Genomic DNA, 115,343 nt, shown 5'->3' with positions numbered 1-115,343 from the left:
GCCGTCAACTCCCCCCTGCCCATTGCCTCTGAACTGAAGCCGGTTGCCGGCGTTGAAATCGGTTTTGCCGAAGCCGGCATCAAGAAGCCGAACCGCAAGGACGTGCTGGTGATGAAGCTGGCGCCGACCGCCACGGTGGCCGGCGTGTTCACCCTGAACCGTTTCTGCGCCGCGCCGGTGCAGATCGCCAAGACCCACCTGGCGGCCGCGCAAAGCAGTGGCAAGCCGATCGCCGCGCTGCTGGTCAACACCGGCAACGCCAACGCCGGCACCGGCGAGCTGGGCCTGTCGCTGGCGCATGAAACCTGCGCCGCGCTGGCCGCGCAGCTGGGCGTGGACGCGGCGCAGATCCTGCCGTTCTCGACCGGCGTGATCCTGGAGCCGCTGCCGGCCGCCAAGGTGATCGCCGGCCTGCCGCAAGCCATCGCCGGCCTGAAGGCGGACAACTGGTACAACGCGGCCGAAGCCATCATGACCACCGACACCCAGCCGAAAGCCGGCTCGCGCACCGTCACCATCGGTGGCCATAGCGTGACCATGACCGGCATCTCGAAGGGCGCCGGCATGATCAAGCCGAACATGGCCACCATGCTGGGCTATCTGGCGTTGGACGCCAAGGTGGCGCAGCCGGTGCTGGACCAACTGGTCAAGCACGCCGCCAACCACTCGTTCAACTGCATCACCATCGACGGCGACACCTCGACCAACGATTCCTTCATGCTGATCGCCACCGGCGCCGGTGCGTTGGAAATCACCTCGGTGGATCAACCGGAATACGCGCAGCTGCGCGACGCCGTGACCGAGCTGTCGCTGTTCCTGGCGCAAGCCATCGTGCGCGACGGCGAAGGCGCCACCAAGTTCATGAGCATCATCGTGGAAGAGGGCGCCAATGTGGAGGAGTGCCGCAAGATCGCCTACTCGATCGGCCACTCGCCGCTGGTGAAGACCGCCTTCTTCGCGTCCGACCCTAACCTGGGCCGCATCCTGGCTGCCATCGGCTACGCCGGCGTGGACGACCTCGACGTCTCCAGGCTGAACCTGTATCTGGACGACGTGTGGGTGGCCAAGAACGGCGGCCGCAATCCCGACTACAAGGAAGAGGACGGCCAGCGCGTGATGCAGAAGAGCGAGATCGTGGTGCGCGTGAAGCTGGCGCGCGGCGCGGCATCGGCCACGGTGTACACCTGCGACCTGTCGCACGACTACGTCTCGATCAACGCCGACTACCGCTCGTAAGATGTCGGCCGCCCTCGAACAATTCCTCGCGCGCGCCGAGGCGCTGCTGGCGCGCGTGGAAGCCATCCTGCCGCCGGCCGCGCCGCGGACCGAATGGGATCGCGGTTTCGCTTTCCGTTGGCGCAAGCGCGCCAATGGCCCCAGCTATTTGCAGGCGGTGGCGCATGTGTCTCACATCGCGCTGGACGACTTGCAGCACATCGGCCCGCAGAAGGAGCAGATCGAGCAGAACACCCGTCAGTTCGTGTCGGGCAAGCCGGCCAACAACGTGTTGCTGACCGGCGCGCGCGGCACCGGCAAATCCTCCCTGATCAAGGCCTGCCTGAACCAGTTCGCCAAGGATGGCTTGCGCCTGATCGAGGTGGACAAGTCCGACCTGGCCGAGCTGCCGGACATCGTCGACCTGGTGGCCGAACGCACGGAGCGCTTCATCATCTTCTGCGACGACCTGTCGTTTGAAGAGGGCGAGAGCGGCTACAAGGCGCTGAAGGTGGCGCTGGATGGCAGCATCTCGGCGCAGTCGGACAATGTGCTGATCTACGCGACCTCCAACCGCCGCCATCTGCTGCCGGAGCGCATGTCCGACAACATGAGCTACAAGCATGACGAGGATGGCGACCTGCATCCGGGCGAAACGGTGGAAGAAAAGATTTCCCTGTCCGAGCGCTTTGGCCTGTGGCTGACCTTCTATCCGTTCAAGCAGGATGATTATCTGGCGATAGTCGGCCACTGGCTGTCGTCGCTGGGTTGCAGCGAGCAGCAGATCGCCGATGCGCGCGGCGATGCCTTGCGCTGGGCCTTGCAGCGCGGCTCGCGTTCGGGCCGGGTGGCGTGGCAGTTCGCCAAGGACTATGCGGGGAAGCTGGCATGAACCAGCCGGTGGACGTGGCGGTCGGCGTGCTGATCAAGCCGAACGGCGACTTGCTGCTGGGGCAGCGCCCGGCCGGCAAGCCGTATGAGGGTTACTGGGAATTCCCGGGCGGTAAAGTCGATCCGGGCGAGACCATACTCGAAGCGCTCAAGCGCGAGTTTGTCGAGGAACTAGGCCTGACCATTCACAGCGCGGAAGAGTGGTGCGGCGTGGAGTATGTGTATCCGCACGCGCATGTGCGGCTGCATTTCTTCATCAGCCGCGACTGGTCGGGCGAGCCGCAAAGCCTGGAGGGGCAGGCCTTCGCCTGGCAGGGCACGGTGGGCGTGGAGCCGCTGCTGCCGGCCACCATACCGCTGTTGGAATGGCTGGAACAGATCCGTCATTCCGGCGAAGGCCGGAATCCATGCTGAGCACGCGGGGCTTGGACGCGGGTTATGGATCCCGGCTTACGCCGGGATGACGTTCACTCCTCGTCGTGGGCGTCCTTGGGTGGCGCTACCGGGATGACGTATTTTTCCTCGGCCCAGGCGCCCAGGTCGATTTTCTTGCAGCGTTCCGAGCAGAACGGGCGGAACTTGTTTTCCGGCTTCCACTCCACCTTCGCGGAGCAGGTCGGGCATTCAACAACAGTGGTCATTTGAGTCTTTAGAAGTTACAGAGCGTGAGCTCGAATGGTACATCATCTTCCAAAGGCTTGGGTTTCAGGTCGCCGCCCTGCGAGGTGAAGCGCACCCACAGCATGTATTTGTTGGCCGAAATCTCCGGAATCGCGCCCTGCGATTCGTCCAGCGTCAGGCGCAGCATCTGGTACACCTTCCCCTGCAACATCTGCTGGTAGCTGCCGGCCACCGCGATCATCTTGACCGGGCCGCCGGAATCGCGCAGCAGGCGCAGCACCAGGCCCAGCGCGTCGAACAGCGGCGCCAGCGGCGTGAACCAGGTGATGATGTCGTTGAAGCGCTGTTCGGCCGGGCGCTGCTGCCAGGCGTAATACGAGGGCAGGTCGAACTCGCAGGCGCCGCCCGGGATGATGGTGCGACCGCGAATGCTCATCAGCCATTCATTTTCGCGCACGTTCTGGCCGGTCTTGCCTTGCGCGGCCACCAGCGCGCTGCTCACGCCATCGAGCTCGGCGAGAATGGCGTCCAGCGTTTCCGCTTGCACGTTGGGATTCATGCGGTAGCTCAGCAGCGTTTGGCGCTGACGCTCCAGTTCTTGCAGCAGGTCGGATTTCAGGTCGGCGCGGCCGGCGACTTCAAGCATGTCGAAGATGGTGGCCAGCGCAACGTGGTGCTGCATCGGATGTTCTTGATGCACAAAGAACTTGAATTTCTCGTACAAATCCTCCAGGCGCAACAACGTGCGTATGCGCTCGTTGAAAGGATATTCGTAGACGATCAAAATAACATCCCTCTATAGATGGACCTGCAAAGAATTCTCGTGATTTTGAAGCAAGCGAAGCAAAATTACAAACGTTGCGTAGGCATTATTGCCTTTCCACGCCAAATTACCAGCGAATTCGCAGATACTCCGCATGCAAACGGTCGACTTGGCCCTCCAAAGCGTCGATTCCTGCATTATTGACAATGACATCGTCCGCCGCCGCCAGCCTTTGCTCGCGGCTCACCTGTGCCGCCATGATGGCGCGCACCTGCGCCTCCGACAGATTGTTACGCGCCATCACGCGGGCAATTTGCACTTGTTCCGGACAGTCTACCGCCAACACGCGCGTGACCCGTGCACGCCACATTCCCGACTCGATCAGCAGCGGCACGGCGTAGATGACGTAACTGCCGCTGGCGCCCGCGCCGGCGGCCAGCGCGGCGTCGCGGATGCGCGGATGCAGGATGGCTTCCAGCCGCGCCTTGGCGCCGGCGTCGCTGAACACCAGCTGGCGCATGCGCACGCGGTCCATGGCGCCGCTGTCGTTGATGAATTCCGGGCCGAATTCGCTGAGGATGGCGGGGATGGCGGGACCATGCGGCGCGGTCATGCTGTGGGCGATGACGTCGGTATCGACGATGGTGGCGCCGCGCACGGCGAACATGTCGGCCACCGTGCTCTTGCCGCTGCCGATGCCGCCGGTCAGGCCGATGGCAAACGGTGCACGGCTCATGGCCGGACCACGCTCAGGGTGAAGGCCGACAGCGGACCGCCGTACAGCAGGGCGATCAGGCCGGCCACCGCCAGATAGGGGCCGAACGGAATCCGCACGTCCAGGCCGCGGCGGTTGATGATCATCATGGCCACGCCAAAAATCAGGCCCACCACCGACGACATCAGGATGATGGTTGGCAGCATGGCCCAGCCCATCCACGCGCCCAGCGCGGCCAGCAGCTTGAAGTCGCCATAGCCCATGCCCTCCTTGCCGGTGGCCAGCTTGTACAGCCAGTAGATCGACCACAGCGACAGATAGCCGGCGGTGGCGCCGATCACCGCGTCCTGCAGCGGCACGAAGGTGGCGCCCACATTCATCAGCAGGCCGCCCCACAGCAGCGGATAGACCAGGTCGTCCGGCAGCAGCTGGGTGTCGGCGTCGATGAAGCTGAGGGCGATCAGCGAGTACAGCAAGAACAGCGCCGACAGTCCGGCCCAGCCGCTGCCCAGTTTCCACACCACCAGCGCCGACAGCACGCCGGTCAGCACTTCCACCGCCGGGTAGCGCGCCGAGATCGGCGCCTTGCAGTGACTGCATTTGCCACGCAGGACCAGCCAGCTGAGCAACGGGATATTCTCGGCGGCCGTGATCTGGTGCTGGCAATGCGGGCAGGCCGAGCGCGGCACCACCAGGTTGTAGCGCCCGGTGTGCGGCGCCGGCTTGCCGCTTTCGGTGGCCACGTAATTGTCCGATTCGCGCTGCATCATGATCGGCAGGCGGTGGATCACCACGTTCAGGAAGCTGCCGAACAGCAGACCGAACAGGCCGGCAATCAGGGCGATGGCAAGCTGGCCAGCCGGGGCGAACAACAAGGTCGATTGCAGCATGGGCGTCAACATACGTTAATAGTCACAGGCCCATATTAAAGCATTACGGCAACATTGCCGACCCTTTTTCCGCACTCCCTTATACCGTCGGGGGGATGGGCAAAACATTGGAACAATGGCAAGGTGGGAAGTCTGTTTCCCGCTCGGAGCACCCCTTGTCGTCGTATTCCCAGACACCGATCTTTTTGCTGCTCGGGCTGTTGCTGGCATGCCTGTCGTTTGTGGCTGCCTTTGTGATCTGCCTGCGCCGCCTGCGGCGCGGCTACGAGGCGCGCATGCGCCAGCTGGCCGAGCGCGAGCGCGTGGCCACCGGCCTGCATGACACGCTACTGCAAAGCATGCAGGGCCTGATTCTGCGCTTCCACGGCGTCAGCCACCGGCTGGCGGCCGACAGCGCCGAACGCGCCACCATCGAACACATCCTTGACCAGGCCGACGAGGTGCTGGCCGAAGGCCGCCACCAGATCCTGGCGCTGCGCATGCCGGTGGTGTACGGCGATAACCTGAGCCAGGCGCTGGCGGCCATAGGCCAGTCCCTGCAGGACAACTTCAACACGCCGTTCCGCATGGTGGTCGGTGGCCGGCCGACCGCCATCAGCGGCGACCGCGGCGAGGAAATCTACAGCATCGCGCGCGAAGCGCTGTACAACGCCTTCCAGCACGCGCAAGCCGACAGCGTGGAACTGGAACTGGTGTACGGTTGCGAGTTTTTCCTGCTCTACGTGCGCGACGACGGCAAGGGCATGGAGCAGCCGCCTGACGGCCTGGCCGGCATGCGCGCGCGCGCCGCGCGGCTGGCCGCGACGGTGGAAGTGCTGAGCCTGCCGGAGCAGGGCACCGAAGTGATCCTCAAGGTGCCGGGCCAGATCTGCTACCAGACGCCGCGCCATGGCGGCTGGCAGTGCCGGCTGGCGGCGTGGCTGGGGCGCACGGAACATCATGGCTAGCTGACCAGCGGCCGCGGCCGGGTGCGCATGCCGATGATGCCGCGTCCCAGCGCGATCAGCACGGCGTGGGTGCGGTCGTTGGCTTGCAGCTTGGCCATCAGGTTCTTCATGTGGACCTTGACGGTTTCCTCGGCGATGCACAGCTGGCGGCCGATCATGCGGTTGCTCTTGCCCAGCGCGGCCAGCTCCAGCACCTGGATTTCGCGCGGCGTCAGATGGTCGCCCGGCAGCTGGCGCGCCACCGCCCGCACCAGCAGCGGCGGCACCGGGCGCTGGCCGCTGTGGACCGCGCGCATGGTGTCGAGCATCTCGCGCCGCGCCGCGCTTTTCAGCAGATAGCCGGCGGCGCCGGCCTTCATGGCGCGCATCACCAGCGCATCGCCCTCATAAGTGGTCAGCACCACGATGGCGGCGTGTGGAGATTCGTTGCGGATGATCTGGGTGGCCTCGACACCGTCGAGGTCCGGCATCTGGATATCCATCAGCACCAGGTCGGGCCGCAGGCTGCGGTACAGCGCGACCGCCTCGCGGCCGCCGGCCGCCTCGCCGGCCAGGCGGAAGCCGGGATCGCTGGCCAGCACGCTGGCGATGCCCTGCCGGAACACCGGATGGTCATCCGCCGTCATCACGGTAATCGGGGCCTGCTCCATCATGTCACCGCTGTGGTGTGGAAAGCATTACAGTGCCACAGATGTGACAGCCCGCCTATAACCCGGTGGGGTTATACCACCGAGCCCAGCTTGAAGATCGGCAGGTACATGGCCACCACCAGGCCGCCGATCAGCACGCCCAGGATGACCATGATGGCCGGTTCCATCAGGCTCGACAGCGAGGCCACCGCCTCGTCGACTTCCTCCTCGTAGAAGTCGGCCACCTTGCCCAGCATGGCGTCCAGCGAGCCGGACTCCTCGCCGATGGAGACCATCTGCGTCACCATATTCGGGAACACCTCGGCGTTTTGCATGGCGACGGTGAGGCTGGTGCCGGTGCTGACCTCGGTCTGGATCTTGCGCGTGGCGTCCAGATACACCGCGTTGCCGGCCGCGCCGCCCACCGAATCGAGCGACTCCACCAGCGGCACGCCGGCCGCGAACATGGTCGACAGCGTGCGGGTCCAGCGCGCCACCGTGGCCTTGCGGATCACATCGCCGAACACGGGCAGCTTGAGCAGCAGCTTGTCCATGAAACGCTGCATCTGCAACGAGCGTTGCCAGGCGCGGAAGAAGAAGTAAATCGCCGCGAACAGGCTGCCGAAAATGGCCCACCACCATTGCACGAAGAATTCCGACAGCGCCATCACGAACAGCGTGGGCGCCGGCAGGTTGGCGCCAAAGCTGGTGAACACTTCCTTGAAGGCCGGCACCACCCAGATCATGATCACCGCCGTGACGATAAACGCCACCGCCAGGATGGACACCGGATACATCAGGGCCGACTTGATCTTGGCCTTCATGGCCAGCGTCTTTTCCTTGTAGATGGCCAGCCGGGTCAGCAGGTCCTCCAGGATGCCGGCCTGCTCGCCGGCGCCGACCAGATTGCAGAACAGCGGATCGAAATACAGCGGGAACTTGCGGAAGGCCTGATTCAGGCTGGTGCCGGTCTCGATATCGGCGCGCAAATCCATCACCAGCTTGGAGACGGACGGATTGGCGTGGCCCTTGCCGACGATGTCGAACGATTGCAGCAGCGGCACGCCGGCCTTCATCATGGTGGCCAGCTGGCGGGTGAACAGGGTGATGTCCTTGTCGCTGACTTTCTTGCCGGAGCGGTAGGCCTTCTTCTTGACCTTGGTGACCATGATGCCCTGGCGGCGCAGCGTGACATTGACCACCGCCTCGCCGCCGGCGCGCAGCTCGCCGCGCACGGTCTTGCCGGTTTTATCCTTGCCCTCCCAGGCGAAGACCGATTCCTTGACCTGATTGCCGCCCGATGTCGCCATGATGGTTGTCCTATTCGTTGGTGCAGCCGAGCACTTCTTCCAGGCTGGTCAGGCCCGCCTTGACCTTCACCAGTCCGGACTGGCGCAGCGACTTCACGCCTTCCTCCTCGGACTTGGCGGCAATGTCCATCGAATTGCCGTGGGCCAGAATCAGGGCTTCGATCGCGGGCGTGATCGGCATGATCTGGTAAATGCCGACCCGGCCCTTGTAGCCGCCGCCATTGCAGCGCTCACAGCCGACCGGGCCGTAGGGTTTCCAGCTGCCGTCCAGTTCCTCCGGCTTGAAGCCGGCCTTGAGCAGCAGGTCCGGTGCGATATCGACCGGCTGCTTGCAGCTGCACAGGCGGCGCGCCAGGCGCTGGGCGGTAATCAGGATCACCGACGAGGCGATGTTGAACGGCGCCACCCCCATGTTCATCAAACGCGTGAGGGTGGAGGGCGCGTCGTTGGTGTGCAGGGTGGAGAACACCATGTGCCCGGTCTGCGCCGCCTTGATGGCGATGTCGGCGGTTTCGAGGTCGCGGATCTCGCCGACCATGATGATGTCCGGGTCCTGGCGCAGGAAGGACTTCAGCGCCACCGGGAAAGTCAGGCCGGCCTTGTCGTTGACGTTGACCTGATTCACGCCCGGCAGGTTGATCTCGGCCGGGTCTTCGGCGGTGGAGATGTTGATGCCGGGCTTGTTCAGGATGTTGAGGCAGGTGTACAGCGACACCGTCTTGCCGGAGCCGGTGGGGCCGGTCACCAGCACCATGCCGTAGGGGCGCTGGATGGCGTCCAGCAGCAGCTCTTTCTGATCGGGATCGTAGCCGAGCGAGTCGATGCCCATCTGCGCTTGCGTGGCGTCGAGGATACGCATCACCGTCTTTTCGCCGAACAGGGTGGGCAGGGTGGAGATACGCAGGTCGATGGTCTTGGTGGGCGAGACGATCAAGCGCATGCGGCCGTCCTGCGGCACGCGCTTTTCCGAGATGTCCAGCTTGGCCAGCACCTTGATGCGCGAGACCAGTTTTTCCTTGATCGAAATGGGCGGCTGGGCATGCTCGATCAGCACGCCGTCGACGCGGAAGCGGATGCGGTAAAACTTTTCAAACGGCTCGAAATGCAAGTCGGAGGCGCCCAGGTTGACCGCGTCCATCAGCATCTTGTTGAGGAAGCGCACCACCGGGGCGTCCTCCACCTCGTTGACGCCGGGATCGGCGACAGTGGTGGCCTCCTCCTCCTCGGCGAACTGGATGTCCGCTTCCTCGCCGGCCAGATCCGCAATGCTCTGTTCGCTGCTCTTGTTGATGCGAGCCAGCAGTTGCAGCAGCGCGTCGTGCGCCACGATCACCGGTTCCACGGTGGACTCGGTCTGGAACTTGATCTGGTCCAGCGCCTGGGTGTTGGTCGGATCGGAAATCGCCACCGACATCTTGTTGCCGCGCTTGGCCAGGGCGATCACGCGCTGGGTCTGCATCAGGCGGTTATCGATGATCTTGGGCGGCAGCGCCTCGATATTGAGGGCGCTGACATCCATCATCGGGTAGGCAAAGGTGTCGGCGCAGAAGGCGGCCAGGGCTTTCGATTCAATCGCGCCGCTGGACAGCAGCACATCGATAAAGGCCAGCTTCTCCGCCACCGACTTCTTTTGCAAAGTCTCCGCTTGCGCGGCGGACAGGCGGCCGGCCTGCATCAATGCCCTCGCCAACCCCGGCATCGGGGCGCCTGGCGCTGCGTTGGGTAGGACTGCTGCCATAGTCGCGTCTGTCAGGTTGGAGGAGGGCGATCACGGAATGATGCTCTCAGGCATTATTTTTGTAAAGCCTGTGCAACAATTTTACTCCCCTCTGTTGCGTGCGCCCACGCGTTTGCCTGCTTTTACAGGGCTCAGCGGGCGGCCGGGCGTCGCAATTTGACGACTTTGATGGCCTGATCGTGGACCTGCACCACCTCGACGATGCATTGCTCGACCTTGAGGCTGATGGGCGCGTCTGGAATTTCTTGCAACAATTCCAGCAGCATGCCGTTCAGGGTCTTGGGACCGTCGAGCGGGAAATTCAGGCCGAGGCGCTTGTTGACGTCGCGCAGCGGGGTGGCGCCGTCCAGCAGGCATTCGCCTTGGGCGTCCCAGCCGAAGCTGTCGGCCTTGGCGGCGGATGGGGTGGAGGTGGTGAACTCGCCGATCATCTCCTCGATGATATCGTCCAGCGTGACCAAGCCCTGCACCTCGCCGTACTCGTCGACGATGATGCCGAGGCGCTCCTTGTTCTCCTGGAAGTACTGGAGCTGGGTGAACAGGCGGGTGTCCCGCGGGATGAAGTACGGCGTGGTCAGCATCGCGCGCAGATGCTGGTGGGTGATCTCGTCCTCCTGATTCAGCAGGGCGACCGCCTTGCGCACGTGCAGAATGCCGACGATGCGGTTGATCTCGCCTTCGTAGACGGGCAGCTTGTTGTGGTAGCAGGTGGTCAGCTCGCGCATGATTTCCGCCACCGGCATTTCCAGATCCAGCGCTTCGACCTGCGAGCGTGGCGTCATGATGTCCTCGACCGAAATAGTCTCCAGATCGAACAGATTGAGCAGGATGCTCTTGTGCTTCTGGGGGATAAAGTTGCCTCCCTCCAGCACGATGGAACGCAGTTCCTCCGGCGACAGGCGGGTGTCGTGCGCGTGCGAACCGGCCTTGATGCCGAACAGCTTGAGCAGCATCGACACGAACAGATTGACGAACCAGATCACCGGCTTGGACAGCGACATCAGCGGCTTGAGCACCATGCTGGTGGGCAGGGCGATCTTTTCCGGGAAGGTGGCGCCGATCACCTTGGGGGAAATTTCCGCGAACACGATCAGCAGGAAAGCCACGCCGCCGGTGGACAGGGTGATGACGTTATCGTCGTGGCCGAAAGCCTGGATGGCGATCGAGGTCACCAGCGCGGTGGCGGCGGCGTTGAACAGCGTGTTCGCGATCAGCACCAGCGACAGCAGCTTATCGGTGCGTTCGAGCAGCCACAGCGTGGTGATCGCCTTGCGGCTGCCGCGTTTGGCCTCATGGCGCAAGCGATAGCGATTGGCCGCCATCAAAGCAGTCTCCGCCATCGCGAAGAAGGCAGAACACAGAATCAGGAGAAAGAGTGCAAGAAATTGCACCCAAAAGGGCACGGTATCCAAGGGGGATAGAGGAATGGGCAATAGCTCTGATTCTAAGGGAATGATGTGATGTGTGCAAGTTTGAAAGTTCAGGGTCAGCTCTGTCATTTGGACAGGCGAGCAAACTCTTTGATGTAGCTCAATACGCAAATTCGGACATTTTTACGTATTGATATAGCTCAAAGCTTGGTGCCGGCTGTCCGAATGACAGAGCTGACCCCGAATTGGGTCAGAACAACTCGTCGAGTTGTTCGAAAAATTCGCGCTTGGCTGGAGCGTCAGTGGTAAGGAGTTGGGCGGCGAGCTCCGCGGAGACGTCTTCGCGCAGGTTGCGGTGGGCGAAGGCGATGTCCAGCCAGCGGTCGGCTTTGCCGCCTCGGCCGAGATCGATGAAGTGGAGTTCGTCGTTGTCGGTGACGAAGATGTTGCTGTCGCCGAGGTCGCCGTGCGAGAACACCAGCTCTTCCTGCGGCATGCTGGCGTGCAGGCGGGCGAGCAGGTCTTGTGGCGTGGTCAGGCCGGGCCAGGCGCCGAAATCGTAGTCTTCGTCGATCAGGTCCTGGCTGATCAGGAATTCCAGCTCGCGCAGACGCATGGCGGCGCTGGAATCGAACGGGCAGTCGGCGATGGAGATCGATTGCATCTGCCGCAGCGCTTCCTGGAACAGCGCCAGCGTGCGCTGTTCGTCTTTCAGATATTCGGCCAGCGGCGCGCCCGGTACGGCACGGGTGATCATGTATTCCTGCTGCTCGTCCCGCGCGGTCAGCACCACTTCCGGCACCTTCACTTTGCCAGACAGCCATTGCAGCACCGTCGCCTCGCGCAACACGCTGTAGGTGGTGCCGGTGTAAATCGCCGGCGAGGTCTTGAGAAAATAAAGTTCTTTCCCGCGCCGGAAGCTATGTACGGTGCACGGCGATTCGCCGATTTCATCGCGCCGCAAGGCAGCGTCTCCAATGAAGCGCTTGATTGTTTGCATATTACCTTGTCATGATGATTGCATGGGCGGCGATCGGAGCGCCGTTTTCCTGGCGGGCTTCCATGGCCTGGGTGGCCAGTATGGTGAATCCGGTGGCGGCTGCCAGGCGTTGCAGATATTCGAGCGTGTGGGCGTAACGGTTGGATGGGCGCAGCACGTAGTCGGCGCCTTCGCCGGCCTCCACCGAGAAGCAGAAGCGCCCGCCCGGACGCAAGGCGGTGTGCACGGCGTCGAACACCGGCGCAAGGTCGCCAATGTAGACGAAGACGTCCGCGGCCACCGCCAGGTCGAACGATGCCGTGCGGCCGCGCAAGTAGCCGGTCAGGTCGTCGCATGCCAGTTCGTCGTACAGCTTACGCTCGGCCGCCTTGTCCAGCATTTGCTGCGACAGGTCGACGCCCACCAGTTTGCGCGAGTAAGCGCGCAGATAGGGGCCGCACAAGCCGGTGCCACAGCCCAGGTCCACGGTCGCCAGCTCGCTCGACGGCGCCACATGCCGCAGCAACGCATCCAGCACGGCCGGGGTTTTGTAGCCCAGCACTTCGGTCAGATGCTGGTCGAAGTGGTTGGCGTATTGATCGAACAACGAGCGCACGTAGTCGTTCGGTAGCGCGGCCGGCGTTTCACCTTCGCCCACCGAGGCCAATGCGAAGGCAATGGTTTCGGGATTATCGCCATGCGCCAGCGCCGCGCGGTAGGCGGCGATGGCTTCTTCGCGCCGGTCCAGCGCGCGCAGGGCGTTGCCACGATGGTAGTGCGCCAGTGCGTAATCCGGCCGGTGCCTGATCGCCTGATCATAGCTGTCCACCGCCGCGCCAAATTCGCCCAGCCGGTGCAATGACATGCCTTGCGCGCAGTAGGCCTCCGCCCAGTCGGGACGCAGGTGGAGGGCGCGGTCGAAGCTTTCCACCGCTTCCGGCAAATAGCGCAGGCAGTGCAGCGCATTGCCGCGCGCCAGCCACGCGTCGGCGTAGCGGTCCTTGATGTTGAGCGCATCCTCGGCCGCGCCCAGCGCGTCGAGATAGCGGCCCATGTCTTGCAGGACGATGGCGCGGTTGCAGTGCGCCTCGGCGTAATCCGGTTTGATTTGCAGGGCACGCTGGTAACTGTGCAAAGCCTCGTCCAGCCGCAGCAACCGGCGCAGCGCGTTGCCGCGATTGCTCCACGCCAGTGCATGCGAAGGATTCAATGCCAGCGCGCGCTCATGACTGGCCAGTGCCTCTTCGGCGCGGCCGGCATCCAGCAAGGCCACGCCGAGATTGCAGTGCGCCGCCGCCTGCGCCTCATCGACCGCCAGCGCGCGCGAGATCAGCTCAATGGCGCCGTCGCGGTCACCTTGCTGGCGCGCGATCACGCCCAGCAGATGCAGCGCATCGAACTGGCGCGGATTAAGTTCAAGGACTTGCCGGTACAGCGCCTGCGCCGGTTCCAGCCGCCCCTGTTGATGCAGTTCGACGGCTTGTTGAAGTAAGGATGCGGCCAATGATTCAGTCATAGTGCCCGCATCTTATCAAATCAGCTGCCGCGATAGGTCGAATACGCCCAGGGCGACACCACCAGCGGGACGTGGTAATTCTGATCCGCGTGCGCCACGCCAAACGCCAGCGTCACCTCGTCGATGAAGCGCGGTTCCGGCAGCGTCACACCCTGTGCCGCAAAATAATCGCCGGCGCTGAACACCAGTTCATATTTGCCCTGTTTCAGTGCGTCGCCCTCCAGCAGCGGCGTGGAGCAACGGCCGTCGGCGTTGGTGACGTCGGTTTTCACCAGCGTGCGGCCCTGCGCGCCCACCGCGTACAAAGCCACTTTGACGCCGGCGCCCGGCTTGCCCTGCGTGATGTCGAGAACGTGCGTACTGAGTTTGCCCATGATTGGTCCTATATTTGCTTGTGACAGGTATCTATTGTCGAAATCATATACCGCTATGGACGTAGGCATATATGATTAGAGATATATTAGCCATAGACTTGCCAGCGCCATGACCACTTACGATAACTACCCGCGTGATTTGATCGGTTACGGTCCGAAGCCGCCGCACGCCCAGTGGCCCAACAAGGCCCGCATCGCCCTGCAATTCGTGCTGAATTACGAGGAGGGCGCGGAGAACAGCGTGCTGCACGGCGACGCCGGTTCCGAGACTTTCCTGTCCGAGATCATCGGCGCGGCCTCGTTCAGCAACCGTCATATGAGCATGGAGTCGATCTACGAATACGGCTCGCGCGCCGGCTTGTGGCGTGTGCTGCGTATGTTTGAAGAGCGCAAGCTACCGCTGACTATCTTTGGTGTGTCGATGGCCTTGAAGCGCCATCCGGAGGCGGTGGCCGCATTTAAAGAACTGGGCCACGAAATCGCCTGCCACGGCCTGCGCTGGATCACCTATCAGAACATGGACGAGGCCACCGAGCGCGCTCACATGAAGGAAGCGGTGGACATCATTCGCGAACTGACTGGCCGCGCGCCGCAAGGCTGGTACACCGGCCGCGATTCGCCACAAACGCGTCGCCTGGTGATGGAGCATGGCGGCTTCCGCTACGACTCGGATTATTACGGTGACGATCTGCCGTTCTGGCAGAAGGTGGACTTCACCAACGCACAGGGCCAGGCCGTGAGCGAGCCGCAACTGATCGTGCCGTACACGCTGGACACCAACGATATGCGCTTCGCCGCCGCGCAAGGCTTCAACTCGGGCACGCAGTTCTTCGATTATCTGAAGGATGCGTTCGACGTGCTGTACGCCGAGGGCGATCCTGACGGGCTGAATCAGCCGAAGATGCTGAATATCGGCCTGCATTGCCGCCTGGTCGGCCGTCCGGCGCGCGCGGCCTCGCTGGCGCGTTTCCTCGACTACGTGCAGCAGCACGATAACGTGTGGATCACGCGCCGCATCGATATCGCCGAACACTGGCGCAAGGTTCACCCTTTTGCAGAATGAGATTGTGATGTCAGAACCGATTCGTTTTTACTACCGTGGCGCCGTACAGGAAATCCACGACGCCGCCCCGACCCGCACCGTGCTCCAGCATCTGCGCGAGGATCTGCATTGCACCGGCACCAAGGAAGGCTGCGCCGAGGGCGATTGCGGTGCTTGCACGGTGGTGGTGGGCAGCCTGAATGCGCAGGGACAGCTGGAGATGAAGGCGGTGAACTCCTGCATCCAGTTCGCGCCTACGCTGGATGGCAAGGCGCTGTTCACGGTGGAGGACATGCAGCAGCCGGACGGCACGCTGCATCCGGTGCAGCAAGCCATGGTGGAGTGCCATGGTTCGCAATGCGGTTTCTGTACGCCGGGTTTTGTCATGTCGCTGTGGGGCATGTATCTGGACAAGGATGGCCAGCCGGCGCGGCGCAAGGAGATCGACGACTGCTTGTCCGGTAACCTGTGTCGCTGCACCGGTTATCGCCCGATTATCGACGCCGCGCACCGCATGACCGAACTGCCGAAAGTATCGTTCGACCGCGCCGCGTTGACGCAGCAGCTGCAAGCCTTGCGGCGCGATGCAGGCGCAACCTACAGCGCGCAAGGCCGCTCGTTCCACGCACCGCGCACGCTGGAGGAACTGGTGGTGTTGCGCACCGCGCATCCGAAAGCGACGCTGCTGGCCGGCTCCACCGATATCGGTCTGTGGGTGACGAAGCAGATGCGCGATCTCGGCGACATCATTTACCTCGGCCACGTCACCGCGTTGCAAAGCGTGCGGCAGAAGGACGGCATGCTGGAAATTGGCGCGGGCGTGTCGTTGAACGATGCGTATGAAGCGCTGTGCAAGCTGTATCCGGCGCAGCTGAGCGAGTTGTGGCAGCGCTTTGCTTCGCTGCCGATCCGTAACGCGGGCACGCTCGGTGGCAATGTCGCCAACGGCTCGCCGATCGGCGACTCCATGCCGTGGCTGATTGCGCTGGGCAGTGAGGTGGTGCTGCAAGGCCCATCCGGCCAGCGCGTGCTGGCGCTGGAATCCTTCTACCTCGACTATCAGAAAAAGGATTTGCTGGCTGACGAATTTGTGGCGGCCGTGCGCGTGCTGCTGCCGCGCGCGAATGTGCAGTTCCGCACCTACAAGCTGGCCAAGCGCTTCGACCAGGATATTTCGGCGGTGTGCGCGGCGTTTGCGTTCACGCTGGATGGCGACACGGTCATCGATGCGCGCATCGCGTTTGGCGGCATGGCGGCCACGCCGCGCCGCGCGCCGCGTGCCGAAGCCGCGCTGACCGGCTTGCGCTGGAATGAAACCAATCTGCGCGTGGCGATGGATTTGTTGCAGCAGGACTTTGCGCCACTGTCGGATATGCGCGCATCGAGCACGTATCGCATGCAGACGGCGCAGAATCTGCTGCGTCGCTTCTGGCTGGAGACGCGCGCCGATGCGCCGCTTGCGGCCGATGCCGTCAACGCTTTCGCTTGCCGCGCCTGAAAGGAGCCATCATGAATCAACCCGTTGCTCCATCCGCGATCGCGGCCACGGCGTGGAAGGCCGTCGGCGTGGCGCGACCGCACGAATCTGCCGAGCTGCATGTGCTGGGCCAGGCCACCTACACCGACGATATCCCGGAACTGCAAGGCACGCTGCATGCGGCGCTGGGTTTGTCGTCCAAGGCGCATGCGCGCATTACGTCGATGGATCTGTCGGCCGTGCGCAGTGCGCCGGGCGTAGTGGCGGTGTACACCGCCGCCGACATCGTCGGCACCAACGATTGCGGTCCGATCATCCACGATGATCCTATCTGGGCGGTGGAGGAGGTGATGTACGTCGGCCAGCCGATATTCGTCGTGGTGGCGGACTCGCATGACAATGCGCGGCGCGCCGCGCGCAAGGCGGTGGTGGCGTATGACGAGCTGCCGGCTATTTTTACGCCGCAGGAAGCCAAAGCCGCCGGCTCGTATGTGCTGCCGCCGATGCGGCTCAAGCGCGGCGATTATCAGGCCGCGTTCGAGGCTGCGCCACGTGTGGTGAAGGGCCAGCTGTTTGTCGGCGGCCAGGAGCAGTTCTACCTTGAAGGCCAGATCGCCTACGCGATTCCGAAGGAAGACAACGGCATGCTGGTGCAATGCTCCACGCAGCACCCTAGCGAGATGCAGCACGTGGTGGCGCACGCCATCGGCGTGCATTCGCACAAGGTGCAGGTGGAGTGCCGCCGCATGGGCGGGGGCTTTGGCGGCAAGGAATCGCAGTCGGCTTTGTGGGCGGCTTCGGCTGGCATCGCGGCCGCCAAGTTGCGCCGGCCGGTCAAGCTGCGCGCCGATCGCGATGATGACATGCTGGTCACCGGCAAGCGCCATTGCTTCTACTATGATTATGAAGTCGGCTATGACGACAGCGGCAAGATTCTCGCTGCGCGCGTGGACATGACTTTGCGCGCCGGCTTCTCGGCGGATTTGTCCGGCCCCGTGGCGACGCGCGCGGTCTGCCATTTCGATAACGCTTACTACCTGTCGGACGTGGATATCCGTGCCGGCTGCGGCAAGACCAATACGCAGTCGAATACGGCGTTCCGGGGTTTCGGCGGCCCGCAAGGCGCGATTGCGATCGAGTACATCATCGACGAGATTGCGCGCAATCTGGGGCGCGATGCGCTGGATATCCGCCGCCTGAATTTCTACGGCAAGACGGAGCGCAACGTCACGCCGTATGGGCAGGAGATCGTCGATAACGTGATCGAAGCGCTGACGGCGGAGCTGGAACAGACCAGCGAGTATCGCGCGCGCCGCAAGGCGATTGAGGCGTTCAACGCCACCAGCCCGGTGCTGAAAAAGGGCATTGCGTTCACGCCGCTGAAGTTCGGTATCGCCTTTAACGTCACGCACTTGAATCAGGCCGGTGCGTTGGTGCATGTGTATGTGGATGGTTCGGTGCTGGTCAATCATGGCGGCACGGAGATGGGGCAGGGCATCAACACCAAGGTAATGCAGGTGGTGGCGCATGAACTGGGCCTGGATCTGTCGCATGTGCGCATTACGGCGACCGATACCAGCAAGGTGGCGAATACCTCCGCCACGGCGGCGTCGACCGGTGCGGACTTGAACGGCAAGGCGGCGCAGGATGCGGCGCGCCAGATACGCGAGCGGCTGGCGGCATATGCGGTCAAGCTGTATGGCGACGAGAATGGGCAGCCGGTGCGTTTCTTCGACAACGTGGTTCACGTCAATGGTCACACGGTGCCGTTTGCGGAATTGGTGCAGAAGGCGTATCTGGCGCGGGTGCAGCTGTGGTCCGATGGTTTCTATGCCACTCCGGGCCTGCACTGGGACCCGAAGACGATGAATGGCCATCCGTTCTCGTACTACGCCTATGGCGCGGCGGTGTCGGAGGTGGTGGTGGATACGCTCACCGGCGAGTGGAAGCTGCTGCGCGCGGATGCCTTGTACGATGCAGGGCGTTCGCTGAACCCGGCCATCGATATCGGCCAGGTGGAAGGTGCCTTCATTCAGGGCATGGGCTGGCTGACCACGGAGCAGTTGTGGTGGAATGCGGCGGGCAAGTTGATGACGCATGCACCGTCCACGTACAAGATTCCGGGGATTTCGGATTGTCCGGAGGATTTCCGTATCAAGCTGTTTGATAACGGGAATGTGGAGGACAGTATCCATCGCTCCAAGGCGGTGGGGGAGCCGCCGTTGTTGTTGCCGTTCTCGGTGTTCTTTGCGATTCGCGATGCGATTTCGTCGGTGGGCGGGCATCGCGTCAATCCGCCGTTGAATGCGCCGGCGACCAGTGAAGAGATTTTGCGGGCGGTGTCCGCGGTGGAAATGGCGGCTTGAGATGAATGAGTGGCTGACAGCGCAGGTGTCCGAACCGGCGGTGCTGGTGACTGTGGCGATCGTGGAGGGCTCCGGCCCGCGCGAACCCGGCGCCAAGATGCTGGTGACGGCGCGCGGCCAGCACGACACCATAGGTGGCGGGCATCTGGAAATGTGTGCGATCGAGCTGGCACGCGAAATGCTGGCCGCCAGCGAGCGCGTGGCAGCACACGACGCGACCTCGCGCGGCGCCGCGCCAGGGGAGGCAGGGCGACGCACGACGGTGACGCGGCTGGAGCGGTATGCGCTTGGCCCGACGCTGGGACAGTGCTGCGGCGGCGTGGTGCATCTGGCGTTTGAGCTGGTCGACACCTCGCTTGCCGAGGTGCTGGCGGGCCTGCGTGCGCGTCGCCGCGAAGATAGTTGGCGCCTGAGTGCTATCGACGGCGCGCCAACCGCACTGCTGCTCGACGCCGACGGCATCGTTGCCGGCGCGTCGTCCGCCCCGCACGGCGAGGGCGGCGTCGCGGTATCAACGGCGATGGCGGGGCTGGCGGTTGACCGCACGCGCGGCACGCATGTTTCGCGCGATGCGGACGGGCGGCGCTGGCTGGTCGATCCGTGCCTGGCGCCGCGCGCGCATCTGATATTGTTTGGCGCCGGCCATGTCGGCGCAGCCATTGTGCGCATGCTGGGCGAGTTGCCGTGCACCGTTACCTGGGTGGATGAACGTGAAGACATGTTCCCTGCCAGCGTGCCGGCCAATGTGACCATCGAGGCCACCGATATGCCGGAAGCCTGTGTAGCTGGCGCGCCCGCCGGCGCCAGCTATCTGGTCATGACCCACAGTCACGCCCTGGATCAGCGCCTCAGCGAAGCGATCCTGGCGCGCGAAGACGTCGGTTGGTTCGGCCTGATCGGCTCCAAAACCAAGCGCGTACAATTTGAACGCCGCATGGCCGCACGCGGTCTGCCGCAAGACCGCATCGACAGCATGGTTTGTCCGATCGGCCTGCCCGGCATCGCCAGTAAACTGCCGGCCGCCATCGCTACCTCCGTATGCGCACAACTCTTGATGGTGTGGGAGGCGCAGCAGATCGCCGCGCTCACCGCTTCGGCGCCGGTGCGACTGGTGGCCGCCAGTTAATATTTTTAAGAAAGACCTTATGACCTCCAACCTGCAAGCCTACCGTGGCAGCTTGCTGCATTTCCTCGCGGACCCCGCGTTCAGCGACAACGCGCACGACTGGCACGAAGACGGCCTGCTGATCGTCGAAGACGGCAAAGTCAAAGCCGCCGGTGGCTATGAAAGACTGCACGCCACGCTGCCGCCCGGCGCCGTAGTGCACGATTACAGCGGCAAGCTGCTGATGCCGGGCTTTATCGACACCCACCTGCACTATCCGCAGACCGACATGATCGCCTCGCCGTCGGAAGGCCTGCTGCCATGGCTGGAGACCTACACCTTCCCATCCGAGCGCCAGTTCGAGGACAGCAAGCACGCCGCCAACGTGGCCGACTTCTTCCTCGATGAACTGCTCCGCTGCGGCACCACCACCGCCATGGTCTACTGCACCGTGCACCCGCAATCGGTGGACGCCTTCTTCGCCACCAGCGAGCGGCGCGGCTTGCGCATGGTCGCGGGCAAGGTAATGATGGATCGGAATTGCCCCGATTTCTTGCGCGACACCGCCGAATCCAGCGCGCGCGACACCGAAGCGCTGATCCAGCGCTGGCACAAGCGTGGCCGCTCGCTGTACGCCATCACGCCGCGCTTCGCACCGACGTCCACGGAAGAACAGCTGCATCTGGCCGGTGAACTGGCGCGCGCCTACCCGGACACCTTCATCCAGACCCACGTTTCGGAAAACGAAGCTGAATGCGCCTGGGTGCGCGAACTGTTCCCCAACTCGCGCAGCTACATCGACGTCTACGACAGCTACGGCATGATGCGTCCGCGCGCCATGTACGGCCACTGCATCTGGCTCGATGAACGCGACCGTCAGCGCATGGTCGAAACCCAGTCCGCCGCCGCCATCTGCCCGACCTCCAACCTGTTCCTCGGCAGCGGCCTGTTCGACTTCGAGCGCGCCGACCAGGCAGGCGTGCTGCTCTCGCTGGCCACCGACGTCGGTGGCGGCACTTCCTTCTCCATGTTGCAAACGATGAATGAAGCCTATAAAGTAGCGCGCTTGAAGGGCAGTTACCTGCCGGCGCTGCGGATGTTCTACCTCGCCACGCTGGGCGCCGCGCGCAGCATGCAACTGGAAGGCACGATCGGCAATTTCAGCGCCGGAGCGGAAGCGGACTTCATCGTCATCGATCCGCAAGCCACGCCGTTGCTGCAACGCCGCACCGCGCGCAGCGGCAGCCTGGAAGAACTGCTGTTCGCACTGGCCCTGCTGGGTGACGACCGCGCCATCGCCGCCACCTATGCCGCCGGCCAGCAAGTACATGCCCGCGAAACGACTTGATTAAGGAAGCCACATGAAGAACAACATCACAGCCATCGCCCTGGCCGCCGCCGTGCTGTGCGCACTGCCAGCAGCGCAGGCGCGCGACGCCGGCGCCAACGCCAACGAGGAAGCCACCAAGCGCCACTTCGCCTCGCTGATCGCACCGGGCAAGGAACCTAAACTGGCCGAGCTGACGATGTTCTTCACCATGATGCCGAAAGGCGGCGACCTGCATCACCACTACTCGGGCGCGATCTACGCCGAGCAGTATCTGGAGTGGGTGGACAAGGAAGGCTTCTGCGTCAACAAGACCAGCTACACCATCGACAAAAACAAGCCGTCCGCCACCTGCCTGTCCGGCCAGGACGTCATGAACGACAACACGCTGCTGGCCAATCTGCTGCAACGCTGGTCGGACAAGGACTTCTACAATCACAGCGCGATCCAGTCGCCGCCGGACCGCCAGTTCTTCGACACCTTCGCCTACTTTGGCCCGGTGTCGTCGACCAACACCGCCGACGGCCTGCAACGCCTGAAACAGCGCGCCATTCAGGAAAACCTGAGCTACATCGAAACCATCTTCGAGATCGCGCCGATCGCCAAGGACGAGGCGTTCGACCAGAAGGCGCAAAAGGGTGCGCTGACCGACGCCGATTTCGCCGCGCTGAGCGCAAAGCTGGATCAGGACCAGGCCTTCAACGGCTGGATCGCCGCCTACATCGACAACGTCAACAAGTCGGGCGCCGGCATCGACGACGAGCAGTTCACGCTGCGCTACCAGCCGTTCGCGTTGCGCTTCCTGTCGCCGTCGCAGGTGTATTCGCAAATCCTGTCGAGCTTCAAGCTGGCCTCCAGCCATCCCAAGATCGTTGGCATCAACATTGTTGGCCAGGAAAGCGTGAACGTCTCGATGCGCGACTATGCGTTGCACATGCAAATGTACAAATTCCTCAAGGCAAAATATCCCAGTGTCAAACTGGCGCTGCACGCCGGTGAGTTGTCGCTGGGCATGGTGCCGCCGGAAGGCCTGACCTTCCACATCAAGGATGCCATCGACGTGGCCGGCGCCAACCGCATCGGCCACGGCATGGATATCGCTCACGAGAGCAATCCGCTGGCCATCATGAAAAAAATGCGTGATGAGAAGATCGCGGTCGAGGTCAACCTGAGCAGCAACGACTTCATCCTCGGCATCAAGGAGCAGGCCCACCCGGTCACCCTGTACCGCAAGTATGGCGTGCCGTATGTGTTGTCGACTGACGACGCCGGCGTCTCGCGTAACAATTTATCGGGCGAATACGTGCTGTACGCGGCGCGCTACCAGCCGGATTACGCGGAGGTGAAAAAACTGTCCTACGACAGTATCCGTTATTCTTTCCTGGCCGATGCGGATAAACAACGTCTTTTGAAAGCCCTGGACAGTAAATTCACCAAATTTGAGGCGGAGATCGCCGGCGCCGCGGCGCACGCCAAACGTTAAAAGTTTTTTCCCTTCCCCGAAAGTCGGCGTTGTCCCCCGCCGGCTTTTCTTTTTGCCAAAATTACGACGTTTTTTTGTCGTAGTTTTGCCACAGTTCTGAGTATTCTCTTTAAATGTTGCCATGAACAAAATTCATCGGCGGCTTCTGCTTTTATAATTCCGCGCAACCACGCCTCTGCATTTGTCGGAACTTGTTAATTAGTTAGCATTTCACCTTCATTTATACGTTTTTCGACTTAATTGCTTAGTAAAAACGTATTTGTCGCGGGTGTAGCGACATGCAATAGTTATAGGCAGTTAGAGCAAATTGACAACTTTTATTGTCATACTGGTGTCATTTAAGACATATAAACTCTCACATTGGTGCAGAGGAAAAACAGCTCTCCACATCCGATTTCGTTAGTTTTCTACAGTTTTCACAATAACACTCTAAGGGGTTTTGAATGCAATCCAAACAATCTCCGGTCTTGCGTCTGAGCGCAATCGCCGTAGCGGCTCACCTGGCTGCCCTGTCGGCCGGCGCTGCTTTCGCTGAGGACGCGGATACCGCCGCGCCAGCCAAGTCCGAGGTGGTCATCACTGGTAAAAAACTGGGTATGGGCCTGATGGTAACGGAAGACGCGCCAAAAGCACGTTCGACCATTACTGCGGAAGAATTGGAAAAGCAGCGTCCAACCGGCAATGCTTATCAAGCGCTGGAAATGCTGCCAGCAGTGAACAGCTACAACTACGATGCAACCGGCCTGTTCGGCGGCGGCATGACCCTGCGCGGCTTCAACTCCGACCAGATCGGCGCCACCATCAACGGCGTACCAGTCAACGACTCCGGTAACTTCGCTGTGTACCCACAAGAGTATGTGGACCAGGAAAACACCTGCTCGCAGTTCGTGACCCAGGGTTCGACCGACGTCGACTCGCCACAAGTTGGCGCCACCGGCGGTAACTTCGGCATCACCACCTGCGCACCGGAAAAAACCCAGCGCGTGCGCGTCATGCAGACCGCCGGTCAACTGAACATGTGGAAGACCTTCGTGCGCTACGATACCGGCGCCATGCTGGACGGCAAGCTGACCGCCTTCATCTCGGCGTCGCATGCGCAATCCGACAAGTGGAAGGGCAAGGGCGAAGCCAACCGTAACCACATCGACGTCGGTGTGAACTACGACTGGGACCGCTTCAACTACATCCACGCGACCGTGTTGTTCAACAAGGCCGTCAACAACAACATCAACAATCCGACCCTGGCTGAACTGAAAGCCAACGGTTACGACTTCGACTACGCCGACACCTTCAAAGGTCACCTGACCCCGGTGAAGGGCACCGCGCAAGTGGAAACCACCCAGTCGCCGGCCTACTACGGCCTGTCGATCAACCCGTTCAAGAACATCATCGCTTCGGCAGTCAGCAAGTTCCGCCTGACCGAGAACCTGGACGTGGCCTTCACCCCGTACATGTGGTACGGCTTCGGCAACGGCGGCACGCAGCAGCGCGCCATGTCGGAAAAAGGTTTCTACAATCCAGCCACCGGCAAGCGCGACCAGACCGTTGACCTGAACGGCGACGGCGACACCCTGGACACCGTGCTGGTTGCCAACGCCAGCGTGACCCGCACCGTGCGTCCGGGCGCCAACCTGGCCTTCATCTACAACCTGGAAAACCACGAAATCAAGACCGGCGTATGGTGGGAGCGTGCCCGTCACGAGCAGACCGGCCCGATGCTGGCGCTGACCAATGACGGCAACCGCGCCGACATCTGGCTGCAAGATGGCCAGATCCTGCGTCCGGACGGCCACCCGGCCAACAGCCGCGACTGGATCTCGATCTCGACCGCTTACCAGGCCTTCCTGCAAGACACCATCAGCCTGTCGGACGACAAGCTGAAGATCAACATCGGCGTGCGTACCCCGTACATCAAGCGTGACTTCACCAACTTCGGCGATGAGCTGAACACCGTCAAGCCGTTCCAGTTCAACAAGACCTACAACGAAGTGCTGCCACAGCTGGGCGCGCGCTACCGCGTGACCAACGACGATCAGGTGTTCGCCTCGGTCGCCAAGAACATGAAGGCGCCGCCGAACTTCATCTTCGGTAACATCGGCTCCAACGTCGTGATCGATGCAAGCACCAACCTGCCAGTGTCGTTCAAAGACACCCAGCCGGAAACCTCGTGGAGCGGCGACCTGGGCTATCGTCACCAGGATTCGAAGTTCATCGCCACCGTGACCGCGTTCTACACGGACTTCAAGAACAAGCAAGCCAGCTCGTTCGACCCTGAAACCGCCAAGAACACCTACCTGAACATCGGCCGCGAGAAGCACAGCGGTCTGGAGATCGAACTGGGTAACACCCCGATCAACGGCTGGGCGTTCTACGGTTCCCTGGGCTTCCTGAAGACCGAACTGAAGGACAACCAGTACGGCTTCGCCGGCACCACCCGCGTGCTGCTGCCGACCGCTGGCAAAGATGCGCCTAACGCGCCACGCCGCAAGGCTGGCCTGTCGGTGGAATACCAGGATGGTCCATTCTGGGTCCGCGCCAAGGCACGCGCCACCAGCAAGCAGTACGCTTCGCTGCTGAACGACGAAGTCGCGCCTGGCTACACCACCTTCGACTTCGACGGCGGCTACACCTTCGCCAACTTCGGCTGGCTGAAGCGTCCTAAGCTGACCTTCAACATCAGCAACATCACGGACAAGCAGTTCCGCAATCCGTCGTCGACCACTGTGATCAACGCGCAGCCATACCAGGGCGTGGGCGTTGCGTCGGTCAGCCGCTACTACCTGGGCGCACCGCGCTTCGCATCGGCTACCCTGTCGGTGGACTTCTAATCGTTCATTGCGAGACGGGCTGCGGTCCGTCTTCGGTGCACGTACCACACCCTATAAGTCTTGTACTTATAGGGTGTTTTTCATTTGAGCTTAGCTTTGTAACGTATTATTTCTCTTCATGAAAACCTATCTGAGCCTGACCACCCTGGCCGCGCTGGCCGGCTGCGCATGGTGGCAGCCGCCGCCCTCCAACCTGACCGAAATCCAGCTGGTCACGCTGAACGACTTCCACGGCAATCTGGAGGCCAGCAAGTACACGCTGGACAGCGCTGCCGGCGGCGGCGAGCGCGTGATCAAGGCCGGCGGCATCGATACGCTGGGCGCGGCGCTGCAAGCGTGGCGCAAGCAGGACCCCGAGCTGTTGCTGGTGGGCGCCGGCGATCTGATCGGCGCCAGTCCCGCTATCTCGTCGATGTGGGCTGACGAGCCGACCATCGGCGCCATGAATCTGCTCGGCCTGCGCGCGACCTCGGTGGGCAATCATGAATTCGATCAGGGCCGCATGGAGTTGCTGCGCCAGCAGAAGGGTGGCTGCGTGTCGCCGCGCGCCGACAAGGCCTGCAAATTCGAAGGCACGTATCAGGGCGCGCGGTTCCAGTACCTGGCTGCCAACGTGATCGACATGGTCACGCGCAAGCCGGTGCTGCCCGCCTATAAAATCGAGACCGTGCGCGGCGTGAAGGTAGGCCTGATCGGCACCGTGCTGCGCGAGACCGCCGAATCGGCGCTGGCATCCGGTATCGCCGGGCTGGAGTTCGTCGATGAGGCGGACGCCATCAACCGCCAGCTGCCCGAACTGCGCCAGCAGGGCGTGGGCGTGTTCGTGGTGCTGATCCATCAGGGTGGCCTCACCGTTGATAAATTCGACCAGCAGGATTGCGCCAACCTGAAAGGGCCGATTGTGGATGTGGTCAAGCGCCTCGATCCTTCCATCAAACTGGTGATCAGCGGCCACTCGCACCAAGGCTATCTGTGCAAAGTGGACGGCCGTCTGGTGACGCAGTCCGACATGGGCGGCCACGTCATGTCGCGCATCCGCCTGACGGTGGACACCGACACCAACAGCGTGCGCGATGTCGCCGCGCGCCAGGAAGTGATGGAGCAGGGTAAATGGCCGGCCGATCCGGCGCTGGACGCCTACCTGAAGCAAGCCCGCGAACGCAGCACCGCCGCCCTGGCGCAGCCGGTTGCCACGCTGGCCGTGCCGAGTGTGAAGCGCGAGAAGGATCATGCGCGCGAGTCGGCGCTGGGCGATCTGGTGGCTGATTCCATGCTGTACGCGGGCCGTCCGTTCGGCGCGCAGATCGCGCTGCAAAATCCGGGCGGCATCCGCCAGGATCTGGAAACGGCCGCCGGCAACCGTGTCACGCTGGGCCACGCCATGGCCGTGCTGCCATTCGGGAATTCGATGGTGGCGATGAATCTGCGCGGTTCGCAAATCGTCGAACTGCTGGAGGAACAATGGATCGGCGGACGCGATGTGAAGCGCGGCCTGCTGCAAGTGTCGGACGGCTTCTGGTACGAATGGGATGCGACGCAGCCGGAAGGCCGCAAGATCGTGCCGGGCAGCGTGAAGCTGAACGGCTCGCCGTTGCAGATGGATGCGACCTATCGCGTGGTGACCAACAACTTCCTGGCCGAAGGCGGCGATGGTTTCCCGACCTTCGCCAAGGGCAGCAACCGCGCCCCGACCAATATCCGCGATATCGATGCGCTGACCACCTATCTGGTCAGGCGCGATCAGGACCGCAAGCCTGCCGGCACCGCCGCGCCGTCGGTCCGCTACAAGAGCGTGCAATAACTTACTGGAGTCATCATGCGTCCAATCCTGATTTCCGCGTTGGTGTCGGCGGCGCTGCTGGCGGCGCCGGCGCGCGCCGAGTTTTCCATTCCCGGCTATGAGCTGGTGCAGACCGCGCCGGTGGAGACCTCGCTGCACAGCGACGACTTGCGCAGCGCCGCGCAAGTGTGGACTGAGTTGTTCGACAACGCCAAAAGCGAAATCGTCATCGGCCAGTTTTACGCCGTGGTCAAGCCAGGCAGCGTGTTCGAGAAAGTGGTGGAGCATCTGGAAGCAGCCGGCAAGCGCGGCGTGAAGATCCGCTTCCTGCTGGACCAGAAAGGCGTAGGCCTGTCCGAGCAGCCAACCATCGAGCGTCTGAAGGCGATTCCGAATCTCGACTTCCGTATCTTGGATTTCAACAAGCTGACCGGCAACGGCATCATCCACGCCAAGTATCTGGTGGTGGATGGTGCGACCGCCTATATCGGCAGCCAGAATTTCGACTGGCGTTCGTTTGAACACATCCACGAAACCGGCTTGCGCATCACCGATCCGAAAGTGGTGGCGCAGGTGCTGGCCATCTTCAATCAGGACTGGCGCGCGCAGGCCTTGACGTCGCAAGGCCAGATCGCGCCGGTGCTGAACCCGCGCACGGTGACGGCGGACACGCGGCAGCCAGCCTTCCTGCTGTCCAGTCCTAATCAGTACAACCCGGTAGGCGTGGGCGATTCCGAAACCGGCCTGCCGGCGCTGCTGGCGGAAGCGAAAAACGAAGTGCGCATCCAGTTGCTGGACTATGCGCCTTTGAGCTACGGGCCGAAAGGCACGCGGCCTTATTACGCCGTGATCGACAACGCGGTGCGTGCCGCCGCCCAGCGCGGCGTCAAGATCAAGCTGATGGTCTCCAACTGGAATCTGGAAAAACCAGCGCAGGCTTATCTGAAAAGCCTGGCGGTGCTGCCGAACGTCGAGATCCGCGTGGTGACGCTGCCGGTGGCGTCGACTGGCTTTATCCCGTTCGCGCGCGTCATCCACAGCAAGACCATGGTGATCGACAATCAGATCGCGTGGGTCGGCACCAGCAACTGGAGTGGCGGCTACTTCGACCTGTCGCGCAATCTGGAAGTGGTACTGCGTAACGAGAAGATGGCGCAGCGCCTGGCCGCCTTGCAGGAGCAGACCTGGAGCTCGCCGTATGCGCAGGTCCTCGACATCAACAAACAATATCCCAAACCGTCGAAAGGCAGTCCCGAATGAAGAAGCTCGCATGCATCCTCGCGCTGAGCAGCGCTTTTGTTTCGTTTAACGCCCACGCATGGGGCAACGACGGCCACCGCGCGGTGGGCGCGATTGCCGATCAGCTGATCAAGGGCAGCAACGCCGGCAAGCAGGTGCAGGCCTTGCTGCTGCCGGGCGAATCGCTGGCCGCGGTTGCCTCGTGGGCGGATTGCGTCAAGGGCACTTACTGCGGTCCGCAAACCGAGGAGATGGTGGCTTACACCAGCGCCAATCCCAAGCACGCCGAGTATCACTACACCGACGTGCCGTTCCAGCTGTCGCATTATGAGGACCGTGGCGTCGGCACCACCGATCACGACATCGTGCAGACGCTCAAGCAGTGCATCGCGGTGCTGCAAGGGAAGGGCGATGCGGTCGCTAATCCGCATCACTTCACGCCGCGCCAGGCCTTGCTGATACTGACGCACCTGAGCGGCGATATCGCGCAGCCGCTGCATGTGGGCGAAGGCTATGTCGGCAAGAACGGCGGCTTCGTGCTGCCGACGCAGAAGCAGCTGGACGACAAGGAAGCCTTTGCCACCACCGGCGGCAACAACCTGCAACTGGACGACGCGCGGCTGGTTGCCAGCAGCGCGCAGCTGATCCCGGCGGACGACAAACCGGCCAAGCCGCAAGCCACGCGCGCCTTCCATTCGTACTGGGACACCACGGTGGTGAACTACGCTTTCCGCCGCATCGGTGCGCGCACGCCGGAGCAGTTTGCACAGATGGTGATTGCGGACAGTCCGGTGGTGGCGCCGAATAGCGGCGATCCGGTGACGTGGCCGTACCAGTGGGCCGACCAGACTTTGGTGGTGGCCAAGCTGGCCTATACCGACGTGGTGCCCGGTCCGATGGGACAGCAGACCAGCAAGACCACCGGCGAGGTGTACAACGTCTGGCCGCTGACGGTACCGGACAATTATCCGCTGCCATCGTCGGGCGCCGCCAAGACGCAGCTGATTCAGGGCGGCTATCACCTGGCCGCCGTGCTGAAAGCCATCTGGCCGTAACTACTTGCCCGTCAGGGGATTGAACCAGAGATCGCCGCGCGACAGCGGCGTCTCTGGCGTCAGATGCGGATTTGGCAGCTGGAGCACGCGCCGGTGTGCCAGTCCTCCGGTCTTGATGCTCTCGCCCTTGTACTGCTGGAACAGGGCGTTGAGCGAACCGTCCTTGATCATCATCTCCATCCCATCGGCGATGCGCCGCGCCAGCAATTTGCCTTCATCATCGCGGCGCGTGAAAAAGTACAGCGGCAACGGATATTGCAGCAGCAAGGTCGGCTCGACCACCATGTGCGGAAAAGCCGCGGCGCGTTCCTTGAATTCGCGCTGCGCCTCGTCGATCCCGCGCGAGAAGAAATCGAAACGGCCGGCCGTCAGCATGGCGAACAGGCCGGGATAGCTGGTGCCTTCCACCACCTTGAATCCGGCCTTGCGCAGGATGGGCACATCGATCCAGTCCTTGCCCTGGCCCACGCTCAGCTTGCGCAAATCGTTCAGCGTGCGCACGGCGGCAAAGCGCGGCAGGTCGGTATCGCGGATCAGGAACATGCGGTAGCCGAGCAAGCCGCGGTCGATCGGCAGGCGCACCGGCAGGTAGAGCCGTTCCAGCTCCGGCGAGGTGGCGCGGGCGAACACGTTGATGCGGCCGCCGGGCATCAGCAACTCCTGCGCCACGCGTTGCGACGACATCGGATGGGTGGACTGGTGCAGTTCGAAGGGGCCGTAGCGCGGCTCGGTCTTTTGCAGCGCGACGCGCAGCACGGCCCAATCGTAGTCGTAGCGGCTATCCACTTCCTCCAGCGTGGTGAGTGGATACACCACGCGCGTGGTGGCCATCGCGCAGCTGCCCGCGAGCAGGCACACAACTGCCAACAGCATGCGCCATGCCGTGCGTGTGCTTAATGCGTTCAGAATCGTCATCCAGCTAGTTTGCCACATTAAACGTCTATGCTCTAGTGACCCCGATCCCCATGCCGCGATACGGCGCCACCAGTTCATCGGGCGTATCGCGGTTGACGATGATGGCGCTGAGCTGCGCCAGCGGCACGATCTGGTAGGGCGAGGCGGTGTCCAGCTTTTCCGGAGAGGCCAGCAGCACGGTGCGCTGCGCCATGCCACTGATGGCGCGCTTGATACCGGCTTCGTCGAAATCACCGGTGCTGACGCCGCTTTGCGGATGCAGGCTGCATGCGCCCATGAAATAGATGTCGGTGCGGATCTGGGCGATGGCTTCCAGCGCCGACGGCCCCATCGCGACGATGGAGTGCTTGAACAGGCGGCCGCCGATCAGGATCACCTCGACGTGGGCATGCTCCACCAGCTCCACCGCCACCGATGGGCTGTGCGTGACCACCGTGCAGCGCAGCTCCGGCGGCAGCGCGCGCGCCAGCTGCACGGCGGTGGTGCCGCCGTCGATGAACACCACTTGCCCGGGTTCGATCATGGCGGCGGCGGCGCGGGCGATGGCCGGCTTGGCGTCGCTGGAAATGCGCTGGCGCTCGGCGAAGGTACCCAGCGCCGGCGAAGCTGGCAGGGCGCCCCCGTGGACGCGCTTGAGCAGGCCCTCGCTGGCCAGTTCGCGCAGGTCGCGGCGGATGGTGTCCTCGGACAGTCCAAGCTCCTCGCTGAGCGATTTGGCGACGATCTGGCCGTCCTGGTGCAGGCGGGCGAGCAGGAGTTCTTTACGTTGGCGTGTCAGCATATGCATGAATTTTCTTGATATTGCACGATATTGCATGATATCGTAAAAATACGCAACCAGGAGAATCGCCATGCCCGAAGACCGCATCCGCATCCACAAAGTAGAAACCCTGTCGGACGACTGGTTCCTGCTCCAAAAGACCACCTTCGATTACCGCCGCAGCGACGGCACATGGCAGCGCCAGACGCGCGAGACCTACGATCGCGGCAACGGTGCCACCATCCTGTTGTACAACCGCGAGCGGCGCACGGTGCTGCTGGTGCGGCAATTCCGCTTCCCGACCTACGGCAACGGCCATGATGGCTTCCTGATCGAGACCGCGGCCGGGCTGCTGGACCAGGCTTCGCCGGAAGAGCGTATCAAGGCCGAAGTGGAAGAGGAGACCGGTTACCGCGTGCGCGAAGTGCGCAAAGTGTTCGAAGCCTTCATGAGCCCCGGCTCGGTGACCGAGCGCCTGTACTTCTTCGTGGCGGAGTATGATCCTGCCACCCGCGCCGGCGAAGGCGGCGGCGTCGCCGAAGAAGGCGAAGACATCGAAGTACTGGAACTGAACATGGACGAAGCCCTGCAAATGATCGCCGACGGCCGCATCGCCGACGGCAAAACCATCATGCTGCTGCAATACGCGGCGCTGCACCTGCTATGAAAAACTGCGTGCTCATTCTTTTGCTGCTGGCCGGACAGGCCGTTGCGGCGGGCGATCCCAAGAACGGGGCGTTTCTGTTCCGGCGCTGTGCGTCGTGTCACGCGGTGGGGCCGTATGCCAGTGCGGGGTATGGGCCGCAGTTGAATGGGATTGTCGGCCGCAAGGCGGCGTCCACCAAGGACTATAAGTATTCCGAGGCGATGAAGAAGTCGGGACTGACCTGGGATGAGAAGACGCTGGCCGCTTATCTGCGCGCGCCGCATGATGTGGTGCCCGGCACCAGCATGCGCTTCTGGGGGATCAAGGATGAACAGCAGGTCGCCGACCTGCTGTCCTATTTGAAGACTTTTTAGCGGGATTTCACGAACGGCGTGCCCAGTGCTTTCGGCGCCACCGATTTGGCCATCAGGCCGGCCAGCACGATCACGGTCAGCACGTACGGCACCATCTGGATCAGCGCGCCCGGCAGGCGGCCGACCACCGGCAGTTCCACACCTTCGATCTGGATTTGCACCGCGCCGAAGAAGCCGAACATCAGGCAGCCGAGGAAGGTGTGCAGCGGACGCCAGTTACCGAACACCATCGCCGTCAGCGCCAGGTAGCCGGCGCCGGCCGACATGTCGCGCAGGAAGAAGCCGCTCTGCACGATGGCCAGGTAAGCACCCGAGAAGGAGCACAGCACGCCGGCGATGATCATGGCGAAGTAGCGTTGGCGCTCGACGCTGACGCCGGCCGCGTCGGCCGCGTGCGGGTTCTCGCCGCAGGCGCGCAGGCGCAGGCCGAAACGGCTGTGGTAGATCACCCAGTGCACCAGCGGCACCAGCCCGAACGCCAAGTATACCAGCACCGAGTGGCCGCCGATCAGGTGCGCGTACAGCCAGCCGATGAAGGGGATGTTTTCCACCGCCGCGGAACCCGGCAGCACCACGTCGAACAGGCGCGCCGTGCCCAGGTCCGGCGTGCGGCCGCCTTGCTGGAAGATGTATTGCGCCACCACGAAGGTCAGGCCGCTCATGGCGATGTTGATGGCGATGCCGGCCACCAGCTGGTTGCCTTTCTGGGTGATCGCCACGTAGGCTTGCAGGGTGGCCAGCAGCACCGATACCAGGATGCCGGCCATCACGCCATACCACGGGTTCTGCGTGGTGAAGGCCACCGCCGCCGACACGAAGGCAGACGCCAGGATCTTGCCCTCCAGGCCGATGTCGATCACGCCCGAACGCTCGGCGAACAAACCGGCCATGCCGGCGAAAATCAGCACCGGCGCGTTGCGCACGGTCGATACCAGGATACTGCCGATATGCAGGTCGTCAAAAGTCATATCGTCCTCACTTCCTCAGGTTCAGCACTTTGGCGATCGCCGGCGCGTACAGGTTTTCCATGGCGCCGCAGAACAGGATGATCAGGCCCTGGATCAGTATCACGGTCTCCGGCGGAATGTTCTGCTTTTCCAGCGACAGGTCGAAGCCGCCCTGGGTCAGCGCGCCAAACAGCACGGCCGACAGGAAGATGCCGACCGGATGCTGACGTCCCATCAGCGCGATGGCGATGCCGATGAAGCCGGCGCCGCCGACGAAGTTGAGCGACAGGTAGTGGGTCGAACCCATGATGGAGTTGACCGCACCCAGTCCCGCCAGCGCGCCCGAGATCAGCATGACGATGATGATCATCTTGCTGATGCGGATGCCGGCATAGTGCGCCGCATGCTGGTTCAGGCCGGTGGCGCGCAGCTTGAAGCCCCAGGCGGAACGCGACACCACCACGCCGTAAATCACCAGCGCGATAATCGCCAGGAAGAAGCTGATGTTGAATGGCGTCTCGCCCAGCACCGGGAACCACTGGTTCAGGCGCGGCATCTCGGCGGCGGCGGCAAACGCGCGGCTGGCCGGATTCTGTTCGCCGGCCGGGATCATGTATTTCACGATCAGGAAGTTCATCAGCTGCGAGGCGATGAAGTTGAACATGATGGTGGTCACCACCACGTGGCTGCCGCGCTTCGCTTGCAGGTAGCCGGGCAGGAAGGACCACAGCGCGCCAAACACGGCGGCGCCGAGGACGCCCAGCGGGATCAGCGCCCAAGCCGGCAGCGAGCTGTCGAAGGCCAACATGGCCCAGGTCAGGCCCAGGCCGCCGACGTACATCTGGCCTTCGGCGCCGATGTTGAACAGGCCGGCCTGCATGGCGATCGACACCGCCAGGCCGGTGAAGATGAAGGTCGAGGCGTAGAACAGCGTGTAGCTCAGGCCTTCCGGATTGACCACGGCGCTGTTGACCAGGATGGCCAGCGACTCGGTCGGGCTTTCGCCCAGCAGGTGGATCACCAGTGCCGTCACCAGCATGGCGGACAGCAGGTTCAGTACGGGCATGACAAACGCAGTGGCCCAGCGTGGCAGGTCTTTATTCATGATTTATGCATGCCCCCCATCAGCAGGCCGATGCGGGTGGTATCGAATTCTTCAATTTTCAGTTCGCCGGTGATGCGGCCGCCGCACATGACCAGGATGCGGTCCGCCAGCGCGCGCACTTCTTCCAGTTCCACGGAGACCAGCAAAATCGCCACGCCTTCGTCGCGCAGTTTCAGCAGCTGGGTGTGGATGCTTTCGATGGTGCCGATGTCGACGCCGCGGGTCGGCTGGCCGACCAGCATCAGCTTGGGCTGCGCCAGCACTTCGCGCGCGATCACCACCTTCTGCTGGTTGCCGCCGGAGAGCAGGCCGATACGCAGGTCGTGGTTGTTCGGGCGCACGTCGAAGTTTTTCATCAGTTCCGCGCAGCGGGCGGCGATGGCCTTGAAGTTGAGCAGGCCCCAACGATTTTTCAGCTTGTCCTGATAGCCGAAGATGGTGTTGTGCATGACCGAGAAGGCCTTGATCACGCCATCGCGCAGACGGTCTTCCGGCACGTGGCCGATGCCCAGCTCGCGGAATGTGCGCGGCAGGCCGTCGGCATCCGAGCGGCCTTCAAACGGCAGCGGCTTGCCGAGGAATGCCAGCTTGCCGGAGGAGGGCAGGCGCATGCCCGACAAAATCTCCATCAACTCGCTCTGGCCGTTGCCGGACACGCCGGCAACCGCGACGATCTCGCCGGCGCGCAGGGTGAAGCCGATGTCGGCCAGCAGCTTGACGCCCTGGTCGTCCAGCAGTTGCAGGCCGTCGACTTGCAGCACCGGGGCGCCCGGATTGTAGGGCGCGCGCGGCAGGTTGTTCTCGATCGGACGACCGACCATCATGTTGGCCAGGTCTTCCTTGGTGGTGCCGGCGGTCGGCACCGCGCCGATCACGCGGCCGGCGCGCATCACGGTCACGGTGTCGGTGATGTCGAGGATCTCTTGCAGCTTGTGGGTGATCAGGATGATGGTCTTGCCCTGTTCCTTGAACAGGCGCAGGATCTCGAACAGCGATTCGGTTTCCTGCGCGGTCAGCACGGCGGTCGGCTCGTCCAGGATCAGGATGTTGGCGCTGCGGTAGATCTGCTTGAGGATCTCGACCCGCTGCTGCGCGCCCACCGACAAGTCGTGGATGGTGGCCAGCGGATCGACGTCCAGGCGGTAGCGCACGCAGATGTCGCGCAGCTCCCGCTCGACGCGCGCACGGTTTTTATTCAGCTTGAAGCCGCCCTCGCTGCCCAGCATCACGTTATCGAGCACGGTCATGTTCTCGACCAGCATGAAGTGCTGGTGCACCATGCCGATGCCGAGCGCAATCGCCTCCTGGCTGTTGTGAATGCGGCGCGCCTGGCCGTCGAGCAGGATGTCCCCGCCGTCGGCGCGGTAGTATCCGTACAGGATGCTCATCAGGGTCGACTTGCCGGCGCCGTTCTCGCCCACCAGGCCATGGATGGAACCCTTGGCGATGGTGAAGCTAACGTCCGTGTTCGCTTTTACAGCTCCGAAGTGCTTGGAGATGCCGCGAAATTCTACTGCTGGCTGCATAGGATCGTTTTCAGATTAAGTAAAACGCGCCGCGCCGGGAAATACCCCGGGCGGCGCGCTCAATGTTCAAACAGGTTTTAGACCGGGCAGGCCGCGCCCGAACGGATATCGATGACCTTGACCTTGCCGTCGATAATATCCTTGCGCGCGCCCATCACACGCTTCTCGATGTCCGGCGTGATCAGCTTGCGGTTGTTCTCGTCCAGCGCCCAGTCGACGCCGCCTTCCTTCAGGCCCTTGGCGGTGACGCCGGCCTTCCAGGTGCCGTTCTTCATTTGCATGAAGGAGTCATACACGGCGTTGTCGACGCGCTTGACCATCGAGGTCAGGATCGAACCCGGATACAGGTGGTTCTGGTTGGAGTCGACGCCGATCGCCAGCTTGCCTTTTTCCTTGGCGGTTTGCAGCGTACCCAGGCCCGAACCGCCGGCCACGGCAAACACCACGTCGACGCCGCGGTCGAATTGCGAGCGGGCCAACTCACCGCCCTTGGCCGGGTTGTTCCACGAATCGGAGGTGGTGCCGACCATATTGGAGGTCACCTCGACTTTCGGATTGACGGCCTTGGCGCCTTGCGCGTAGCCGCAGGCGAAGGTGCGGATCAGCGGGATGTCGACGCCGCCGATGAAGCCCAGCTTCTTGGACTTGGAGGCCATGGCGGCGGCCACGCCCACCAGGTAGGAACCTTCTTCTTCCTTGAAGGTGATGGAGTTGACGTTGGCGCCTTGCGCCACGCCGTCGATCAGCACGAAGCGGACTTTCGGGAATTCCTTGGCGACCTTCTGCACGGCGGCCTGCTGGGCGAAGCCGATGGAGGCGATCAGGTCGAGGTTCTTGCGGGCGAGGCCGCGCAGCACCTGTTCGGCCTGGGTGTCGCTGGAGGCTTGCACCTCGATGAAATTGATATTGGTTTCCTTTTTGAAGCGCGTGGCGCCTTCAAAAGCGGACTGGTTGAACGATTTGTCGAACTTGCCGCCTGCGTCATACACGATGCCCAGTTTAGGGTCTGCCGCGGACGCGCTGGCAGCGATAAACAGTGCTGCAACCGTCAAACTAAGTTGTGAAAGTTTCATGAATAGGCTCCTGGAAGATCGGTATTGTATATTTTTATTGGCTGTAGCATGTAATTCCCAGCCGTTAAATTCCTCTAAACCGCTGATTTCACGCGGTAAGCGCTAGCACCTTGCTAAAAGCTTGCTCGAATTGCAGCAGGCCGGCTTCCAGCAATTGCTGGCCGATGGTTTCCAGGTCGATACCGCGATGGGCCAGTTGCGCCAGCACGGCGCGCTCGGCCGCCACCTCGGTGCCCAGGGTGGTTGCCGCCTCGCCGTGATCGCGGAAGGCGGCCAGGGTGGCGTCCGGCACGGTGTTGATGGTGTCGGCGCCGATCAGCCCCTCGACGTAGCGCACATCGCGTTCGGCCGCAGTCTTGGTGGCGGTGCTGGCCCACAGCAGCCACTGCGGCGTGGCGCCGAAGGCGGCAAACACGCCGAAGCCGCTGTCGTTCTTCCAGTCGGCGTAGGCGATGCGGGCGGCGGCCATGGCGGCCTGGCCGCGCAAGGCGTCGCCCGGCGGCAGCAGGGCGTCCACCGCGACGTCGATGCGGCTGATGAAGACGCTGGCCACGCTGGCGATGCGCTGCACCGACAGCTTGTCCTGCAAGCGGCGCGCCAGTCCTCGCCGGTGGGCGGCGCGCACCGCCTGCACCTGGCTGGCGCTGAAGATCAGGGTCATGTTGACGTTGATGCCGGCGTAAATCACTTCCTCCAGCGCGGCGATGCCGGCCGGCGTGGCCGGAATCTTGATCATGGCGTTGGGGCGCGCAATCAGCGCCCACAGGCGGCGCGCTTCGGCCAGCGTGCCGGCGGCGTCGTGCGCCAGGCGCGGCGCCACTTCAAAGCTGACAAAGCCGGCGCGGCCGTCGGTGGCCTGGTACAGCGGCGCGAACAGGTCGCAGGCGCGCTGCACGTCGGGAATGACCAGCGCTTCAAAACGCGCTTCCGGCGCGGCGTGGGCGGTGCGCAGCAGCGGCAGGGCGGCGCGGTAGGCCGGATCGTGCTGCAAGGCCTGGTAAAAGATGGCGGGATTCGAGGTCAGGCCTTGCACGCCGTCGTTGGCGATCAGCTCGGCCAGGCGGCCGGAGGCCAGCAGTTCGCGGCTCAGGTTGTCGAGCCAGATTTGTTGTCCGAGGGCGCCGACTGCCCGCAGCCGGCCGTGTTCGAGCATGTTGTTCATCTACCGTTCCAGGAATGTATGTCGCAACGCGACAACAAATACCGCCGAATTAAATATTTTTGTATTGTTGCTTTTTTGTCCGAATGGAAAAATTTCAACGCGTCCGCGTAGCTTGCAATTACTCCAGTTTCATAGGAGAAGTCGCGCCGGGCCCCGCAGGACGGGTGGTCCACTACTATGCCCCAGCCCCGATATGTACGACAAATTCGTTTTTTCTTGCTTATTTATACAAAATAGATATGAATCAATGCGAAAATTTTCCGTGCTAGCATGATTGGTAATTTGTATATCGATATGCGGAAGCGTTCAGACTCGATACACATTTAATAACTAAAAAACACCAACCTACACAATCAAGGGAGCAGGACCAATGAGCAAGCAACGTAGTTACGCCGCGCGATCGCTGATCGCCCTGGCGGTCGCCAGCGCTTTTCCACTGAACGCGGCGTGGGCCGCCGAAGCCGAGGCGCAGGACGCGCCGGCCGCCGGCAAGGACCAGCTGGAAACCGTGATCGTGACGGCCCAGCGCCGCGCTGAAAACATCAAGGACGTGCCGATGTCGATCGCCACCCTGAAAGGCGACAAGCTGGACGTGCTGACCTCGGGCGCGGCCGACATCCGCTTCCTGGCCGGCCGCTCGCCGTCGGTGAACGTCGAATCCGACTACGGCCGTACCTTCCCGCGCTTTTACATTCGCGGCCTGGGCAATACCGACTTCGACCTGAACGCCTCGCAGCCGGTCGGCCTGGTAATGGACGACATCGTGCAGGAAAACGCCATGCTGAAAGGCTTCCCGGTGTTCGACGTCGACCAGGTCGAGGTGCTGCGCGGCCCGCAGGGCACGCTGTTCGGCCGTAACTCGCCGGCTGGCGTGATCAAGTTCGACTCGGCCAAGCCGGTGTTCAAGACCGAGGGCTATCTGCAACTGGGCGTGGGCAACTTCTCGGCCAAGACCGTGGAAGGCGTATTCAATGTGCCGGTCAGCGACACCGTGGCGCTGCGCTTCTCCGGCACCAGCCAGCACCGTGGCGACCGCGTGCACAACACCAACCCGACCAAGAATACCGGCACCCAGGACTTCGAAGGCTATGGCGACAACGCCTTCCGCCTGCAGGCCCTGGTTCAGCCGAACAAGGATTTCAGCGCGCTGTTCAATTACCACGAGCGCGACTACCACGGCTCGGCCACGCTGTTCCGCGCCAACATCATCAAGAAGGGCACCAACGACCTGGTGGACGGCTTCGACTACGGCTCCTACCCGACCGACGGCGTCAACTACCAGAAGCTGGAAACCAAGGGCGGCAATATCCGCCTGAAGTACAACCTGAGCGACATCACCCTGCACTCGATCACCGGCTATGAAACGCTGAAGTTCAACAGCCGTGCCGACGTTGACGGCGGCTATGGCTGCACGCTGTTCTGCGGCCCTGCGCAAGCGGCGCTGGGCAGCGGCCCGGGCGTGATCCCGTTCCCGGTGGAGACCGCCGACCTGCTGCCTAACCACAAGCAGTTCTCGCAAGAGTTCCGCGCCGAGTCCAACTACGCCGGCCCGCTGCAATGGATTGGCGGCCTGTTCTTCTTCGACGAGGCGATCCAGATCGACTCGATCAGCTTCAACTCCTTCGCGGCCGGCAATCCACAGAACGCCGCCTACGCGCAGCAGTTCCAGAACGCCAAGTCGTGGGCCGCCTTCGGCTCGCTGAACTACACCGTGACCGACAAGTTCAAGGTACGCGGCGGCCTGCGCTACACCCACGACAAGAAAGAGTTCTCGGCCACCCGCGTGGAACCGCCGCTGCACTCGGGCCCGTTCGAGATCGACAACACCTCGCACAACGCCAGCTGGGACCTGAGCGGCACCTATGAACTGGACAAGAACACCAACCTGTTCGCCCGCGTCGCCACCGGCTACCGCGCGCCGTCCATGCAGGGCCGCCTGAACGGCCTGACCGACAAGCCATCGTTCGCCAACGCCGAGCGCGCGCTGTCGTATGAGGCCGGCATCAAGCAAGACCTGTTCGACAAGCGCGCGCGCCTGAGCGCGGCGGTGTTCCAGTACCGCGTGAAGGACAAGCAGCTGACCGCCGGCAACGGCACCGTCAACATGAACCAGCTGATCAACGCCGAGAAGGTCACCGGTCAGGGTATCGAGCTCGACCTGCAAGCCAACCTGGGCGGCGGCTTCAGCGGTTCGCTGGGCTACAGCTACAACGATACCGAGATCAAGGACCCGAACCTGATCGTGCAATACTGCGGTAACGTGCTGAACAACGCTGCCAGCGGCTGCACCCCGACCAATCCGGCCGGTCCGTTTGCAGGCACCTCGAAGATCAACGGCAACCCGCTGCCGCGCGCGCCGAAGTCGCAAGCCAACTTCACGCTCAAGTACAGCACCGATGTCGGCAACGGCGAGTTCTACGCCTACACCGACTGGACTTACCGCAGCAGCTACAACTTCTTCTTGTACGAGGCGCCTGAATACAAGGCCAAGCCGCTCACCGAAGGCGGCGTGCGCGTGGGCTACAAGTGGGACAACGGCAAGTATGAAGTGGCTGCGTTTGGCCGCAACATCACCGACAAGCAAGTCATCATCGGCGCCATCGACTTCGACAACCTGACCGGCATGCTGAACGAGCCGCGTACCTGGGGCGCGACCTTCAAGGTCAACTTCTAAGGTTAAAATCCCCGCTTCGTGCGGGGATTTTTCTTTCAGGAGTCCGACTTGGATCACACTGTTGTCAACCTTTGGCCACTGCTGGGTGTGGCCGTCATCATTGCCGGCTTCGCGCTGCGCGCCCATCCCGTGCTGGTGGTGATCGTTGCCTGTTTTGTCACCGGCGTCGCCGCCGCCATGCCGGTCGACCAGTTGCTGGCCACGCTGGGCACGGCCTTCATCAAGACCCGCAACCTGCCCATCATCCTGCTGTTGCCGATCGCCGCCATCGGCCTGCTGGAGCGGCATGGCTTGAAGGAGCATGCGCAGGCGTCCATCGCCCGCATCCGCTCGGCCACCACCGGCCGCCTGCTGATCGTTTATCTGGCCATCCGTGAGCTGAGCGCGGCCTTCGGCCTGACCAGCATCGGCGGCCATCCGAACATGGTGCGGCCGTTGATCGCGCCGATGGCGGAGGGCGCCGCCGAGGTGCGCTATCCCAACGTGCCGCAGGAAATGCGCTACCGCATCCGCGCCATGGCTGCCGCCACCGACAACGTCGGCCTGTTCTTTGGCGAGGATATCTTCGTGGCCTTCGGCGCCATCGTGCTGATGCAGACCATCCTGCATGGCGAAGGACTGGATGTCGATCCATTGCACATGGCCTTGTGGGGCATACCGACCGCGGTGTGCGCCTTCATCATCCACTCATGGCGCCTGTACCGGCTGGACCGGCACATCGCCCGGAGCGCGCCATGATCCTCAAGCTCGATTACTTCTACTACGTGCTGGGCGCCATGCTGCTGATGGTGGCGTGGATGGCGCTGCGCGACAAGCACAACCCCAGGCGCTACAGCAGCGCCTTGTTCTGGGCCTTGTACGCCGTGGTCTACCTGGCCGGCGACCAGCTGCCGCCGGTCGCGGCCGGCCTGCTGATGGTGCTGATGGCGCTGATCGCCGGTTTCGGCGGCGTGGCGCTGGGCCGCTACGGCGACCGCACCGAGCAGGAACGCCGCGGCAGCGCGCAGCGCCTCGGCCACAAGCTGCTGATTCCCGCGCTGCTGATTCCCATCACCACCGTGATCGGCTCCACCCTGTTCAAGGACGTCAAGTGGGACGGCCTGTTCCTGCTCGATCCGAAAAACCTCACGCTGGTCAGCCTTGGCTGCGGCTCGCTGTTCGCGGTGGCCACCGCCTGCTGGCTGACGCGCTCCACGCCGATGCAGGCCATGCGCGAATCGCGCCGCCTGATCGACCATCTGGGCTGGGCGGTGGTGCTGCCGCACATGCTGGCGGTGCTGGGCCTGCTGTTCACCGAGGCCGGCATGGGCAAGGCGGTGGCGCATGTGGTCACGTCCTACATCAACATGGACGTGCGGCTGGTGGCGGTGGCGGTGTACTGCGTCGGCATGGCGCTGTTCACCATCATCATGGGCAATGGCTTTGCCGCCTTCCCGGTGATGGCGGGCGGTGTCGGCATACCGGTGCTGGTGGGCGTGTACCACGCCAACCCGGCGGTGATGGCGGCCATCGGTATGTTCAGCGCTTACTGCGGCACCTTGATGACGCCCATGGCGGCCAATTTCAACATCGTGCCGGCCGCGTTGCTGGAGCTGCCGGACAAGAACGCGGTGGTAAAAATGCAAGTGCCGACCGCGCTGCCACTATTGTTAGTAAATATTACTCTGCTTTATTTTTTGATGAATCTGTGAGACGCTTCCGCAGTTAAAAGGCATCACCGCGGAGCAGTCAAGATGAAAAAGATAATATTGTTAACGGGCTTCGAGCCGTTCAACAAGGAGACCATCAATCCCTCGTGGGAAGCCGTGCGCCAGCTGGATGGTTGGCACGAGGGGGAGTTCGTGGTCCATGCGCGGCAGCTGCCGTGCGTCTTTGGCCGCGCGCTCAAGGTGGTGCACCAGGCAGTGGAAGAACTGCAACCAAGTATCGTGATCGCGGTCGGCCAGGCCGGCGGCAGGGTCGACATGTCGATCGAGCGGGTGGCCATCAATGTCGACGATGCGCCCATCCCCGACAACCAGCAACGCCAGCTGGTGGACCAGCCGATTGTCAACGGCGGCCCGGCGGCTTACTTCTCCACCCTGCCGATCAAGGCCATCGTGCACGAGCTGCGCGAAGCCGGCTTGCCGGCCTCGGTGTCGCAGACGGCCGGCACCTTTGTGTGCAACCATGTGTTTTACGGTCTGATGCATCAGGCGCACGAATGGGGCACCACCATGCGCGCCGGTTTCATCCACATTCCTTATTTGCCGCAGCAGGCGGCTGCCCATCCGGGCACGGCCAGCATGAAGCTGGAAGACGTGGTGGAAGGCTTGCGCATCGCCGTCCGCACCACGCTCGCACACACCGTCGATGTGCGCGAGGCGGGCGGTCTTACGCACTAGGCACTCACCGGATTCAAGATGTTGAGGAAGGCGCGCACCACCGGCGCGTCGTCTTGCGTGGTGTAGGTGATGTACAGATTGGCCGAGGGCGGATTGGTACGGATCGGCAGGAACACCACGCCCGGCCAGCCGATGCGGCTGGTGGTTTCCGGGATCAGCGTCACGCCCAGGCCCGCGCCCACCATGGCCAGCAGGGTTTGCGGTTCGGACGCTTCCTGGAAGATGGTCGGCTGGAAGCCGGCGTCCACGCAGCATTGAATCAGGTAACGCGGGAAGGATGACTTGTCGAGCGCCAGCGTCAGCATCGGTTCCTGGGCGATGTCGATCAGTTCTATCGCGTCCTGCTTGGCCAGCGGATGGTGTTCGTTGATGGCCACGCACACGTCTTCGCGGAAGCACAGTTCCTGGCGCAGGTTATCGTTGCGGAGGTCGTCCTCGTCCAGCTTGGGCTCACGCCAGAAGCCGACGTCGATCTGCTTGGCGCGCAGCGCCTCGTACTGCAAGGTCGGGCCCAGTTCGTGGATGGTCCAGGTCACGCGCGGGAACTTGGTCTGGAATTCCTCCAGCAGGCTGGGGATCGGCCCCCACATCGCCGAGCCGACGATGCCCACGCGCAGGCGGCCCACTTCGCCGCGGTCGATCTGGCGGATGGTGTCGATGGTCATGCGCATCTTGGCCAGCAGGTCGGACGCTTCGTTCATCAGCGCCTTGCCGGCCACCGTCAGCTCAAAGGTGCGGGTGGTGCGGGCGAACAGCTTCACGCCAAGTTCGCTTTCCAGCTTCATGATCTGCTGGCTGAGCGGCGGCTGCGAGATGTGCAGACGCTCGGCAGCGCGGCTGAAACTTTTTTCTTCGGCGACGGCGAGGAAGTACTTGAGTTGTTTCAGATCGATGGACATGGCGTGGGCCGCTCAGGTTAGTGCGTCGATTGCATGGTCACCGCCAGCGCGGCGCCACAACGGGCATTGTTCTTCACCAGCGCGATATTGGTGGCCAGGCTGCGGCCGCCGGTCAACGCCTTGATGCGCGCCAGCAGGAAGGGCGTGACGTTCTTGCCGGTGACGCCTTGCTGATCCGCTTCCTGCAAGGCCTGCTCGGTGATGCGGTCGATCTCTTCCTTGGGCATGGCTTCGGCCGCCGGCACCGGATTGCTGACCACCACGCCGCCTTTCAGGCCCAGCTGCCACTTGGTGTGCAGGAAGGCGGCTTGCTCGGCCGGCGTGTCGAGCTGGAAGTCGGCATTGAAGCCGCTCTCGCGCGTGAAGAAGGCCGGGAAGCCGCGCTGGCCCACGCTCACCACCGGCACGCCGTGCGTTTCCAGATATTCCAGCGTCAGGCCGATGTCGAGGATGGACTTGACGCCGGCGCACACCACCGCCACCGAGGTTTGCGCCAGTTCCTGCAAGTCGGCCGAGATGTCGAAGCTGGTCTCGGCGCCGCGGTGCACGCCGCCGATGCCGCCGGTGACAAACACCTGGATGCCGGCCAGTTCGGCGCAGATCATGGTGGCGGCCACGGTGGTCGCGCCCAGTTTGTTCTGTGCCAGCACAAACGGCAGGTCGCGGCGGCTGACCTTGATCGCGTCGCTGGCGGTGCCCAGCAGCTCCAACTGCTCGTCCGACAGGCCGATGCAAATTTTGCCGCCGATGATGGCGATGGTGGCCGGCACGGCGCCGCCATCGCGGATGATTTGTTCCACCTCGCGCGCGGTCCGAACGTTTTGCGGATACGGCATGCCGTGCGAAATGATGGTCGATTCCAGCGCGACGATGGGCTTGCCGGCGGCGCGGGCGGCGGCCACTTCCGGCGAGAACAGCAGGTATTGGTGCATGGTGTTTATCCTTTATTCGGGAACAGCGGGGCGTTCAGATCAAAATCGTGTATCTCGTCGAGGACGTCGGCGGCCAGCACGGGCGACACCGTTTCCGGGCTTTCCAGCGTCATGGCCGCCACTTTCAGGCCGCGGCGGCAGGCCAACGTCAGGTCATTGCTGCCCTGGTACAGCGACCAGCAGACGGCGGCCGAGAAAGCGTCGCCGGCGCCGGTGACGTCCACCACCTCCACCTGGTGCGCGGCCAGCCACACCAGTTCGCCATCGCGCGTGTGGTACACGCCCTGGCTGCCGCAGGTGACGATGACATCCTGCGCGCCCTGCGCCTGCACTTCGCGGCAGGCGGCGCGCACGTCGGCTTCGGTCGGCAGGGCGCGACCGACGCGGGTTTCCAGTTCGCCCCGGTTCAGGATCAGCAGGCGCAGGCCGCGCAGATCTTGCGGCAGGCGCGCCATCTTCGGCTGCGACACTGCCACGATCACCAGCGGCAGCTTGTCGTTGCGGGCGCCTTCCAGCAGCACGGCGACGCTGTCGGCCGGCAGGTTGAGGTCGGCCACGGTCATGGCGGCGGCCGCGCGCTGGGGTGCGCGGCTGGCCAGGAAGGCCGGGGTGATGCGGTCGTACAGCGCCATGTCGGCCAGCGCCACCACCAGCTCGCCCTGGTCGTCGAGGATGGCGGTGTAGGTGCCGGTGGCGGTGTCCTGCAATTTCAGGCTGCCGCGTGCGTCGATGCCGGCGCGCTCGGCGTGGTCTTGCAGGCTGCGGCCGGCGGCGTCGTCGCCAACGGCGGTCAGCAGGGCGGTCGGCAGGTTGAGGCGGGCCAGGTTCTCGGCGATGTTGCGCGCCACGCCGCCGTACACTTCCTCGGCGGTGGCCGGATTGGAGGTGCCCAGCTGCATGGCGGCAATGGTGCGCAGCTTGCGGTCCAGGTTGGCGGCGCCGATGCACAGCACCGGGCGCTTGTCCGGCAGCACGTAGGCGCGGCCCAGCAGGCGGCGCTCGCGGATCAGGCCGGCGATGTGGCCAGCCACGGCCGAACGCGACAGGCGCAGTTCCACCGCCAGGTCTTGCTGGGAGATGAAGGGGTTGGCGCGGATCAGCTGGTAAAGCTGTTCCTTTTTGGAAGAATCGGTCACGGTAGTGGCCTCGTTAAACAATTGTTCTTAATGGTAAACATTTATCCGGAGGGCGTCAATCACCCAGTGGTAGCTCAGTTTGCCGTGGTTTATAATACTCCTGATTTATATCACTTTTGTATAAATAGCTAAGAAAAATGGTATTTGCCATACATATGGACGATGATGCATAGTGACAGCTTCCCCAGCCATATCAAAAAAACAGAGGATTTTCATGTCTAATAATTCCCCATTCCAGGCAGCCGACATCATTCGCTCCCGTCTCCCAGCTGGCTTCAAGCCGCGCGTGGCGATGATTCTCGGTTCAGGCCTGGGTGTGCTGGCGGAACAAATGACCGACGCCGTCACCATCAGCTACGATCAGTTGCCGGGCTTCCCGATCTCCACCGTGCACGGCCACGCCGGCGAACTGGTGATCGGCACCCTGTCGGGCGTGCAGGTGGTGTGCATGAAGGGCCGCGGCCATGTCTACGAAGGCTACGGCCTGGGCGTGATGACCAGCGCCGTGCGCACCATGAAGCTGCTGGGTTGCGAAATGCTGTTCGTGACCAATGCCGCCGGTTCGTTGCGCACCGAAGTGGATGCCGGTTCGCTGGTGGCGCTGACCGACCATATCAACTTCCTGCCGGGCACCCCGATGATGGGCCCGAACGACGAGCGCTTCGGCCCGCGCTTCTTCAGCATGGCCAACGCCTACGACGCCGAACTGCGCGCGCTGCTGCACACCTCGGCCAAGGAAAAGAACGTGACCCTGCACGATGGCGTGTACATCGCCTACGCCGGTCCTAACTTTGAAACGCCTGCGGAAATCCGCGCGTTCAAGACGCTGGGCGCGGACGTGGTGGGCATGTCGGTGGTGCCGGAAGTGGTGTCGGCCCGTCACTGCGGCCTGAAAGTGGTGGGCGTGTCGGCGATTACCAATCTGGCCGAAGGCCTGTCGCCGTTCCCGCTGTCGCATGAGCAGACCTTGAAGTACGCTGCCGTGGCGGCGACCTCGCTGGTGGAAGTGATCCTGGGCTTCCTCGCGAATGTAGCAAAAACGCCTCAGGCGTAAGATACCCAAGGGGGCGGCTGGTCCGCCCCTTTTGCTTTTTAGGAGTTGATCATGAAACGCGCATTTATCCTGCTGCTCGATTCGTTTGGCCTGGGCGCCACGCCCGACGCGGCGAAGTACAACGACGCCGGCGCCAACACCTTCGGCCACATCGCCGCGCAAGTCGCCAACAGCGGCAAGCCGATGTCGTTGCCGGTCATGGAAAAACTCGGCCTGACCGCCGCCGCGCACTTGGCTAGCGGCGAATGGGCCGCCGGCTTCACCCAGCGCGAAGGCTTCACCGCCGCCTACGGCGCCGCGCGTGAACGCTCGACCGGCAAGGACACCCAGTCCGGCCACTGGGAAATCGCCGGCGTGCCGGTGGAATTCGACTGGGGCTACTTCCCGAAAACCGTGCCATCGTTCCCGGCCGAGCTGACCGCCAGGCTGCAAGAGCTGACCGGCGTGCCGGGCTTCCTCGGCGACTGCCACGCATCGGGCACGGAGATCATCAATCGTTTCGGCGATGAACATGTCGCCAGCGGCAAGCCGATTATCTACACCTCGGCCGACTCGGTGCTGCAAATCGCCGCGCACGAAGAATCGTTCGGCCTTGAGCGCCTGTACGAAGTGTGCGAGATCGCCTTCAAGCTGGTCGAGCCGTACAACATCGGCCGCGTGATCGCGCGTCCTTTCCTCGGCGCGAACGGCAACTACACCCGCACCACCAACCGTCACGACTACGCGGTCGCGCCACCGGCGCCGACGCTGCTGGACCACGTCAAGAACGATGGCGGCGAGGTGATCGCGCTGGGCAAGATCAGCGACATCTTCGCGGCGCAAGGCGTGTCGCGCGTGGTGAAGGGCAAGGACAATATGGCGCTGTTCGACGCGCTGCTGAAAGTGCAGGACGAAGCGGGCGACAAGTCATTGACCTTCGTGAACTTCGTCGACTTTGACCAGGCCTTCGGCCATCGCCGCGACGTCAACGGTTATTCCAACGCGCTGCACGAAATGGATGCGCGCCTGCCGGAATTTATCGCGAAGCTGCAAGAGGACGACCTGGTGGTGATCACCGCCGACCATGGCTGCGATCCAACCTGGCCTGGCTCCGACCACACACGCGAACACATCCCGATGATTTTCTTCGGCCCTAAGGTCAAGGCGCAGTCGCTGGGCATTTCCGAAACCTTCTCCGACATCGGCCAGACGCTGGCCCATCACCTCGGCGTCAAGCCACTTTCGAACGGAACCAATCTGTTATGAGCGATTTCAAACGCAACGAAGCGGTCCCACTGGACCTGGGCTGGATCAATCACATCCACGTCAACAAATCCGCCGCCGACCGCCGCGCCGCCAGCCTGGCGAACCGCCGCACGGTGAAGAAGGAATACCAGGCCGCGTGGCTGATCAAGGCCATTGGCCTGATCGACCTGACCACATTGTCCGGCGACGACACGCCGGGCCGCGTGGAACGCCTGTGCCGCAAGGCGCTGCGTCCGTTGCGCACCGATCTGGTGGAGGCCATGGGCCTGCAAGACGTCAACCTCGCCACTGGCGCGGTGTGCGTGTATCACGAGATGATCAAGCCGGCGGTGGAAGTGCTGCAAGGCCGCCTGCCGATCGCCGCCGTGTCGACCGGCTTCCCGGCTGGCTTGACCAGCATGGAAACCAAGGTGCGCGAGATCGAGCTGTCGGTGGCTGCCGGCGCAACGGAAATCGACATCGTCATCACCCGCCAGCATGTCCTGACCGGCAACTGGCAAGCGCTGTACGACGAGATGCTGGCTTACCGCAAGGCGTGCGGCGAAGCGCACGTCAAGGCCATTCTGGCCACCGGTGAACTGGTCACGCTGGAAAACGTGGCCAAGGCTTCGTGGGTGTGCATGATGGCCGGCGCGGACTTCATCAAGACCTCGACCGGCAAGGAGCCGGTCAACGCCACCATTCCCGTGTCGCTGACCATGGTGCGCGCGATCCGCGAGTACCACGAGCAGACCGGCTTCAAGATCGGCTACAAGCCGGCGGGCGGCGTCAGCACGGCCAAGGCCGCGTTGCAGTACCTGACCCTGATGAAGGAAGAACTGGGCAACGAGTGGCTGGAGCCGCACCTGTTCCGCATCGGCGCTTCCAGCCTGCTGACTGACATCGAGCGTCAGCTGGAACACTACGTGACCGGCAACTACTCGGCCGCTCACCGCCACGCGCAACCATAATTACGGAAACCGTCATGCCAACCATCAAAGAGATCCTCAACACCATGGAATACGGCCCAGCACCGGAAAGCACCAAAGAAGCGCAAGCGTGGCTGGAGCAGCGTGGCCGCCAATTCGGCCTGTTCATCAACAACGAGTGGAGCGCGGCCGGTGAGCTGTTCGCTTCCATCAACCCGGCCAACGGCAGCAAGCTGGCCGACCTGACGCAAGGCACCGCCGCCGACGTGGACCGTGCCGTCGCCGCCGCGCGTGCCGCGCAACCGGCCTGGCAGGCACTGGGCGGCCATGGCCGTGCCAAGGTGCTGTACTCGATCGCGCGCCTGATGCAGAAGCACGCGCGCCTGTTCGCCGTGCTGGAAACGCTGGACAACGGCAAGACCATCCGCGAAACGCGTGATGTCGACCTGCCGCTGGTGGCGCGTCACTTCTATCACCACGCCGGCTGGGCGCAGCTGCAAAGCGAAGAATTCGCCGACTACCGCGCCGTGGGCGTGGTTGGCCAGATCGTGCCGTGGAACTTCCCGCTGCTGATGCTGGCGTGGAAAATCGCGCCGGCACTGGCCGCCGGTAACACCGTGGTGTTCAAACCGGCAGAATTCACCTCGCTGAGCGCCATGCTGTTCGCCGATATCTGCGTGCAGGCCGGCGTGCCTGCGGGCGTGGTCAATATCGTCACCGGCGACGGCCGCGTGGGCGAAGCCATCGTCAAGCACCAGGGCATCGACAAGCTGGCCTTCACCGGTTCGACCGAAGTGGGCCGCTTGATTCGTGAAGCCACCGCCGGCAGCGGCAAGAAGCTGTCGCTGGAACTGGGCGGCAAGTCGCCATTCATCGTGTTTGAAGATGCGGATCTGGACGCCGCCGTTGAAGGCCTGGTCGATTCGATCTGGTTCAATCAAGGCCAGGTATGCTGCGCCGGTTCACGCCTGCTGGTGCAGGAGTCGGTGCAGGAGAAATTCCTGGCCAAGCTGCGCGCCCGCATGGACAAGCTGACCCTCGGCTCGCCGCTGGACAAGTCGATGGACATCGGCGCGCTGGTCGACCCGGTGCAGAAGCAGCGCATTGAAGGCCTGGTGCAATCGGCGCGCGACGAAGGCTGCACCGTGTACCAGCCAGCGTGCGAACTGCCGGCCGACGGCTCGTGGTTCCCGCCAACCCTGATCACCGGCGCTTCGACGTCGGCCGCTGTGGCGCAGGCTGAAATCTTTGGCCCGGTGCTGGTGGCGATGAGTTTCCGCACTCCGCCTGAAGCCGTGCAACTGGCGAACAACACCGTGTACGGCCTGGCCGCCTGCGTGTGGACCGAGAATATCTCGCTGGCGCTGGACGTCGCGCCGGCGATCAAGGCCGGCGTGGTGTGGATTAACACCGCCAACCAGTTCGACGCCGCTTGCGGCTTCGGCGGCTACCGCGAATCCGGCTACGGCCGTGAAGGCGGCCGTGAAGGCATGTACGAATACCTGACCGCGAAGTCGGAGGATGCACGTCCTGCCGCGCCAGTGATCGAGCCGAAAGCAAAAGCCAAGGCCGCACCGGTAGCCGCCGGTGGCGCGTTCGCGATCGACCGCACCGCCAAGCTGTACATCGGCGGCAAGCAGGCGCGCCCTGACGGCGCCTACAGCCGTGCCATCCACGGCGCCGACGGTTCCTTCATCGCCGAAGTGGGCGAGGGCAATCGCAAGGACATCCGCAACGCGGTGGAAGCTGCACACAAGGCCACCGGCTGGACCAAGGCCACCGCGCACAACCGCGCGCAAGTGCTGTACTACATCGCTGAAAACCTGGCCGCACGCGGCGAGGAATTCGCCGCCCGCATCGCCGCCATGACCGGCGCGAAAAACGCCGAGAAGGAAGTGCAGGCGTCGATCGAGCGCCTGTTCTATTACGCCGCATGGGCCGATAAGTACGATGGCCTGGCGCATCAGCCGCCGATGCACGGCATCACCGTGGCGCTGAACGAACCGCTGGGCGTGATCGGCATCGTGTGCCCGAACGAAGCGCCGCTGCTGGGCTTCATCTCGCTGGTGGCGCCAGCCATCGCGCTGGGCAACCGTGTGGTGGTGGTGCCGTCGGAAGCGCACCCGCTGTCGGCCACCGATCTGTATCAAGTGCTCGACACTTCGGACCTGCCGGGCGGTGTGGTCAACATCGTCACCGGTTCGGCCGATGAACTGGCGCGCACGCTGGCAACCCACTCGGATATCGATGCGGTGTGGCGTCACGACGGTTCGGCCGAAGGCTGCGCCGAAGTGGAGCGCCTGTCGGCGACCTCGCTGAAGCGTACCTGGGTGGGCGGCGCAAAAGGCCGCGATTGGTACAGCACCGCGCAAGCGGGCGGCCGCGCCGTGCTGGCGCATGCCTCGCAAGTGAAGAACATCTGGATTCCATACGGCGTTTAAGACTATGGCCTACTTACCTCAAGAGATCATCCGCAAGAAGCGTGACGGCGGCAAGCTGTCGACCGAAGAGATTCAATTCTTCGTCGGCGGCATTACTTCCGGCCGCGTGACCGAAAGCCAGATCGCCGCGCTGGCGATGGCGGTCTACTTCAAGGACATGAGCATGGACGAACGCGTGGCCTTCACGCTGGCCATGCGCGATTCCGGCGAAGTGCTGGACTGGCGCTCGCTCGACCTGAATGGCCCGGTGGTGGACAAGCACTCCACCGGCGGCGTCGGCGACGTGGTGTCGCTGCTGCTCGGCCCCATGGTGGCGGCGTGCGGCGGCTACGTGCCGATGATTTCCGGCCGTGGCCTCGGCCACACCGGCGGCACGCTGGACAAGTTCGACTCCATCCCCGGCTACACCACGGTGCCGGACAACGCCTTGTTCCGCAAGGTGGTGAAGGAAGTCGGCGTGGCCATCATCGGCCAGACCGCCTCGCTGGCGCCATCGGACAAGATCTTCTACGGCGTGCGCGATGTGACGGCGACGGTGGAATCGGTGGCCATGATCACCGGCTCCATCCTGTCGAAGAAACTGTCGGCAGGCCTGGATGCGCTGGCGATGGACGTCAAGGTCGGCAGCGGCGCCTTCATGCCGACTTACGACAAGTCGGTGGAACTGGCCGAGAGTATCGTCAAGGTCGGCAACGGCGCCGGCATGATGACCTCCGCCATCCTGACCGATATGAACGAATCGCTGGCGCCGTACGCCGGCAACGCCGTTGAAGTGCGCGGCGCGATCGACTACCTGACCGGCAAGTCGCGTCCCGCGCGCCTGCACGAAGTAACCCTGGCGCTGTGCGCCGAGATGCTGGTGCTGGGCAAGTTGGCCGCGACCGAAGAGGAAGCTCGCGCCAAACTGCAAGCCTCGCTGGAAAGCGGCGAAGCGGCCGAGCGCTTTGCGCGCATGGTGGTGGCGCTGGGTGGCCCGGCGGACCTGATGCAGAATCCGGACAAGTACCTGGAACGCTCGCCGATCATCGTGCCGGCTCCGGCGCTGAAATCGGGCTACGCCGCCTCGGCCAACTGCCGCGAAATCGGCCTGGCCGTGGTATCGCTGGGTGGTGGTCGCCGCCGCGCCGCCGATCCGATCGACTTCGCGGTCGGCCTGACCGATCTGGTTGGCCTGGGTGATAAAGTGGAAGCCGGCCAGCCGCTGGCGATGGTGCACGCGCGCACGCAGGAAGCGGCCGAGCAAGCTGTCCGCGACATCCAGGCGGCGTACCAGATCGCCGATGCCGCACCGGCAGCCAACCCAGTCATCTATCGGACGATCCGCCCATGAACAAACAAGAGCTCATCGCCGAAGCCGCCGCCGCGCGCCTGAAGGCCTATGCACCGTACTCCAACTTCAAGGTCGGCGCGGCGTTGTTGACCAACGATGGCAAGGTGTTCCACGGCTGTAACGTGGAAAACGCTTCCTACGGCTTGTGCAACTGCGCCGAGCGCACCGCCTTGTTCAGCGCCCTGGCGCACGGCTACCAGCCGGGCGACTTTGACCAGTTGGTGGTGATCGGCGAGACCGATGGCCCGATCGCGCCTTGCGGCGCTTGCCGCCAGGTGATCCTGGAACTGGGCGGCAATGAACTGCCGGTCCTGCTGACCAACCTGAAAGGCGATATCTACGAGACCACCGCCGCCGCGCAATTGCCGAACGCCTTCGGCGGCCAGGATCTCAAGAAGAAGTAATGGCGCTCAAGAAGACGATTGATGTGCAAGCGGCAGTCGCCATCGCGGCAGCCGAAGCCATCGCCGCCAAGACGCAGGGTACGTTCGGCGTCGGCGGCCTGATGCTCGACCAGCACGGCAATGTGCTGCAATCGCTGCACAACAACGTCGTCAAGGACGGCCTGATCTTCGACCCGACCGCACACGGCGAGCGCCAGTTGATCGACTGGTACTACGCCGAACGCGCCAAAGGCCGTGACTTGCCGGCGCCACAGGACATCACCATCGTCACCTCGCTCGACCCGTGCTGCATGTGCGCGGGTGCTATCCTGGCGGGCGGTTTCAACGTGGTGGTGGCGGCGCCGGACAAAAGCGCCGGCATCAACTACGACAACAGCGCCAGCTTCACGGCCTTGCCCGAAAACCTGCGGGCGCAGGCCGGCGACAGCTTCAGCTACCCGGCCATCCTTGGCTCTTCGCTGTACGCGCGCGCCAGCATGGGCGCCACGCCGAAGTCCTTCTTCATCGGCAAAACCATCTCCGAACCGACGCAAGCCTTGTGCTCGTTGGTGTTTGAGGCCACCTCGGCCGAAGTGATGGAAAAGTTCAACATCGACTTGCCGCAGAAAGCGTTGAAAGACCCGGCCACCCTGCCGGCCGGTCACGCCATCGTGCGCGCGCTCAAGCAGCAGTATCCGGATGCGCTGACTTACCGCTGCACGCCGCACCAGCCGGACGCCGGCCTTGCGCCGTTCCTGCGACAAGCCATGGCGCGCGACCGCGAGCATGGCGGCGCAGGGGATGCGGTGGCCGTGCTTGATTCCTTCGGCAATCTGCTGCTGTGCATGCCGGGCCGGATGGCGCAATCGGGCATCCGCAGCGCCTTCATGGAAACCACGCGCGCTTACGCGCAGCTGCGCTACAAACTGATGAATGGCGCCACGCCGGCGCAGCAGGACGAAGTGCGCCACTACCTCGGCCATCCGAAAGACGGTACCTTCGTCTTCGCCAAAGGGCCGGACGCCGGCGCCGTCAGCTTCATGAACCTGGGCGCGTATGGTTCGACCATAGAAGGCCCGCTGCCGCTAAAGAACCCCGCGCAATTCCAGTACGTGCTGCCGACGTTGCCTGAAGCCGAACTGGCCGCCATCTGCGCCGCCCTGCCGCCGCTCTACCGCAACATCATCCGCATCCGCCCCACTCAGGTGGCTGACGCCGCGTTGGTTGGCGCGCTCTCGGAAGTGGCGTAAGGATCGTAGGTGCCGATGCTCCAGATGTGGCCTTCGGGGTCGGCGCAGGTGAAGCCGCGGCCGCCGTAGTCTTCGTTCTTGATGTCCAGCAGGATGCGGCCGCCGGCTTCCAGCACGCGGCCGTACACCAGATCCGCATCGTTCACCACCAGATACGTGCTTTGCGTGACGAAGCCGCCAATGTCGTCCGGCTGTTTGAGCAATCGTCCGTATGGGGTGTCGAAGGCGGAGCCCAGCATGACCATGCTGTTGCCGAAGGTGAGCTGGGCGTGCGCGACGCTGCCGTCTTCCTCGGGCACCACGAACTGGACTTTAAAGCCCAGCGTGCCGCACAGCCAGTCGATGGCGGCATGTGCATCGCGGTAGCGCAGGCACGGTATGACGCCGCAGAGAGTTTGCTTGGGTATGCTGGACATCATTCCCTCCTTGGTCGAAGCTGTCCAGTATAGACCCAAGCCGTCCGGCGCACGTTACATTTGCTGGAATAAATGCGCGTGGCCGCGACTTACTTCCAACAGCTCCGGGAAGTTGCGGATGCGGACCATCTGCCGCCCGCGCAGGTCGCGCGTGACTTCCTGGATCGCATCGACCCGCACCAATGTCGAACGATGAATGCGCCAGAATTCGTTCGGATCGAGCTCGTCCGCCAGCTCCTTCAAGGTCTTGCGGATCAGGACCTCCGACTGCTCGGTTTGCACGCGCGTGTATTTTTCATCGGCCTGGAAGAACAGCACTTCACGCGTGGAGATCATGCGCAGGCTGGCGCCGACCACGGCCTGTATCCAGCGCAAATACTCCTGCTTCGCCGCCGGCTTGCTGTGATGCGACAACAGCTGGCTCAGCTGGCGCTCGATATTAATCGGCTGCTGGCCGATCAGCGTTTGCAGGCGCGCGCAGGTGGTCTTGAGGCGTTCGCCGCCGACCGGCTTGAGCAGGTAATCCAGCGCCCCCTGTTCAAACGCTTCAATCGCATACTGGTCATAGGCGGTGACGAACACCAGGTGGCAGCGGTTGAACAGCATGCGCGCCGCCTCGATGCCGGACATGCCTGGCATGCGGATGTCGAGGAATACGATGTCCGGCTGGTGCCGTCCGGCCAGCGCCACGGCTTCGATGCCGTTGGCCGCTTCGGCCACGATCTCCAGCGCCGGCCACACTTCCTGCAAGCGGCTGCGCAGTTGCTGGCGCATGCCTTCCTCGTCGTCGGCGATGAGTGCGGTAGGGCGGTTCATTTGGCGCTCCCTGCAAAGATATCGGGCGCATACGGCACGCGGATGCTGGCGCGGGTGCCGCCGGTCAGCGGCGCTTCGATGACCAGCTGGGCGCGGTTGCCGTACTGGATGCGCAAGCGCTCGCGCACATTGGCCAGGCCGACGCCGTCGCTGGAGAATGGATTGAAGCCGACGCCGTCGTCGATCACGTCCACTTGCAGCATCTGGCCGTCCACCGAGGCGCGGATGTCGATGCGGCCACCCTCGATCTTGGGTTCCAGCCCGTGCTTGATGGCGTTCTCGATCAGGATTTGCAGCATCATCACCGGGAAGGTGGCGCTGGCCATTTCCTGCGGCACGTCGATCGACACCGCCAGCCGCGCGCGCATGCGCGCCTGCATGATGGCCAGATAGGCGCGCGACATCTCGATCTGCCGCCCCAATGTGCCGGCGCCCTTGGCGCGCATTTGCGGCAGGGTGGCGCGCAGGTAATCGATCAGGTTCTGGTGGATGCGCGCCGCTTGCGGCGGATCGGTCTCGATCAGCTGGCCGATCAGGGCCAGGGTGTTGAACAAAAAGTGCGGCTCGACCTGCGCCTGCAAGGCCGCCATGCGCGCTTCGACCACGCGCCGTTCTATGCTTTCCTCGTCGGCCTGGCTGGAAGCGTGGCGCGCCTCCAGCTCGGCCTTGCGCTTGCCGCCGGCCAGCACCTTCAAGGCCAGCGACATCAGGATGAAGCCCCAGGCCTGCTCGGTGAAGTGGAACAGCGAGGCCGACAAAATCAGCAGCAGCAGCCAGATGATCAGCAGCTTGCGCCACTCGACCTGCGCCAGCCAGTCGAAGAAATGCCACCACACACTGACTGCGGTTTCGCCGATCTCGCGGATGATGTCGAGCAGGCTTTTGGCATTGTTGTAGCCGGCCTGGGCCAGCCGATTCTTTTTCATTCAACGTGCTCCTGGTGGCGGTTTGCGCGGCGGCTGCCAATGACAGTCGCCCCAACCACCAGTTTAATCAGCATGAACACGACGAACAACACCAGCGCCAATGGCAGGATGGAGCAGATGAACGCCAGCACCAGCGCCGCCCCCAGCAAGGCCGGCGGCGACATGCGGCCGATCAGGCGCACGCCGTAGCGTAGCGTTTGGGTAAAGGCACGCAGGATCTCATCGAGCAGATTAGTCAGTTTGTTCATATTGCATCTCCATCAAAACGTGTTGCGATGGAATCACTGTAGCAAAGCCCTCCCGGCGGCCGTAGCGGATTCCGATCAACTGCGGTTTGACGGGGATGGCCGGTGATTGCAGCGGATAAATGGTGGTTTTTTAATGCTTGGAGTAATTCTTCAAGGCAATAAAAGTTAACATGTGATATCCTTGGGGTAATTTAAATTGCTCTTGAGGAACTATATGGCCGTTGCAATCAAAAACACCGTCTCCGCAGCCGTACTGGCCTTCGCCGCTGTGGGCTCGGCCCAGGCGGACGTGCTCGACCTGAGCAAGCTGGTTGGTGGCGCCAATGTCTACTCCTTCACCAATTTCAGCGCGCCCAGCGCGGACGTGCAAGGTGCGGTGGTCGCGGCGGGCAATGTCTCGGTCAGCTCGTATTCCATCAATGACACCAACAAGGACGCCTACGGCCATTACTCGCTGATCGCCGGCGGCAACTTCTCCCTCAATGGCGGCAATGTCTTCAATGGCGACAGCTACGTTGGCGGCACCACCCAGCTGACCAGCGCGACCACCGCCACCAAGGTGCAGAGCGGCAAATCGCCGGTCAATTTCGGCGCCGTGTCGTCGTCGCTGGCCAAAACCTCCAAATCGTTGGACGCGCTGAGCAACACCGCGCAGGCCGAAGAGAAATGGGGCGGCGTCTACCTCACCGGCAGCAACAAATCGGTGGAAGTGATCGACCTTAATGCCAGCTCGCTGAAAAACAGCAGCTACTATAACCTGAGCGGCTTCGCCAAAAACGCCACGCTGATCGTCAACATCAGCGGCAGCTCGGCGTTGTTCCAGGGCGGCTATCAGGCGTTTGACGGTTACAACGTGCTGTTCAACTTTACCGATGCCACCTCGCTGAGCATCAACACCGGCGCCAATCTCAGCATCCTGGCGCCGAAGGCATCGGTCAGCGGCGGCCAGGGCGTCATCAACGGCAATGTGATCGTCGATTCCTGGGCTTCGCAGGTGCAGATCAATTCCGGCAACTTCTTCAAGGCCGTCAATTTGCAGGGCTTTGCCCAGCCGGTGCCGGAGCCCGAAACCTACGTCATGCTGCTGGCCGGTCTGGGCATGATCGGTTTCATGGCGCGTCGCCGCAAGCAGAACGCGGCACACTGATCGCCGCCAGCACCATGTCGACGATGACCTTTTCGGCATCGTCGAAATCTTTTTTGGTCAGCTGTTTGCGGTTCAGCACCAGCGCCATCTGGGCCGAGAAGTCCGCATAGGACTGCGTCATCGCCCAGATCGCAAACAGCAGATGCGTGGCATTCACCGGCGCCATCTTCCCGGCGGCGATCCACTGCTCGAACACCTCGATATCTTTGCGCACCAGCGGCACCACGCGGCTTTGTATCTGGCCGCCGTATAGCGGCGCTCCGCTGATCACTTCCATCGCATACACGCGCGAGGCCCATGGATTCTCGCGCGAGAATTTCAGCTTGGCCTGCACGTAGGCGCGCAGCACTTCGCGCGGGTCCTGCGCGGCGTCGGCCAGGCTTTCCATGCGCGCCAGCCATTCGTCCAGCACTTCGTCCAGCACGCGCTGGTACAGCGCCTGCTTGGTGGGGAAGTAGTACATCAGGTTTTGCTTGGACAGGCCGGCATTCTCCGCCACGGTGGCGATGGAGGTGCCCTCGTAGCCGCATTCGGCGAACACGCGCACGGCTTCGGCGGTGATTTCGGCTTCCAGCTTGTCGCGGTTGAGCAGGCGGCGGTTGATTTTTACTGTCGGCATATGCGCCTCAGGAAGGTTTGCAGTTGCGGGTGGTCTGCGTAAGCCACGTTGAACCGGAACCAGATCGATTCCGGCGCGCGCAGCATGAAGAAGTCGCACGGCGATAGCAGGATGCCGTGCTTGAGTGCCTGGTCGGCGATGATTTTTCCATTCCATTCGGCGCTCGGCGCGTCGTGCCAGCCGGCGCTGACGAACATGCCGCCGCGCGGCCGTGCCAGCAAGGTCATGCCCACTTCGCGCAGGCTGGCCATGGCGCGTTCGCGGCCGGCGTCCAGTTGCGTCACCAGCTTGTCCACCATGCGCTTGTAGGGGCGGGCGGTGATGGCGTGGTAGACGGCGCGCTCGTTGATCTCGGAGGTGGTGAGGCCGGCCAGCATTTTCACGCGCAGCAGTTCCGGGATCAGCGAGGATGAAGCGCAGATCGAGCCGACGCGCAGCACCGGCGACAGCGTCTTGGAAAAACTGCCGACGCGGATCACGCGCCGCAGTCCATCCATGGCCGCCAGCGAGGCTTCGCCGCGCGGCGCCAGTTCGCGGTAGATGTCGTCCTCCACCAGCCAGAAGTCGAACTGCTCGGCCAACGCCAGCAGGCGATGCGCCTGCGCCACGCTGAGCGAGGTGCCGAGCGGATTTTGCAGCACGGTGTTGACGAACATGAGTTTGGGCTGCACTTGCGCGGCCTGCTGCGCCAGCGCGTCCAGATCCAGTCCGTGCTCGCCGCGCGGAATGCCGACCGCGATGCAGCCATGGTGGCGGATCAGCGACAACAGATTGCTGTAGCCGGGATCCTCCACGAACACGGTGTCGCCCGGCTTGGTCAGCGTGCGCAGCACCAGATCGAAGGCGTGGGTGGCGCCGTGAGTCAGCAGGATTTGCTCGGCCTCCACCGGGAACAGCTCGTCGCTCAGCGCGGCCGCCATCTGCTGGCGCAGGGTGGGGAAGCCGAGCGGATGGCCGTAGCCGCGCAGGCGGTTGGCCGGGATGCGCATGGCCTGGCGCACGGCGTCAAGGATGGTGTCCTCGCCATACCATTCGGGCGGCAGCCAGCCGGCGCCCACCGGCAGCGCTTCCGACACGCCGGAATACAGGTCGGGCGTGAGGGCGTCGATGGCGTTGGGGATGATGTGCAGCGCCGCCGGCAGCAGCGTGGCCGGCACTTCCTGGCGCGCCACGAAGTAGCCGGAGCCGCGCCGCGACGACAGCAGGCCCAGCGTCACCAGCCGGTCGTAGGCTTCCACAACTGTAAAGGTGCTGACGCCATTACACTTGGCGAATTGCCGCACCGAGGGCATTTTGGTGCCCACGCGCAACTCTTTGCTGCCGACCATGGCGCTGATGGCCGTCACGATCTGATCGACCAGGCTGCCTTTCTGCCTGCGCTCAATCGGGACGCAGGGCCAACTTCCTTCTTCCATCCTCAACTCCAAAACTGTAGTGTTTTTGTTGCCAGTACGGTTGGACAGTTTGATGAATTGTGTATCTGTGCCATAGTTGTCCTGCTGTCTATTATTGCATCATCATTTTGCCAACTGGTAAATTTTTTTACGGTTCGTCAAAAAGTCCACAAGGAGATGTGCATGAACGAATCACGACCGCAATCGATGGCGTCCTTCTGGATGCCATTCACGAACAACCGCGACTTCAAGCAGCATCCGCGCCTGCTGGTGTCGGCCGAGGGCATGTACTACAAGGATGTCGACGGCCGCAGCATTCTGGACGGCACGGCCGGCCTGTGGTGCGTGCCGTGCGGGCACGCGCAGCCGAAGATCGTCGCCGCCGTGCGCGAGATGGTCGGCCAGCTCGATTTCGCGCCGACCTTCCAGATGGGCCACCCGGCCGCCTTCGACCTGGCCGACAAGCTGATGGAGTACACCAACCATCGCTACGGCCATGTGTTCTACACCAACTCCGGTTCCGAAGCAGTGGATACCGCGCTGAAGATCGCGCTGGCGTATCACAAGGCGCGTGGTGAGGCCAGCCGCACGCGTTTGATCGGCCGCGAACGCGGCTATCACGGCGTGGGCTTTGGCGGCATTTCGGTCGGCGGCATCGCCGGCAACCGCAAGCCGTATGGCGTGATGCTGCCGGGCGTGGATCACCTGCCGCATACGCACAATCTGGAGCAGAACGCCTACACGCGCGGCGAACCGGAACACGGCGCCAATCTGGCCGATGAACTGGAGCGCATCGTCGCGCTACACGACGCGTCGACCATCGCGGCGGTGATCGTCGAGCCGGTGGCCGGTTCCACCGGCGTGCTGATTCCGCCGAAGGGTTATCTCAAGCGCCTGCGCGAGCTGTGCACCAAGCACGGCATCCTGTTGATCTTCGATGAGGTGATCACGGGCTTCGGCCGTCTGACCACGCCGTTCGCCGGCGATTACTTCGACGTTGAGCCGGACATGATGACCACCGCCAAGGGCCTGACCAACGGCACCATTCCGATGGGCGCGGTGTTCAGCAAGCAGCACATCTACGACGCCTTCATGAACGCGCCGGCCGGCATTGAGCTGTTCCACGGTTATACCTACTCGGGCCATCCAGTGGCCTGCGCCGCATCGCTGGCGACGCTGGAGGTGTTCGAGGAACAGAAGATTCTCGAACACGCCGCCGGCATGGCCGAATACTGGGCCGACGCCGTGCATTCGCTGAAAGGCCTGCCGCACGTGATCGACATCCGCACCATCGGCCTGATCGCCGGCATCGAGCTGGCGCCGATTGCGGGCAAGCCGGGCGCGCGCGCGTTCGCGGCGTTCAAGAAAGCCTTCGAGGACGGCATCCTGATTCGCGTCACCGGCGACATCATCGCGCTGTCGCCACCGCTGGTGCTGGAGAAAAAACACATCGATGAGCTGTTTGGAAAGCTGAGGGAAGTACTTAAAAACCTGGAATGAGGAGAACTACCATGCTGGTCGGCGTCCCAAAAGAGATCAAGAACCAGGAGTCCCGTGTTGGCCTTACCCCGGCCAGTGTCAAGGAACTCGTTTTGCGTGGTCATCAAGTACTGGTACAGAAAAACGCCGGCGCGGCCATCGGCCTCACGGATGCGATGTACGAAGCATCCGGCGCCAGCATGGTGGAAGGCGCCAGCGAAATTTTCGCCCGCGCCGACATGATCGTGAAGGTGAAGGAACCGCAACCGCAGGAATGCGCCATGCTGCGCAAGGACCAGATCCTGTACACCTATCTGCACCTTGCGCCGGATCCGGAGCAGACCAGGGCGCTGGTGCAATCGGGCGCGGTGTGCATCGCCTACGAAACCATCACCGGCCCTAACGGCGGCTTGCCGCTGCTGGCGCCGATGAGCGAAGTGGCGGGGCGCATGTCGATCCAGGCCGGCGCCGCGCATCTGGAGAAATCCAAGGGCGGCATGGGCTTGCTGCTGGGCGGCGTGCCGGGCGTGGCGCCGGGGCATATCGCGATTATCGGCGCCGGCGTGGTCGGCACCAATGCCTTGCAGATGGCGGTTGGCATCGGCGCGCGCGTGACGATCTTGGACAAGAACATCGACCGCCTGCGCCAGCTGGACCTGGTGTACGGCAACCGCATCGCCACCATGTATTCCAACGCGCACTCGATCGAGGAGGCGGTGCTGGATGCGGACCTGGTGATCGGCGGCGTGCTGGTGCCCGGCGCGGCGGCGCCCAAGCTGGTCACCAAGGCCATGATCTCGCGCATGAAGCAGGGCGCGGTGGTGGTGGACGTGGCGATCGACCAGGGCGGCTGTTTTGAAACCTCGCACGCCACCACGCACGAGCAACCGACGTATGTGGTGGACGGCGTGGTGCACTACTGCGTGGCCAACATGCCGGGCGCGGTGGCGCGCACCTCGACCTTCGCGCTGAACAACGCAACCATCGGCCACGCGATAGCGCTGGCCGACAAGGGCTGGCAGAAAGCAATGAAAGCCAACCCGCATTTGAAGAACGGTTTGAATGTCTGCCAGGGCCACGTCACATATGAAGCGGTGGCGCACGGCCTTGGTTATAACTACGTGGACGCGGACAGCCTGTTGGGCTAAGCCGCTTATTTGAAAGAGCATCATGGATACCATCACCCATTACATCAACGGCGTTACCATCGATACGCAAAGCGGCCGCCATGCAGACGTGTTCAATCCCGCATTGGGCGAACCGGTAGCCAGAGTGGCACTCGGCACGGCGGAGGAGGTGGATGCCGCCGTGCGCGCGGCTGAGAAAGCATTCCCGTCGTGGTCCGCCACGCCGCCGCTGACGCGCGCGCGCGTGCTGTTCAAGTACCTGCAACTGTGCCAGCAGCACACCGATGAATTCGCGGCCATGATCACGCGCGAACATGGCAAGACCTTCGCCGACGCGCAGGGCGAAGTGGCACGCGGCATCGAGATGGTGGAGTTCGCGGTCGGCATCCCGCAGATGCTGAAAGGTGAATTCACCGACCAGATCTCGCGCGGCATCGATGCGTGGTCGATGCGGCAGGCGCTGGGCGTGGTAGCGGGCATCACGCCGTTCAATTTCCCGGTGATGGTGCCGATGTGGATGTTCCCGGTCGCACTCGCATGCGGCAATACCTTTGTGCTGAAGCCTTCCGAACGCGATCCGTCGCCGTCGCTGCTGCATGCGCGCCTGCTGAAAGAAGCCGGCCTGCCGGATGGCGTGTTCAATGTCGTACAAGGCGATAAGGTGACGGTCGATGCGCTGCTCGATCATCCGGTGGTGCAGGCGGTGAGCTTTGTCGGCTCGACGCCGATCGCGGAATACATTTACTCGCGCGGCTGCGCGGCGGGCAAGCGCGTACAGGCCCTGGGCGGCGCGAAAAATCACATGGTGGTGATGCCGGATGCCGACATGGAGATGACGGTCGACGCGTTGATGGGCGCTGCCTTCGGTTCCGCCGGTGAACGCTGCATGGCGATCTCGGTGGTCGTCGCGGTGGGCGATGCGGGCGATAAAATTGTCGATGCACTGGCAAAGCGCACCGCCGCACTGAAAGTGCGCGACGGCATGGCGGCCGATGCCGAAATGGGACCTGTCGTCACCAGCGCGGCCAAGCAGCGCATAGAGCGCTTGATCGGCGAGGGCGTGGAGCAGGGCGCGAAGCTGGTGGTCGATGGCCGCAATCACAAAGTGGTCGGACGCGAGAACGGCTTCTTCATCGGCGGCACCTTGTTCGATCACGTCACGCCGGATATGACGATCTACAAGGAAGAGATTTTCGGCCCGGTGTTGTGCATGCTGCGCGCGCCGGACGTGGGCAGCGCGGTGGAGCTTATCAACCGCAACGAGTATGGCAATGGCGTGGCGATCTACACGCGCGACGGCGGCGTGGCGCGTGAGTTTGTGCGGCAGATCCAGGTCGGCATGGTGGGCGTGAATGTGCCGCTGCCGGTGCCGATGGCGTTCAATAGTTTCGGCGGCTGGAAGCGCAGTCTGTTCGGCGATCATCACGCCTATGGTCCGGAAGGCGTGCGCTTCTACACGCGCCACAAAGCGGTGATGCAGCGCTGGCCGAATACCGCCAGTGCTGGCGCAGAATTTGCATTCCCACAGATGAAATAACCTACTGAGGAAAATCATGATTCTCGAATCGCTAAGCTACCTGCCGAAATCGAAGGAAGCCAATGAATCACTGGCGAAACACTTCACTGACCTGGCGCCGGCATTGAGCGCGCGGCAGGCTGCGATTGAAAGTTCGCGCTGCCTGTATTGCTACGATGCGCCGTGCACGCGCATCTGCCCATCGGAGATCGATGTGGCCAGTTTTATCCGCAACATCCACGATGAAAATATCAACGGCGCCGCCGCCGGCATCCTCAAGCAAAATATTTTGGGCGGCAGCTGCTCACGCGTCTGTCCGACCGAAATCCTGTGCGAAGACGCCTGCGTGCGCAATCATGATGCCGAAGGCCAGCCGGTGAAAATCGGCCTGCTGCAACGCTATGCCATCGATAACATGCGGTTCGAGCAGCATCCCTTCAAGCGCGGTCCCTCCACCGGCAAGAAGATCGCGGTCGTTGGCGCCGGTCCCGCGGGCCTGTCCTGCGCCCACCGCCTCGCCATGCTGGGCAACGAGGTGGTGATCTACGAAGCGAAAGAGAAATCCGGCGGCCTGAATGAATACGGCATCGCCAAGTACAAGCTGACCGACAACTTCGCGCAGAAGGAAGTCGAGTTCCTGCTGCAAATCGGCGGCATCACCATCAAGCATGGACAGGCGCTGGGCGTGAACGTGCAACTGAAACAGCTGCACGCCAATTACGATGCTGTGTTCCTTGGCCTCGGCCTCGGCGCCAGCAAGCAAATGGGCCTGACCGGCGAGGATGCTCCAGGCCTGCTGGCCGCCGTCGACTACATCGCCGCGCTGCGCCAGTCGGATGATCTGAGCCAGTTGCCGGTGCCATCGCGCGCCATCGTCATCGGCGCCGGCAACACGGCGATTGACATGGCGGTGCAAATCCAGCGCCTCGGTGCGGAGGAGGTCACGCTGGTCTATCGTCGCGGCTTCGAAGCCATGAGCGCGACCGGACATGAGCAGCACATCGCAAAGGAAAATCAGGTCCGCATGCGCACCTGGGCACAGCCGCAGCAGGTGCTGCTGGACGACACGGGCCGCGTGCGCGGCATGCGCTTTGAAAAAACAGCGGTGGTGAACGGCCGCCTGTCCGGCACCGGCGAGACCTTCGAGATTGCGGCGGACGCCATCTTCAAGGCCATCGGCCAGAGCATGGACGAAACGAGCATCAGCGATCCGCTGGCGAAAACGCTGAAACGCGACGGCGACAAAATCCACGTCGACGATCAGTTCCGCACAGTCCTGCCGCGCATCTACGCCGGCGGCGACTGTGTGGCGCCCGGGCAGGATCTGACCGTGCAAGCGGTCCAACATGGCAAGCTGGCGGCGCACGCCATCCATGCCGATATCAACGGTCTGAAGGAGGCTGCATAATGGCTGACCTGAGCATAGAATTCTGCGGCATCAAGTCCATCAATCCGTTCTGGCTGGCCTCCGCGCCGCCCACGGACAAGGCCTACAACGTGGTGCGCGCATTTGAAGCGGGATGGGGCGGCGTGGTGTGGAAGACGCTGGGCGAAGATCCTGCCGCCGTCAACGTGTCGTCGCGCTATTCGGCCCACTACGGCAAGAACCGCGAAGTCCTCGGCTTCAACAACATCGAGTTGATTACCGACCGCTCGCTGGCGATCAACCTGCAAGAGATTACGCAGGTGAAGAAGGATTGGCCGGACCGCGTGATCATTGTGTCGCTGATGCTGCCATGCGAGGAGCGGCTGTGGGCCGACATCTTGCCGCTGGTGGAAGCCACCGGCGCCGATGGCATCGAACTGAATTTCGGCTGCCCGCACGGCATGCCGGAACGCGGCATGGGCGCGGCGGTGGGACAGGTGCCGGAGTACGTGGAGATGGTCACGCGCTGGTGCAAGCAGAACACCAGGCTGCCTGTCATCGTCAAGCTCACGCCCAACATCACCGATGTGCGGGCGCCGGCGCGCGCTGCCAAGGCGGGTGGCGCGGATGCGGTCTCGCTGATCAATACCATCAACTCCATCACGCACCTGGACCTGGACCAGATGGTGGCGTTTCCCATTGTGGGCGGCGCCAGCACGCACGGCGGCTATTGCGGTTCGGCGGTGAAGCCGATTGCGCTCAACATGGTGGCTGAGATCGCGCGCGATCCGCAGACCGCCGGCCTGCCGATTTCCGGCATCGGTGGTATCGGCAATTGGCGCGACGCGGCGGAGTTCATGGCACTGGGATCGGGCTGCGTGCAGGTTTGCACCGCCGCCATGCTGCATGGTTTCCGCATCGTTGAAGAGATGAAGGACGGCCTGTCGCGTTGGATGGACCAGAAGGGCTATCAGCGCATCAGCGATTTCCAGGGCAAGGCGGTACCCAACACCACCGATTGGAAATACCTGAACATGAACTATCAGGTCATCGCGCAAATCAATCAGGATGAGTGCATCAAGTGCGGCCGCTGCTACGTGGCTTGCGAAGATACATCGCATCAGTCGATCAATCAACTGATCGATGCCGCCACTGGCGCGCGCACTTATGAAGTCAACAAAGAGGAATGCGTTGGGTGTAATCTGTGCGAGATCACCTGTCCGGTGCAGGGCTGCATCACCATGGTGCCGCAGGATACCGGCAAGCCATACATGAACTGGACGCAGGACCCACGCAATCCGCGCGCGGAAAACATCAAGGTGGCTGAAACGGCTTAGGTACGGAAATTGCAATAAAAAAGGGACACTAAACCTTTAGGGAGAACGCCTTGAGCAATGAATCGTCTGGCAGCACGCAACTCTGGAACGAAGACCTCGCGCCGACCACTGAGGCACAGCGTACCTGGCGCTGGTATCACTTCTCGGCACTGTGGGTCGGCATGGTGATGTGCATTCCGGCCTACACCTTGTCGGCCAGCTTGATCGAGGGCGGCATGTCGGGTTACCAGGCGGTTCTGACGGTGTTCCTTGCCAATGCCATCGTGCTGCTGCCGATGCTGTTGATCGGCCACGCCGGCACCAAGTACGGCATTCCGTACGCGGTGCTGGCGCGTGCTTCCTTCGGGACGTCCGGCGCGCGCTTGCCGGCGCTGATGCGCGCCATCGTCGCTTGCGGATGGTACGGGATTCAAACCTGGTTCGGCGGCTCGATGATCTACACCTTGCTGGGCGTGATGGCGGGCGGCGATATCGGCGGCGACAAGATCGCAGGCCTCGGCATCAACGGCGGCCAGCTGCTTTGCTTCCTGGCTTTCTGGGCCATCCAGTTCTACTACATCGTGCACGGCATGGATGCGATCCGCAAGCTGGAGACCTACACCGCGCCGTTGAAGATCGTGATCTGCTTCGTGCTGCTGGCGTGGGTGCACAACAAGGCGGGCGGCTTTGGCGAGCTGCTGTCGGCTCCTTCGCAGTTCGTGGAGGGCGGCAAAAAGGCTGGCCAGTTCTGGTCGACGTTCTGGCCTTCGCTGACGGCCATGGTGGGCTTCTGGGCCACGCTGGCGTTGAATATTCCTGACTTCACCCGCTTTGCCAAGACCCAGCGCGACCAGGTGATCGGCCAGACGGTCGGCCTGCCTGTGCCTATGGGATTGCTGGCGGCGCTGGCGGTGATCGTCACCTCGGCCACGGTGGTCTTGTACGGCAAGGCGATCTGGGACCCGGTCGACCTGTCCAGCCGCATGACCGGCGCGGCGGTGCTGGTGGCTTTGCTGATTCTGTTGATCGATACCGTGTCGGTGAATCTGGCCGCCAATCTGGTCGGCCCGGCCTACGACTTCTCGGCGCTGGCGCCGAAGAGCATCAGCTACAAGACCGGCGGCTACATCACTGCGGGCATCGCCATCCTCATGATGCCGTGGAAGATACTGGAATCCACCCAAGGCTACATCTTCACCTGGCTGATCGGCTACTCGGCGCTGCTCGGTCCTATCGCCGGCGTGCTGATTGTGGACTACTATATGGTGCGCAAGACGGAGTTGAACGTCAGCGACCTGTATCGCGAAGACGGCCAGTACTCGTATGGCAAGGGCTGGAACATGGCGGCCATCGCGGCCTTCGTAATCGGCGTGCTGCCGAATATTCCAGGCTTCCTGAATGCCGCCTTCCCGGCGTCCTTCCCGGACGTGTCGGAAACGTTTAAAACGATTTATACCTATGCATGGTTCGTTGGCATCGCCATTTCGGCCGTGGTGTATGGGGTTATGATGAAAGGGAAGACCGTGTCCGCCGTGCGCGCGCCGGCTCACCCATAAGGAGACGCTTATGAAGACAATCATCCGTGGCGGCACTGTCGTCAATGCCGATCGCGCCTTTCGTGCCGACGTGCTGTGCGACGGCGACAAGATCATCGCGGTCGGCGAGAACCTGGAAATACCGGCCGGCGCCAAGGTGATCGACGCCGGCGGCCAATACGTGATGCCGGGCGGGATCGATCCGCACACGCACATGAACCTGCCGTTCATGGGCACGGTGACGCAGGATGATTTCTACACCGGCACCGCCGCGGGGCTGGCCGGCGGCACCACCACCATCATCGATTTCGTGATTCCTGCGCCGAAGCAGAACCTGATCGAGGCCTATCACCAGTGGCGCGAGTGGGCGAAGAAGTCTGCCGGCGACTACACCTTTCACGTGGCGATTACGTGGTGGGACGACACGGTGCACCGCGACATGGGCATCCTGGTGAAGGATCATGGCGTCAATAGCTTCAAGCACTTCATGGCATACAAGAACGCCATCATGGCGGATGATGAAACGCTGGTGAAAAGCTTCCGCCGCTGCCTTGATCTGGGCGCGATGCCGACGGTGCATGCGGAAAACGGCGAGCTGGTTTTCCAGTTGCAGCAGGATCTTCTCAAGCGCGGCCTGACCGGACCAAGTTCGCATCCGCTTTCACGCCCGCCGGAAGTGGAGGCGGAAGCGGCCAACCGTGCGATCGCCATCGCCAATGTGATGCATACGCCCCTGTACATCGTGCACGTCTCGTGCGAGGAGTCGCTGGAGGCTATCGCCCGCGCCCGCGCGCATGGGCAGCGTGTGTATGGCGAGGCACTGGCCGGCCATCTGATCGTGGACGACAGCGTGTATCACAGCGATGACCTGGAATTCGCGGCCGGTCACGTGATGAGCCCTCCGTTCCGCAGCAAGCATCACCAGAAGGCGCTGTGGCAAGGGCTGCAAGGCGGGAACCTGCACACCACGGCCACCGACCATTGTACTTTCTGCGCCGAGCAGAAGGCGGCCGGCAAGGACGACTTCACCAGGATTCCGAACGGCTGCGGCGGGGTGGAAGACCGCATGTCCGTCATCTGGGACGCAGGTGTGAACAGCGGCATGCTGACGCCATCGGAGTTCGTCAAAGTCACATCGACCAATGCGGCGCAGATCTTCAACATCTATCCACGCAAAGGCGTGATCGCGCCTGGTGCGGATGCGGATGTGGTGGTGTGGGACCCGGAAGGCACGCGCACCATCTCCGCGCTGACGCAGTTTGCCAAGGGCGGCTTCAATGTGTTTGAAGGCCGCACTGTCCGTGGCATTCCCAGCACCACGCTGGCCGCCGGCAATGTCGTGTTTCACCGCGGCGTGCTGATGGCGGTGGAGGGCGCTGGCCGCTACATCAATCGTCCGGCGTTCAAGGCAACGTCGGCGCGTTAAGGAGCTTCACATGAAAATCAACGGAGAGCGCCTGTGGGCCTCGCTGATGGAACTGGCGAAAATCGGCGCAACGGAGAAGGGCGGCGTCAAGCGCCTGGCGCTGACCGATCTCGATAAACAGGGGCGCGACCTGGTGGTCAGTTGGGGCAAGGAAGCCGGCATGTCGATTACGATCGACCAGATCGGCAACGTCTTCATGCGTCGCGATGGCACCAACAACGCGCTGCCGCCGGTGATGACCGGCAGCCATATCGACACTCAGCCCACCGGCGGCAAATTCGACGGCAATTACGGCGTGCTGGCCGGGCTGGAAGTGGTACGCACGCTGAATGACCTCAAGATCAAAACCGAAGCGCCGATTGAAGTCGCTTTTTGGACCAACGAGGAGGGCTCGCGCTTCGTGCCGGTGATGATGGGCTCCGGCGTATTCTGTGGCGCATTCAGCCTGGAAACCGCCTATGCGGCGCGTGACGTCGAAGGCAAGTCGGTCGGCGAAGAACTGGAACGCATCGGCTACAAGGGCCCGCAAGTGCCCGGCGATCATCCGATCGGCGCCTACTTCGAAACACACATCGAACAAGGTCCGGTGCTGGAAGATGCCGACAAGGTGATTGGCGTGGTGCCGGCCGTGATGGGCCTTTCGTGGTATGACTGCGTGGTCACCGGAATGGAGGCGCACGCCGGTCCAACGCCGATGCATTTGCGGAAGGACGCGCTGCAAGTCTCCACCCGCATCATGCAGGAAGTGGTGGCCATCGCCAACCGCTATCCACCGTATGGCCGCGGCACGGTCGGCATGGTGCAGGTGTTCCCCAACAGCCGCAATGTGATTCCGGGCGAAGTCAAATTCAGCATCGATCTGCGCAACGTGAACGATGAGCTGCTCAACACCATGCACGAGGAGATGCTGGCCTTTATCGACAAGACCCGTGGCGAAACGGGCTTGAAGATTTCGATCGAGCGCGTGTCCTACTATCCGCCATGCCCCTTCCATCCCGAGTGCGTGGATGCGGTGCGCAGCGCCACCGCCAAGCTGGGATACTCCACGATGGACGTGGTCTCCGGCGCAGGACATGACGCGATCTATGCCGCCCGCCTGGCGCCAGCCGGCATGATTTTCGTGCCCTGCAAGGATGGCATCAGCCACAATGAAATCGAGGATGCCAAGGCCGAACATCTGGAAGCTGGCTGTAACGTCCTGCTGCACGCCATGCTGGAACGTGCCCGGGTGGTTTAAGCAATCGTTTGACCCCGGCGCAAGCCGGGCGCATACTGGGTATTGATCACCACAGTGGCGGCTTTTACCATGCAAGGACCAATCAAATCGCATACGCAGGCCTTGCGGGCGGCAGCGTTGACCGCCACGCTGGAGAGCATCTCCGATGCGGTGCTGATGCTGGGCCATGATTGGGAAATCCGCTACATGAACGGCAATGCGGAGCGCCTGACCAAGGTTAAGCGCGAGGACGTACTTGGGCGTAATCTTTGGGAGGTATTTCCGGAGTCGGTAGGCGGACCTTATTATCGCGCTTATCACAAGGCAGTGGAAACCAATACGGCGGTGACGTTCGAGGAGCACTACGCGCCGCTCGACCTGTGGACCGAGATCCGTGCCTATCCATCGGAAGAGGGCCTGACGATCTACTTTCGCGACATCAGCGAACGCCGGGCCAGGGAGGCGGAGAATCACCGCCTCGCCTTCTACGACAAGCTGACAGGCCTGCCGAATCGGCAGCTGCTGCTGGATCGTCTTGGGCATGCGCTGTCACTGAGCCGGCGCAACGGCCGCCCGGGCGCGGTGCTGTTCATCGATCTGGATCACTTCAAAAGCATCAACGACACGCGCGGCCACGACAAGGGCGACCTGCTGTTGCAACAGGTGGCGGATCGCCTGAACGATGCGGTGCGCGGTTGCGATACCGTGGCGCGCTTCGGCGGCGATGAATTCGTGGTGCTGCTGGAGGAGCTGGGAACCGATGCGGCGGCGCTGGCGCGGGACATCGCCGCCAAGCTGCTGCAAGCATTTCACGCGCCTTTCGATGTCGAAGGTGTCGAGCATTACAGCACACCCAGTATCGGCGTTGCCTTGTTCGGGCGCGAGAATGTCAGCATTGACGATATATTGAAACGGGCCGACCTGGCGATGTACCAGGCCAAGGCTGCGGGCCGCAACAACGTATCCTTCTTCGATCCGGCGATGGAAGCGCGGGTGTCGGCGCGCGCGGAGCTGGAGACGGACCTGAGGCGAGCCCTTGTCAACAAGGAGTTCGAGCTTCATTACCAACCGTTGGCCAGTATCGGCGGCGAGCTGTCGGGCGTGGAGGCGCTGGTGCGCTGGCGCCATCCGCAGCGTGGAATGGTGTCGCCGGCGGAATTCATTCCGGTGGCGGAAGAGACCAATATGATCCTGCGGCTTGGCTGCTGGGTGCTGATCGAGGCTTGTGGCTTGTTGGCGCGTTGGGCTGGCGACGAGCGCACCGCGGCGCTGGACATGTCGGTGAATGTCAGCGCGGTCCAGTTCCATCGTCCGGATTTTGTCGAACAGGTGATGGCTGTACTGAAGCAAACCGGCGCGCGGCCGGACCGCCTGCGGCTGGAGCTGACCGAGAGCCTGCTGCTCAATGATGTGGAGAGTGCCATCCAGAAGATGCTGCGCCTGCGCGAGCTGGGCGTGCGCTTTGCGGTGGACGATTTTGGTACCGGCTATTCGTCGCTCTCCTATCTGCACCGGCTGCCGCTGTCGCAGCTGAAGATCGACCGCTCCTTTATCTGGGACGCGTTGAAGGAAGGTCATGGTGCCGCCATCGTGCGCATGATCGTCGGCCTGGGTAAAACGCTGGGGATGTCGATACTGGCGGAAGGCGTTGAAACGCCGGAGCAGCTTTCGTTTGTCATGGCAGAGGGCTGCCATTATTATCAAGGCTATTTGTACAGCAAGCCGCTGCCGGAATCGCAGCTGGCGGATTTTCTTCATCGATGACGACCGACCCTCAGCAGCTTTATTTCGATGCCAATCACCGCATGGCCGCTGGCGACTTTGTCGGGGCCGAGGCCTGTTATCTGCAAGTGCTGGATGCGCAACCCTGGCATGCCGCGGCACGAGCGAATCTGGGATATCTAAAGGAGCAACAGGGCGCTGCGGCGGAGGCGGAGTTCCATTACCGACAGGCGATTGCGCTGATGCCGGACCACGCGCAGTTGCAGCGGAATCTTGGGGCGCTGCTGTTGAAGGAAAAGCGTTTTGCCGAATCGGAGGCGGCGATGCGGACGGCGGTGACGCTGGCGCCGGACGAGCCGGCGGCATGGAGCCAGCTAGGCGTACTGCTGGTATGCACGCATCGCGAAGAAGAGGGCGAGGCTTGCTATCGGCGCGCGTTGGCGCTGGAGCCGGGCCATGCGCGGGCGCGCTTCAATCTCAGTTACCTGCTGCTGCGGCAGGCGCGGTTGGAAGAAGGCTGGCGCATGCTGGAAGCGCGCTGGCAGTTCGACCGTTTTCCGCTGTCCTTCGATTGCGCTTTCTGGGAAGGCGAGCCGCTGGCTGGCAAGTCTATCGTGATCGGGCTGGAGGCCGGACATGGCGACATGATTCACTTCTGCCGCTACGCCCCGCTGCTCAAGGCACGCGGCGCGGCGCGGGTGGATGTGGTGTGCCATCCGGCCTTGCAGCGCTTGTTCGCCACGCTGCCGGGCGTGGGCCGTGTGCATGCGCTGGGCGAAGCGCTGTCCGGCGGATGGGATTACTGGACGCGGCCCATGCGCTTGCCGGGCTTGTTCGGCACCACGATGGAGACCATTCCCGCGGTCGTGCCGTATCTGCAATCGCAGCCGGAGCTGGTTGGGCATTGGCGCGGGGTGCTGCCACCGCAAGGCTTGCGCGTCGGCCTTGCGTGGCGTGGCAACAGCAACTTCGAGAACGATGCCGACCGTTCGCTGCCATCGCTGCTCTCACTCGCGCCGCTGGCCTCGGCGCCGGTACATTTCGTCAGCCTGCAAAAGGGAGCGGGCGAGGAGGAGGCGTTATTGCCTCCAGCGGGGATGGAGCTGCAACCGGTCGGCGCATTGCTCGCCGACTTTGCGGAGACCGCCGCAGTCATCGCCAATCTCGATCTGGTGATCAGCGTGGACACGGCCGTGGCGCATCTGGCCGGTGCACTGGGCAAGCCGTGCTGGCTGCTGCTGCCCGACTATCGCTGCGACTGGCGCTGGATGACGGATCGCGACGACACGCCGTGGTATCCCACCATGCGGCTGTTCCGTCAGCCGCGCGATGGCGGCTGGGCGCCAGTCATCGCGCAAGTGGCGGCCGCACTGCTTGGCCTCGGAAGTAGTGCGGCTCCAGATCTTCGATCAGTCCCGGTCCGGTAGGCGTCCACCCCAGTTGTCGCTGCGTCTGCGTGTTGGAGGCAGGGCAGTCAGCGGCAAAGAATCGCGCCAGGAAGCCAAAGTGCTCGGGAGCCTCCGCTGCCGATATGCTCACCACCGGCAAATGCAAGCCTTTGCCGATCGTTGCCGCGATCTCGCGCGTGGCGATGCCTTGTTCCGCGATGGCGTGATACCGCTTGCCCGCCAGGCCGTGCTCCAGCACCAGCCGGTACAGCCGCGCCGCGTCGAAGCGGTGTACGGCAGGCCAGCGGTTTTCGCCGGCGCCGATGTACGCCGACACGCCGTTGGCGCGCGCGATATCGACCAGGCGCGGTGCAAAGCCGTAGTCGCCTTCGCCGTGGACGGACGGCGGCAAACGCACCAGTGAGGAGCGCACGCCGCGCGCGGCCAGCGCCAGCGTCAGTTCCTCCGACGCCGTGCGGTGCTGTGCCGGGCCGCCGCGATCCGGGCCGTCATCTTCCGTGCCGATCACGCCATGCTTGAGCAAGGCGCTGCCGGAGGTGGTGATCAGCGGCTTGCCGGTGCCGGCCAGTGCTTCGCCCATGGCCGCAATGGCGGCACGATCGGTTTCGCCAGCGGCGTGGAAGTCTTTGAAGTCATGGATAAAGGCAGTGTGGATCACACCATCGCACGAGCGCGCGCCGGCCGCCATGCTCTCCGTGTCCGACAATTCGCCGCGATGCACGGCGATGCCGCGCCGGGCCAGCGTCTCCGCGCCCTCCACGCGGCGAGCCAGTCCCAATACCTCATGGCCGGCGTCCAGCAATTCAGTGATGATGGCCGAACCCACCCAGCCGGTGGCGCCTGTAACAAATACTTTCATGTCCATCTCCTTGTTCAGATGGGAGCATGATAGTGGTGTGCGCCCGGACGATCCATGCTGTAGAATCCATATTTTCCTCGCGATCGTCCGAAAATCATGGACCCGTTATCAGATGTTCTCTCCCTGCTCAAGCCACGCAGCTATGTCGCCGGCGGCTTTGATGTGGGCGGAGAATGGGCGCTACAGTTCCATCAGCACGACGGCATCAAGTGCTATGCCATCGTCTCAGGCCAGTGCTGGCTGGCGGTGGATGGCGTGGAGGAGCCGGTGCATCTGAGGACCGGCGACTGTTTCCTGCTGCCGCGCGGCCGTCCGTTCCGCCTGGCCAGCGACCTGTCCCTGCCAAGCGTGAATGCGCTGGAGGTGCTGCGGCAGCGGCGTCTTGGCGGCATTGGCGTCATCAACGATGGCGGCAGCTGCCTGCTGGTCGGCGGCCACTTTGTCTTCAACGGCAAGCACACCGGCATCTTGCTGGAGGCCTTGCCGCCGATCGCGCACGTGCACAAGGAGTCGGATCGCGAGACTTTGCGCTGGTCCTTGCAGCGCCTGGCGACGGAGCTGCGTGAACAGCGGCCCGGCCATACGCTGATAGCCCAGCACATGGCGCACATGATGCTGGTGCAGGCATTGCGGTTGGTGCTGGCGGAGGAGGCTGGCGGCGGTGTGGGCTGGCTTTATGCCCTGGCCGATCCGCGGATCGGTGGCGCCATCGGCGCGCTGCATGCCGATCCAGCGCAGCGCTGGACGCTGGGGGCGCTGGCGCAGCACGTGGGCATGTCGCGCTCCACGCTGGCGCTAAAGTTCAAGCAAACAGTCGGTACATCGCCAATGGAATACCTGACGCGCTGGCGCATGCTGCTGGCGGGGGACCGGCTGGTGCATTCCAGCCAGCCGGTGTCCGTGATTTCGCAACAACTGGGCTACGAGTCCGACAGCGCGTTCAGCACCGCCTTCAAGCGCGTAATGGGTTGTTCACCGCGCCAGTACGTACGGGATCAGGCCTTATAACGACGCAGGAAATCCAGCAGCACGCGGGCGGCGATGTCGGCGTCGTCGGCGGTCATGGTTTCCAGCGGATTGTGGCTGATGCCGCCGTTGCCGCAGCGTGTGAACAGCATGGCGACATCGGTGATGGCGGCCATGGCCATGGCATCGTGGCCGGCGCCGGACAGCAGGTCAAAGCGCGGCAGGCCGGCGCGCTCGATGGCGTCGCCGAACTGCCGCATCAGGCGTGGCGCGCATGGCGCGGCGCTGGCGTCGACGATTTTTTGTACGTTGCATTCAATCTGGCGGCGGGCGCAGATGGCGGCGATGCCGTCCAGGACATCCTGCACGGTCGCGAGGCGAACGGCATCGTCGGCGGCGCGGATGTCGAGCGACAGATTGCAGGCGCCGGGAATCACATTGACCGAACCACCTGGCACCTGCAACTGGCCGACCGTGCCGACCAGCGACGGCGCCTGCGCGCAGCGCTGTTCGACCAGCAGCACGATTTCTGCCGCCGCAGCGGCTGCGTCCCTGCGCATGCTCATCGGCGTGGTGCCTGCATGGCTGGCCAGTCCGGTCAGGTCGACCAGATAGCGTGAACTGCCGGCTATCGCCGTCACCACGCCCAGCGCCAGGTCGCGTTCCAGCAGCACCGGGCCTTGTTCGATATGGACTTCCACAAAGCCCAGCAGGTCGGCCGGATTGCGCGCGATCGCGGAGATGCGGGACACGTCGTGGCCGGCGGCCAGCAGCGCATCGCGCATGCTGACGCCATCGGCGTCGGTCTGGTCCAGCAGGGCGAGATCAAAGCGGCCCGTCACGGCGGTGCTGCCGAGGAAAGTGCTCTTGAAACGCACGCCTTCCTCTTCCGCAAAGCCGACGACTTCAAAATTAAACGGCAGCTTCTCCCCGCGCTGATGCAGGTGGCGCACGATGGCGATCGGCAGCAGGATGCCGAGGCGGCCGTCGTACTTGCCGCCGTTGCGCACGGTGTCGTAATGCGATCCGGTCATCAGCGTTTTGGCATTCGGCGCGTCAGAGCGGTAGATGCCGACCACATTGCCGACTGCGTCGATGTGCGCTTCCATGCCGGCCGCCCGCATCCACTCCAGCAGCTGTGCGGCGGTCTGGCGATGCGCAGGCGTCATGTAGGCGCAGGTGAGGGCGTCGCTCTCGTCGCTCCATGCAGCCAGTTCCTCGCTCCACTGCATGACGGCAGGCCCGAACTCCAGCTGTACCGACAGCAGGTCGTTCAGGCGGATTTCGGCGATGCGCTTGATCTGGCGGAGGCATTCGGCGATTTCATCGGCGCGCTGATTTTTCAGGCGGCGCGTGAAGGTGGCGATGATGCTCTGGCGCGTCAGCCCTTGTCCGGTCGGGCCTTTGACGGCGAGGATGAAGGGGAAGCCGAACCTGGCGTTGTAGTCCGCGTTCAGCTGGTGCAGCGTCGCGAATTCCTCCGCACTGCAAAGGTGCAGGCCGGACTTGGCTTGCTCGTTGGTGGATTCGGCGGTCAACTGGCCGGCGACGGCGGCCTTGCCCGCCAGTTCAGGGTGGGCGCGGATCAGGCCCAGTTGTTCATCCAGCGTGGCGGCGCTGACCACGGCCTGCAAGGCCAGCTTCAGCGCGGTCTCGTTGGCGAAGGGGCGCCGGGAGGCGGCACGCTCCGGTATCCACGGCGAATGCTCGTAGATGCCGCGCAGGCGGTCGATGAAGGTGGCGGTGTCGCAGCTATTGAGGTCGGAGAGTGTGGTCATCATGGCTTCCATCATAACGTGCCGACGCCGCCGCGATATATGCGGTATGGCCTAAGCTTTATAAGACTGCGCCTATTTTTGCGACAGCGACTTGGCCGCCGCAGCCACCTGCTCGCGCAGCCACTTGTGCTCCGGCGCCTGATGCACGCGTTCGTGCCACAGCTGGTAGAAGCGCATCGGCGGGAACTTCACCGGCACATGGTAGGTTTTGAGCGGCATCTGTTTTTCGTAGTGGCGCACGAACTGGCTGCCGGTGGTCAGTACCAGGTCGGTCTGCGCCAGCATGTTGGGGATCAGGCCGAAATAGGCCGATTCCACCATCACGTTGCGTTGCAGGCCCTGGCGCTCAAGATAATCATCGATCACGCCGTGGTAGCCGGGCAGGATTTGCGTGGGCGCGACGTGAGGCAGCGTGAGGTAGTCGTCCATCGTCATCCTGTCACTGGCGGTGCGCAGCGCATATGGGCAGTCGGCACGCATCACGCAGATGATGGGGTCCTCGAACAGCTTGGACATGTGCAGGTGCTCGGGCGGCTCGTCCCAGTTGGCGATGACCAGGTCCATGTCTCCATCCGACAGCAGGCGCACGTAATCCACGCCGGGACCGAGGCCGTGGATTTTCACACGGCTGTTGGGCGAGCCGCGCCGCAGCAGCGCCACTAAATTAGGCAGGAACTGGCTGTCCAGATAATCCGGCGCGGCCACGTGAAAAGTACGCGCTTCCTCCTGTGGCACGAAAGGTGCCTTCTTCAAAAACAGGTTCTCGGTTTCGTCGAGAATGCGCTTTGCTGGTGCAAGCAGGCTTTCACCGTGCTGGGTCGGCACCATGCCGCGCGCGCCGCGCACCAGAAGCGGATCGCCGGTCAGCTCGCGCAGCTTGCGCAGCGATGCCGAGATCGAGGGCTGCGGTTGATTCAGCTTGAGGGCGACGCGGGAGACGTTTTTCTCGACCAGCAGCAGGTAGAGAATGCGGATCAGGTGGAGGTCCAGGTGTTGCGGCAAGGCGGACATGAGGGCGAATGTTTTATACGGAATCGAATATGTCTAATATACTCCAATGTTCATGTGGCAGGAATCAAATCCGTTTATCTTCTGTAAATTAGCCACATCTTTGACCTTGCAAACTACATGGAATACCTGATCCCGTACGGCCTTGAATGGGCCAACCTCCTCGTGCGCTGGCTGCACATCATCACCGGCATCGCCTGGATAGGTGCGTCGTTCTACTTTGTGTGGCTGGATAATTCGATTCGCCCGCCGGCGCCGGGATCGGAGCTTGCGAAGAAGGGCGTGTCGGGCGAGCTGTGGGCGGTGCATGGCGGCGGTTTCTATAATCCGCAAAAGTATCTGGTGGCGCCGGCCGAACTGCCGAAGGAGCTGCACTGGTTTAAATGGGAAGCGTATTCCACCTGGCTGTCCGGCATCGCGCTGCTGACCATCGCTTACTACTTCAACGCGCAGGCCATGATGATCGATAAATCGGTGGCGGACCTCAGCAGCCTGCAAGCGGTGGGCATCGGCGTCGGCACGCTGGTTGTCGGTTGGACCGTGTACGACCTGCTGTGCCGCTCCCCGCTGGGCAAGCACGATGCGGCGTTCGGCGTGGTGATCTTCGCGCTGATCGTTGGTGCCGCGTATGGGCTCACGCATGTGCTGAGCGGGCGCGCGGCCTATATCCACATCGGTGCGCTGATCGGCACCATCATGGTCGGCAATGTGCTGATGCTGATTATCCCCGGCCAGCGCAAGATGGTGGAAGCCATGTCGGCCGGCCGCATGCCGGACCCGGTGCACGGCCAGAAAGCCAAGCAGCGCAGCGTCCACAATAACTACTTCACGCTGCCGGTGCTGTTCATCATGATCAGCAACCACTACGCGATGACTTACCGGAACGAGCATGCGTGGCTGGTGCTGGCCTTCATCATGGCGGCGGGCGTTTTCATTCGCCACTTCTTCAACTTGCGCCACAAGGGGCGCGTGGAGTGGCGTTATCCGGCGATTGGCGTTGCCCTGCTTGCCGCCGTGGCGGTGGCGATTGCGCCGCCCAAGCCGGTAGCGACGGCGTCTGCGGCCGATCCGGCGGCGGCCTTCACCAAGGTGAAGGCGGTGATCGATGCGCGCTGCCTGGCGTGCCATGCGGCGCATCCAACGCAACCCGGCTTCGCGGCCGCGCCGCTGGGCGTGGCCTTCGACACGGCGGATCAGATCCACCAGAATGCGGAAAAAATCTACAGGCAGGTAGTGCAGACCAAGGCCATGCCGCTGGCTAACCTGACCAATATGACCGACGCCGAGCGCGCGCAAATCGCCGCCTGGTATGAATCCGGCGCTAAATGAAGGAACTCAAAATGAGCAAGGAAAAACTGGCGCAATGGATCGACGCCCACTTTGACGAGGAAGTCGGCGTGCTGCAACAGCTGCTGCGTGTGCCGACCGATACGCCACCCGGCAATAACGCACCGCACGCCGAGGTGGTGGCCGATCTGGTCAAGGCCTACGGCTGGACCGCCGAGAAGCACGCCGTGCCGGAGCAAACCGTGCGCGATTACGGTATGGAGAGCATCACCAACCTGATCGTACGCCGTCCTTACGCGGCGGGCGGTCCTACCGTGGCGCTGAATGCGCATGGCGACGTGGTGCCGCCGGGCGACAACTGGACCTATCCGCCATACGGCGGCGTGGTCGATAACGGCTTTATCTACGGCCGCGCGGCGGCGGTGTCCAAATGCGATTTCGCCACCTATATCTTCGCCGTGCGCGCATTGGAAGCATTGGGCGTACCGCTCAAGGGCGGGCTGGAACTGCACTTCACCTACGACGAGGAATTCGGCGGCCTGCTCGGGCCGGGGTGGCTGCTGGAGCAAAAGCTCACCAAACCCGATTACGTGATCGCGGCGGGCTTCAGCTACAACATCGTCACCGCGCACAACGCCTGTTTGCAGTTGGAGATCACGGTGCACGGCAAGTCCGGCCACGGCGCCATGCCGGAAACCGGTCATGATGCGTTGCAGGCCGCCACACGCATCCTGAACGCCATCTACGGCCAGTTGCCGGAGCTGAAAAAGATCAAATCGAAAATCGCCGGCATCGATTCGCCGACCATGCTGGTGGGGCGCATCGACGGCGGCACCAACACCAATGTGGTGCCGGGCAAAGTGGTGCTGAAGATGGACCGCCGCATGATCCCGGAAGAAGACCCGGCGGAAGTGGAAGCGCAGGTGTGCGCGCTGATCGAGGACGCGGTGCGGGGTGTTCCCGGCATCACGCTGGAGATCAAGCGCTTGCTGCTGTCGCATGCGCTGCGCGAACGTCCGGGCACGGAAAAGCTGGTGGACAGCATCCAGCGGAACGCGCAAACCTTCATCGGCGAAAAGATCCCGGCGCAGGGCACGCCGCTGTATGCCGACGCGCGCCTGTACGGCGAGCATGGCATCCCGGCGGTGCTGTATGGCGCCGGTCCGCGCACCGTGCCCGAGTCCAACGCCAAGAAGGCCGATGAACGTCTTAATCTGGAGGATCTGCGCAAGGCGACGAAGGTGGTAGCATGCACCTTATTCGACTTCCTTGGAGCGTGAGATGTTTTCTAAAAAGCTGATGGCAGGCTGGGGCGACATGGACTTTAACAGCCATATGCGCAATACCGCTTTCCTCGACAAAGCCGGCGATGTGCGCATGCTGTTCCTGTCCGAGCATGGCTTCCCCATGAGTGAATTCATGCGCCTGAACATTGGCCCGGTGGTGATGAAGGACGAAATCGGCTACGTCAAGGAAGTGCTGCTGCTGGAGGAGATCACCGTCACGCTGGCACTGGCCGGGCTGGCGGAAGACGGCAGCCGCTGGATTCTGCGTTCCGACATCATCCGCCCGGACGGCAAGCTGGCCGCGCGCGTGAACAGCACCGGCGGCTGGCTGGATCTGGAAGCGCGCAAGCTGATCGCGCCGCCGCCGGCGTTGATGGCTACCTGGCAAATACTGGAACAGACCGACGACTTCCAGCAGCTTCCGTCCAGCGTCAAGGCAAAGTAAAGTGCTTCTTGCGCAGCCGGGTCTTCAGCCCGTGCGCATTGAGGCGCCTGACCGCATCGGTGATGGACGGCGCCAGCACGGCGTAGTCCCTGCCGAGATAGATGTAGAGCTGGAGCTCATCCAGCGGCTGGCCGAGCATCCCTTGCGGTAGCAGCGTCTTCGAATCGGCGCCGATGGCGCCATCGTCGAACAGGCAGGCCTGGTCGCGGCCATTCAGCACCATCTGCAAACAGGCGGCCACGGTTTGTACATCGTGCGGCTGTACGCGTGGCTGCAATGCTTCCAGCCGTTTCTGATAATAGTAGACGCCGCGCTGGTAGCTCACCGTGTTCACCTTGGCCGTCACCTCCGCCCAGTTGTTGACCGGCGACCAGCCAGTCCGCGTGAACATAAAAGTGCGCAGGGTGATGAAGGGCTCTTCCACGCGCTGGTACTCAGGATGCTTTTCCTTGTAGTCGCGTACCCGTCCCAGTTCACCGGCGATGCTGCCGTCGGCCAGCATGGCGGCGCCACGGCGTCCCGGCAGGCTTTGCAACAGGCAGCGCTGGCGGATCTCCGCGCATAGCTGTTGCAGGTATTCCGTACTGTAGGCGTAAGCGAAGGAATTGCGTTCGTGGGTGGTGCCGAAGATCAGCGTGTCCGGGCCTTGCGCCGGCGAGTGCGCAGGAAGGATCAAGGCAAGGATTAACAACGCTGTCCGCCGCAGGGGCATGGGCTGTCTCCGGGGTGAAATCGTGCTCTATGATAGCCGATCCGGCTTTGCCGTATTATATGATCCATTATGGAGCCAGCCAGTGCATCGATATGATTTAATCAGCTGCCACGATTGCGGTGTGTTGCATCAACGCCGACCGGTGCGCCCGCGCGAGAAGGCGCGCTGCGTGCGCTGCCGCTCGGTCCTGTATCGGGGCATCCATTCGGACGCCAGCCGCATGGCGGCTATCACGCTGGGGGCCGTGTTCACCTTCCTGATCGCGCAGTTTTTCCCTATCGTCGAGCTGGAGGTAGCCGGCTACAGCACCAGCGCCACGCTGCTGGGCGCGATCCGCGTACTGTGGACGGAGCAGATGCAACTGGTGGCGGCGATTGTGTTTGTCTTCACCATCCTGCTGCCGGCGGTGGAACTGGGGTCGCTGCTGTACGTGACCCTGTCGCTGCGCAGCGGCCAGCGGCCGCCGGGCTTCGATCATTTGCTGCGTGCCGTCGGGCTGGCGCGGCGCTGGGGCATGACCGAGGTGCTGATGATCGGCATCCTGATCACGATTGTGAAGATGACCAGCCTGGCGCAGGTGGTGGTGCAACCCGGCCTGTTTGCGTTTGGCGCGCTGACGCTGATGCTGGCGATCGTGGTCTCCTTCGATCCAAGGATACTGTGGAATATCGGCGAGCATTTGCCGGGGCCGCGCCGTGTGGCGCAGCAGCCTTTCCGCTACGCGGCGCTGGCCAAGGGCGTGCCGCTGCTGGCCTGCCACAGCTGCGGGCTGGTGGAGTCGCTCAAATACACGGTGCGGCACCAGTATTGCGCCCGTTGCGGCGCGCGACTGCATCGCCGCCATCCGGACAGCGTCGGCCGCACCTGGGCCTTCCTGCTGGCGGCGGCGATACTCTACATTCCCGCCAATCTGCTGCCGGTGATGTACACCCATTCGCTGTTCGGCAAGGAGGACGACACCATCATCAGCGGCGTGGTCTACTTCTGGACCAGCGGTTCGCCGGCGCTGGCGGCGATTATTTTCATCGCCAGCATCGTGGTGCCGGTGTTGAAGCTGGCCGCCCTGGCTTTGCTGGCATGGACCGCGCAGCGGCGCTCGCGCTGGCGGCCGATGCAGCGCACGGTCCTGTATCGGATTGTTGAATTTGTCGGCCGCTGGTCGATGCTGGATATTTTCGTCATTACGCTGACGGTGGCGCTGGTGCGCTTCCAGTCGCTGGCGGTGATTACCGCCGGTCCTGGCGCGCTGGCGTTTTGCGCGGTGGTGGTGCTGACCATGATCGCGTCTATGCAATTCGATCCCCGCCTGATCTGGGACCCCATCGATACACATGGAGAGAAGCATGTCTGAAAACGAGAGCGGTGCGCCGCCGCTGCCGGAACCGAACGTGGAAAAGGCCAGCCGCTGGCTGCCGTCCCTGGTGTGGCTGATTCCCTTGCTGGCGGCGCTGATCGGCCTGACGCTGGTGGTCAAGTCGGTGCTGGACCAGGGGCCGACGGTGATCGTCAGCTTCCGCAGCGCCGATGGGCTGGAGCCCGGCAAGACCAAGGTGAAATACAAGGATGTGGATATCGGCCTGGTGCGCTCGATTTCGCTGGCCAAGGACTTGTCGCGGGTGCTGGTCACCATCGACATGAGCAAGGACGCCAAGCGCTTCACGGCGGCCGATACGCGCTTCTGGGTGGTCAAGCCGCGCATCGGCGCCAGTGGCGTGTCCGGCTTGAATACGCTGTTGTCCGGTTCTTACATTGGCGTGGATGCGGGCAAGTCGGAGGAGACCAAGACCGATTTCACCGGGCTGGAAAAACCGCCGCAGGTGACGCGCGATGAAAAGGGGACGGCTTATACGCTGCATGGCGACACGCTTGGTTCCATCGACGTCGGCTCGCCGATTTTCTACCGCCGCATACAGGTCGGGCAGGTGACAGGCTTCGATCTGGAGGAGAAGGGACGCGGTGTGCGGATGTCGGTGTTTGTCAGCGCGCCTTACGACCAGTATGTGGGCAAGAACACGCGCTGGTGGCATGCCAGCGGCGTGGATTTACGGCTGGATTCCAGCGGCTTCAAGGTGAACACACAATCGCTGGCGGCTTTGCTGGTGGGCGGGATTGCGTTTGAGTCAGCGAGCGGGCAGAAACCGTCCGCCGTGGCGCCGGCGGGCGCCGAGTTCGCGCTGGCGGCCGATCAGGCCAGCGCGCTGCGCGAACCGGACGGTGTGCCGATTACGACGGTGCTGTATTTCGACCAGTCCTTGCGCGGCTTGTCACCGGGTGCGCCGGTGGATTTTCGCGGTATCGTGATGGGCGAGGTACGGTCGGTCGGCGTGGAGTTCGATCCGGTGAAGAAGAATTTCCGCATGCCGGTGACAGTGGATATGTATCCGGCACGGCTGGGGAGGAGTTTTGCACAGACGGTGGCGAACGAGCAGGCCGGCCCGCAGGTGCTGGAGCGTCTGGTCGCACGCGGCTTGCGCGGGCAACTGCGGACCGGGAATCTGCTGACCGGGCAGTTGTATGTGGCACTGGATTTCTTCCCGAATGCGGCGCCGGCCAGAGTGGACTTGTCGGCGGAGGTGCCGGAGGTGCCGACGGTGCCTAACAGCCTGGATGAATTGCAGACGCAGATTTCAAGCATCGCCCGCAAGCTGGACAAGGTGCCGTTCGAGGAGATCGGCAAGAATCTGCGCGATACCTTGAAGAGTGTGGATGTGCTGATGAAGCAGCTGGATGCGCAGGTGGTGCCGGAGATGAAGGGCACGCTGGCAGCGGCGCGCAAGACGTTCAATGAAGCGGATCAGCTGTTGCAGAAGGATTCGCCGGTGCAGTCGGATCTGCGCGAGGCCTTGCAGCAGCTGACGCAGACCTTGCAGTCGCTGAACGCGCTGTCGGATTATCTGGAGCGGCATCCGGAGTCGCTGATACGTGGCAAGCAGGAGAAAAAAGGAGAGCATAAATGATGCGGGCGATCGGCGTGGCGGCGATGGTGTTGATGGCAGGTTGCGCGAGCGCGCCGCCGGAGCGGTTTTACAGCTTGAGCGTTGGCATGGGGGCCGCCGGAGGCACGGCAGGCGCAGGCCAGTCCGGCGCGAGCGGTGCGGCGGCGGGAACAGCGGCGCAGCCGGCACCGGCCTATTACATCGAGCTGCCGGCGGTGACGGTGCCGCCGCAGGTGGCGCGCAATCAGCTGGTGGTGACTAGCGGCGCCGGGCGGGTGGACCTGCTGGAGCAGGAGCGCTGGGTGTCGCCGCCCTCGGCGGAGATAGGGCAGGCGCTTTCGCTGGCGATTTCCGGTGAGTTGGGCACCATCGATGTATTCCGCACGCCGACGCCGGACAAGGCGCCGGTGTACCGTATCAGCACCAATGTGCAGCGTTTTGAATCCGCGCCCGGCCAGTACGCCCTGATCGACGCGGTGTGGAGCGTGCGGCTGGTTGGCGGCACGCAGGTGCTGACCTGCCGCAGCGTGGCGCAGGAGACGGTGGGTGCAGGCTATGATGAGCTGGTGGCCGGTCATCGCCGGGCCGTGGCGCGCGTCGGCGCCGACATTTCGAAAGCCGTGCGCGAGCTGGCCGCCGGCGCGAAGCCGGCTTGTCAGGCTAGCTCGCGCAGGTAGGGCCACGGGTAGATGCCGCGCTCGTGGCCATCGCTGAACACCAGTTGTACACCGTAGACGCCGATCTGGCGGATGTCGTCGATGCGCAGATCCGGCGTGATTTCTGTCGCTATGGCCAACAGGCGATTGGATTGGCACACCGTGCATTTGCATTGCGCGCGCAGTGTGGCATGCGGCAGCTGCTGCGCCGAGCCATCTTCCCAAATGATATCCAGCATGCGGCTTTGCAGGTTGTTGACGATTTCTCGTGGATAGTCGCTCATCGTTGTGCGCCCTGGATTTGCGTCAGCGCCAGGCGGGCCGATTTGCGGACTTCGGGATCGCTGTCGTCGGCGGTGATGCTGAGCGCAGGGATGGCGGCGGCATCGCCCAATTCGCCCAAGGCCAACGCGGCTTCCTTGCGCAGGTTGCTGATGGTGTGCGTGAGCGTGGCGACCAATGCATCGAGTGCGGGCGTGTGGCGCAGGCGACCCAGGCTGCGGGCGGCGCGCAGGCGGACCTGCCAGTAGGCGTCCTCCAGGGAAGCGATGAGGGCGGCGCCGGCTTGTTGCGCGCCGTCGGCCGGCAGGGCGAGTTTGCCCAGCGTGGTGGCGGCTTCCTCGCGCACCTGCCAGGCCGCGTCGCGCAGCCCGTCAAGCAGCGCGGCGAGGGCAGCGGGCGCTGCGGGCGCGTGGCTGGTGGCGTAGCCGATGGCGCCGGCGGCGGCGCGGCGGACTTCGGCGTCGGGGTCGTGGCTCACCAGGCGGGTGAGGGCGGGCAGGGCGTCTGCCTGCTTGAGGTAGCCCAGCACGGCGACCGCTTCACGGCGCACGGCGGCGTCGTCGTCGTCGAGGGCTACCAACGCGGGGGCGAAGCTGCCTGCCGCACGTAGCTCGCGCACCGCGCGCAGCACCGCGATGCGGACGAAGGCATCCGGATGCGCTGCATGCGGCAGCAGTACGGCGGCCGATTCCGCCTGTTTTAATTCGCTGAGCGTGTGTGCGGCGGCTGCGCGGACTTCGTCGTCTTCATCGGTCAGCAGTGCGACCAGGCCGGCCACGCCCTCGGCGCTTTCAAACGCCTCCAGGGCGCGCGCGGCTTCGGCGCGGACGGCGGCATCGGTGTCGCGCAGTGCTGCAACGAACAGCGGCGCATGCTCGTCGCCATCGCGGTCCGCCAGATCGAGAATGGCGATGCGACGCACCGCGCCGTCCGGATGCTGCAAGCGTTCGTTCAACTCCGCCAGTTCGGCGTCTTCTTCAAAAATAGTGCTCATGCTTTCCTTAAATGGCAAATTGCAGTTGGCGCGCAGGTTCCGCGCCCAGTGGCGATAAACGCTCCAGGGGCAGTTCAGCCGTAGCCGGGTGCAGCAACTGCAAGCAGCGCCGCTTCAAGCGGGTGAAATGCTCCGACGTCACCAGCGTTTCATCGCGCGGACGTGCGAAGTCCACCTTGATTTCTTCAATGATGCGGCCGGGGCGGGGGCTCATCACCAGAATGCGGTCGGCCAGGAACAGCGCCTCGTCGATATCGTGCGTGATGAAGACGATGGTGGTGCGGATCTTCGCCCACAGCTGCAACAGCAACTGCTGCATCATCAGGCGCGTCTGCGCATCGAGTGCGCCGAACGGCTCGTCCATCAGCATCACGCGCGGATGATTGATCAGCACCCGCGCGATCTCCACCCGCTGTTTCATGCCCCCGGACAGTTGCGCCGGATAGTGTTCGGCGAAATCCTGCAAGCCCACCATGGCCAGTAACTCCAAAGCGCGGCGGCGACGCTCACTGCGGCCCACGCCCTGCATCTTCAAGCCGAAGGCCACGTTGTCGATCACGCGCCGCCACGGGAACAGCGTGTGATGCTGGAACACCAGTCCACGCTCCGCATGCGGGCCATCGATCGCCACGCCATCCACCGTAATGCCACCTTTGCTGGGTCGCAGATGCCCGGCCAGTGCGCCCAGCAGCGTGGATTTGCCGCAGCCCGATGGCCCCAACAGGCAGACGAATTCACCCGGCGCCACGGTCAGCGATACATCCTGCACTGCCTCAAACGCCTGCGCTCCGGCGCCAACCCGCAGCGACAACTTGTCAATCGCAATGCGGCCCAAAGCCTCGTTCACGTCTCTCATGCTTTGCCCTCCTGTTGATGCCACGGCATCAGTGCGTGTCCGGCGCGCTTGACCAGTACACTGCTGCCCATGCCCAGCGCGCCGATCACCAGCATGCCGACCACGATATCGGCGTAGTTTTGAATCGTGTATGACGCCCAGGTGTAATAGCCGATGCCGAACTGGCCCGAGATCATCTCCGCCGTCACAAGGCAGAACCACGCGGTGCCCATGCCGATCGACAGGCCGGTGACGATGCTGGGGGCGGCGCCCGGCAGCACCACCTCAAGGAAGATGGCCCACGAACCGCCGCCAAGGCTGCGCGCCGATGCGATCAGGCGCGGGTCGATCTGCTCTACGCCGTGCACCGTGTTCAGCAAAATCGGGAACAGCGCACCGGTGAAGGTGATGAAGATCATCGACATTTCCGACGACGGGAACATCAGGATCGCCAGTGGAATCCAGGCCACGGCCGGGATGGGGCGCAGCATTTCCAGCGGCGGCATCAGCACGTCCTCCCAGCGCTTCCAGCGGCCGATGCCGAGGCCTAGCACGATGCCGACCAACGCCGCCACCGTGAAGCCGCTGAACACGCGCCATAAACTGGCTTGCAGGTGCTCCGCCAGCTTGGGCGAATGCAGCAGCGCCCATGCGGCTTGCGCGACCTCGGTTGGCGGCGGCACGTTCTGGAAGGTCAGCAGGCCAAGGTTGATACGGCCAGCCGCCGCCCACTGCCAGGCCAGCAGGCATGCCGCCAGCGAAGCCGCCCGCAGCCCCCATCGCAGCGCGTTGTCTGCGCCCGGCCAGCCACGCAGGCGTCCGGTCGCCGGGCCGCCGAACTGGCCGTGCGCGGCGGGCTGGTTATCGACTGGATTTGCACTCATCGGCGTACGTCCTTATTTGCTGGCCAGCTTGCGATCGGCAGTGGCGGCGAGGGCGGCGGCGTAGCTGATGGCGGTGCCGCCGCGCTGCTTGGCCCATGCGTCGGCCGACGCTTTCGACAGGAAGGCGCTGGTCTCGCCTTTCGACGTCACGAACCACGCATCGTAGGCGAACAGTTTCAGGCCGCTGTTGCGATCATGCGCATATACCACGCGGATCTTCTTGCCATCCTTTTCCAGCTTGCGCACGGCGGCGAAGGCTGCGTCCGCCGTCGCGTAGTGGCGCACCTGCGGCTCGTCCGCCACCCATACCTGCGTCAGGCGAGAGAAATCAGTGATAGGTTTGCCGGTGCCGGCGTCCTTGGCCACCAGCGGCAGGCGGCTGTAGTTTTTCAGACTGGCGTCGTAATCGAGGTTGGCTTGCTTGAAGGCGGCGCGGATATAGGTGTCGTCAATGAACTCGTTCACATCGAGATCATTGTCGGTGCGCTTCATCAGGCGCAAAGTCTCAATCGACGTCTTCACGGCCTGGCGATACTCAGGCTTCCAGGTGAAGTCGCGCGTTTGCAGGCCAAGCGGGCCATGGAACAGATAATCGACTTCCGCCTCGATGCCGGTCACCTTGGCGATCAGCTCACTGTACTTTTCCGGCTCTGCGGCGATGATGCGGTCCGCCTCGATCGCGGCGCGCAGGAAGGCGGTCACAATCTCCGGATACTTCTTCGCGTAATCCGAGTCCACCAGACTGCCGTGCAGCGTCGGCGCCTGCGCTTGCGAACCGTCGAAGATCTTGCGGGCGAAGCCGCGGTGCGGGAATAATTCCGCGAACGGCACGAAGTCCGCATGCGCTTCGATCTTGTTGGCTTGCAGCGCCGAGCCGGCGACTTCCGGCGCCTGCGTCGCCACCGTGATGTCCTTGTCCAGCTCCCAGCCCTGTGCCTTGATGGCGCGCAGCAGCATGCCGTGCGCGGTGGAGGCGAAAGGCACGGAGATGGTCTTGCCCTTCAATTCCGCCAGCGACTGCACCGGCGAAGCCTTTGGCACCACGATGCCATTGCCGCTGCCTTGCACGCTGCCCGACAGCACCGTGATGAACAGGCTTTTCTTGCCGGCCTTGGCGAAGGCCGCGCCGTTGAAGGAGCCGGGGAAGTCGGCCATCGAACCGATATCCAGCTTACCTGCCACCATCTCATTGGTCAGCGGCGCACCGGAAGTGAAGTTCTTCCATTGGATATCGTACTGCACGTCCTTGTACTTGCCGTCGTGCGGCAGGTATTTTTCCAGCAGTTTCAGCTCGCGGATCAGCAGGCCGCCGGTGGCGCAGTTGATGGTCGTGTCTTGCGTGCCGATGGCGACGCGGATGGTTTCTGCCTGGGCGGCGCTCAAAGTCAGCGTCGCCAGCAGGACCAGCAGTTTGTGTTGCAGAGCCATAGTGAATCTCCAGTTCATCGTAATAGATAAGGGATATCGACCGTTACCGCGCCGGTCGGGCAGTCTTTTTCGCAGGGCATGCAGTACCAGCATTCGTCAAACTTCATGTAAGCCTTGCCTTTGCTGAAATCGATGGCCAGCACGTCGAGCGGGCAGACGTCGACGCAGACGGTGCAGCCTTTGTCGGCGATGCACAGCGCGTCGTTGACGCGTACCGGCACGCTGCTGGGTGTATGGGCGATGGACATGGCGTTCTCCTTTATGCAGCCTCGCGCAGGATGCGCAGATGCTGGTAAGCTTGTTTCTCCTCTTCGTCGAGGGCGATGATGTAGGGCTCCAGCGGACGCTTGAAGCATTGCATGCCACCGGCTATCTTTTTCACCTGCACGTGGCATAGCCACTCGTCGTCATTGCGCTGCGGATGATCGACGCGGTTGTGGTACAGGCCCCAGCGGCTCTCGGTGCGATACAGCGAGGCGCGCGCCGCCATCTCGGCGCAATCGCGGATGGCGTGGACTTCCATTGCCCGCATCAATTCGTGCGGATTGGTGGCGGACAGCCGATCCAGATCGCTGCGGATGGCCTCAAAGCGGCTCAGGCCGATTTCCATCTTGCGTGTGACCTTGGGTGGTTGCAGGTAATCGTTCACCATGCGGCGCAGTTTGTATTCCACTTGCGATGGCGGCAGGCCGTCCGGGCGGTTCAAAGGAGCCCATACGCGTGCTCGCTCGGTTTCAACCTGCGCTTCGTCCAGCGCTGGCAACTCGATGGCGGCACAGCGTTCGGCGGCGGCTTCGCCAGCCAGCTTGCCGTAGACGAAAGCGCCCAGCATGTAGTTGTGCGGCACGCAGGCCAGATCACCGGCCGCGTGCAGTCCCGGCACGGTGGTCTCGGCGCGCTCATTGACCCATACGCCGGATGCCGAGTGACCGCTGCATAGGCCGATCTCGGAGATATGCATCTCCACCATCTGCTGGCGATAGTCGGTGCCGCGGCCGGCGTGGAAGCGTCCGCGGCTCGGACGTTCGTTGGTGTGCAAAATGGTTTCGATGGTGCTGATGGTTTCCTCGGCCAGGTGATCGAGCTTGAGGAATACCGGGCCGTTGCCGCCCTGGAGTTCGTTGTAAAACTCCTGCATCATCTGGCCGCTCCAGTAGTCGCACTCGATGAAGCGTTCGCCCTTGTTATTGGTGGTGAAGCCGCCGAACGGGCCGGTCACGTAGGCGCATGCGGGACCGTTGTAGTCCTTGATCAGTGGGTTGATCTGGAAGCATTCGATGCCCGACAGTTCGGCGCCGGCGTGGTAGGCCATGCTGTAGCCATCGCCGGCGTTGGTCGGATTTTCGTAAGTGCCGAACAGGTAGCCGGAGGCGGGCAGGCCGAGACGGCCGGCGGCGCCGGTGGCCAGCACCACGGTCTTGGCGCGGATCACATGGAAGTCGGCGGTGCGGCAGTCGAAAGCCATGGCGCCGGCGATGCTGCCGTCTTCCCCCAACAGCAGTCGCGTGGCGACCAGGCGGTTGGTGATTTCGACGCGCTGGCGTTTCAGACGGCGGTACAGCACTTTCTTGATGTCGTGGCCTTCCGGCATGGGCAGCACGTAGGTGCCCATGTGGTGTACCTTGCGCATGGCGTAGTCGCCGGTTTCGTCTTTTTCAAACTTCACGCCCCAGCGGTCCAGTTCCTCGATCATGGCGTAGCTGTTTTCGGCGTACGCCATCACCGTTTTCTGGTTGACGATGCCGTCGTTGGCGGTGGTGATCTCCTTCACGTACTGCTCGGGCGTGGCGAAGCCGGGGACGATGGCGTTGTTCAGCCCATCCATGCCCATGGAGATGGCGCCGCTGCGTTTGACGTGGGCTTTCTCCAGCAGCAGCACGCGCAGTTGCGGGTTGGCTTCCTTGGCTTTGGCGGCGGCCATGGGGCCGGCGGTGCCACCGCCGATCACCAGCACGTCGACAGTATCGATATGAGTTTGCATTGCGGCTCCTATGGGCGGCGGTTGATTTGCAGGCGATATTGGAAAGCGTCGCCACGGAAGTAGAGGTATTCGAAATCGAGCGGGGCGCCGTCGGCGCGATGGGTCAGGCGCTCGATGCGCAGCACGGCGCTGCCTTGCTGCACGCGCAGGGCGTGGGCCAGCGTGTCGTCGGCGAGGATGGCGTCGACTTGCAGGTCGGCGCGGCCGAGCGGGATGCCGTAGTCGTTTTCCAGGATCAGGAAGATGTCGCGCGTGGCCAGGTCTTCCCGGGCCAGGCGTTCGCCGATGTCCTGTGCGAGGTAGGTGACTTCCAGCGACACCGGTTCGCGGTTCAGGTGGCGGATGCGCTTGATCTCGGTGACCTCTGTGCCGACGGCGACTTGGAGCTGCTGCGCGACGTGCGGCGTGGCGGCGATGGTCTTGTGGCTGGTGACCTGGTTGTAGATTTCATAGCCCATGCGGCTCATGGCTTCGCCGAAGCCTTCGAGCTGGGTCAGTTGCTGGAAGGCCTTGGGCTTGGCGACGAACGTGCCTTTGCCGGGGATCTTGAATATCACGCCTTCCTTTTGCAGATCGCTTAGCGCCTGCCGCACGGTGATGCGGCTGACGCCGAAAATGGTGCTCAGTTCGCTCTCGGCGGGCAGCTTGGCATGGGCGGGATAGGTGCCGTCAAGGATACGTTCGCGCAGGTTTTCCTTGACCTGCGTGTACAGCGGCACCGGGGACAACTCAACAGTACGGAAATTAGTCATGGCTTCACTCATGTTTGCCATAACCTGTCATAACAGGTTATGAACTATCGAATGAAGCTCAGTCTATCGAGACACTTAATCTTTTGGAACGAATGAAAATGCGCAAGCTTATGCGGGAAATTTAGGTTTGCGACTTGCCCTTGTGTTTCCTCAAGGCACGCCAACGGGACCTCCAATTAGACTGGCTCGATGCCAAACACCGCGCCTCCCGCCCGCTATGACCTGCCATGGAAAACTGCCGTGACGCAGGCGTTCCGCGCGTTCATGTCGTTCTTTTTCCCCGAGGTCTGCGCCCAGATCGATTGGTCCAAACGGCCACGCTTCCGCGACAAGGAATTCGCGAACATGGGGTTTAGTGGCACACCGGACGTCTTGATCGCTGATATGCTGGTCGAAGTTTTCTTGCGCGATGGCGAATGGATGTTGATTCATGTGGAGATCCAAGCGCAACGGAACGCGTCGCTGGCGCGGCGCATCACGGCCTATAACTTCCGAATTTCCGATGAATATAGACGGCCCGCGATTAGCGTGGTGCTACTGGCCGATGATGATCCTCATTGGCGTCCGCATGCTTTCCACCGGCAGATGTTGGGAATGACGGTGGATGTTTCCTTTCCCATGGCTAAACTGTTGGATGGTGCAGGTCGGGAGGACATCTTGCTGGCTTCGCGCAATCCGTTTGCCTTGGTCAAGCTGGCCCATCTGTGCACGCAACAGGCACATCATGATGCCGACAAGCTTTACGCCGATAAGTGGGATGTGACGATTCTGTTGTACGAACGTGTCAGGAGCAAACGGCGCATACTTGTTTTCTTTAAAGTGATTAACTGGATGATGGCTTTGCCAGAGCCATATCAGGAGCGCTATTGGCGAGCTATACGTTTGTGGGAAAAGGAGCGCAACATGGAATGGATAAGCCCATTGGAGCAATCATTCATCGATAAGGGATGGCGGAAAGGTTTGCGGGCCGGTCTGAAAACGGGCCGACAGGAGGGCCTTGAAGAAGGTGTTAAGAAAGGCTTGGAGCAGGGACTGGAGCAGGGGCTAGAGCAGGGGTTGGAGCAGGGGCGCACCGAGGGGGCGGCGGCGGTGCTTGAGAGGCTGCTGACGAAACGGTTCGGGCCTCTGTCCAAGACGGCCAGGAACAAGCTGGCCAAGGCGAGTCTGCAACAGCTTGCCGCCTGGAGCGATGCGCTTCCGGAAGCGCAATCGCTGAAACAGGTATTGGGATAGCGCTCAGGTGCCGGCCTGCATGGCGGTGGTGACCTGCGTGCGCAGCCAGGTGTTGGCAGGATCAATATCGACGTTGGCGTGCCAGTAGAGGTAGACGTCCAGCGACGGCATGTCCAGCGGCACCGGCAGGATCTGGTTGTTGAATTGCTGGTTGACGATGCGCGCCAGACGTTCGGGCATGGTCAGCGCCAGATCGGTTTCGCTTACCACGCGACAGGCGGCGAAGTAGTGCTGGCAGCGCAGCCGTATCCGTCGTTGCAGCCCTTGCCGGCTCAGTTGCACGTCTTCCAGCCCCGGTCCGCGCCGCCGCGAGCTGGTTTGAATATGCTCCAGTTGCAGATATGTTTCCAGCGACAGCGCGCGCCGCTTCACCAGCGGATGGCCGCGCCGCACCAGCACCACGGTCTTGTCCCCCGCCAGTTGCGCGCGGCGGATGTCGTTCGACAGCGGCAGCAGCACATCGATGGCCGCGTCCAGCGTGCCGGCCGCCAGCTCGCTTTCCAGCTCGCGCCGGCTGACCTGCAAGGTGTTCAGCGTGGCCGACGGTGCCTCGTGCGCGATGCCGGCCATCAGCGGCGGCAGCACGCTCGCTTCCAGCACGTCGCGCACGGCCAGCGAGAAACCGCGCTCGCTGCTGGCGGCATCAAAGCGCGCCGCGCCGCTCAAGGTCACTTCAAACCCGCGCAGCGCGCGCCGCACCGGTTCGATGATGGAGCGCGCCAGCGGCGTCGCCACCATCACATGGCCCTGGCGCTCAAACAGCGGATCGTCGAACAATTGCCGCAAGCGGTTCAGCGCATGGCTGATGGCTGGCTGCGTCAAATTCATCTTCTGACTGGCGCGCGTGATGCTGCCCTCGGTGTAGATGGCCTCCAGCACGATGAACAGATTCAGGTCGACTTTCGATATATGCACAGTGTTTATCCAGATGAATTAATTCTATTCATTTGATGAATTATAGGCCAGCCGTTAAGCTACAAGCCTGAGAGAGGATGCGATATGGGACAAATTTTGCTGGTGCGCCACGGGCAGGCCTCGTTCGGCGCCGCCAATTACGATCAACTGTCGGAGCTGGGCTATGAGCAGGCGCGCCTGCTGGGGCAGTGGTATACCAACAGCCATCAGCCATTCCACAAGGTCGTCACCGGCGGCATGGCGCGCCACAGGCAGACCGCCGACACCTGCCTGGCAGAACTGCCCAAGCCACTGCTGGCCGACACCGAATGGATCACCGACGAAGACTTCGCCGAATTCGATCACCACGAAGTGCTGCTGCGCCACTGTCCGGAATTCGCCGATGCAGTCGCCTTCAAGGCGCTGCTGGCCGATCACGTCGAGCCGCCGCGCGCCCTGGAGCACCTGTTCCGCGCCGCCATGCAGCGCTGGATGGGCGGCTGGCACGATAGCGACTACACCGAAACCTGGCCCGACTTCCGCCGCCGCTGCGTGCGTGCGCTGGAACGGCTGGAGAACGGGCAGAGCGGCCACACCACCATCGTCTTCACCTCCGGCGGCGTGATCTCGACGCTGATGCAGCACCTGCTGGGGCTACAGGACTATCAGGTGATGGAAATGAGCTGGACCCTGGCCAACTGCGCCGTCACCAAACTGCTGCAACGTCCCGGCCAGATCACGCTGGGTTACCTGAACAATTACGCGCATCTCGAATGGCTGGGCCAGCCGGGCAGCGTCACTTACCGATAACCGGAGACATCAATCATGGATTTCGCATACAGCCCGAAAGTAAAGCAGCTCCAGGCCCAACTGACGGCCTTTATGGATGAACACATCTATCCCAACGAAGCCGCCTTCCACGCCGAAATCGACGCCAACCGCGCCGCCGGCAACGCCTGGGTGGCAACGAAAATCATGGAGGAGCTCAAGCTGAAAGCGCGCGCCGCCGGCTTGTGGAATTTGTTCCTGCCGGACTCCGAACACGGCGCCGGCCTCAGCAACCTCGAGTACGCGCCGCTGTGCGAAATCATGGGCCGCGTGCACTGGGCGCCGGAAGTGTTCAACTGCTCGGCGCCGGACACCGGTAACATGGAAGTGCTGGCGCGCTACGGCACGCCCGAGCAGCAACAGCAATGGCTGGCGCCGCTGCTGGACGGGCGCATCCGCTCCTGCTTCGGCATGACCGAGCCGGACGTGGCGTCCTCCGATGCCACCAACATCACCAGCTCCATCGTGCGCGACGGCGACCATTACGTGATCAACGGCCGCAAATGGTGGTCGTCCGGCGCCAACGATCCGCGCTGCGCCGTGTTCATTTTCATGGGCAAGAGCGATCCCGACAATCCGAGCCGCCACAAGCAGCAATCGATGATCCTGGTCCCGCGCGATACACCGGGCGTCAACATCCTGCGCCACCTGCCGGTGCTGGGCTTTGACGACGCGCCGCACGGTCATGCCGAAATCGTGTTCGACAACGTGCGCGTGCCGGCGGCCAACCTGATCCTTGGCGAAGGTCGCGGCTTCGAAATCGCCCAGGGCCGCCTCGGCCCCGGCCGCATCCACCACTGCATGCGCCTGATCGGCCTGGCCGAACGCGCGCTGGAGCAAATGTGCAAGCGCAGCCTGAGCCGTGTGGCCTTCGGCAAGCCGGTGGCGGAGCAGGGCGTCACGCTGGAACGCATCGCCGAAGCGCGCATCATGATCGACCAGGCGCGCCTGCTGGTGCTGAACGCCGCCTGCATGATGGACACGGTCGGCAACAAGGTGGCGGCCAAGGAAATCGCCATGATCAAGGTGGCGGCGCCGTCCATGGCCTGCCAGGTGATCGACTGGGCCATCCAGGTGCAGGGCGGCGGCGGCATGGCCGATCCCTTCCTGGCCCACGCCTACGCCAGCGCCCGCTCGCTGCGCCTGGCGGATGGCCCGGACGAGGTGCATCGCTCGCAAATTGGCAAAATGGAACTGTCGCGCTACAAATAATCTTGTCCCGGTTAAGGTAATCGTTTTCCGCGCACTTATTTTTAATCTGTTGCGCGGTTTTCCCATACCTGTTGACTTCTTTTTCGCGCTGATTTAATCTTGCTCGTCACTTAAGTTAAACGATTAACTAAAACTACAACGGAGACGACCATGAGAAAACCCATCCACCTGACGCCGATGGCTGCGGCGCTCGGCCTGGCCTTGCTGTCCATGAACGCGCAGGCCCAACAGGAGGAATCCACCACCAAACCCGGCACGCTGGAGACTGTCGTGGTGACCGCGAATAAACGCGTCGAAAAATTGGAAAGCGTTCCAATGGCGATTTCCGTCATGAGCGAGCAGGAAATCCAGCGCACCAATATCCGCGAGATCGAGGACGTGGTGGCCATGATGCCATCGCTGACGCTGAACTCCGGCACCACCGCCGCCAACAACGCCATCTTCATGCGCGGCATCGGCACCGTCTCGGTCGGCATCGGCGTCGAGTCGGACGTGGCGGTCATCATTGACGACATTCCCATCGCCACCCAGTTCCAGGCCTTCAAGGACCTGGCCGACGTGTCGCGCATCGAGGTGCTGAAAGGCCCGCAATCCACGCTGTTCGGCAAATCGGCGGTGGCGGGGGCGGTCAACATCGTCACCAAGTCGATTTCCGGCCCGATGGTGTACCGCGCCAGCACCTACCTGACCAACGACAATGAGTGGCGTGTCAACGCCTCGGCCGGCGGTCAGCTGGACGAGCACTTCGCCATGCGCCTGTACGCCGGCAAGACCCGCATGCCGGGCAACTTCCACAACCTCACCGACGGCAAGGACGTCAACGGCTCGGGCGGCAAGACCTTCATGGCCAAGTTGCAATGGAATCCCATCGAGAGCGTGCAGGTCGACCTGACCCCGCGCTATAACTACCAGGAAAATTCGCGCGGCGTGACCGCGGTGAACGGCTTCTTCCTGCGCACCGGTTCGCAGGCAGCCGGCACCCTGGTGTCCACGCCGATCGGCCTGGACGGTGTCTACCTGAACGGCAATCCGCAACTGCCGGCATCGGTCCTGATGGCAGGCATCAATGTCAATGATCCGGGCAACCGCAATGTGCGCCGCGACTTCCCGACCGGCCTGATCTCCAGCGACCGCGGCGTCGGCCTGAAAGTGTCGTGGACCCTGCCGAACGACGCCACCCTGATGTCGATCAGCTCGTGGAGCAAATACCTGGCCAACGACTTCCGCGACCAGGACTTCACCGACAAGCCGACCATCGCGGCGGCCGGTTCGACCATCCCCACCATCGGCAATTACCAGTTCGGCACCTACGACATCCGCTCGAAGACGCAGGAGATCCGCTATGTCTCGCCGGACACCGGCACCTTCAAATACGTGGCCGGCCTGTGGCTGGCGCATAACGAAATCTACCGCCACTTCATCCGTGGCTACTGCGTGGCGCCGATGACCTGCAACGCCAACTCGCCATCCAGCCCGACCAACTACTACACCGACATCTACAACACCAACAAGGCCATCTTCGGCCAGGCGTCGTGGGAATTCGTGCCGACCTGGACGCTGACCGCCGGCGTGCGCTTCAACGAGGAAATCTCGGGCTACCACTACAAGCGCAACTTCTACACCGACCAGCTGGATGAAGCCTCCTTCAAGCCAGGCCCGGTGGGCGTGGACCAGTTCGAAAGCTACGGCAACAGCGACCCGGCCACCACCGGCAAGCTCAGCTTGCAGAAGCAGATCACGCCGGACTGGATGGTGTACACCCAGGCATCCACCGGCTACAAGGGCGAGGCGTATGACGTCACCTCGGGCCTGAAAGCGGCGGCGGCCTTCCCGGTCAAGCCGGAAACCAGCCAGAGCTTCGAGATCGGCACCAAGGCCAATCTGTTCAACAACCGCATGTCGGTGGCGGCCACGTACTACAACTCGGACTTCTTCGGCTACCAGCAGAACGTGACCTATGTGCTGCCGAACGACCCGACCATCTACAGCCAGCTGAACTCGATCCCGCACATCCGCACCCACGGTTTCGAGATCGACGCCAACGCGCTGGTGGGTAGCGGCCTGAACGTGAACGCTTCGCTGGCCTTCACCTTGCCGACCATCGAAAAGTGGGCCAACGGTCCGTGCTATAGCGATTCCACCAACGTTGCCGTGAACGGCACCAAGCTGGCCGCCAACGGTTCGATCGCCGGCCAGAACGCGGCCTGCTTCCCGATCACGCCGGGCTCGACCACCGGTGTGCAGAATCTGGACAACTCGGTGTTCCCGGGCACGCCGAAGATCAAGGCCAACCTCGGCGCCAGCTACGACTTCAACATTCCATCGACGCCACTGCGCGGCTTCGTGAATGCGAACGTGCGTTATCAAAGCGACTACCTTACCAACATCAACAACGACCCCAACGCGCGTAACAAGGCATACAGTATTACCGATTTGGGCTTCGGCGTACGTTCGGCCAACGATAGCTACAAGCTGAGCTTCCGCGTCAACAACCTGTTCGACCGCTTCTACATCCCGAACGCCAACGCCAGCGGCCCGTCCTCGTTCCGCGCCGGCCCGACCGCGACTTCGCCGCAGGTGACGGCCAACAGCTGGGTGCCGCCGCGTGACGTATTCCGTTATTTCAGTGTCAAGCTGGATGTGAAGTTCTGAGTGATATTCGCCGGGTGAATCTCTGGCATCAGAAAGATAAATTGGATTAATGGTCGAGTAAGGCGCATCATTCACCTGTCTCCTCTATTCTCCTCCAAGGAAATAGATTTAGCCCGCTCCCTGAGCGGGCTTTTTTTTTATCCCTTGCGGACCAGCGGCAGCCAGAGGGTGAACAGGGTGCCGGCGGGGTTGGATTGCCAGCTCACCTTGCCGTCCACCGAGGCGGCGCGGCGTTGTTGATTTTGCAGGCCCCGGCCGCTGGCGCCATGCAAAGCTTGCGCCACGTCGAAGCCGCCGCCGTTGTCGGCGATGTGCACTTGCACGCCGTCCGCGCCGGCGGTGGTGCCGACCCGGATTTCCGTCGCCCGGGTGTGGCGCAGAATGTTGGCGATGCTCTCCTGGATGATGCGCAGGATGTGCAGCGCGCTGGATGGATTCAGCCATGGCAGCGTCGGCAGTTCGCGCACTTCCCACAGCAGCTGCACGCCCGTGCCTTCCAGGCGCGGCTCCAGCCGGAAGCGCAGGGTGGCCAGCAACAGCAGCAGGTCGGCCTCCACCGGCTCCATCGAGTCGATGGTCAGCTTGAGGTCATCCAGACAATCTTTCAGAATTTGTGACACCCGCGCTTCGCTGATATCGCCGCGCTCGACCGAACGGATGGCGCTGATCAGCGAGGAGCCCAACCCATCGTGCATATCCTGCATCAGGCGCTGGCGCTCGTCGCTGATGGTCTGGCGCAGTTCGATCTCGCGCAGGCGCTGGTGGCTGGCTTCCAGTTCCGCCTCGCGCTTTTCCAGCCGCTCGGCCAGGCTGGCGTTGACGCGCTCCACCTCCGCGATCGCATCCACATAACGCCGGTACATCAGGATGCCGAAAGTGATGAAGCACACCGCCGGCGCATACGCTCCCAGATACCAGCCTTCCGCATTGATCACGTTGTTCTGCAACAGCCAGTCGGTCATGCCCATGGCGGTGCAGGCGAACATGCCATACACCACCAGCCGCCCCTCGGCCGAATGGCGCCACGCGCAAATGCCGCCCACCACGCAGGCCAGCAAGCTCATGGCCGGCGCCACCAGATAGACGAGCGGCGTCACGGTCGGCATATTCGGCAACACCGCCAGCACCGGCAAGGTCAGTACGCCGATCGCCAGCGTCACCGCCACCAGCCCGCGCGTCAGCCAGACCAGCGGCCGCTGGTGCAACTGGCACAGGAAGAAGTGCACCGCCAGCACCAGCCAGAACAGCGAGTTCACCGTCAGCCAGGCGAACCAGTCGTTCTCCACCCGCAGGTCGACATAGAAATGCAGTCCGCGCAGGAAGGCCGTAGCCGACAGGTTGAAGAACAGCAGGTAGGCGACCTCGTGCTGGCGGCGCAGCCAGACGAACAGGGCAAACACGCCCACCGCCATGAAGGCCGCGCTCAGCATGCCCGGCAATTGCTGTTGCAGCCACATGCGGATGTGATACGAGGAGCGCAGCACATCGGCTGGCCCCAGCCGCAGCGACGACACCGCCGTCTGCGAGGCATGGCTATGCTCCAGCCGCAGCAGGATTTCGCGCACCGGCGCGTTGCTCTGGCGCTGGTCCAGCGTGAACCAGAGTGGCGTGCGCGTACTGTTCCACGATGGTCCGTTCTGCTGGGCCTGGTGCGCCAGCTTGCCGTTGATGTAGACCGCGATGGTGCCGTCGGTCTTGACGCGGATGCCGTACACCGCCAGCGGGCGCGCGTCCACCGGCAGATTATCCACCGCCACTTTCAGCCAGCTCACGCGCACGGCCTGCTTTGGCTGGCCGCTGGTGCCGGCCTCGGCCTGCCGAAGCAGGGCGATCGAGGGGCTGAACGGCAGCGACACCAGTTGCCACGCCGGCGGCAGCGTGGCGCTGTCGATGGTGGCCGGCGGAGGCGAGTAGGACGGCGCGGTGGTTTCCTGCCAGCTGGCCTGGGTCAGGTGCAGGCTGGCGGTGGTGCCGCGGCCGCCGTCGTTATCGAGATACAGCGAGGCCGCCGCGATCAGCACGGCCACGGAAAATAACAGCAGCAGGTTGGCGAGCAGCCGCGACGAACGTTCCATCAGGACAGCAGGCCCTGGGTGCGCGCTTCAAAGATGGCCTCGGCCTTGGATGTGACCTTGAGCTTGCTGTAGATGCGCCGCACGAAAGTGCGCACGGTGAAGTGCGACAGTTGCATCAGGTTGGCGATCTCGTGCACGGTGAAGCCCTTGGTGATGTAATCCAGCACTTCCTTCTCGCGTTGGGACAGCAGCGGCGGACTGTCTTCGCCGGCGCCGCTGCTGGCGCTGGCCGGCGGCACGGTCGGCGTATCGCGGAAGCGCGCCAGCACCTGGCGCGCGATGATGGGGCTGATCGGGCTGCCGCCGTTGGCCAGGCTGCGGATCTCGTCGCTCATCTTGGCCGGCGAGCTGTCCTTGAGCAGGTAGCCGGCCGCGCCGGCCTCGATCGAGCGCATCACATGCGTCTCGTCGCCGAAGTTGGTACTCACCATGATGCTACAGCTGGGCCAGTGCAGGGCCGCCGCGCGGATCACGGCGATGCCGGAACCGTCCGGCAGGCCCAGGTCGACCAGCAGCACGTCGGCCGGCGGGCCGGACAGCAAAGCCAGGCCCTCGGCCTGGGTGCCGGCGCGGCCCACCAGTTGCATGTCGGGCGAGTTCAGCACCACCAGGCTGAGGGCGTTGCTGAAATCGGGATCGTCCTCGACGATGGCGACGTGGATCGGGCGGGTGTCTGCTGGTTCGGTGTGCTTCATGCGGCCATTTTACGCCGGATGAGCAGGCCCACGGCCGGATGTAGCACTTTCGTGCTACATACAAGGGCGAACCGGCAACCTAGAATACAACTGGTTTTATCACGCATGACCATCGATGCACCTCTCCAATACTCTGCCCGCGCCGGGCGCCCGTCCGTGGCGCCGTCCCATGCTGGAATTGTCGCTGACCGGCCAGCCGCGCTCGTGGCAGGTGCGCGAGCATCGCTACCGCTGCAATGGTTACGGCCGCGCGCGCTGGGGCATGGACCTGCCCACCGTGATGGGGATCGTCGCCCGCGAACATCCGCGGGCGGAGGGCGCGCCGCGCTACGAAATCGACAGCCTGAGCGGCGAGCGCCGGCTGGAGCTGACGCTGCCGGCGTTGCCGCCCGGACCCGGCCCGGCCCGCCTGCGCTATATCTTTGGCGCCGAATGCGGCCGCCTGTGCGAAATCCATCTGCACTGGATCAGCGGCGGCGACCCGACGCATGAGGAACGCTTGCCGCTGGTGCAGGCCGCCAGCCGCCTGACTGGCGATCTGATGAGCTATCGCTGGTCCGGCCTCAGCACGGTGCGCGGCGCCGTGCGCGGACCGGGCGCCTTGCTGCTGTTCTCCGGCCGCGACGAGGATGGCGCCACGGTTGAAATCAGCCTCGACGGCGTGGCCTTCGACGTCGAACGACCGGGCACGCCGGGCCGGCCGGAGCACCGTCCGGCGCCACGCGGCCCGGCGGCCTTGCGGCTGTCGTACAAGGCGGGAGGCTGGGCGCAGCTGGATTAATGCAAACTGTATGCGCATACAGTATAATTCTGACATGTCGCATACCGCACAAACCGGCTTCATCCTGACCCGCCACTGGCGCGACACGCCCACCGGCACGGAGATTGATTTCTGGCTGGCGACCGACGCCGGCCCCAGGAAAGTCCGCCTCACCGCCCAAACCTCGGTTGCCTTTGCCGAGGCTTCCCTGCGCTCGGCCATCGAGGCGCAAATCAAGCCGGACGCGGGCATCGAACTGCGCGAACTGCAACTCAAGACGTTTCAGCAGCGGCCGGTGCTGGGCGTGTACGCCTCGCGCTACAAGCAGCTGACCGCGCTGGAGCGTAACCTGCGCGACCACGGCATCAAGCTGTACGAGGCCGACATCCGCCCGCCCGAGCGTTACCTGATGGAGCGTTTCATCACCGCCACCGTGCACACCGAGGGCGGCCACGCCAGCGGCGCCGTCATCCACAACTGCAAGCTCAAACCCGCGCCGGACTACCGGCCGACCTTACGCATGGTCTCGCTGGATATCGAGACCAGCGCCTTTGGCGACCTGTATTCGATCGCGTTGGAAGGTTGCGGCCAGCGCCAGGTCTACATGCTGGGCACGGCGCCGGCCGAGCCGCCGGCGCTGGATTTCGATCTCGAATACTGCGCCGCACCGCGCCAGCTGATCGAACGCCTGAACGCCTGGCTGGCGCGTCACGACCCCGACGTCATCATCGGCTGGAACGTGGTGCAGTTCGACCTGCGCGTGCTGCAAAAGAACGCCGACAAATTCAAGGTGCCGCTGGCGCTGGGCCGCGAGGGCAAGGCCATCGAATGGCGCGAGCATCCGGGCAAGCAGGACTACTGGTTTGCGCCTGTGCCCGGCCGCATCATCCTGGATGGCATCGATGCGCTCAAGGCGGCGTCGTGGATGTTCCCGTCGTACAGTCTGGAAAACGTGGCGCAGGCCATGCTGGGCGAGGGCAAGGAAATCGGCGATGACTACGACAAGATGGCGGAAATCGAACGCCGCTTCCATGAGGACAAGCCGGCGCTGGCGACCTACAACCTGAAAGATTGCGAGCTGGTCACGCGCATCTTCCACAAGGCCAATCTGCTGGCCTTCATGATCGAGCGCGCCACGGTCACCGGCTTGCAGGCCGACCATCTGGGCGGCTCCATTGCCGCGTTCAACCATCACTACCTGCCGCGCATGCATCGCGAGGGCTATGTCGCGCCGAATGTCGGCGACATCAGCGGCGGCGCCTCGCCGGGCGGTTTCGTGATCGACTCCAAGCCCGGCCTGTATGACTCGGTGGTGGTGCTGGACTACAAGAGCCTGTATCCCTCCATCATCCGCACCTTCCTGGTCGATCCGGTCGGCCTGATCGAAGGCGAAATCGCCACCGACAAGGCCGACGTGGTGGAGGGCGTGAACGGCACCGTGTTCTCGCGCGAGAAGCACTGCTTGCCGGCCATCACCACCGAAATCTGGAAGCAGCGCGACGCCGCCAAGCGCGCAAAAAATGAGCCGCTGTCCACCGCGCTCAAGCTGCTGATGAACTCCTTCTGCGGCGTGCTGGGCGCGAGCGAGTGCCGCTTCTTCAACCCACGGCTGGTGTCCTCGGTCACGCTGCGCGGCCACCAGATGCTGAAGCAGACGCGCGAGCTGGTGGAGGCGCGCGGCTACGACGTCATCTACGGCGACACCGACTCCATCTTCATCTGGCTGAAAAAGGAACATCCCAACCAGGAAGCGCTGGCCATCGGCGCCGAGCTGGCGGACTACATCAACCACTGGTGGCGCACCATGCTGAAGGAAAAGCACGGCCTCGACTGTCATCTGGAAATCGAATTCGACACCCACTACCAGAAATTCTTCATGCCCACCATCCGCGGCACCGACCTGGGCAGCAAGAAGCGCTACGCCGGCCTGATCATCAACAGCAAGGGCGAGGAAGAAGTCATCTATCGCGGGCTGGAAGTGGCGCGCAGCGACTGGACGCCGCTGGCGCAGCAATTCCAGCAAGGCCTGTTCCTGCGCATCTTCAAGGACGAGCCCTACCAGGAATATGTGCGCGAGTATGCGCGCAAGACCATGTCGGGCGCTTACGATGACCTGCTGGTGTACCGCAAGCGCTTGCGCCAGCCGCTGGAGGAATACAAAGTCAACGTGCCGCCGCAAGTGCGCGCCGCGCGCCTGGCCGATGAGTACAATCAATCGCAACGCCGCCCGCTGCGTTACCAGAACGGCGGCTGGATCAGCTACGTGATGACCACCGGCGGCCCGGAGCCGCTGGAAGTCATGCGGTCCAATATCGACTACGAACATTATCTGAGCAAGCAACTGCAACCGATTGCCGATTCCATCCTGCTGCCGATGAACGACAGCTTCACCAGCCTGACCACGGCGCAAGCCAGTCTATTTTAAGGAGACCGCATGAACCAATTCAAGCAACTGCACGACGGCAGCAAACTGCTGCACCTGCCCAACGCCTGGGACGCCGGCAGCGCGCGCCTGTTCGAAAGCCTGGGCGCGCCGGCCATCGCCACCACCAGCGCCGGCGTGGCATGGGCGCAAGGCTATGCCGACAACGACCATCTGCCGGTGGACAGCGCGATTGCCGTCGCCGCCAACATCGCGCGTGTGCTGACGGTGCCGCTGTCGGTGGATTTTGAAAACGGCTACTCGTCCGATCCTGGTCAAGTGGCGCGCAACGTGTTGCGTCTGATCGAAGTCGGCGTGGCCGGCATCAACCTGGAGGATGGCCACGACGCGCCGTCGCTGATGGTGGAAAAAATCCGTGCCATCCGCACGCTGGGCCGGGACATCTTCATCAACGTCCGCACCGACGTCTATCTGAAAGGCCTGGCGCCTGAAGGCGAGCGCGTGGCGGAAGTGTTGAAGCGCGCCGCGCTGTACAAGGAAGCCGGCGCCAGCGGCCTGTTCGTACCGGGCATTTGCAAGGTGGATGACATCAAGGCCGTGGTGGCCGGCGCCGGCCTGCCGGTCAACGTGATGGACTGGCCCGGCCTACCTTCGGCCGACGAACTGCACCAGCTGGGCGTCGCCCGCCTGAGCGCCGGTTCCGGCATTCCGCAAGCCCTGTGGGCAGTCGCGGCCGGCATGGCCAAAGACTTCCTCACCACCGGCAACGCCGGCCCCCTGATCGCCAAGGCCATGCCCTACGGCGACCTGCAAGCGCTGTTCGTCAAGCCTTAAGCCTGAAATCGGCGATGGACAGGGAGACAAATCTATGGACATCATTCCAGGCAATTGCATCATTGCAATGCCAATGGACTGCCAACTGAATAGCTCCAGGGCAATAGCGACGAACGGTTCGACGCGGTATCACCGATGGGAGCCACTGAACGGCTGCTGCAGTTACTGCAAATCATTGGTCAGGCCTATACTACGAAACGCGCTCTAAATCGCCAATTTCCGAGGCGTTATCGTCGCCTTGCGCTTACCATCGATGTGGCTCGGCGGCTAGGCAATCAGGACGAGTGGCTGTAGTGATGAAATATCCAATAGTTGAGGCGGGCCTTTGGCTGGCGCGATCGTAAGGTGAATCTAGGATTTGGTTGCGCCGGATGTTTTTGGCGGCATAGCCAACCTCAGGGATTATTCTTAAAGGTATGAATGGAAAAGCATGGATTATTCAAGAGGCATGACAGTGTCTATCAATGATACCCGCTCCAAAATCTGGTCTACTGAACAGTTGCCACCGGCTGAGCGACTGGACTACTGGATCGGTGCTATCTGCGAGGCTTTCCTGGAAATGCACGCATCGGCTTACAACGTCGAACACTTCCATGCCCGGCTGGAGGCGGTCTCACTGGATGCATTGGTGGTGAACTGCGTTACGCATACGCCCCAGAACATCTATCGGCGCAAGGCCGACATTGCCCGTAGTCGGGACAATTACAGCTATCTAATTTGCAACACCACTTCCGCCTGGCAGGTATCGCAGGAGCATATCGCCTCCCACTTGCTGCCTGGTGACATGGTCGTGCTCGATTCTCGCAGCCGCTATGAATTGAACTTCCCCACCTCGGCGAATACGGTATCTGTGCAGTTGCCAATTGGATGGCTGGAAACTTGGCTTCCCGCTTCGCAACAACTCTTGGGGCGTCGGCTCGACGGGCAGCAAGGTTGGGGGCTGGCCTTGCGCACCTTGTTACAGCAGCTGACCGTGGACAGCGTCGAAAGTCTGGTCTTGCCGGCGCGGCTCATCGCGGATCAGATCGGTGCGCTGCTGTCGCTAACCGCCCAGGCGCATACCTCAGGGGAGGTTGGTTCCAGCCGCAGTGGCGCCTTGGTGGAGAAGATCAAGCAAGGGATCCGAGTTCGTTGCGCCGAGCCGGGTCTGGTGGCGTCGTCCATCGCCGATGACGTGTGTGTGTCTGTACGTACTCTCCATCGTCACTTAGCTATCGCTGGCTGCACCTTTGCCGAGATCCTGATGACGGAGCGCATAGCCTTGGCGCACCGCATGCTCACTTCGCCGGCTTTTGTTAGGCTGAACATCGCTGAAATTGGCTATCGGGTTGGCCTTACGGACCCATCCCATTTTGCCCGGGCCTACAAGCGGCGCATCGGGGTCAGTCCGGCTCGGGCACGAACCAAGAACTGAAAACCTCCCCCGGAGGAAGCGGACTATCGGCAGCGCCCCAGCCCGACGCAAGCCGACGATGTCCGGCACAGTGACTGGCTGCTCCGGTCACTTGTCGATGCGCTCATGCGCCATTGATGTCATGGCGTTGACGGCGCCACCGCCGAGTCTATTCCATGCCGCATGGGAGGCGACCAGGGAGGGTCGCTCTGTCCCGATGCGTCCGCTTGGCTGGCAGCCAGCAGCCATTCATTGCCGCGCCGCCGCGTTATGCTCAAGCTCCTTTATTTCATGAAAAGCAGGCTAATATGCGCGACGTTCACGGCCTCGTGCACAGTGCCGGATACACCGGTGACGCCATGGAAGCGACGGCTTGGCAGACCCGTCAAGCTGGCCATATGGCCTTGCCCCAAGGCTTGTCGGGAGCTGCGGGTAAGACGGCTGGAATGACATCGGGCTGGTTGATGAGATCTCAGTCCGTCGAGCTTCCATCTTAAATATTCACTGGGGGAATAATGTATTGGAAAAGCAAATTACGTTGGCTGATGAGTGTGCCAATTATGCGTGCCATCGGTGCCGGCCACGGCATCTCGTCGCAGGCTGGCGCGACGACCGATGCAATGCCGTTGCCGTTACCGGCGTATTATTTCGCCGAATTCGATCTCCAAGACGCCGAAGCCATCAAACCGTATGTAGAGGGCGCCGCACAGACGGCCCTCGCGTATGGTGGGGTCTACCTTGCACGAGGAGGTCAGACCTTGGCCTTGGAGGGGGTTCCACCAAAGCGCATTGTCCTCATCAAATTCAAGAGTATGGCCGCCGCCCAGGATTGGTACCATTCGCCAGAATACACGGCGTTGCGCCCTTACCGCCAAAGATCGGGCATCACCCGCAACTTTGTGGTGGAAGGATTTCCGGACTGACGATGGTTAGGCGGTGCGCCCTCGCGCGTGTCAACGGCGTCGGGTCCTGGCAAAGGCGATGGTTGGAATATCAGAACAACCAAAGGTAGAACAGTAGTTGGCCGAACAGGGAGCACTTCCCTGCGTGCGGCACTGTACATGCCTGGCTTGGTAGCCCGACGACACAATCCTATACTGCATCAGTTTGCTGAGCGCTTGGTGATAAATGGCATGCTCAAGCGCCTGCTTGGCGATGACTTTCGCGAGAGCTTCCATCTTGCGACTTCAGCCAATTTCTGCAACCAAGCCTTGTTCAATGCGACACCGTAATTGGGCGGGAACCGCATTCTGTTCTCCATTACTGGCCGTTCGAAAACGCCAAACAGTCCCTCCGCTCTGCTTGATGAGGCGATTATCTAGCCCGCCGATCCCTTGAGGATAGGAAGCAGCCGGGGAGGTCGCCGCTCGGCACTTGCTGGACAGAGTGCGCGTCAAGTTGGCAGCATCCGACTATCGTCATGGCAGTCTTGAGCCAGCATGCCCATCCACATCCCCATAGACTGCTGGTACCCCAACAATCAAGGAGACCAGTATGAATCGAAGGACCTTTGCCAGTAATATTTCCGCCGGCATCGCCGGCGTTGCGCTAGCTGCCTGCGGCGGTAGCAACGCCGGCGCCACTAGCAAGCCAACGTTTGTGTTCGTGCACGGTGCCTGGCACGGCGGTTGGTGCTGGTCCGAGGTGGCACGCCTACTCGCCGAGCGTGGTTATCAGAGCGTGATGCTGGACTTGCCCGGCCATGGCCTCGACGCGCGCTTTCCCACCGCCTACACAGCCCGGCCGCAGAACGTGGGTGCGCTCGCCGTTGAGGTATCGCCGCTCGCCACACTCACCCTCAACGATTACCGTGATAGTGCGCTCAAGGTGATTCGTGCCTTGGTCGCCGCTGGCAGCGGCCCAGTGGTGCTAGTGGGCCACAGCTTGGGAGGCGCGACACTGAGCGCGGTGGCGGAGGCGGAACCGTCGCTAATCCGCCGGCTGGTGTATCTCACGGCCTTCGTGCCGGTGGTCTACCCAACGGCGATCCAATACCTGCAACAACCGGACTTTGCCGCCTCCGAGGTGCCGTCGCTTTTTGTCGCTGACCCCTCCGCAGTGACGGCGACGCGTATCAACCATGATTCGGCGGACACCAGCTACGTGGCAAGGGTGAAGAGCGCTTTTTATCATGATGTCGGCGACGTCGCCTTCGCGGCGATCGCTAACTTGCTCACGCCCGACGAGCCGCTGGGAGCCCTCACCACGCCGATCAACGCCACTGTTGCGCGCTGGGGAAGCGTGCCGCGCACCTTCATCCGCTGCACCGGCGATCGTGCCATTCCGATCGCGGTGCAGGACAAGATGATCGCGGAGGCCGATGCTTTCACACCAGGCAACACGTTCGCGCGTAGAACGCTCGCGACCAGCCACTCGCCATTCGCCTCAGCCCCAGCGGAGCTGGTGGCGGCGCTGACGTCGATGGCGTAGGTATTCGCCAAATTACCAGCTCTCTCTTTATCACACCAATTGGAATCGAAAATGAAACGTTTATCCGCACTACCAGCCCTTTTCATGCTGACGCTCGGAGGCCTGTCTTCCCCTGCCGCGCTCGCGGCGTGGGAATTGGATCCATCGCACACACATGTCGGCTTTCAGGCCAGTCATCTTGGCGTCACACATACCCCGGGGATTTTCCGTAAGGTGGAGGGGAATGTGATGTTTGACGACGCGAAGGTCGAGGCCTCGAGCGTAACCATCGTGATCGACGCGGCGTCGATCGACACCGTCAACGCACAACGCGACGCCGACCTGCGTACCGAGGCGTGGTTCGACGTCGACAAGAATCCGAAGATTACTTTCGTGTCGACTTCGGTGCGCCGTATCGACGACAAGAATTACGTCATTTCCGGCAACCTGACTATTCGCGGAAAGACACGCCTAGTCGACTTCAACACCGTGCTGACCAACCGCGTTGTGAATCCTTTCGTCAAGTTACCTGTTGTCGGCTTCGTCGGCAGCGCCAGGATTAAGCGCAGCGACTTTGGCATGACGCAGTATCTGGCGATGATCGCCAATGAAGTCGATCTGACGATCACCTTGGAATTGCTGCAAAAGCCTTGACCGTGACAACGGGCTGACAGGATGGCGCGATATTCGAATAACTGGCCATAAAGTATTCGCGATCACAACCCGGACAACATTACGCAGGCGGTAATCGTCCCCGTTGCGAATACGCCCGAACCGCCTTCAAGCAAGTGCAGACCTCGCTGATGCGCCACCTGCACAGTTTTGCACACGTGATTAAGCTGGCCGAGGGGGCTGATGGTAGACCTCGGCATCCTGATTGCGATCGAACAAATCTGCGATGACCAACGGCCAGCGTTCTCCTTGCGGTTAGTCGCGCTTGTCCTGTCGACGCCGATCTTCGTCCTGGGCCAAGCCGCGATCCACACTGCGCTGGTTGTCCGAGGCAAGTATCCTGGGGGGGATTGCTGGACGAGGCCAAGCGGGTTTAAGATGCGCGGTAAGATCCGGTGAAGTAATTTTATCGTGATGATGGGGCCCGGGAAGCCGTGCTGTCATACGCCGTCAGGGTAGGAGGTAGATGGTGAAATAGCTTGCCCGAACAGGAACGAGTCCATAGCCAGCATACCGTGCGAAATGCCGCCTTCCAGTACTGTAACCGGAAGGAAGTTGGGCGCCGCACCCGCGGCGATCAGCAGTGGCCAGTAATGCTCGGGGGTCGGGTGGGCCCGGCGTGCGTGTGGCGCGATGGCCATCGCCCGCCGGAGCTTGTCTTGGTCGCCGGCGGCCACCGCCGCAGCGATCCAGGCTGCGAATTCCACAACGTAATCTTCATCGCGGCCATGCTGGTTGTAATAGTCATCCAGGTTGTGCGTGAGACTACCCGAACCGATGATGAGTACGCCCTCCGCGGCAAGCGGTCGAAGTGCTTGCCCAAGCGCGAACGCGGCGTCGGCGTCTAACCTTGCAGGCATCGAAAGTTGCAGCACAGGCACATCGGCCTGCGGGTACAAGTGCATGAGCGGTACCCATACGCCATGGTCCAGGCCGCGAACGGTATCACCCTCTGCTCGATAGCCTGCGGCGCGCAATACATTGAGCGTGCAAGCCGCCAATTCCGGATGACCGGACGCAGGGTATTCGAGCTCGTATAACGCACGCGGGAAGCCGCCGAAGTCGTGGATCGTCGGCGGACGGGCCGACATCGTCACGCGCAGCACCGGCGTCATCCAGTGAGGCGAGACCACCAACATGGCGCGAGGCCGCTGCAGCGCTCGTCCAAGCGCGGCCAGGTGATTTCCGGCAATGCCGCTTTCAAGCGCATAGGTGGGCGCGCCATGTGAGATGTACAAACTGGGAAGAAGTTCCATGCTGATGTTCCTTGTAGTGTGCGGTATGTGAACCGGAGTATAGGATCGGGTAGATTGCAGATAAACCAGCCATTCCGGGATCAACTATTCCTTGAATCGAGACAATGCGCGGTCATGCGGGGCCAATGCCGGTTTGGGATATGCTATATGTCACCAAGATTCATCAACCTGAATTTATTGCTTCTGTGATCGAGATAAGATGGACAAATTCCTGGAGATGCAAAGCTTCGCCGCAGTCGTCGATGCCGGTAGTTTTGTCAAGGCGGCAAGCGCGCTGGGGATGTCCAAGGCCGCCGTTTCGAGGTACGTCGGCGATCTGGAGGCGCGACTTGGCGCGAGGCTCTTGCACCGCACAACGCGGCGCCTGGCCTTGACCGAAGAGGGAGAAGTGTTTCATGCCCGATGCAAGGAATTGCTGTCATTTATAGACGAGGCGGAGGCCGAGGTCAGTGCGGGGAATACAGACCCGAGCGGGCGGGTCCGCGTAAGCGCGCCGGTGACTTTCGGCATTCACTATTTAGCGCCACTCTGGGGAAAATTCAGAGCCTTGCATCCCAAGATCACCCTTGATGTGACCTTGTCCGATCGCGTGGTCGATCTCATCGAGGAAGGCTTTGACTTGGGAATCAGGATTGGCGTATTGTCCAATTCCATGTTGGTCAGCCGATGCCTGTCAACCACCCGCATGGTGATGTGCGCGTCGCCGCAATATCTCGCGGCGCGCGGCCGGCCTCGGCATCCCGCCGAGCTGCTCGATCATTCGATCATTGGCTATAACTACTGGTCGACCGGGAACGAATGGCATTTCGATGGCCCTCAAGGCAAAGTCAGCGTGCGCATCACGCCCTGTTTTCAGACCAACAGCGGGGATACCAACCTTGCGGCGGTATTGTCACATCAAGGCGTGACCTTGCAACCGTCGTTCCTGGTGGCGGAACATTTGCGTGCCGGCCGGCTCGTCGAACTCATGCCCGAATTCCGATCTGCCGAATTGGGCATCTATGCGGTCTATCCAACGCGTAAGCACGTGCCGGCCAAGATAAGATTGCTGATCGACTGGCTGGCCGACTCATTTCGGACCACGTCATGGTCCGATCAACGGACATAGATGGCGGGGGGGCTCATAAAAAAAACGAATTCGGCGTATCCAAAATATTTGCTGTTCACGCGCGCATGGATCAGGCCATTATGGCGTCGTATCAACGCACATCGAATGTGGGCTGCCAACTCCACCGGGCATGCGCGACGCCGAGCCAGATAGGTGCGACAAGGGGAGGGCCAAACAAGTTCCCGATAGAGTTTGGTCCGCGGCTCGCCGCGCATCAGCTCTCTCCGATCGAAATACGATAGTGAAAATCAAGGAGACCATCATGAAACGCAGGACAATCTTCGCATTCTGTTTGTCGCTGGTTGCTGTTCCGACCTTGGCCGGCGAACACCGCGCCACGAAGGACGAGGCTGTCGCTTTCGTCAACCGGGCGGTTGCTCATCTTAAGGTGAATGGGGCGGCGAAGGCCCTGGCCGACTTCAACGATCCGAAAGGCAAGTTCATTGACGGCGAGTTGTATGTGGTGGTGGTCGATTTGCAAGGGAACGTACTGGCGAACGGCGCCAATCACAAGCTCGTCGGGAAGAATCTGTTGCAGATCCGAGATCTCGATGGCAAGTATTTCGTCAGAGAGCAAATCGAAATCGCCAATACCAAGGGGGCTGGCTGGGTAGAATTCCGCTGGAATAACCCCGTCACCAGCAAGATGGAGCTGCGGCAGTTCTATCTTGTCCGTAACGAGAACTATTTCGTCGGTTCGGGCGTATTCAAGCCGTAGCCGCCGGCTGTCATTCGATTCGAGCGCCAATGAATAATGCCGACATGGACGATTTGAAGTTCATCCGGGCGGTGGCGCGTCGCGGAACGCATACCATGCTGCTGCGTCATTTGGACAAGGTCGGCGATGCCACCGGCAAAGCGCTGTCTGCGAGCACCTGCCAGCCCACCAAGTGTGCTGACACCCCCTCCCGCCCTGGATCTGGGGCGGCCATCATGTCGAACCCGGCTGGCCGCGACCTTGGGGATCAAGGTTTGTAGGCAGTAACCTGGCACTGCTAGTCGTTCTTCGCTCCCTGCTTTCATCCCGCTCAGCCCGCCCTTCCGGTCTCTCTTGCGCCGTGTCCTTGGCGCCGCCCGTCGGTGCGCCGTGATACTGGCTGGCGGACGTGTGGTCCCCGCTCCGGCGGCCGTTCACCACTATAAAAAAACCAAATACCGCCAATCCAAAACATTCGCTACTCACATGCCGATGCCTTCTCTACAGTGGAGTCATAAAGCAAGCATCTGAAAAGGAGACGGCATGATTAACTTGCACGACATACGCTATGTCAGGTTGGGCACGCGCGACTTGGCGAAGGCGGAATATTACGCGACCACGGTCCTCGGACTACAGGTTGCTCGCCGCGAGGGCGAGGCCTTGTACCTGCG

General features: G+C 62.7%; 103 protein-coding genes (2 of these 103 running past the window's edge). 60 read left to right on the top strand and 43 right to left on the bottom strand.

All coding sequences use genetic code 11. From position 1 onward, the window contains the following. The 3 genes in view from argJ to GM676_RS06850 are tightly spaced (at most 1 nt apart) and all read left to right on the top strand, a layout consistent with a single transcriptional unit that may run on beyond the window. A protein-coding gene (argJ, locus tag GM676_RS06860; protein ID WP_155462684.1) for a bifunctional glutamate N-acetyltransferase/amino-acid acetyltransferase ArgJ crosses the window boundary here: on the top strand, positions 1 to 1,236 show its 3' portion. The gene continues 3 nt to the left of window position 1, outside the view; 1,236 of the gene's 1,239 nt are visible here — the last part of the coding sequence; its start codon lies off the left edge, out of view; its stop codon occupies positions 1,234 to 1,236. Between the two features lies 1 nt (position 1,237). Beyond that, complete coding sequence (locus tag GM676_RS06855; protein ID WP_155462683.1) at positions 1,238 to 2,107, top strand: ATP-binding protein; 870 nt, start codon at positions 1,238 to 1,240, stop codon at positions 2,105 to 2,107. Beyond that, positions 2,104 to 2,520 (top strand): NUDIX domain-containing protein, encoded by a 417-nt coding sequence (locus tag GM676_RS06850; RefSeq protein ID WP_155462682.1) that lies wholly within the window; start codon positions 2,104 to 2,106, stop codon positions 2,518 to 2,520. Before GM676_RS06855 ends, GM676_RS06850 begins: the two co-directional genes overlap by 4 nt. 53 nt (positions 2,521 to 2,573) lie before the next feature. Here the strand turns inward: GM676_RS06850 and GM676_RS06845 are convergent, their stop codons facing one another. The 4 genes from GM676_RS06845 to GM676_RS06830 form a co-directional block, all read right to left on the bottom strand. Further along, complete coding sequence (locus tag GM676_RS06845) at positions 2,574 to 2,747, bottom strand: DNA gyrase inhibitor YacG (RefSeq protein ID WP_155462681.1); 174 nt, start codon at positions 2,745 to 2,747, stop codon at positions 2,574 to 2,576. A gap of 8 nt (positions 2,748 to 2,755) precedes the next feature. After that, the gene (zapD, locus tag GM676_RS06840) at positions 2,756 to 3,511 is read right to left on the bottom strand and encodes a cell division protein ZapD (protein WP_155462680.1); all 756 of its coding nucleotides are present in this window, start codon (positions 3,509 to 3,511) and stop codon (positions 2,756 to 2,758) included. Between the two features lie 106 nt (positions 3,512 to 3,617). Beyond that, the gene (gene coaE, locus GM676_RS06835) at positions 3,618 to 4,226 is read right to left on the bottom strand and encodes a dephospho-CoA kinase (protein WP_155462679.1); all 609 of its coding nucleotides are present in this window, start codon (positions 4,224 to 4,226) and stop codon (positions 3,618 to 3,620) included. Further along, entirely contained in the window at positions 4,223 to 5,095 is an 873-nt protein-coding gene (locus tag GM676_RS06830; protein WP_155462759.1) for a prepilin peptidase, read from the bottom strand. Before GM676_RS06830 ends, coaE begins: the two co-directional genes overlap by 4 nt. Positions 5,096 to 5,250: 155 nt before the next feature. Here GM676_RS06830 and GM676_RS06825 point away from each other — a divergent pair, with 155 nt between their 5' ends. Beyond that, complete coding sequence (locus tag GM676_RS06825; protein WP_170304239.1) at positions 5,251 to 6,042, top strand: sensor histidine kinase; 792 nt, start codon at positions 5,251 to 5,253, stop codon at positions 6,040 to 6,042. Here GM676_RS06825 and GM676_RS06820 read toward each other — a convergent pair. From GM676_RS06820 to uraH, 7 genes are all read right to left on the bottom strand, one after another. Beyond that, positions 6,039 to 6,695 (bottom strand): response regulator, encoded by a 657-nt coding sequence (locus GM676_RS06820; protein WP_155462677.1) that lies wholly within the window; start codon positions 6,693 to 6,695, stop codon positions 6,039 to 6,041. The two genes, GM676_RS06825 and GM676_RS06820, sit on opposite strands and share 4 nt — an antisense overlap. A gap of 68 nt (positions 6,696 to 6,763) precedes the next feature. Continuing rightward, a complete protein-coding gene (locus tag GM676_RS06815) occupies positions 6,764 to 7,981 on the bottom strand; it encodes a type II secretion system F family protein (protein WP_155462676.1) in 1,218 nt (405 codons plus the stop codon). A gap of 10 nt (positions 7,982 to 7,991) precedes the next feature. Continuing rightward, positions 7,992 to 9,719 (bottom strand): type IV-A pilus assembly ATPase PilB, encoded by a 1,728-nt coding sequence (gene pilB, locus GM676_RS06810; protein ID WP_155462675.1) that lies wholly within the window; start codon positions 9,717 to 9,719, stop codon positions 7,992 to 7,994. 131 nt (positions 9,720 to 9,850) lie between these two features. Then, positions 9,851 to 11,131 carry an HlyC/CorC family transporter gene (locus GM676_RS06805; RefSeq protein ID WP_155462674.1) on the bottom strand — a complete coding sequence of 427 codons (1,281 nt, stop codon included), beginning with the start codon at positions 11,129 to 11,131 and terminating at the stop codon, positions 9,851 to 9,853. A 208-nt stretch (positions 11,132 to 11,339) separates the two neighbouring features. Next, positions 11,340 to 12,089, bottom strand: coding sequence for an APH(3') family aminoglycoside O-phosphotransferase (locus tag GM676_RS06800; RefSeq protein ID WP_155462673.1), 750 nt, complete (start codon positions 12,087 to 12,089; stop codon positions 11,340 to 11,342). Between the two features lies 1 nt (position 12,090). Beyond that, positions 12,091 to 13,584 (bottom strand): tetratricopeptide repeat protein, encoded by a 1,494-nt coding sequence (locus GM676_RS06795; protein WP_155462672.1) that lies wholly within the window; start codon positions 13,582 to 13,584, stop codon positions 12,091 to 12,093. 20 nt (positions 13,585 to 13,604) lie between these two features. Further along, the gene (uraH, locus tag GM676_RS06790) at positions 13,605 to 13,958 is read right to left on the bottom strand and encodes a hydroxyisourate hydrolase (protein ID WP_155462671.1); all 354 of its coding nucleotides are present in this window, start codon (positions 13,956 to 13,958) and stop codon (positions 13,605 to 13,607) included. A 109-nt stretch (positions 13,959 to 14,067) separates the two neighbouring features. Here uraH and puuE point away from each other — a divergent pair, with 109 nt between their 5' ends. The 10 genes from puuE (at position 14,068) to GM676_RS06740 (ending at position 29,660) form a co-directional block, all read left to right on the top strand. Next, complete coding sequence (puuE, locus tag GM676_RS06785; protein ID WP_155462670.1) at positions 14,068 to 15,021, top strand: allantoinase PuuE; 954 nt, start codon at positions 14,068 to 14,070, stop codon at positions 15,019 to 15,021. A gap of 7 nt (positions 15,022 to 15,028) precedes the next feature. After that, the gene (xdhA, locus tag GM676_RS06780; RefSeq protein WP_155462669.1) at positions 15,029 to 16,498 is read left to right on the top strand and encodes a xanthine dehydrogenase small subunit; all 1,470 of its coding nucleotides are present in this window, start codon (positions 15,029 to 15,031) and stop codon (positions 16,496 to 16,498) included. An 11-nt stretch (positions 16,499 to 16,509) separates the two neighbouring features. Next, on the top strand, positions 16,510 to 18,843 hold the full coding sequence (xdhB, locus tag GM676_RS06775; RefSeq protein WP_155462668.1) for a xanthine dehydrogenase molybdopterin binding subunit: 2,334 nt from the start codon (positions 16,510 to 16,512) through the stop codon (positions 18,841 to 18,843). 1 nt (position 18,844) lies between these two features. Next, positions 18,845 to 19,969: a xanthine dehydrogenase accessory protein XdhC gene (gene xdhC / locus GM676_RS06770; protein ID WP_155462667.1), complete on the top strand. Its 1,125-nt coding sequence runs from the start codon at positions 18,845 to 18,847 to the stop codon at positions 19,967 to 19,969. A 19-nt stretch (positions 19,970 to 19,988) separates the two neighbouring features. Continuing rightward, positions 19,989 to 21,296, top strand: coding sequence for a guanine deaminase (gene guaD / locus GM676_RS06765; protein WP_155462666.1), 1,308 nt, complete (start codon positions 19,989 to 19,991; stop codon positions 21,294 to 21,296). 13 nt (positions 21,297 to 21,309) lie between these two features. Then, on the top strand, positions 21,310 to 22,758 hold the full coding sequence (locus GM676_RS06760) for an amidohydrolase family protein (RefSeq protein ID WP_155462665.1): 1,449 nt from the start codon (positions 21,310 to 21,312) through the stop codon (positions 22,756 to 22,758). Between the two features lie 443 nt (positions 22,759 to 23,201). Beyond that, positions 23,202 to 25,586, top strand: coding sequence for a TonB-dependent receptor (locus GM676_RS06755; protein WP_155462664.1), 2,385 nt, complete (start codon positions 23,202 to 23,204; stop codon positions 25,584 to 25,586). 118 nt (positions 25,587 to 25,704) lie between these two features. Continuing rightward, positions 25,705 to 27,387: a bifunctional metallophosphatase/5'-nucleotidase gene (locus GM676_RS06750; protein ID WP_155462663.1), complete on the top strand. Its 1,683-nt coding sequence runs from the start codon at positions 25,705 to 25,707 to the stop codon at positions 27,385 to 27,387. A gap of 15 nt (positions 27,388 to 27,402) precedes the next feature. Next, the gene (locus tag GM676_RS06745; RefSeq protein WP_155462662.1) at positions 27,403 to 28,626 is read left to right on the top strand and encodes a phospholipase D-like domain-containing protein; all 1,224 of its coding nucleotides are present in this window, start codon (positions 27,403 to 27,405) and stop codon (positions 28,624 to 28,626) included. Beyond that, positions 28,623 to 29,660, top strand: coding sequence for a S1/P1 nuclease (locus GM676_RS06740; RefSeq protein WP_155462661.1), 1,038 nt, complete (start codon positions 28,623 to 28,625; stop codon positions 29,658 to 29,660). Before GM676_RS06745 ends, GM676_RS06740 begins: the two co-directional genes overlap by 4 nt. Here GM676_RS06740 and GM676_RS06735 read toward each other — a convergent pair whose 3' ends face one another. Both GM676_RS06735 and GM676_RS06730 read right to left on the bottom strand, forming a co-directional pair. Further along, on the bottom strand, positions 29,661 to 30,533 hold the full coding sequence (locus GM676_RS06735; RefSeq protein WP_155462660.1) for a transporter substrate-binding domain-containing protein: 873 nt from the start codon (positions 30,531 to 30,533) through the stop codon (positions 29,661 to 29,663). It lies immediately after the preceding gene. Between the two features lie 67 nt (positions 30,534 to 30,600). Beyond that, complete coding sequence (locus tag GM676_RS06730) at positions 30,601 to 31,356, bottom strand: DeoR/GlpR family DNA-binding transcription regulator (protein WP_155462758.1); 756 nt, start codon at positions 31,354 to 31,356, stop codon at positions 30,601 to 30,603. Between the two features lie 70 nt (positions 31,357 to 31,426). Here GM676_RS06730 and GM676_RS06725 point away from each other — a divergent pair, with 70 nt between their 5' ends. Beyond that, positions 31,427 to 32,002, top strand: coding sequence for an NUDIX domain-containing protein (locus GM676_RS06725; protein ID WP_155462659.1), 576 nt, complete (start codon positions 31,427 to 31,429; stop codon positions 32,000 to 32,002). Next, complete coding sequence (locus GM676_RS06720; RefSeq protein ID WP_155462658.1) at positions 31,999 to 32,355, top strand: c-type cytochrome; 357 nt, start codon at positions 31,999 to 32,001, stop codon at positions 32,353 to 32,355. The genes GM676_RS06725 and GM676_RS06720 overlap by 4 nt, the downstream gene beginning before the upstream one ends. On the opposite strand, the gene GM676_RS06715 is transcribed toward GM676_RS06720, so the two are convergent. The 5 genes from GM676_RS06715 to tal all read right to left on the bottom strand — a co-directional run bounded on the left by GM676_RS06715 (position 32,352) and on the right by tal (position 38,168). Next, a complete protein-coding gene (locus GM676_RS06715; protein WP_155462657.1) occupies positions 32,352 to 33,323 on the bottom strand; it encodes an ABC transporter permease in 972 nt (323 codons plus the stop codon). The genes GM676_RS06720 and GM676_RS06715 overlap by 4 nt on opposite strands. A gap of 7 nt (positions 33,324 to 33,330) precedes the next feature. After that, a complete protein-coding gene (locus GM676_RS06710; protein WP_170304238.1) occupies positions 33,331 to 34,407 on the bottom strand; it encodes an ABC transporter permease in 1,077 nt (358 codons plus the stop codon). Then, positions 34,404 to 35,933: an ABC transporter ATP-binding protein gene (locus GM676_RS06705; RefSeq protein WP_155462656.1), complete on the bottom strand. Its 1,530-nt coding sequence runs from the start codon at positions 35,931 to 35,933 to the stop codon at positions 34,404 to 34,406. The genes GM676_RS06710 and GM676_RS06705 overlap by 4 nt, the downstream gene beginning before the upstream one ends. Before the next feature lie 77 nt (positions 35,934 to 36,010). Continuing rightward, positions 36,011 to 37,006, bottom strand: coding sequence for a BMP family lipoprotein (locus tag GM676_RS06700; RefSeq protein WP_155462655.1), 996 nt, complete (start codon positions 37,004 to 37,006; stop codon positions 36,011 to 36,013). Positions 37,007 to 37,094: 88 nt separating this feature from the next. Then, entirely contained in the window at positions 37,095 to 38,168 is a 1,074-nt protein-coding gene (gene tal / locus GM676_RS06695; RefSeq protein ID WP_155462654.1) for a transaldolase, read from the bottom strand. 370 nt (positions 38,169 to 38,538) lie between these two features. Between tal and GM676_RS06690 the strand changes: the two genes are divergently transcribed. Genes GM676_RS06690 through pcp form a run of 4 tightly spaced genes read left to right on the top strand, consistent with a single transcriptional unit; the run spans position 38,539 to position 43,226 of the window. Continuing rightward, the gene (locus tag GM676_RS06690) at positions 38,539 to 40,842 is read left to right on the top strand and encodes a TonB-dependent receptor (RefSeq protein ID WP_155462653.1); all 2,304 of its coding nucleotides are present in this window, start codon (positions 38,539 to 38,541) and stop codon (positions 40,840 to 40,842) included. A gap of 48 nt (positions 40,843 to 40,890) precedes the next feature. After that, positions 40,891 to 41,580, top strand: coding sequence for a DUF969 domain-containing protein (locus tag GM676_RS06685; RefSeq protein ID WP_155462652.1), 690 nt, complete (start codon positions 40,891 to 40,893; stop codon positions 41,578 to 41,580). Then, positions 41,577 to 42,533, top strand: coding sequence for a DUF979 domain-containing protein (locus GM676_RS06680; RefSeq protein ID WP_155462651.1), 957 nt, complete (start codon positions 41,577 to 41,579; stop codon positions 42,531 to 42,533). The genes GM676_RS06685 and GM676_RS06680 overlap by 4 nt, the downstream gene beginning before the upstream one ends. Positions 42,534 to 42,575: 42 nt before the next feature. Continuing rightward, entirely contained in the window at positions 42,576 to 43,226 is a 651-nt protein-coding gene (pcp, locus tag GM676_RS06675; protein WP_155462650.1) for a pyroglutamyl-peptidase I, read from the top strand. Here the strand turns inward: pcp and GM676_RS06670 are convergent. The 3 genes from GM676_RS06670 to GM676_RS06660 are packed head-to-tail and all read right to left on the bottom strand — an operon-like array spanning position 43,223 to position 46,193. Then, on the bottom strand, positions 43,223 to 44,125 hold the full coding sequence (locus tag GM676_RS06670) for a LysR family transcriptional regulator (protein ID WP_155462649.1): 903 nt from the start codon (positions 44,123 to 44,125) through the stop codon (positions 43,223 to 43,225). The two genes, pcp and GM676_RS06670, sit on opposite strands and share 4 nt — an antisense overlap. 17 nt (positions 44,126 to 44,142) lie before the next feature. Beyond that, entirely contained in the window at positions 44,143 to 45,057 is a 915-nt protein-coding gene (locus GM676_RS06665; RefSeq protein ID WP_155462648.1) for a pseudouridine-5'-phosphate glycosidase, read from the bottom strand. 5 nt (positions 45,058 to 45,062) lie between these two features. Then, complete coding sequence (locus GM676_RS06660) at positions 45,063 to 46,193, bottom strand: carbohydrate kinase (RefSeq protein WP_371866135.1); 1,131 nt, start codon at positions 46,191 to 46,193, stop codon at positions 45,063 to 45,065. Positions 46,194 to 46,407: 214 nt separating this feature from the next. On the opposite strand from GM676_RS06660, the gene xapA reads away from it, so the two are divergent. From xapA to GM676_RS06625, 7 genes are read left to right on the top strand one after another with little or no spacing between them, the layout of a single operon-like run. Continuing rightward, on the top strand, positions 46,408 to 47,247 hold the full coding sequence (gene xapA / locus GM676_RS06655; protein WP_155462646.1) for a xanthosine phosphorylase: 840 nt from the start codon (positions 46,408 to 46,410) through the stop codon (positions 47,245 to 47,247). A gap of 51 nt (positions 47,248 to 47,298) precedes the next feature. Continuing rightward, complete coding sequence (locus GM676_RS06650; protein ID WP_155462645.1) at positions 47,299 to 48,492, top strand: phosphopentomutase; 1,194 nt, start codon at positions 47,299 to 47,301, stop codon at positions 48,490 to 48,492. Beyond that, a complete protein-coding gene (gene deoC, locus GM676_RS06645) occupies positions 48,489 to 49,442 on the top strand; it encodes a deoxyribose-phosphate aldolase (RefSeq protein WP_155462644.1) in 954 nt (317 codons plus the stop codon). The genes GM676_RS06650 and deoC overlap by 4 nt, the downstream gene beginning before the upstream one ends. Before the next feature lie 14 nt (positions 49,443 to 49,456). After that, positions 49,457 to 51,841, top strand: a complete 2,385-nt coding sequence (locus GM676_RS06640) for an aldehyde dehydrogenase family protein (protein ID WP_371866134.1) — start codon at positions 49,457 to 49,459, stop codon at positions 51,839 to 51,841. A gap of 4 nt (positions 51,842 to 51,845) precedes the next feature. Further along, entirely contained in the window at positions 51,846 to 53,171 is a 1,326-nt protein-coding gene (gene deoA, locus GM676_RS06635; protein WP_155462643.1) for a thymidine phosphorylase, read from the top strand. Next, positions 53,168 to 53,575, top strand: a complete 408-nt coding sequence (locus GM676_RS06630) for a cytidine deaminase (protein WP_155462642.1) — start codon at positions 53,168 to 53,170, stop codon at positions 53,573 to 53,575. The genes deoA and GM676_RS06630 overlap by 4 nt, the downstream gene beginning before the upstream one ends. After that, on the top strand, positions 53,575 to 54,804 hold the full coding sequence (locus tag GM676_RS06625; RefSeq protein ID WP_155462641.1) for a nucleoside deaminase: 1,230 nt from the start codon (positions 53,575 to 53,577) through the stop codon (positions 54,802 to 54,804). Before GM676_RS06630 ends, GM676_RS06625 begins: the two co-directional genes overlap by 1 nt. Here the strand turns inward: GM676_RS06625 and GM676_RS06620 are convergent. Genes GM676_RS06620 through GM676_RS06605 form a run of 4 tightly spaced genes read right to left on the bottom strand, consistent with a single transcriptional unit; the run spans position 54,756 to position 57,210 of the window. After that, positions 54,756 to 55,220 carry a VOC family protein gene (locus tag GM676_RS06620; protein WP_155462640.1) on the bottom strand — a complete coding sequence of 155 codons (465 nt, stop codon included), beginning with the start codon at positions 55,218 to 55,220 and terminating at the stop codon, positions 54,756 to 54,758. The two genes, GM676_RS06625 and GM676_RS06620, sit on opposite strands and share 49 nt — an antisense overlap. 54 nt (positions 55,221 to 55,274) lie before the next feature. Further along, the gene (locus GM676_RS06615) at positions 55,275 to 56,036 is read right to left on the bottom strand and encodes a LytR/AlgR family response regulator transcription factor (protein WP_155462639.1); all 762 of its coding nucleotides are present in this window, start codon (positions 56,034 to 56,036) and stop codon (positions 55,275 to 55,277) included. Next, entirely contained in the window at positions 56,033 to 56,962 is a 930-nt protein-coding gene (locus GM676_RS06610; RefSeq protein ID WP_155462638.1) for a sensor histidine kinase, read from the bottom strand. Before GM676_RS06610 ends, GM676_RS06615 begins: the two co-directional genes overlap by 4 nt. Then, on the bottom strand, positions 56,959 to 57,210 hold the full coding sequence (locus GM676_RS06605; RefSeq protein ID WP_155462637.1) for a hypothetical protein: 252 nt from the start codon (positions 57,208 to 57,210) through the stop codon (positions 56,959 to 56,961). The genes GM676_RS06610 and GM676_RS06605 overlap by 4 nt, the downstream gene beginning before the upstream one ends. Before the next feature lie 214 nt (positions 57,211 to 57,424). Here GM676_RS06605 and GM676_RS06600 point away from each other — a divergent pair, with 214 nt between their 5' ends. Then, positions 57,425 to 58,357, top strand: a complete 933-nt coding sequence (locus GM676_RS06600) for a choice-of-anchor A family protein (protein ID WP_155462636.1) — start codon at positions 57,425 to 57,427, stop codon at positions 58,355 to 58,357. Here the strand turns inward: GM676_RS06600 and GM676_RS06595 are convergent. Then, positions 58,320 to 58,976 carry a TetR/AcrR family transcriptional regulator gene (locus GM676_RS06595; RefSeq protein ID WP_155462635.1) on the bottom strand — a complete coding sequence of 219 codons (657 nt, stop codon included), beginning with the start codon at positions 58,974 to 58,976 and terminating at the stop codon, positions 58,320 to 58,322. The two genes, GM676_RS06600 and GM676_RS06595, sit on opposite strands and share 38 nt — an antisense overlap. Continuing rightward, on the bottom strand, positions 58,964 to 60,391 hold the full coding sequence (locus tag GM676_RS06590) for an aminotransferase-like domain-containing protein (protein ID WP_155462634.1): 1,428 nt from the start codon (positions 60,389 to 60,391) through the stop codon (positions 58,964 to 58,966). Before GM676_RS06590 ends, GM676_RS06595 begins: the two co-directional genes overlap by 13 nt. A 162-nt stretch (positions 60,392 to 60,553) precedes the next feature. Between GM676_RS06590 and aptA the strand changes: the two genes are divergently transcribed. From aptA to GM676_RS06540, 10 genes are read left to right on the top strand one after another with little or no spacing between them, the layout of a single operon-like run. Beyond that, positions 60,554 to 61,870, top strand: coding sequence for an omega-aminotransferase AptA (aptA, locus tag GM676_RS06585; RefSeq protein WP_155462633.1), 1,317 nt, complete (start codon positions 60,554 to 60,556; stop codon positions 61,868 to 61,870). 11 nt (positions 61,871 to 61,881) lie between these two features. Further along, positions 61,882 to 62,997, top strand: a complete 1,116-nt coding sequence (ald, locus tag GM676_RS06580; protein ID WP_155462632.1) for an alanine dehydrogenase — start codon at positions 61,882 to 61,884, stop codon at positions 62,995 to 62,997. Between the two features lie 22 nt (positions 62,998 to 63,019). Next, positions 63,020 to 64,513: a CoA-acylating methylmalonate-semialdehyde dehydrogenase gene (locus GM676_RS06575; protein ID WP_155462631.1), complete on the top strand. Its 1,494-nt coding sequence runs from the start codon at positions 63,020 to 63,022 to the stop codon at positions 64,511 to 64,513. A 16-nt stretch (positions 64,514 to 64,529) separates the two neighbouring features. Beyond that, positions 64,530 to 65,900, top strand: coding sequence for an NAD(P)-dependent oxidoreductase (locus GM676_RS06570; RefSeq protein WP_155462630.1), 1,371 nt, complete (start codon positions 64,530 to 64,532; stop codon positions 65,898 to 65,900). Next, the gene (gene preA / locus GM676_RS06565; RefSeq protein ID WP_155462629.1) at positions 65,900 to 67,195 is read left to right on the top strand and encodes an NAD-dependent dihydropyrimidine dehydrogenase subunit PreA; all 1,296 of its coding nucleotides are present in this window, start codon (positions 65,900 to 65,902) and stop codon (positions 67,193 to 67,195) included. Before GM676_RS06570 ends, preA begins: the two co-directional genes overlap by 1 nt. 50 nt (positions 67,196 to 67,245) lie before the next feature. After that, positions 67,246 to 68,730, top strand: coding sequence for an NCS1 family nucleobase:cation symporter-1 (locus GM676_RS06560; protein WP_155462628.1), 1,485 nt, complete (start codon positions 67,246 to 67,248; stop codon positions 68,728 to 68,730). A 10-nt stretch (positions 68,731 to 68,740) separates the two neighbouring features. After that, positions 68,741 to 70,135, top strand: a complete 1,395-nt coding sequence (hydA, locus tag GM676_RS06555; RefSeq protein WP_155462627.1) for a dihydropyrimidinase — start codon at positions 68,741 to 68,743, stop codon at positions 70,133 to 70,135. Between the two features lie 10 nt (positions 70,136 to 70,145). Next, positions 70,146 to 71,372, top strand: coding sequence for a Zn-dependent hydrolase (locus GM676_RS06550; protein ID WP_155462626.1), 1,227 nt, complete (start codon positions 70,146 to 70,148; stop codon positions 71,370 to 71,372). Between the two features lie 42 nt (positions 71,373 to 71,414). Continuing rightward, positions 71,415 to 73,115: a putative bifunctional diguanylate cyclase/phosphodiesterase gene (locus GM676_RS06545; RefSeq protein ID WP_229262566.1), complete on the top strand. Its 1,701-nt coding sequence runs from the start codon at positions 71,415 to 71,417 to the stop codon at positions 73,113 to 73,115. Continuing rightward, positions 73,112 to 74,500, top strand: a complete 1,389-nt coding sequence (locus tag GM676_RS06540; RefSeq protein ID WP_155462625.1) for a tetratricopeptide repeat protein — start codon at positions 73,112 to 73,114, stop codon at positions 74,498 to 74,500. The genes GM676_RS06545 and GM676_RS06540 overlap by 4 nt, the downstream gene beginning before the upstream one ends. Here the strand turns inward: GM676_RS06540 and GM676_RS06535 are convergent. Next, a complete protein-coding gene (locus tag GM676_RS06535) occupies positions 74,421 to 75,341 on the bottom strand; it encodes an SDR family oxidoreductase (protein ID WP_155462624.1) in 921 nt (306 codons plus the stop codon). The two genes, GM676_RS06540 and GM676_RS06535, sit on opposite strands and share 80 nt — an antisense overlap. Before the next feature lie 96 nt (positions 75,342 to 75,437). Between GM676_RS06535 and GM676_RS06530 the strand changes: the two genes are divergently transcribed. Continuing rightward, complete coding sequence (locus GM676_RS06530) at positions 75,438 to 76,349, top strand: AraC family transcriptional regulator (protein ID WP_155462623.1); 912 nt, start codon at positions 75,438 to 75,440, stop codon at positions 76,347 to 76,349. On the opposite strand, the gene GM676_RS06525 is transcribed toward GM676_RS06530, so the two are convergent. Further along, complete coding sequence (locus GM676_RS06525) at positions 76,337 to 78,085, bottom strand: allantoate amidohydrolase (protein ID WP_155462754.1); 1,749 nt, start codon at positions 78,083 to 78,085, stop codon at positions 76,337 to 76,339. The genes GM676_RS06530 and GM676_RS06525 overlap by 13 nt on opposite strands. Positions 78,086 to 78,157: 72 nt before the next feature. Next, the gene (locus GM676_RS06520) at positions 78,158 to 79,096 is read right to left on the bottom strand and encodes a LysR substrate-binding domain-containing protein (protein ID WP_155462622.1); all 939 of its coding nucleotides are present in this window, start codon (positions 79,094 to 79,096) and stop codon (positions 78,158 to 78,160) included. A 117-nt stretch (positions 79,097 to 79,213) separates the two neighbouring features. Between GM676_RS06520 and GM676_RS06515 the strand changes: the two genes are divergently transcribed. From GM676_RS06515 to GM676_RS06505, 3 genes are read left to right on the top strand one after another with little or no spacing between them, the layout of a single operon-like run. Further along, positions 79,214 to 80,422, top strand: coding sequence for a urate hydroxylase PuuD (locus GM676_RS06515; RefSeq protein WP_155462621.1), 1,209 nt, complete (start codon positions 79,214 to 79,216; stop codon positions 80,420 to 80,422). An 11-nt stretch (positions 80,423 to 80,433) separates the two neighbouring features. Next, complete coding sequence (locus tag GM676_RS06510; RefSeq protein WP_155462620.1) at positions 80,434 to 81,660, top strand: M20/M25/M40 family metallo-hydrolase; 1,227 nt, start codon at positions 80,434 to 80,436, stop codon at positions 81,658 to 81,660. A gap of 1 nt (position 81,661) precedes the next feature. Continuing rightward, a complete protein-coding gene (locus tag GM676_RS06505) occupies positions 81,662 to 82,111 on the top strand; it encodes a thioesterase family protein (RefSeq protein ID WP_155462619.1) in 450 nt (149 codons plus the stop codon). On the opposite strand, the gene GM676_RS06500 is transcribed toward GM676_RS06505, so the two are convergent. Then, positions 82,098 to 82,787 carry a transporter substrate-binding domain-containing protein gene (locus GM676_RS06500; RefSeq protein WP_155462618.1) on the bottom strand — a complete coding sequence of 230 codons (690 nt, stop codon included), beginning with the start codon at positions 82,785 to 82,787 and terminating at the stop codon, positions 82,098 to 82,100. The two genes, GM676_RS06505 and GM676_RS06500, sit on opposite strands and share 14 nt — an antisense overlap. A 118-nt stretch (positions 82,788 to 82,905) precedes the next feature. Between GM676_RS06500 and GM676_RS06495 the strand changes: the two genes are divergently transcribed. Genes GM676_RS06495 through GM676_RS06485 form a run of 3 tightly spaced genes read left to right on the top strand, consistent with a single transcriptional unit; the run spans position 82,906 to position 86,436 of the window. Beyond that, the gene (locus tag GM676_RS06495) at positions 82,906 to 84,174 is read left to right on the top strand and encodes a paraquat-inducible protein A (protein ID WP_371866133.1); all 1,269 of its coding nucleotides are present in this window, start codon (positions 82,906 to 82,908) and stop codon (positions 84,172 to 84,174) included. Beyond that, a complete protein-coding gene (locus GM676_RS06490) occupies positions 84,167 to 85,780 on the top strand; it encodes a PqiB family protein (protein ID WP_155462616.1) in 1,614 nt (537 codons plus the stop codon). The genes GM676_RS06495 and GM676_RS06490 overlap by 8 nt, the downstream gene beginning before the upstream one ends. Beyond that, positions 85,777 to 86,436, top strand: a complete 660-nt coding sequence (locus GM676_RS06485; protein ID WP_155462615.1) for a PqiC family protein — start codon at positions 85,777 to 85,779, stop codon at positions 86,434 to 86,436. Before GM676_RS06490 ends, GM676_RS06485 begins: the two co-directional genes overlap by 4 nt. On the opposite strand, the gene GM676_RS06480 is transcribed toward GM676_RS06485, so the two are convergent. Genes GM676_RS06480 through GM676_RS06445 form a run of 8 tightly spaced genes read right to left on the bottom strand, consistent with a single transcriptional unit; the run spans position 86,415 to position 93,571 of the window. Continuing rightward, positions 86,415 to 86,699, bottom strand: coding sequence for a DUF971 domain-containing protein (locus GM676_RS06480; RefSeq protein ID WP_155462614.1), 285 nt, complete (start codon positions 86,697 to 86,699; stop codon positions 86,415 to 86,417). The genes GM676_RS06485 and GM676_RS06480 overlap by 22 nt on opposite strands. Next, positions 86,696 to 87,691: a HEAT repeat domain-containing protein gene (locus GM676_RS06475; protein ID WP_155462613.1), complete on the bottom strand. Its 996-nt coding sequence runs from the start codon at positions 87,689 to 87,691 to the stop codon at positions 86,696 to 86,698. The genes GM676_RS06480 and GM676_RS06475 overlap by 4 nt, the downstream gene beginning before the upstream one ends. Positions 87,692 to 87,698: 7 nt before the next feature. Continuing rightward, complete coding sequence (locus GM676_RS06470) at positions 87,699 to 88,547, bottom strand: ABC transporter ATP-binding protein (RefSeq protein WP_155462612.1); 849 nt, start codon at positions 88,545 to 88,547, stop codon at positions 87,699 to 87,701. Next, positions 88,544 to 89,410 carry an ABC transporter permease gene (locus GM676_RS06465; RefSeq protein ID WP_229262564.1) on the bottom strand — a complete coding sequence of 289 codons (867 nt, stop codon included), beginning with the start codon at positions 89,408 to 89,410 and terminating at the stop codon, positions 88,544 to 88,546. The genes GM676_RS06470 and GM676_RS06465 overlap by 4 nt, the downstream gene beginning before the upstream one ends. A 12-nt stretch (positions 89,411 to 89,422) precedes the next feature. Continuing rightward, positions 89,423 to 90,838, bottom strand: a complete 1,416-nt coding sequence (locus GM676_RS06460) for an ABC transporter substrate-binding protein (RefSeq protein ID WP_155462611.1) — start codon at positions 90,836 to 90,838, stop codon at positions 89,423 to 89,425. Between the two features lie 14 nt (positions 90,839 to 90,852). After that, a complete protein-coding gene (locus GM676_RS06455; protein WP_155462610.1) occupies positions 90,853 to 91,086 on the bottom strand; it encodes a 4Fe-4S dicluster domain-containing protein in 234 nt (77 codons plus the stop codon). 11 nt (positions 91,087 to 91,097) lie between these two features. Beyond that, positions 91,098 to 92,819, bottom strand: coding sequence for a fumarate reductase/succinate dehydrogenase flavoprotein subunit (locus GM676_RS06450; RefSeq protein WP_155462609.1), 1,722 nt, complete (start codon positions 92,817 to 92,819; stop codon positions 91,098 to 91,100). Between the two features lie 8 nt (positions 92,820 to 92,827). Beyond that, positions 92,828 to 93,571, bottom strand: a complete 744-nt coding sequence (locus tag GM676_RS06445) for a GntR family transcriptional regulator (protein ID WP_155462608.1) — start codon at positions 93,569 to 93,571, stop codon at positions 92,828 to 92,830. A gap of 240 nt (positions 93,572 to 93,811) precedes the next feature. Here GM676_RS06445 and GM676_RS32750 point away from each other — a divergent pair, with 240 nt between their 5' ends. Next, the gene (locus GM676_RS32750) at positions 93,812 to 94,804 is read left to right on the top strand and encodes a DUF4351 domain-containing protein (RefSeq protein WP_170304237.1); all 993 of its coding nucleotides are present in this window, start codon (positions 93,812 to 93,814) and stop codon (positions 94,802 to 94,804) included. A gap of 3 nt (positions 94,805 to 94,807) precedes the next feature. Here GM676_RS32750 and GM676_RS06435 read toward each other — a convergent pair whose 3' ends face one another. After that, positions 94,808 to 95,719, bottom strand: coding sequence for a LysR family transcriptional regulator (locus GM676_RS06435; protein WP_371866132.1), 912 nt, complete (start codon positions 95,717 to 95,719; stop codon positions 94,808 to 94,810). A gap of 84 nt (positions 95,720 to 95,803) precedes the next feature. Between GM676_RS06435 and GM676_RS06430 the strand changes: the two genes are divergently transcribed. The 3 genes from GM676_RS06430 (at position 95,804) to GM676_RS06420 (ending at position 100,390) form a co-directional block, all read left to right on the top strand. Beyond that, on the top strand, positions 95,804 to 96,508 hold the full coding sequence (locus GM676_RS06430; RefSeq protein ID WP_155462606.1) for a histidine phosphatase family protein: 705 nt from the start codon (positions 95,804 to 95,806) through the stop codon (positions 96,506 to 96,508). 15 nt (positions 96,509 to 96,523) lie between these two features. Continuing rightward, positions 96,524 to 97,738 carry an acyl-CoA dehydrogenase family protein gene (locus tag GM676_RS06425; RefSeq protein ID WP_155462605.1) on the top strand — a complete coding sequence of 405 codons (1,215 nt, stop codon included), beginning with the start codon at positions 96,524 to 96,526 and terminating at the stop codon, positions 97,736 to 97,738. A gap of 150 nt (positions 97,739 to 97,888) precedes the next feature. After that, positions 97,889 to 100,390 (top strand): TonB-dependent receptor, encoded by a 2,502-nt coding sequence (locus GM676_RS06420; RefSeq protein WP_155462604.1) that lies wholly within the window; start codon positions 97,889 to 97,891, stop codon positions 100,388 to 100,390. A gap of 137 nt (positions 100,391 to 100,527) precedes the next feature. On the opposite strand, the gene GM676_RS06415 is transcribed toward GM676_RS06420, so the two are convergent. Then, positions 100,528 to 102,465 carry a sensor histidine kinase gene (locus GM676_RS06415; RefSeq protein WP_155462603.1) on the bottom strand — a complete coding sequence of 646 codons (1,938 nt, stop codon included), beginning with the start codon at positions 102,463 to 102,465 and terminating at the stop codon, positions 100,528 to 100,530. Further along, entirely contained in the window at positions 102,465 to 103,160 is a 696-nt protein-coding gene (locus tag GM676_RS06410; RefSeq protein WP_155462602.1) for a response regulator transcription factor, read from the bottom strand. Before GM676_RS06410 ends, GM676_RS06415 begins: the two co-directional genes overlap by 1 nt. A gap of 115 nt (positions 103,161 to 103,275) precedes the next feature. Between GM676_RS06410 and GM676_RS06405 the strand changes: the two genes are divergently transcribed. The 7 genes from GM676_RS06405 to GM676_RS06375 all read left to right on the top strand — a co-directional run bounded on the left by GM676_RS06405 (position 103,276) and on the right by GM676_RS06375 (position 111,593). Continuing rightward, positions 103,276 to 103,941, top strand: a complete 666-nt coding sequence (locus GM676_RS06405) for a hypothetical protein (RefSeq protein ID WP_155462601.1) — start codon at positions 103,276 to 103,278, stop codon at positions 103,939 to 103,941. Between the two features lie 34 nt (positions 103,942 to 103,975). Continuing rightward, entirely contained in the window at positions 103,976 to 106,345 is a 2,370-nt protein-coding gene (locus tag GM676_RS06400; protein WP_155462600.1) for a DNA polymerase II, read from the top strand. Between the two features lie 9 nt (positions 106,346 to 106,354). Further along, complete coding sequence (locus GM676_RS06395) at positions 106,355 to 107,137, top strand: isocitrate lyase/PEP mutase family protein (RefSeq protein ID WP_155462599.1); 783 nt, start codon at positions 106,355 to 106,357, stop codon at positions 107,135 to 107,137. A 430-nt stretch (positions 107,138 to 107,567) separates the two neighbouring features. Next, positions 107,568 to 108,551 carry a helix-turn-helix domain-containing protein gene (locus GM676_RS06390; protein WP_155462598.1) on the top strand — a complete coding sequence of 328 codons (984 nt, stop codon included), beginning with the start codon at positions 107,568 to 107,570 and terminating at the stop codon, positions 108,549 to 108,551. Positions 108,552 to 109,045: 494 nt separating this feature from the next. Continuing rightward, positions 109,046 to 109,453: a DUF1330 domain-containing protein gene (locus GM676_RS06385; RefSeq protein ID WP_155462597.1), complete on the top strand. Its 408-nt coding sequence runs from the start codon at positions 109,046 to 109,048 to the stop codon at positions 109,451 to 109,453. Positions 109,454 to 110,024: 571 nt separating this feature from the next. Further along, the gene (locus tag GM676_RS06380) at positions 110,025 to 110,960 is read left to right on the top strand and encodes an alpha/beta hydrolase (protein WP_155462596.1); all 936 of its coding nucleotides are present in this window, start codon (positions 110,025 to 110,027) and stop codon (positions 110,958 to 110,960) included. Positions 110,961 to 111,011: 51 nt separating this feature from the next. Continuing rightward, positions 111,012 to 111,593: a YceI family protein gene (locus tag GM676_RS06375; protein WP_229262563.1), complete on the top strand. Its 582-nt coding sequence runs from the start codon at positions 111,012 to 111,014 to the stop codon at positions 111,591 to 111,593. Between the two features lie 458 nt (positions 111,594 to 112,051). On the opposite strand, the gene GM676_RS06370 is transcribed toward GM676_RS06375, so the two are convergent. Next, entirely contained in the window at positions 112,052 to 112,867 is an 816-nt protein-coding gene (locus GM676_RS06370; protein ID WP_155462595.1) for a DODA-type extradiol aromatic ring-opening family dioxygenase, read from the bottom strand. A gap of 199 nt (positions 112,868 to 113,066) precedes the next feature. Here GM676_RS06370 and GM676_RS06365 point away from each other — a divergent pair, with 199 nt between their 5' ends. From GM676_RS06365 to GM676_RS06350, 4 genes are all read left to right on the top strand, one after another. Continuing rightward, complete coding sequence (locus GM676_RS06365) at positions 113,067 to 113,975, top strand: LysR family transcriptional regulator (protein WP_155462594.1); 909 nt, start codon at positions 113,067 to 113,069, stop codon at positions 113,973 to 113,975. A gap of 262 nt (positions 113,976 to 114,237) precedes the next feature. Beyond that, a complete protein-coding gene (locus GM676_RS06360) occupies positions 114,238 to 114,693 on the top strand; it encodes a cache domain-containing protein (protein ID WP_155462593.1) in 456 nt (151 codons plus the stop codon). A 29-nt stretch (positions 114,694 to 114,722) separates the two neighbouring features. Beyond that, positions 114,723 to 114,953: a hypothetical protein gene (locus GM676_RS06355; RefSeq protein WP_155462592.1), complete on the top strand. Its 231-nt coding sequence runs from the start codon at positions 114,723 to 114,725 to the stop codon at positions 114,951 to 114,953. Between the two features lie 262 nt (positions 114,954 to 115,215). Then, positions 115,216 to 115,343: the 5' portion of a VOC family protein gene (locus tag GM676_RS06350; RefSeq protein WP_155462591.1), read on the top strand. 736 nt of this gene lie beyond the right edge of the window; only the first 128 of its 864 coding nucleotides appear in the window; its start codon is at positions 115,216 to 115,218; the stop codon falls past the right edge of the window.

This window comes from Duganella radicis, from assembly GCF_009720825.1.
Classification (GTDB): domain Bacteria; phylum Pseudomonadota; class Gammaproteobacteria; order Burkholderiales; family Burkholderiaceae_D; genus Rugamonas; species Rugamonas radicis.
Note: the sequence above shows the minus strand (reverse complement) of the source record. Positions and strands in the feature narration are given on the sequence as shown.

Coding starts and splice junctions, on each gene's coding strand:
- GM676_RS06845 (WP_155462681.1), bottom strand. CDS start 2,747: ATGACCACTGTTGTTGAATGCCCGACCTGCTCCGCGAAGGTGGAGTGG.
- GM676_RS06590 (WP_155462634.1), bottom strand. CDS start 60,391: ATGGAAGAAGGAAGTTGGCCCTGCGTCCCGATTGAGCGCAGGCAGAAA.
- GM676_RS06755 (WP_155462664.1), top strand. CDS start 23,202: ATGCAATCCAAACAATCTCCGGTCTTGCGTCTGAGCGCAATCGCCGTA.
- GM676_RS06815 (WP_155462676.1), bottom strand. CDS start 7,981: ATGGCGACATCGGGCGGCAATCAGGTCAAGGAATCGGTCTTCGCCTGG.
- xapA (WP_155462646.1), top strand. CDS start 46,408: ATGTCTAATAATTCCCCATTCCAGGCAGCCGACATCATTCGCTCCCGT.
- pcp (WP_155462650.1), top strand. CDS start 42,576: ATGAAAAAGATAATATTGTTAACGGGCTTCGAGCCGTTCAACAAGGAG.
- GM676_RS06370 (WP_155462595.1), bottom strand. CDS start 112,867: ATGGAACTTCTTCCCAGTTTGTACATCTCACATGGCGCGCCCACCTAT.
- GM676_RS06735 (WP_155462660.1), bottom strand. CDS start 30,533: ATGCTGTTGGCAGTTGTGTGCCTGCTCGCGGGCAGCTGCGCGATGGCC.
- GM676_RS06455 (WP_155462610.1), bottom strand. CDS start 91,086: ATGTCCATCGCCCATACACCCAGCAGCGTGCCGGTACGCGTCAACGAC.
- GM676_RS06520 (WP_155462622.1), bottom strand. CDS start 79,096: ATGTCCGCCTTGCCGCAACACCTGGACCTCCACCTGATCCGCATTCTC.
- GM676_RS06750 (WP_155462663.1), top strand. CDS start 25,705: ATGAAAACCTATCTGAGCCTGACCACCCTGGCCGCGCTGGCCGGCTGC.
- preA (WP_155462629.1), top strand. CDS start 65,900: ATGGCTGACCTGAGCATAGAATTCTGCGGCATCAAGTCCATCAATCCG.
- GM676_RS06540 (WP_155462625.1), top strand. CDS start 73,112: ATGACGACCGACCCTCAGCAGCTTTATTTCGATGCCAATCACCGCATG.
- GM676_RS06400 (WP_155462600.1), top strand. CDS start 103,976: ATGTCGCATACCGCACAAACCGGCTTCATCCTGACCCGCCACTGGCGC.
- GM676_RS06525 (WP_155462754.1), bottom strand. CDS start 78,085: ATGACCACACTCTCCGACCTCAATAGCTGCGACACCGCCACCTTCATC.
- GM676_RS06705 (WP_155462656.1), bottom strand. CDS start 35,933: ATGCAGCCAGCAGTAGAATTTCGCGGCATCTCCAAGCACTTCGGAGCT.
- GM676_RS06570 (WP_155462630.1), top strand. CDS start 64,530: ATGATTCTCGAATCGCTAAGCTACCTGCCGAAATCGAAGGAAGCCAAT.
- GM676_RS06355 (WP_155462592.1), top strand. CDS start 114,723: ATGAATAATGCCGACATGGACGATTTGAAGTTCATCCGGGCGGTGGCG.
- GM676_RS06420 (WP_155462604.1), top strand. CDS start 97,889: ATGAGAAAACCCATCCACCTGACGCCGATGGCTGCGGCGCTCGGCCTG.
- GM676_RS06710 (WP_170304238.1), bottom strand. CDS start 34,407: ATGAATAAAGACCTGCCACGCTGGGCCACTGCGTTTGTCATGCCCGTA.
- xdhB (WP_155462668.1), top strand. CDS start 16,510: ATGAATCAACCCGTTGCTCCATCCGCGATCGCGGCCACGGCGTGGAAG.
- ald (WP_155462632.1), top strand. CDS start 61,882: ATGCTGGTCGGCGTCCCAAAAGAGATCAAGAACCAGGAGTCCCGTGTT.
- GM676_RS06465 (WP_229262564.1), bottom strand. CDS start 89,410: ATGAGTGCAAATCCAGTCGATAACCAGCCCGCCGCGCACGGCCAGTTC.
- GM676_RS06720 (WP_155462658.1), top strand. CDS start 31,999: ATGAAAAACTGCGTGCTCATTCTTTTGCTGCTGGCCGGACAGGCCGTT.
- tal (WP_155462654.1), bottom strand. CDS start 38,168: ATGAACAACATGCTCGAACACGGCCGGCTGCGGGCAGTCGGCGCCCTC.
- GM676_RS06480 (WP_155462614.1), bottom strand. CDS start 86,699: ATGAGCGACTATCCACGAGAAATCGTCAACAACCTGCAAAGCCGCATG.
- GM676_RS06360 (WP_155462593.1), top strand. CDS start 114,238: ATGAAACGCAGGACAATCTTCGCATTCTGTTTGTCGCTGGTTGCTGTT.
- GM676_RS06575 (WP_155462631.1), top strand. CDS start 63,020: ATGGATACCATCACCCATTACATCAACGGCGTTACCATCGATACGCAA.
- uraH (WP_155462671.1), bottom strand. CDS start 13,958: ATGGGCAAACTCAGTACGCACGTTCTCGACATCACGCAGGGCAAGCCG.
- GM676_RS06795 (WP_155462672.1), bottom strand. CDS start 13,584: ATGACTGAATCATTGGCCGCATCCTTACTTCAACAAGCCGTCGAACTG.
- GM676_RS06485 (WP_155462615.1), top strand. CDS start 85,777: ATGATGCGGGCGATCGGCGTGGCGGCGATGGTGTTGATGGCAGGTTGC.
- GM676_RS06700 (WP_155462655.1), bottom strand. CDS start 37,006: ATGAAACTTTCACAACTTAGTTTGACGGTTGCAGCACTGTTTATCGCT.
- pilB (WP_155462675.1), bottom strand. CDS start 9,719: ATGGCAGCAGTCCTACCCAACGCAGCGCCAGGCGCCCCGATGCCGGGG.
- deoA (WP_155462643.1), top strand. CDS start 51,846: ATGGCCTACTTACCTCAAGAGATCATCCGCAAGAAGCGTGACGGCGGC.
- GM676_RS06690 (WP_155462653.1), top strand. CDS start 38,539: ATGAGCAAGCAACGTAGTTACGCCGCGCGATCGCTGATCGCCCTGGCG.
- aptA (WP_155462633.1), top strand. CDS start 60,554: ATGAACGAATCACGACCGCAATCGATGGCGTCCTTCTGGATGCCATTC.
- GM676_RS06505 (WP_155462619.1), top strand. CDS start 81,662: ATGTTTTCTAAAAAGCTGATGGCAGGCTGGGGCGACATGGACTTTAAC.
- GM676_RS06415 (WP_155462603.1), bottom strand. CDS start 102,465: ATGGAACGTTCGTCGCGGCTGCTCGCCAACCTGCTGCTGTTATTTTCC.
- GM676_RS06425 (WP_155462605.1), top strand. CDS start 96,524: ATGGATTTCGCATACAGCCCGAAAGTAAAGCAGCTCCAGGCCCAACTG.
- GM676_RS06800 (WP_155462673.1), bottom strand. CDS start 12,089: ATGCAAACAATCAAGCGCTTCATTGGAGACGCTGCCTTGCGGCGCGAT.
- GM676_RS06470 (WP_155462612.1), bottom strand. CDS start 88,547: ATGAGAGACGTGAACGAGGCTTTGGGCCGCATTGCGATTGACAAGTTG.
- GM676_RS06745 (WP_155462662.1), top strand. CDS start 27,403: ATGCGTCCAATCCTGATTTCCGCGTTGGTGTCGGCGGCGCTGCTGGCG.
- GM676_RS06670 (WP_155462649.1), bottom strand. CDS start 44,125: ATGTCCATCGATCTGAAACAACTCAAGTACTTCCTCGCCGTCGCCGAA.
- GM676_RS06515 (WP_155462621.1), top strand. CDS start 79,214: ATGGAATACCTGATCCCGTACGGCCTTGAATGGGCCAACCTCCTCGTG.
- GM676_RS06460 (WP_155462611.1), bottom strand. CDS start 90,838: ATGGCTCTGCAACACAAACTGCTGGTCCTGCTGGCGACGCTGACTTTG.
- GM676_RS06620 (WP_155462640.1), bottom strand. CDS start 55,220: ATGTCCAGCATACCCAAGCAAACTCTCTGCGGCGTCATACCGTGCCTG.
- xdhC (WP_155462667.1), top strand. CDS start 18,845: ATGAATGAGTGGCTGACAGCGCAGGTGTCCGAACCGGCGGTGCTGGTG.
- coaE (WP_155462679.1), bottom strand. CDS start 4,226: ATGAGCCGTGCACCGTTTGCCATCGGCCTGACCGGCGGCATCGGCAGC.
- GM676_RS06530 (WP_155462623.1), top strand. CDS start 75,438: ATGGACCCGTTATCAGATGTTCTCTCCCTGCTCAAGCCACGCAGCTAT.
- GM676_RS06600 (WP_155462636.1), top strand. CDS start 57,425: ATGGCCGTTGCAATCAAAAACACCGTCTCCGCAGCCGTACTGGCCTTC.
- GM676_RS06625 (WP_155462641.1), top strand. CDS start 53,575: ATGGCGCTCAAGAAGACGATTGATGTGCAAGCGGCAGTCGCCATCGCG.
- GM676_RS06490 (WP_155462616.1), top strand. CDS start 84,167: ATGTCTGAAAACGAGAGCGGTGCGCCGCCGCTGCCGGAACCGAACGTG.
- GM676_RS06475 (WP_155462613.1), bottom strand. CDS start 87,691: ATGAGCACTATTTTTGAAGAAGACGCCGAACTGGCGGAGTTGAACGAA.
- GM676_RS06830 (WP_155462759.1), bottom strand. CDS start 5,095: ATGCTGCAATCGACCTTGTTGTTCGCCCCGGCTGGCCAGCTTGCCATC.
- GM676_RS06715 (WP_155462657.1), bottom strand. CDS start 33,323: ATGACTTTTGACGACCTGCATATCGGCAGTATCCTGGTATCGACCGTG.
- guaD (WP_155462666.1), top strand. CDS start 19,989: ATGACCTCCAACCTGCAAGCCTACCGTGGCAGCTTGCTGCATTTCCTC.
- GM676_RS06680 (WP_155462651.1), top strand. CDS start 41,577: ATGATCCTCAAGCTCGATTACTTCTACTACGTGCTGGGCGCCATGCTG.
- hydA (WP_155462627.1), top strand. CDS start 68,741: ATGAAGACAATCATCCGTGGCGGCACTGTCGTCAATGCCGATCGCGCC.
- puuE (WP_155462670.1), top strand. CDS start 14,068: ATGACCACTTACGATAACTACCCGCGTGATTTGATCGGTTACGGTCCG.
- GM676_RS06365 (WP_155462594.1), top strand. CDS start 113,067: ATGGACAAATTCCTGGAGATGCAAAGCTTCGCCGCAGTCGTCGATGCC.
- GM676_RS06650 (WP_155462645.1), top strand. CDS start 47,299: ATGAAACGCGCATTTATCCTGCTGCTCGATTCGTTTGGCCTGGGCGCC.
- GM676_RS06445 (WP_155462608.1), bottom strand. CDS start 93,571: ATGACTAATTTCCGTACTGTTGAGTTGTCCCCGGTGCCGCTGTACACG.
- GM676_RS06760 (WP_155462665.1), top strand. CDS start 21,310: ATGAAGAACAACATCACAGCCATCGCCCTGGCCGCCGCCGTGCTGTGC.
- GM676_RS06550 (WP_155462626.1), top strand. CDS start 70,146: ATGAAAATCAACGGAGAGCGCCTGTGGGCCTCGCTGATGGAACTGGCG.
- GM676_RS06610 (WP_155462638.1), bottom strand. CDS start 56,962: ATGAAAAAGAATCGGCTGGCCCAGGCCGGCTACAACAATGCCAAAAGC.
- GM676_RS06850 (WP_155462682.1), top strand. CDS start 2,104: ATGAACCAGCCGGTGGACGTGGCGGTCGGCGTGCTGATCAAGCCGAAC.
- GM676_RS06665 (WP_155462648.1), bottom strand. CDS start 45,057: ATGCACCAATACCTGCTGTTCTCGCCGGAAGTGGCCGCCGCCCGCGCC.
- GM676_RS06380 (WP_155462596.1), top strand. CDS start 110,025: ATGAATCGAAGGACCTTTGCCAGTAATATTTCCGCCGGCATCGCCGGC.
- deoC (WP_155462644.1), top strand. CDS start 48,489: ATGAGCGATTTCAAACGCAACGAAGCGGTCCCACTGGACCTGGGCTGG.
- GM676_RS06605 (WP_155462637.1), bottom strand. CDS start 57,210: ATGAACAAACTGACTAATCTGCTCGATGAGATCCTGCGTGCCTTTACC.
- GM676_RS06390 (WP_155462598.1), top strand. CDS start 107,568: ATGGATTATTCAAGAGGCATGACAGTGTCTATCAATGATACCCGCTCC.
- GM676_RS06510 (WP_155462620.1), top strand. CDS start 80,434: ATGAGCAAGGAAAAACTGGCGCAATGGATCGACGCCCACTTTGACGAG.
- GM676_RS06375 (WP_229262563.1), top strand. CDS start 111,012: ATGAAACGTTTATCCGCACTACCAGCCCTTTTCATGCTGACGCTCGGA.
- GM676_RS06430 (WP_155462606.1), top strand. CDS start 95,804: ATGGGACAAATTTTGCTGGTGCGCCACGGGCAGGCCTCGTTCGGCGCC.
- GM676_RS06410 (WP_155462602.1), bottom strand. CDS start 103,160: ATGAAGCACACCGAACCAGCAGACACCCGCCCGATCCACGTCGCCATC.
- GM676_RS06640 (WP_371866134.1), top strand. CDS start 49,457: ATGCCAACCATCAAAGAGATCCTCAACACCATGGAATACGGCCCAGCA.
- GM676_RS06855 (WP_155462683.1), top strand. CDS start 1,238: ATGTCGGCCGCCCTCGAACAATTCCTCGCGCGCGCCGAGGCGCTGCTG.
- GM676_RS06450 (WP_155462609.1), bottom strand. CDS start 92,819: ATGCAAACTCATATCGATACTGTCGACGTGCTGGTGATCGGCGGTGGC.
- GM676_RS06740 (WP_155462661.1), top strand. CDS start 28,623: ATGAAGAAGCTCGCATGCATCCTCGCGCTGAGCAGCGCTTTTGTTTCG.
- GM676_RS06630 (WP_155462642.1), top strand. CDS start 53,168: ATGAACAAACAAGAGCTCATCGCCGAAGCCGCCGCCGCGCGCCTGAAG.
- xdhA (WP_155462669.1), top strand. CDS start 15,029: ATGTCAGAACCGATTCGTTTTTACTACCGTGGCGCCGTACAGGAAATC.
- GM676_RS06385 (WP_155462597.1), top strand. CDS start 109,046: ATGTATTGGAAAAGCAAATTACGTTGGCTGATGAGTGTGCCAATTATG.
- GM676_RS06730 (WP_155462758.1), bottom strand. CDS start 31,356: ATGCTGACACGCCAACGTAAAGAACTCCTGCTCGCCCGCCTGCACCAG.
- GM676_RS06535 (WP_155462624.1), bottom strand. CDS start 75,341: ATGAAAGTATTTGTTACAGGCGCCACCGGCTGGGTGGGTTCGGCCATC.
- GM676_RS06725 (WP_155462659.1), top strand. CDS start 31,427: ATGCCCGAAGACCGCATCCGCATCCACAAAGTAGAAACCCTGTCGGAC.
- GM676_RS06615 (WP_155462639.1), bottom strand. CDS start 56,036: ATGAACCGCCCTACCGCACTCATCGCCGACGACGAGGAAGGCATGCGC.
- GM676_RS06820 (WP_155462677.1), bottom strand. CDS start 6,695: ATGATGGAGCAGGCCCCGATTACCGTGATGACGGCGGATGACCATCCG.
- GM676_RS06395 (WP_155462599.1), top strand. CDS start 106,355: ATGAACCAATTCAAGCAACTGCACGACGGCAGCAAACTGCTGCACCTG.
- GM676_RS06595 (WP_155462635.1), bottom strand. CDS start 58,976: ATGCCGACAGTAAAAATCAACCGCCGCCTGCTCAACCGCGACAAGCTG.
- GM676_RS06405 (WP_155462601.1), top strand. CDS start 103,276: ATGCACCTCTCCAATACTCTGCCCGCGCCGGGCGCCCGTCCGTGGCGC.